Below are 90,489 nucleotides of genomic sequence, written 5' to 3'. Positions count from 1 at the left end.
CGTCAAGGACATAGACCTGGGTGTTGCCGATGGGCCGGCCGATGGGAATATCGCCCGCCAATGCATCCTCGAGGGTGATGCGGTGGGTGGTGGTGAAGGTGGTGTTTTCGGTGGGGCCGTAGCCGTTAAGCAACTGTCCCGGAGGTGAGCGCCGTAGCACCCGCTCGATGCAGCGCGGGTCGAGCACATCACCGCCGACCATGAGCAAGCGCAGGGCGGCGAAGGCCGGGGCCAGTGCGTCGGCGAACTGGTGGAACAACCCGGCGGTGAGCCACAGCACGCTGACTTCGTGGCGCAACAGGTGTTCATTCAAGCGCTCGGCGTCGAGCACTGTTTGGCGAGGGCAGACCACCAGGCAGCCTCCGTTGAGCAGGGCGCCCCAGATTTCCAGGGTGCTGGCATCGAAGGCCGGATTGGCAGCCAAGGCGATGCGGTCCTGAGCGCTGAAGTCAGCAAAGCCGTTGTTGCGCACCAGTCGGATGACGGCCCGCTGCGGCACTTGCACGCCCTTGGGCAGGCCGGTGGAGCCGGAGGTGTACATGATGTAGGCGACAGCGCCGGTGCGCTGCGGCGGCGGGTTCGGCGCGTCTTCGAATGATCCGGCGACATCGATCAGTTGCACGCCTTGCACCGCGGGCCTGTCGTCGCCTTCGACCAGCAGCCAGCCACTGCCACAATCGGCCAGTACCCGCGCTTGATGGGCCAGGGGAGCATCCCGGTCGATGGGCACATAGGCGGCGCCGCGCTTGAGGATGGCCAGAATCGACACGATCAACGCCATGCCGCGGGGCAAAGCCAGCGCCACAGGGTCACCGGCCCTGATACCACACGCCGCCAGGTGCCCGGACAGGCGTTCGGCACGACGGTCGAGCTGGCGGTAGCTCAACGACTGTTCGCCATCGAGCAGTGCCGTAGCTTCGGGACGCCGCCGCACCTGCGCTTCGAACAGGCTGTGCAGGGGCTCGTCGGCCGGGTATTCACGAAGGCTGGCATTGAATCCATGGAGTACTTGCTGCTGTTCGGCGGCGTCCAGCAGCGAGGCCTTGGCCAGCGGCCGGTCGGGGGCGGCCAGCAGCTGTTCGGTCAGATGGTGAAGGCGCCGCAGGTGCGCGGCCATGTCTTCGGCGCTGAACAGCCGAGGGTCGTAGTTGAATTCCAGGAGCGGCTCGGTTTTCTCCTCGTAGTGACGCAGGTAGATGGCCAGCGGATAGCGCTCATGACCGTTGTGCCAGGTGCGCAGCGCGCATCGTGCCGGCCCCAGGTGCACGTCCCCCGGGTATTGTTCGACTGACAGCATCACCTCGAACAAATGGCCGGGATGACCGGCGCGGGCGCGCAACTCGCGATGCAGGGTTTGCAACGGGTAGCGTTGGTGCCGGTAGCTGCGCAGCGTCTGGCTGGCCACCTGTTGTACGGCGTGGGCAAAGCTCAGCGTCGGGTCGACCAGCACCGTCAATGGCAGGACCGAGGAAAACATCCCGGCCGTGCGCTTTTGCAGCGGGTTGCTGCGGTTGTGCACGGGCAGGCCGATGACCAGCTGTTCGCGTTGGTCGGTCATTCGGCTGAAATAATAGGCCAACAGGGCGCTGAGGCTGTGGCTCAGCGTAGCCCCCTGGGTTTTCGCCCATTGGCTCAACCGCTCAAGGCGCTCGCCGCCCAGGGTCCAGATCGCCTGGGCGCTGGGCACCGGCTCGCCGACGTTGGCTCGGGGGCCTTGCTGGAACAACGGCGCCGGCAGCACCGGAAATTGTTCGAGCCAGTAATCACGGGCCTTGGTGTAGCGCGTCGAATCGAGGAACGCCTGGTCCCGCGCCACGAAATCGCGATAACCCTGTGCCAACTCGGGATCAAGGGTGGGCGACTGACCTTGCAGCAACTGGTTATAGGCCGCGCTCACGGCCTGGCCGATCAGCCCCACCGAGGTGCCGTCGCAGATCAGATGGTGATAGCGGCTGTTCCACAGCGCATGGGTGTCCGACAACTGGAACCACTCCATGCTCCACAACGGCTGGTCGTAAAGGGTGAACGGGGTACGGTTGAGCTGCGTGATGCGAGCCAGGGCAGCGTCGCGGGCCTGGGGTTCGCCGCGCCAGTCGTGGAAGGCCAGAGCGCCCTGTACGGTGTCGTCAACCCGTTGCGTCACGTGCCCGGCCTGCTCGCTGAAGATCAACCGCAACGCGTCATGCTGGGCCACCACGGCCCGCAGCGCGGCGGCGAACAGGGCGAAGTCCACCGCACCGTGAATTTCCACGGTGACACCGATGTTGTAGGAGGGGGTATCGGGCGACAGCTGTTGATCGAGCCAGACGGACTGTTGGGTGGAACTCAATGAATAGCATTGCGCTTCGACCATGACACTTCCCTGTGAATGGTTGCGATCCCGGTCGACACGCAGCGGTGGCGCCGACTTTCGCGAACCGATTGTCCTTGAGAACGAACGGCGCACGGGCCTGGTCGACGGGCCTCTGCCCCCTGTCTGCAGAAGGGGAGCGAGGCAAGCTGCTGGCGGCGCCCGGACGTTCAATCCGAGCGCGTAACATAGCAGCGCTTTCGAAGATGGGAAGCTAATTTTTAAAGGTTGTACGATGTCATAACGCGATCAGATGACTCCGGTTCCGCAGTCTAGAGCGGTCGCCGAATAATTTTGTTCGAGACTTGGGTTCTTGCCCGAGAGGATTGGGGGTTCGCCACGCAGTCATTACTCAACAGATCGATCTAGAGGGTCGCGCACGGGCATATCGCCCACCAGCTCGATCAGAGTACTGCGCAACCAGCAGTTCGCGGCGTCGTGGTGAAAACGGGTGTGCCAGTGCAGGTGGATGTCATAGCCAGGGATGTTCCAGGGCAGGGGGACCATGCGCACCCGGGCTATTTCAGCGAAGCGGCGGCCTACTGCCAGGGGCACGGTGGCGATCATGTCTGATTCTGCCACCAGAAACGGCACCCCCATGAAACGCGACAACGTGAAGCGCACGCGTCGTTTGATGTCTCGCATCATCAGTTCGCGTTCCAGCACCCCCATGCCGCGGCCGTCCGCCTGCACCGCTACGTGCTCAGCGGCTTGATATTGCTCGGCGCTCATGCGCTCGCCGATGGTCGGATGATCCTGCCGCACGATGCAGACGAACGAGTGATTGTAGAGCGCCCGATTGCGAATCGATGAGTTGAGCAGTCGCGGAAAATAGCCGATGGCCGCATCAACGTCGCCTGTGCCCAGGCCCTCCTCTAGGCCCTCAGCGGACAGTGCAGGGGTGCGAATGCAGATGCCCGGAGCCCTTTCGTTCAATACCGCCATCAAGCGTGGCAGGAACACCATCTCGCCGATATCGGACATGCACAGCACCATCTTGCGTTCGGATTGCGCTGGCACGAAATCGGAGGAGGGCAAGACCTCGTTGCTGACCAGTTCGAGAATGCGTTGCACCGGCTCGGCAATCTGCAGAGCCCTGGTGGTTGGCTGCATGCCCTTTGATGTGCGCACGAATAACGGGTCGTTGAATAACGCACGGAGCTTGGACAGCGCAAAGCTCATCGCCGGCTGACTGAGGCCCATCAGGTCGCCCGCAAGGGTCACGCTTTGCTTGCGACGCAAGGCGTCAAACACCTTCAGCAAATTCAGATCGACATTCTTGAGATCCATATTTTGGATTCTACATATAAGTGAAATTAGGTTTTCGGATTCTATAGTCGCCCATAGACTTGCCACAAGAACTGGCTCAGCCGCGGTTGCTGGGCCAGGTGGACTGCCTCATCGCCGGCCTATAACAATAAATGGAGCATCCAATGCCCAAGAAGCTGCGTAGTAATTTTCCTTATGGCTCCTATTTGTGGGCAGTGCGTGCAGCCCAATGGCGAGCGCTGGGTATCGACGAAAGTGAACTGGAGAAACCCAAGATCGCGATCGTCAACTCATCTTCCAACCTGGCCATCTGCTTCAGTCACCTGGATGGCATCGCTCAGGAAATCAAGCAGGCCATTCGCGACGCCGGTGCCCTGCCTTTCGAGATCCGCACTGCCGCGCCGAGTGATTTCATTACCGGTGCCGGGGCCGGTGGCGCTTACATGCTCGGTGCCCGAGACCTGATCACCAACGACATCGAAGTAGCCGTGGAGGGTGCCCAGCTCGATGGCATGATTTGCCTGGCTTCCTGCGACAAAACGGTACCCGGGCAACTGATGGCCGCGGCCCGGTTGAACATCCCGACGCTGGTCGTGGTGTGTGGCTACCAGCCGAGCGGTGAATACAACGGCAAGCATGTCGACATCGAAGACGTGTTCATCGGCTCGATGCACGCGGTTACCGGAAAACTGTCGGTTGAAGAGCTGGCAGGTATGGCCCGCAACGCGATCAAGGGCCCTGGGGTCTGTTCGGGCATGGGCACGGCCAACTCCATGCACCTGGTGTGCGAAGCGCTGGGCATGGCTTTGCCTGGCAGTTCCCCGATCGTCGCCAACAGTCCGCAGATGTTCGACTTCGTTCGCCAGGCCGGCCGGCGCATCGTCGCCATGGTGGAAGAGGACCTCAAGCCCCGCGACATTCTCAGCCCCGGCGCGTTCGCCAATGCGGTCAGCGTGGTACTCGCCGCTGGCGGTTCGGTGAACTGTATCAAGCACCTGCAGGCGGTGGCCGCCGAAGCTGGCATGGATATCGACGTCTATGGATTGTTCCGTCAACTGGGTGACCGGATTCCGGTGCTGGTGGGCGTCAGGCCCATGGGCGAACACAGCATCGAGCAGATGGAAGCGGCAGGCGGCGGCAGGGCCTTGCTCAAGCAGCTCGAACCACTGCTCGACGGTGAAGCGATGACGGTCAGCGGCCAGTCGCTCGCTCAAAACCTGAGCGCTGTGGTCGTTGCGGATGAACAGGTTATTCGGCCACTGCATCAACCTTTCGCGACCCAGCCGGCGATCGTGATGCTCAAGGGCAATATTGCGCCCCAGGCGGGCATCGTCAAATACGGTATCGACCCCAGCAAGATGCGCCGCTTTAGCGGCCCGGCCATCTGTTTCGAGCGTTCGGCCGATGCCATCGAGGCGTTGCAGGATGGGCGCATTCAACCTGGGCATGTCGTGGTCATGCGCGGTGCGGGTGTGCGCGGGGGACCGGCCATGGGGGGAGGGGCCTCGCGGGTGGTGTTCGCCATCGATGGCGCGGGCCTGGGCGACAAAGTCGCGATGCTCACCGACGGTCACCTCTCCGGCCTGGTGTGCAAAGGCCTGGTGGTGGCTGAGGTGTCTCCGGAGGCTGCGGTGGGCGGGCCCCTGGCCTTGCTGATGGATGGCGACATCATCGACATCGACCTGGACGCGCACCGCCTCGACGCACGGCTGGACAGCACCGAATGGCATGCACGGCGCGAACGCTGGAAAGAAGGGCCGGCCCAGTTCGCGGGCGGTTGGCTGGATATTTATCGCGACAGCGTTTCAGGCATGGAGCGGGGCGCGGTGCTGATCAAGCCGGTGGACGTCACAGACCCCGCCCGCTGATCCAGGTTTCAAAACACAATCCTCAGCCTGTTGTGCCGCCCGGCTTGGCCAGGCTCTGCAATCGGCTGGTTTCATTCAGCATAAGGTAGTTACCCATGTCACCTGTTATCCGCACGGTTCGCCGGCAAAGTGCACCTGCCGCACAACGTTTGAAAACAGACATCTGCATCGCCGGCGCCGGCATTTCCGGGGTCTCCGCCGCGCTCGAAGCGGCTCGCCTGGGCAAGCGCGTGGTACTGTTCGATGCGCTTCCCATGCTGGGTGGCCAGGCGGTCGGCTCGATTATCGGAACGTTCTGCGGGCTGTTTTCCAATGGCCCCCATCGCCGCCAGTTGACCCACGGCATCGCCGACGGGATTATCCAGGACCTCGGTGCCAGCGGTGATCTGCATCATAAGGTCGGTCCGCTCACTACGGTGCTGTACTACGACGAAGTGGCACTGGGACGATGGATCAATCAACAGATTCTCGACGCCGGGATCACCGTGGTGCTGGGGGCCGTGCTGCGTGATGTCACGTGCGAAGGCGGTCGGGTAGGCCAAGTGCAACTGGCCACACGCTACGGCGATGTATACGTCGATGCCGATGGCTTCATCGACGCCAGTGGCGACGCGGCTCTGAGCTGGAACGCCGGCTTCGCCTGCCGCGAGCCGGATACTCCCATCTACGGCACCCAGATGTTCGTCATGGAGCACATCGACGAAACCGATCTTCCCACCCGCGAGGAGTTCACCCAGCGGGTCAAGGAAAAGGCCGGAGCCTATGGCATCGAGCGCAATGACGGCTTGTTTTTCCAGTTCCCTGGTCGTGGCACTGCCGCGTTCAATATGACCCATATCGAGACACCGCTCGAACCTATCGCCGCTTCCCATGTAGCGCTCGCCGGCAGACAGGCGGTCGATAAGGTCATCGAATTCCTCAAGGCGGAATATCCGAGTGTGTATGGCCGCGCGCGTGTTCGTGCGTATGCGCTGCCCGGTATCCGCCAGACTCGCTGGATCGTCGGCCAGCATCAACTCACCGCCGAGGAGGTCAGGCAAGCAACGCCGTTTGACGATGCCGTCGCACGGACTTCCTGGCCTTTGGAGTTGCACGGCGACAAGGCTGGCTACTTGTGGGAAACCTTTAGTGAGGACCACGTACACAATATCCCTCTGCGCAGCATGCTGCCCGAGGGCAGCGACAACCTGGTCGTGGCGGGCCGCTGTGTGGATGCGGACGCTGCCGCGCTGTCAAGCATTCGCGTGATGGGCCCCTGCATCGCCATGGGCGCTGCCGCCGCGCACGCGCTCGATCTTGCAGGACCGCATAACAGGGTCAGTGATGTGCCGGCCGCCGAACTTCGCGACCGCTTGAGCTTCAACCTGCAGTAACCACGTGGACCTCACCGCATACGGCGAGGTCCACAACAACGAATTAGCGCTGTGGAGAATAATAATGTCACAACCACGCACTGTTGACGTCGCTGCCTTCATTGAAGGGCGCAAGCTGACGCTGTTCAATTACAAGGTGATCATGGTCTCGGTCCTGATCACCTTTCTCGACGGATTCGACCTTCTCGTACTCTCGCACACTGCCTCATATATCGCCGATGAGGTTGGCCTGGACCGGATCCGCCTCGGCGAGCTGTTCTCCATCGGCTTGTTTGGCATGATGCTGGGCAGTTTTTTCTTCGGCTATTTGGGTGATCGAATCGGTCGCCGTCCCACGATCCTCTTTTCAACCGCGTCATTCGGAATGCTGACGCTGCTGTTCGCCTTCGCCAACAGCTATGAATCGCTGATGGTGCTGCGATTCCTGAACGGCTTTGCGCTGGGGGCCGTGCTCCCGTTGTGCTGGGTGCTCAACATCGAGTTTGTCCCCAAACGCTACCGGGCGTCGGTCGTCACCATCACGATGGTCGGCTTCAGCCTCGGCAGCGCAATGGCCGGGCCTATCACCGTTTGGTTGGTTCCCTATATCGACTGGCAGGGCGTATTCGTGTGCGGTGGCGTACTGACCTTGGCCACTTGCGTACTGCTGCTGTTCACACTGCCTGAGTCGGTGCGCTTTCTGATCGTCAAGCGCAAGCATCCGCGACAAGTGGCGCGGATTCTCAAGCGGCTGGATCCTCGGGCGGATGTGCGAGACGACGACACCTTCGTGCTGCTGGATGAGGTCAAGACGGGCGCCAAGAATTTTCGTATCGGCCAGCTGTTCCATGGGCGGCTCAAGTGGCTGACGCCAATGATCTGGCTTGGCTATGCAGCGAGCTCCATGTCCATGTATTTCCTCGCTACCTGGACGCCGCTTGTCTACACATACGCTGGCTTCGATCGTCCTACGGCCTCCTGGATCAGTTCGATAGCCTCTTTCGCCGGTGCCATGGCGGGTCTGGTGATGATGCGCTTCGTGGATACCCGCGGCCCTTATATGGTCATGATCTACCCGCTGTTGGCGCTTCCATTCTTGCTCATATTAGGCATTTACGATTTCCAGGGCTCGGCCTTCCTGACCCTCAGCATGATCGGTGCGGTATTCGTCAAAGGCAGCCACTACGGCATCCTCAGCATCTCCGGGGTTTACTACCCCAGTGCGATCCGGGCAAATGGAGCTGGCTGGGCCACCTCAATCGCAAAGATCGGCTCGATCCTCGGCCCTTTGCTTGGGTCCTACGTACTCAACAGCGGCTTGCCCGTCGTGAAAAGCTTTCTGGTACTCGCTGTTTGCCCCGCGACGCTTGCGATATGCGCGCTGATTATCGGGCGACTGGTTGAGAAGGGCTCACCCACACCGATTGAGCCGCTACCGGACACGTCGCGGATCTAACACCACTACGCATCAAAACGAACGTCACCGCCAGCCGCACAGGTCGCGTGCTGGATGAGCGCTCGTGCCCAACTTACCCACTTTACTCCTGGAAACTAATAATAATGATCAGGAACAACATGCTTGCGCGACGTAACCTTGGGATGGCTCTCGCTGCTTTATTCGTCATCAGCCAACCGGCCAGCGCTGATTTCATAAAAGACAGTTCGGGAAGCCTCACCACGCGTAATTTCTATATCAATCGAGACTTCAGACAAGATAACGCTCCGCAATCCAAGGCCGAGGAATGGGCCCAAGGTTTCATCCTTGATCTACAGTCGGGTTATACCCAGGGCGTCGTTGGATTGGGTGTCGATGTATTCAGCGAATTGGGCGTGAAACTGGATTCCGGCGCTGGCCGCCGCGGCACGGGCTTGCTGCCCTATGGTCCGGACAGCATGGAGCCGGTCGATAACTACAGTGAAGCGGGGCTGACGGCAAAAATGCGCTTTGCCAAGAGCGAATTGAAAGTCGGTACCCTTCGACCGACGCTCCCGCTCGCCTATTACAACGATATGCGCCTGCTGCCCTCAACGTTCAGTGGCGGGCTGCTCACATCGAAAGATATCGAAGACCTGACCTTCACCGCCGGCCGACTCACAAAAGGTAATGGCCGTGATTCATCGAGCAATGATGACGTTGGCTATGCGGGGCAAAAATCCAACCATCTGGATATCGTCGGCGGCGACTACGCGCTGACCAAGAATTTAACCCTGCGTTATTACCACGGGGAACTGAACGATATATACGTCCAGCAATTCGGCGGTCTGATTCATACCTGGTCACTGAGCAAAGACATTAGCCTGCGCAGTGACGTGCGTTACTTTGATAGCCGTGACACCGGCAATGCCGAAGCAGGTCGCATCGATAACCGCAACCTCAACGGTCTGTTCACCCTGGGCATCGCGGCGCATAAATTCTCCATAGGCTACCAGCGGCTGACAGGGGATACGGCATTCCCGATCATCGAAACCGGCACGCCCTATGTGGCGAACCTCGTGACGTTCAATGCTTTCACCAAGTTGAAAGAAACGTCCTGGCAGGCACGCTATGTCTATGACTTCGCCGAGATGGGGGTTCCTGGCCTGACGTTCATGACGCGTTACGTCAAGGGCACTGGAATACACAGCCGCGCGATTACCGACGGGACTGAGTGGGAACGAGATACTGACATCAGCTACGTGATCCAGAGCGGAACGCTCAAGGGGTTGGATGTACGCTGGCGTAACGCCACGTTCCGCTCAGGCAACGGTTTGACTCAAGCCTTGGACGAGAACCGCCTCATTGCGGCTTATACCTGGAAGCTCTGGTGATAGAAGGCTCATGGCGATGATGAAACGACGAGCAGTATTAGGCGGAACATTGGCACTGGCCTCATTGGCGGCCATGACGCACGCACAGGCGCGTACCCCCTCGACCAAGCGCGATGAGGAACAGGCGCCTCTGCAAAGACAGCTGCATGAGGATCTCCAGAAGCATTCCGAGTTGGGCGACAAGGAAACCGGCGGGGAGGGCGACCTCGCCACGGCGGCGTGGATTGCTTCAAGGTTGCGGGCGTCTGGTTATCAGATCGAGGAGCAAAAACTGCCCTTGCCTTATTTTGCGACGACGCGTGCCGATCTCACCTGGGAAGGCCACAAAATAGAGGTAAAGGCCCAACCTGTAGTGGTTACCACGTCGCCAGCCGGCCTCTCAGGCAAGGTCGCACTGATTCGTGACCCGTCGGAAGCCCCCCTGGCAGCGGGAAAAATCGCAGCGCTGGTGTTGCCCTATGACAAACACGCGGCCTTGTTCACCAGCCATGCTGCCACCTACCTGGAGGCTGCCCACAAGGTCAAACCGGCCGCCATCGTGATCGTACCCGTAGGCCCCACCCAGGAAATCATCGGCCTCAACACACGGCTCAAACCGATGGGCGATGTACCCATCGTGATCATGGCGCCGCGGGATTTGCCCGCCCTGATCAAAGCTGCCATGGAAGAAAAAACGCTGACCCTGACAGTCACGGGGCAAGCCAGCCAGCGCGACACCGTCAATGTGATAGGGCGGCGTAACGCAGGCAAAAAATGGTTGGTCATTTCCACACCCAGAACAGGTTGGTTCACCTGCGTCGGTGAGCGCGGCACGGGGACGGCGGCTTTTCTACATCTTGCCGACTGGGCCGTCAGGCGCTTCCCGGATCACTCGATATTCGTTGTGAATTCTGGCGGCCATGAACTGGATTTTGCCGGAATGCATGCGGCCACGCCGCTTGCACCGCCACCGGAATCGACTGTCGTGTGGATGCACATTGGTGCCAGCCTGGCGGTACGGGACTGCCTGGATCTGGCCAGCCGGCAAAAGCCTTTCTTTCTTCCCACGGCAGACCCTCAGCGCGCCTTGATGGCTTCTCCAGCGCTCATGGACAAGGCCGCACAAGCGTTCGCTGGCTTGTCCGGCCTGGAAAAGCCCCTGCCTGCCTTGAAGGGTAAGGGCGAGTTGTCCGGCATTATCGATCGCGGCTACACCCAGGCGTTTGCCGTACTGGGCGTGCACCGCTGGTTCCACACCCAGGAAGACAACTTGGAGAAGGTCGACGCCGAGCTGCTGTTGCCGGTGGTACAAGCGCACAAAGCGTTAATGGAGGCCGCTGTATGACTGCCCCAATTTCCCGGTGCTGGATACCCGACCCAAGCACCGGGATCTACCTGCTCATACCGTTCAGATCAAGGCACCTGATAAAAGGAGTTTGGCAATGAACATGAACGTCAGAGGCTTCATCGATCGCTGGCAGGTACGTGGCGCGATCCTGGGCACCTTGCTGTTGGCCGCATTGCCGTCGGTGGCGTGGTCGCAGGCTTCCACCTCCATGGTAGAGGTCAATGGCGGCAAACTGGATGTGCTGGTCGAAGGTTCCGGCCCGACTGTATTGATGATTCCTTCGTATGGACGAGGGCGTCAGGATTTCGATCAGCTGGCAGGCCGGTTGGTCGCTTCTGGCTACCGCGTCATTCGCCCCGAGCCTAGGGGCGTCAACGGGAGCACCAACTCAAAGCCTGACTTCGGGTTGCCAGACATGGCCGATGATGTGGCGGCAGTTCTGCGCTGGGCGGGCGGTGAGCCTTCGGTTGTGCTTGGCCATGCTTATGGCCAACGCGTAGCACGCAGTGTCGCTACTCGCCATCCGGAACTGGTGCGGTCACTGATCATGGTTGCCGCGGGAGGCAAGTTTGCGGCCAAGGATGAGATACGAAACGCCGTGCGTGAGTGTTTCAATCAGTCCCTTTCCGATGCCGATCACATGGCGATGGTGAAGCTCGCATTTTTTGCGCCGGGCAACGATCCAAGCCCGTGGCGAGGGGGGTGGTATCCCGCGGCGGCGAAACTGCAAGCCAGTGGGATGGCCCCCGGTTCCGCGAAGGATTGGTGGGCCGCCGGCGGCAAAATCCCGATCCTTTTGCTGCAGGGCAAACAGGATGTTGCGGCGCTTCCCGAGAACGCACGGGCATTCAAGGCTGAGTTTCCGGATCGGGTCACGCTGATTGAAATCGATCATATGGGTCATGCCGCGTTTCCGGAGCAGCCGGATGCCATCGCCAAGCATATTGAAGCTTTTCTTGGGTTGTGATCGTGCGGCCCACCTGGCTTTAGGCATGGTTGAATCAGAGAGTGGGAAGGCGAGCCTCCCATCCCTCTGCACGGAGCCTTGCATGCCGGGGCTCCCCGGGCGGATCAATCGGCATGATCCTCCGGCCCATCATGAAGCTGATGAAAGATGTTGCGCTTCATGCGAATGAATTCCGGGTCCATGACCATGTCGAGATTGCGCGGGCGACCGATGGGCACGTCGAGCACTTCCTTGATCCTGCCAGGGCGCGCGCCCATCACGAAGATGCGGTCGCCGAGCAGGATTGCCTCGTCGATGTCGTGGGTGACGAACAGCACGGTTTTCTTGCTGTGCTCCCAGACCTTGAGCAGCAGTTGCTGCATTTGCAGGCGGGTCTGGCTGTCGAGCGCGCCGAAGGGTTCGTCCATCAGCAGGATCTGTGGGTCATTGGCCAGCGCACGAGCGATCGCCACGCGCTGCATCATTCCGCCTGAAAGCTGTTTGGAGTAATTGTCGGCAAAGCGCCGCAAACCGACTTCGTTCAGGTAGAACTCGACAATGTCCTTGCGCTCGGCGGCGGGCATGCCCCGTCGCTTGAGGCCGAACTCGATGTTCTTGCGCACGGTCAGCCACGGGAACAAGGTGTAGCCCTGAAACACCATGCCGCGATCGGCACCGGGGCCGTCGACTTGTTGACCGCCGACATAGATGTCGCCGGCGGTCGGCTCAGCCAGGCCGGCGGTCAGGTAAAGCAGGCTGGATTTGCCACACCCCGATGGGCCGACCAGCACCGCGAATTGTTGATCGGGAACGTCGAACGTGACCTTGTCCAGTGCCGTGAATGTATCGCCCGACGGCGTCTTGTATTGCAGGGTAACGTTGTCGACCCGCAGGCGTGGTGTGGTAGGCGCGCTCACGGGCGTCGGCCGTAGTTGAATCGGTGAGGTTGCGGTTACTGAGCCCATGCGGCCACCTTCAAGCGAAGAAGTCTGAACAGTTGATCGGTGACCAGGCCCAACAGGCCGATGACGGCGATCGCCAGGAAAATCACATCGACCTGAAAACCACGCATGGCCTTGAGGCTCAGGTAACCCAGGCCGCTGGAAGCCGCGACCAGTTCGGCCACCACCAGGTAGGTCCAGGCCCACCCCATGGTGACGCGCAGGGTGTCCAGCACGCCGGGAAGCGAAGCTGGGGCGATCACGTGCAGCACCGCATCCGTGCGACTGGAGCCCAGGGTGTAGGAGGCGTTGATCAAGTCCTTGGAAATGCCCTTGGAGACGTCGGCGATCATCACCAGTTGCTGGAAAAACACGCCGAAGATGATGATCGACACCCGTTGTTCCAGGCCGATGCCGATCCACAGGATGAACAGCGGTACGAATGAGGTGACCGGCAGGTAGCGGATGAAGTTGACCAGCGGCTCGAGGAACGCCTGCACGACCCGGAAGCTGCCCATCATCAGGCCGATCGGCACCGCGACCACCGACGAGACGATGAAACCGACCATCACCACTTCCACGCTGGCCCACACATGCGGACCGAGGGTGCCGTCACGGGCCAGGCGCATGGCTGCGTCGAAGACCGCGCCCGGTGTCGGCAGGAACATCGCCGGTACCACGGCGCCGTAGGAAAGAAAGGCCCACAGACCGATCATCAGGACCCAGGCCAGGCTGCTGGCACTCCAGATCACCTGCACGGGCAGGTTGGTCTTGGGCGTCAGGCAGCGGTTGAGCCACGAATTGCGCTTGGACATGACGTGCTCCTGGTTTATTTCGGGCTGATGAAGCGGTTGTCGACCAGATCGCTGTAGGTCACGTTGTATGGCTTGCCCTGCAACTCGCTGGCGGTTTCGTTGGCCAATTTGATCACCATGGCTGCGTCGCCCTCAGTGCCGTTGCTGCCCAGCAGTTTTTCGCTCATGGCCTGATCGTAGAAGCGCACGCCCTGGGCGGCAGCTTCCAGTTCAGCCGGGTCGGCGAGGTAGCCACCGACACCTTTGGCCATGATCGCGTAGGCTTCTTTCGGGTGGTCCTTGGTGTATTGCACGGCCTTGTAGAGGCCGCTGACCAGTGCCTTGACGTCAGCCTGTTGTTTGTCGATCACATCACAGCTCAGTGCCACGACATCGACGATCACCCCTGGCGTCGTGCTGCTGTCCACTAGGACCTTGCCTTGTTGTTTTTTGCGCACGGTGGTCAGGTGCGGTTCCCAGGTCACCGCAGCCGGCACACGACCGGCGATGAAGGCGGTGGCCGCGTCGTCTGCGGTCATGTTCTGGATCGTCAGGTCGCTCATCTTCATGCCGGCGTTTTTCAGCAAGTAGTTGAGCCAGAATTGCGATACCGAACCTTCGTTGACGGCAACGGCCTTGCCTTTGAGGTCCTGCAGGCTGTTGACGTCCTTGCCCACCAGCACGCCGTCACCACCGTGGCTGTCATCCAGCGCGGCTACGGCCTTGAAGCAGAACTGCGGGCGGTATTTGAGGATTTCATCGAGGGTCGAGGCCGAACCGGACAACTTGCCCGAAGCCTGCGCAGCCATGTACATCGAGGCTTCTTCGATGGTCGGCAACTCGACGGTCAAGCCCTGGTCCTTGAAGTAACCCAGGTCCTTGGCCAGGAAAAGGGTGCCGTAGCCCACCCAGGTGGTATGTCCGATGGACAGGGTTCCGGCTTGAACACCACCGGCAACGCCGGCAGCGATTGCAGTCAGGGCCAGCGGACGCACGCAACGCGATACGAAAGACTTGATCATGTAACACTCCCGGAATCGTGGTTTTAATTCGTTATTTCTCGGGGCAGTGGGCTAGACGCCAAAAACACATCGCTTATGGCCTCTTGCGGACCTTTTTGCCTCTGTGGGCAGGATTGATGGTGGCCGATGTCAGTGGATAGGAAAATTAGTAAATATGTGGTCGGTGATGAGGAAAAAACTGGGGTGGGGAAGGGGGCGTGAATAGCGTTCCAACCTGGGGCGCGCAATAAGAAAACGCCGCTTCCTGGTGCGGAAATCGGCGTTTTTCAGGGCTGCTTTGAGACTTCAAGAGGCGGTGCTACGGCACCGGATCAGATCCGCCGCTTTCTCGCCAATCATGATGCAAGGCGCGTTGGTATTGCCGCTGATCAGCGTCGGCATGATCGAGGCATCGACCACGCGCAGGCCTTGAATGCCGTGCACTTTGAGGTCCGGCCCGACCACACTCATGGCGTCGACTCCCATCTTGCAGGTACCCACCGGGTGGAACACCGTCGCGGCGTATTCACGCACATAAGTCATCAACTGCTCGTCAGTCTGTACGTGGGCGCCGGGCAACATTTCCTTGCCACGAATGCCATCGAACGGTTGATCGGCGAGGATCCTGCGCGCCAGTTTCAGGCCTTCGATCAAGACCCTGGCGTCTTCGGGATCGGAGAGGAAATTGAAGTCGATAACTGGTTTGGCCGCGCTGTCCAGGCGTATCTCGCCGATGCTCCTGGGGCGCAGCACGCAGGTGTGCACGGCATAACCGTGTCCCCACTCGAACAGTCGTCCGCGATGACTGCGATAGCCTGGCACGAAGTGAAATTGCACGTCCGGCAGAGCGTTGGCCAGCGGCGTACGGGCGAAGCCTCCAGCCTCGACATAATTGGTCGTCAGCCAACCTTTTCTGCGCAACACGTAGCGCAGCGGCGACAGGACAATGCTTGGCAGGGAGCCCAGGGAGAAACCCAGTGTCAGCGGGCTTTTCGAACGCACCGTGATGAGTCCGTCGAGGTGATCCTGCAGGTTCTTGCCCACACCGGGCAGGTCATGTTCAACCTTGATCCCGGCCTTTTCCAGCTCGCTCGCAGGTCCGATGCCTGACGCCAGCAACAGGCTCGGACTGCCTAGAGAGCCTGCCGACAGAATGACCTCCCGGCTTGAGCCCAGAAGGATGGTCTTGCCGTCCGAGACCACCTTAACCCCCTTGGCCACTCCCTGCTGGAGCATCAAAGCCTGTACCGAGCAATCGGTGATCACGGTGAGGTTGGAGCGTTCGAGCACCGGCGCGACAAACGCGCGGTAGCTCGACAGGCGCCGGGCGTTTTTCTGCGTCAGGTTGTAGAGGCCGCAACCTTCAAGCGTTTCGCCGTTGAAGTCATCGTTGAGAGGGATGCCGATGCGCTGCGCGGCTTTGATGAACAGTCGCGACACCGGATTGGGATCGCGTGCCGCTTCGACGTTCAGCTCGCCTGCCGTGCCATGCAGGCGCGGGTCCTGGCCGAGTCGGTTGTTTTCCGATTTCCTGAAGTAGGGCAGCACGCTGTCCCAGTCCCACCCGGCACAACCAGCCTGCGCCCAGCGGTCGTAATCACTGGCGTGACCGCGAATATAAATCATGCTGTTCATTGAGCTGGAGCCGCCCAGCGCCTTGCCACGTGGTGTGTGCAGGCTTCGGCCGTTGAGATGCTTTTGCGGCGCCGAGAAGAAATTCCAGCTGTACTTTTTGCTCTTGTACAACGTGATGGTCCCGGCTGGCGTCTGGATACGCAGGCTGTTGTCGTGGCTTCCCGCCTCGATCAGGCAGACGCTGACATCCGGATCGGCACTCAGGCGATTCGCCAGCACGCATCCGGACGAACCGGCGCCGACAATGATGTAGTCGTATTCGGTTTTCATGCGTTTCCTCTTGAAAGCGCCCCAAGTGGCAGGCCATGGCTCAGCGCAGCTGAAACCAGGTGGTCTTCAGTTGTGTGTATTTGTCGAAAGAATGCAGCGACAGGTCGCGACCGAAGCCGGACTGCTTGCCACCGCCGAACGGCACGCTGACATCCAGCGCATCGACGGTGTTGACCGAAACCGTCCCGGCACTCAGTCGGCTGGCGACCCGGTGTGCGCGATTGAGGTCGTCGCTCCACACCGATGCAGCCAGCCCGTAAATGTGCTTGTTGGCCATCTGCACGGCTTGGTCTTCATCGTCAAACGGCGTGATTGCCAACACTGGGCCGAACACCTCTTCGCGGGACAGACGCATGGTCGTTGTGACGTCGGTGAACAGCGTCGGCTGGATAAAATTGTCCGAGCCGTTGATGACGACCCGTTCACCGCCCGCCACCCGTCGTGCACCGCTGGCACTCGCTTCGCCTATGTGATCCATGATGCGTGCGGCCTGGGTGGCGTCGACGATCGCGCCCATTTTGCTGGCCGGGTCCAGTGGATCGCCGGGCTGCCAGTGCTGCGCTTTCTCGATCAGGCGCTCGACGAACTCATCGTGAATCGAGCGCTGTACCAGCAGCCGCGAGTTGGCCGAGCAGACTTCTCCCTGGTTGAAAAAAATCCCGAACGCGGCTTTCTCGGCGGCCAGGTCCAGGTCCTGGCAGTCGGCGAACACCAGGTTCGGACTCTTGCCGCCGCACTCCAGCCACACCTGCTTGAGGTTCGACTGCGCCGCGTACTGCATGAAGTATTTGCCCACCTGGGTGGAGCCGGTGAAGGCCAGTGCGTCGACATCCGGATGCAGGCCCAGTGCGCGTCCCGCCTGTTCACCGAGGCCGGTGATGACGTTGAAGACACCTTCCGGTACGCCGGCTTCCAGCGCCAGTTCGGCAAGGCGCAAGGCCGAGAAGGGTGATTGTTCGGCGGGTTTGAGGATCACGCTGTTGCCGGCGGCGAGCGCCGGGGCGAGTTTCCAGGCCGCCATGTCCAGTGGGAAGTTCCACGGCACCACGGCAGCGATGACCCCCAGCGGTACCCGAGTGATCGTTGCCAGCGTGCCAGGGCCGGTCGGTGCGACCTGGTCGTACAGCTTGTCGAGGCTTTCGGCGTACCAGGCGAATACGTGGGCGGCGCCCGGGACATCAATGCTGTAGGCGTCCATCACCGGCTTGCCCATGCTCAGGGAGTCGAGCAGCGCCAGTTCTTCGCGATGGGCCAGGATCGATTCGGACAGGCGCAGCAGCACAGCCTTGCGCTCCCTGGGGTGCATGCGCGCCCACGGCCCGGTTTCAAAGCAATGGCGAGCGATCCGGACCGCCTCGTCGACCTCGGCGTCCGAGCACGCGGCCACGTTGGCCAGCAAGATGTTAGTGGCCGGGTTGATCACGGCGAAGGTCGCGCCGTTGTGTGCCTGGTGAGGCTTGCCCGCGATTATTGCCGTGTTGATGAAGCGTTGGCTGTCAGCCAGGTGCTGCCAGCTTTTCAAGTCCGTCACTGCACACTCCTCAATGGCTTCCAGGGCCATGGTCACAATCAGTGGGGCCGATAGTGGGGGAATGGCGGACGACGGGAAATTATTAAAAATGTCGTTGCTACCGATAAAAAAGCTCGGCCGAAATGCGAACTCGCGATGCCTCATAGGCTGTTTGAGCATCGCTTTTTTAGCTTCATTGGAGAGTAATTTGCTTGTTTCTTCGCGACTGTGAACCTCGCAGAATAACGCGCAGGATCCAGCACTCCGGTTCACCCATTCGAGGTAGCTATGGCCGCTTACAATCTGCGACAACTCAAGTACTTCGTCACCACGGTGGAGTGCGGCAGCGTCGCCGAGGCCTCGCGCAAGCTCTACATCGCGCAGCCTTCTGTTTCGACCGCGATCAAGCATCTGGAAGAGAGCTTCGCGGTGCAGTTGTTCATCCGGCACCATGCCCAGGGCGTGACGCTGACCCCTGGCGGTGCGAGGTTCTATCGCAAGGCACAGGAGCTGCTGCGGGTGGCCCATGAGTTCGAGCAGAACGCCCTGGCCGACAACGATATCGTTGCCGGTCAGATTGACATTGGCTGTTTCGAAACCGTTGCTCCACTGTACCTGCCGCGGCTGATTGCCGGATTTCGTGATCGTTGGCCAGGGGTGGAAATTCGCATCCGCGATGGTGAACAACAGGAACTGGTGCAGGCGCTGACGTCGGGCAGCATCGACCTGGCGATTCTTTATGAGCATGACCTGGACAGCACGATCGAAACCGCACCGCTGATGGCGCCGCAGCAGCCCTATGCGTTGTTGCCGGAGGGGCATCGCTTTGCCAATCAGGCGAAGGTGTCGCTTAACGATCTGGTGCTCGAACCCATGGTGCTGCTGGACGTACAGCCGAGCCGGACCTACTTCGTCAGCATCTTCGAAGAACGCGGTCTGTCCCCGCACATCCAGTTCAGCTCGCCGTCAATCGAGATGGTCCGGGGCATGGTGGGGCGTGGTTTTGGCTTCTCGATCCTGGTGACCCGACCCAAATCCGAATACACCTACGATGGACAGAAAGTGGTGTGCGTGCCGCTGGCCGAACAGGTCACCGGCTCGGGGCTGTCAGCCGCCTGGCTTCGCCGTTCGGCATTGACCAAGCCGGCGCAGCTGTTCGTGGATCATTGCCGGGAAGAGTTGGCGCCGAGGACCTGAGTCATCCGACGCAACATCTCATCGCACCCTTCGAGTTGGTCGAGGCTCACGAACTCATCCGGTTTGTGCCCCTGATCCATGCTGCCTGGGCCGCACACCACGGTAGGAATGCCGATGGCGTCGAACAGGCCACCCTCGGTGCCGAACGCGACGGTGGTAAACGCCTGTGAACCACAGAACTGTGCAATCAGCTGCGCAGCCTGGCTTTTGGCATCGGTGGCGAGGCCTGGATACGCCGACAACTCGCGAAAACGAATGTCGCTGCCCGGATTGACTTCGCGCATGCGCGGCAGCAGTTGTTCCCTTGCGTACCGTTGCAACTGCTGCGCGACTTCGAGTGGATCCTGGGCCGGCAACGCACGCACTTCGAAATCGAACCGACAATCCGCCGGTACGATGTTCAGCGCCTTGCCACCGCTGATCATGCCGGTTTGCACGGTGCTGAACGGCGGATCGAAGCGAGCATCATGCAACTGCGGGGCGCGCAGGGTCGAGCCGATGCGTCCCAGCTCCGTAATCAATTCGGCGGCGTACTCGATGGCGTTGACGCCTTGGGGCGAATAGGCCGAATGGCAGGCCGCGCCCTCCACGTCGCAGCGCATCGCCAGCTTGCCCTTGTGCCCAAGCACCGGCTTGAGTTCGGTAGGCTCGCCGATGATGCACAGCAGCGGTTTGACCGGGCGCTGCTCAAGCTCGGCCAATAACGAGCGGACACCGAGGCAGCCGATTTCTTCGTCATAGGACAGGGCGATGTGCACCGGCATCCGCAATGGCTCGGCCCGTAATCCGGGCACCGCCGCCAGGACACAGGCGATGTAGGCTTTCATGTCTGCCGTGCCACGCCCGAACAACTTGCCGTCCTTTTCGCTCAGCTCGAACGGCGCCACGGTCCAGGGTTGGCCGTCCACCGGTACCACGTCGGTATGACCGGACAGCACGATGCCCGGCCGATCAGCCGGGCCTATCGTCGCGAACAGATTGGCCTTGTTGCGCTGCTCGTTGTAGATCAGCTCACAGGGCACCTCGAACTGCGCCAGGTAATCACGAACGAACTCGATCAACTGCAGGTTCGATTCGCGGCTGGTGGTATCGAAGCCCACCAGGGCGGCCAATAGATCCCGGCTGCTGCTTATGTGTTCGCCCAATGGTGCTTTATTCATCCCCGGGCACGCCGTAACGGGGGGCCTTGGTCGGGTCGAGGGCGCGGGTGATGTAATCCTGCATCTGTGGGTTGTAATCGGCCCATAGCTGCGCCAGCTTGCCGATGGGGTCTTCGTCAGCCCAGTCCACGCGCAGATCGACGATCGGCCAGGTCAGTTCGCCCACCACCACCAGCGCCGCCGAGTGCACCGGGCCGGCTTCACCCCCGGCCGCAACCGCGGCCTGTATCGCTGCAATCAGTCGATCTGCCAACTGGCCGCCGCTGCTTTCGAAGGTGTGCACCAACGTCTCGATAACCGCGCGATCAGCCAACATGTTGCCCGCACCGACGCATTGCTCACCGGTGAGTGCATGGTGCGTGCCGAGGGTTTCGCTGCCGCTGAAGTGTGCGGTCTGGCCGAGGTGATCGATGGCGGTCAATTGGCGAAACTGGCTGTAGCCATTGCTGGTCAGCGCCTTGTCCAGTGCCTGGGCCGCAGAAAACCCGCGTTCCAATTGGTCGAGCACCTGGGGGCCGAGGGCGGGGAGGGTGATGTTCTGCGTGGCCACAGCCCCCACTCCCGGGCGCAGCCACGGACAACGGGCGCCCACGGCAATACTGGAAGAGCTGATCGCGATACCCAACTGCCCTGTTTCGGCGCAACGGCCGACGATGGAAAACGTCATGGTGTGTTCGTCCTGTTTCGTCCAGACCCTCCATCCGCCGCCCGGACCGCGTGTGTGACGCTATCCGGGCGAGGACGGTGCATGAGCGCATTGTGTCGATGCGCTGCAGTTGGCGAAACGAGGTTTTTTGTAGAGCCTGCCTACGTAAAAACTTCTCAATCGGCAGTTACAACAGCGCCTGCCTACAGGCGTCCGTATTCCCGCGCCGTGCGATCCACCGCGATGCGGGTCTTGTCGACCAGTTCGTCCAATTCCGCACGGGTGGCGATCAGTGCCGGGGCCATGATCATGCGACCTAATGTCGAACGAATGATGACGCCTTCCTCGAACCCGAGGGTGCGGCAGCGCCAGGCGATGTCGTTCTCGTTGGCGAAGCGTTTGCGCGTGGCCTTGTCCTCGGCGAACTGCAATGCCGCCACCAGGCCCACGCCCTGGACTTCGCCCACCAGCGGGTGATCGCCGAACACCTCGCGCAGGCATTTTTGCAGGTATGGTCCGGTGTCGGTTTTCACCTGGGCGACCACGCCCTCGTCACGCAGGGCCTTGAGGTTGGCGATCGCCACCGCAGCGGCTACCGGGTGCCCTGAGTACGTCAGTCCATGGGCGAATACGCCGCCCTTTTCCACCAGCGCTTCGGCCATGCGGCGCGACAGGATCAGCCCGCCCATGGGGATGTAGCCCGAGGTCAGCCCCTTGGCGATGGAGAGTGTGTCCGGCTCGAAGTCCAACGCCTGATGGGCGAACCATTCGCCGGTGCGGCCAAACCCGCCGATCACCTCGTCGGCGCACAGCAGCACATCGTACTGACGACAGATGCGCTGGATCTCCGGCCAGTAGGTCTGTGGTGGAATGATCATCCCGCCCGCGCCCTGGAAAGGTTCGGCGACAAAGGCCGCCACCTTGTCCGCGCCCAGCTCGAGAATCTTGTCTTCCAATTGACGCGCCGCGCGCAGGCCAAACGCTTCCGGGCTCAGGTTGCCTTCATGGGCGAACCAGTACGGTTCGTCGATGTGTGCAACATCGGGAATCGTGCCGCCCATGTCGTGCATGAACTTCATGCCACCCAGCGCCGTCGCCGCCAGCGTCGAGCCGTGGTAACCGTTCCAACGACCGATCATGACTTTCTTCTCAGGCTTGCCCATCACCTGCCAGAACTTGCGCACGGTGCGGATCAACACCTCGTTGGCCTCGGAGCCGGAGTTGGTATAGATCGCATGGCTGTAGTGCGAGGGCAGCAAGCTGAACAGCAGCTCGGACAGTTCGATCACCGCTGGGTGGGTCGTGTGGAAGAACATGTTGTAGTAGGGCAGTTGAGCGAGCTGAGCGCTGGCAGCGGCGACCAGATCCTTGCGCCCATAGCCCAGGTTGGTGCACCACAGCCCTGACATGCCGTCCAGGTAGCGCTTGCCGTCGTTGTCCCACAACGACAGCCGATCCCCCCTGACCATCACTCGCGGCCCTTCTTCATTCAACGCTTTCTGATCGACGAAGGCATGAATGTGATGGGCTGCGTCGGACGCCTGGTAATCACGAGTGGTACGGACGGGATCGAGTTCGATGGACATTGCGCTTCTCCAGGATGATGGCGCCGCAGCTCCATTCAGGGGGTTGGGTGCATGGACGGGGGCAGGGCGCGCATCAAGTTTTGGCACTTAAAAATATTTTTGTAAAGAAAATATTTGTTGATCGAAATTATTATCCGTAATCTGCAAGTCATCGAAAAACCATGCCTGGGGCACCATGACAGGACTCAGAGAGCGACAAAAAGAGCAGCGCCGGCAGAACATCGTCGAGGCCGCGCTGGCGTTATTCAAAGCCAATGGTTTCGGCGCCACCACGTTGGAGCAGATCGCCAATCAGGCAGGGGTGTCGTCGCCTACGGTGGTCAATTATTTCGGCGGCAAGCAAGAGATTCTGCTGGCCCTGTTGAAAGCGCCCGATGAACAGGCCATGGGGGAGGCGAGGGCGAATCTGAACGAAAACGCCGACCCGCTCGATGCCCTCTGCGAACTCGAAGGCTTGATGACGCGCTACCAGTTGCGCGCCATGCCGACGTCGCTTTGGCGTGAGCTGGCGCCGTTTCTGTTCACGGGGGAGCTGGCCCTGGCGTTCGAGCCCTGGAATGCCGCCGTGGTCGAGGAGGCCAAGGCGCTGCTCGTGCATTTCCAGAAGCTGGGCAAGGTGCGTGAGTCGGTCGACGTCGACGTGGCGGCCACCTTGTTCAACCAGTACGCCAACCTGGCATTTATCCGGCTGGCGACTGAGGCGGTGCCCGATCGCGAGGCCCATGCGGCGCACATGCGCAGTGTGTTGGGGCTGATGTGCCATGGGATGCTGACTGAGGCAAAGCCTGCCTGACGACAACTCGGGCAGCCCCTAGTTTTTTCCTGCTCTGCGACGACAAAAATCATAATTTCGCTATCGCCTGTTCCTGCACAGAATGCGTCCACACCCGCCTTCGTGAAGGACACAGGTATGACAGCTGGAAACATCGAAATCGATACGCTCGTGGTTGGCGCAGGTCAGGCTGGCATCGCCATGAGTGAGCATCTGAGCAAACTGGGCATCGCGCACCTGGTCCTCGAGCGTAGCCGGATTGCCGAGGCATGGCGCACTGGACGCTGGGACTCGTTGGTGGCCAACGGGCCGGCCTGGCACGATCGTTTTCCAGGGCTTGAGTTCGACGACCTGAGCCCGGACAGTTTCGCCCCGAAAGAGCGGGTCGCCGATTACTTCGAAGCCTATGCGCGCAAATTCAAGGCGCCGATTCGCACGGGCGTCGAGGTACGCAGGGTCGAGCGCAATGTCGGTCGTCCGGGTTTCACGGTCCAGACCTCCGAAGGGGTGATCCAGGCCCATCGTGTGGTCGTTGCCACAGGGCCTTTCCAGCGTCCCGTGATCCCGGCCATTGCCCCGAAAGACGCTCGGCTGACGCAGATTCACTCTGCCCAATACCGCAATCCTCAGCAGCTTCCTGAAGGCGCCATTCTGGTGGTGGGTGCCGGGTCCTCCGGTACTCAGATCGCGGATGAACTGCAGCGCGAGGGTCGCGAGGTCTACCTCTCGGTGGGCCAGCACGATCGTCCGCCGCGCGCGTACCGCAATCGGGATTTCTGTTGGTGGTTGGGCGTGTTGGGCGAATGGGACCAGGCGACGATGAAGCCGGGCCGTGAGCATGTCACGATCGCAGTCAGCGGCGCCCATGGAGGGCGTACCGTGGACTTCCGTGAGCTGGCCGAGCGGGGCATGAAACTCGTCGGTGTGACCCGTTCGTTCGACAACGGCACCGTGACCTTTCAGCCCGACCTGGCCGACAACCTCGCGCGGGGCGACGAAAACTATTTGGCGGTGCTCGATGCGGCCGATGCGTACATCGAGCGCAACGGCCTTCAACTGCCGCTCGAACCCGAAGCCCGTCGTGTGTTCCCTGACCCTGAATGCGTGCGTAACCCGATTCTTGAGCTGGATCTGTTCAAGGCGGGCATTACCACGATCATCTGGGCCACCGGCTATGCCACCGATTACAGCTGGATGAAAGTCGACGCATTCGATGCCAAGGGCAAGCCTGTGCACCAGCGCGGCGTGTGCAGCGAATCGGGCATCTATTTCCTGGGATTGCCGTGGCAATCGCGGCGCGGATCGTCATTCATCTGGGGTGTCTGGCACGACGCCAAGTACGTGGCCGACCACATCGCGACCCAGCGGACCTACCTGGAGTATCGCGATGCGGCACAGCGCGAGGCCGAGCAGTCCGCTTCGATGATTGCGCCGATTCTGGATCGTCCCGTCGGCGTCTGATACCCCGCGCCCATTATGTTGTTTGGAGAGACCTCACATGGCACAGCCGACTCACACCCGCATCCGCATGTTCAACACCAAAGAGACCTACCCGAACCAGTCGCTGGATAACGATCTATGCCAGGCCGTTCGCGCGGGTAACACGATTTACGTTCGCGGCCAGATCGGCACCGATTTCGAAGGCAATCTGGTTGGCCTGGGCGATCCACGTGCCCAGGCCGAGCAGGCGATGAAGAACGTCAAGCAACTGCTCGAAGAAGCCGGCTCGGACCTGTCACATATCGTCAAGACCACCACCTACATCATCGACCCGCGTTATCGCGAGCCGGTCTATCAGGAGATCGGCAAGTGGCTCAAAGGCGTCTTCCCGATTTCAACAGGGCTGGTGATCTCCGGCCTGGGCCAACCTCAATGGCTGATGGAGATCGATGTGATTGCCGTGGTGCCGGACGACTGGCAGCCGAATCAGAAATGACAAGCCCGGCACGGTTTGCGCAGTGTATGCTCAAGGGAGCCATCGCGCCTACACCCTGGCGCCGGCTCTATTTCTACCCAAAAAGGGCTTCTTGCCCTCAGCCGTCGAAGAGCGAATCGCAACAGTGCCAATACGAGGAAGAATCATGCGGATGTGGATGATGGCAACGGGTATTTGCCTTGTCGCAATCGTAACCAATGCCCAGGCTCAAACCCCACCTCAAGCCACTCAGGAGATAAAAGGCTTGCTGGACTTTGTCGAGCACAGTGAATGCCGATTTGTGCGTAACGGAGAAGAGTTCCCAGGTCCCCAGGCGCGCGCGCATCTGGAGAAAAAGCTGAATTACCTGGAGGACAAGAACAAGGTGAACAGTGCAGAAGACTTCATCGATCTTGCTGCCACGCAAAGCAGTATGAGTGGCCGCGACTATGAGGTGCGATGCCCGGAAGGCGCACAGCCTGCTGGCACCTGGCTCAAGCGGGAACTACAGAGACAACGGCAGCTTCATTGATTTTGTCTCAAGACGAGTCATGTAAGCTCTGCCAAGTTGCTTTCACCAACGGGTGCGGAAAGACAAGATGAGTAGCGAAAGTCCACGCATCAACGTTGAGCGTCTTCGTATTCCGCGCACGATCTGGGCCTTGGGTTTTGTCAGCCTGTTCATGGATCTATCGTCCGAGCTTGTACACAGCCTGGTGCCCGTGTTTTTGGTCACCACGCTGGGCGCGAGCGCATTGACTGTCGGGATCATCGAGGGGATCGCCGAGTCGACCGCCATGCTCGTCAAGATATTCTCTGGTGCCATCAGCGATTTCATTGGCCGGCGTAAAGGACTTCTGTTGCTTGGGTATGGTTTGGCGGCCCTGACCAAGCCACTTTTCCCGTTGGCTCACTCGGTTGAAGTGGTCTTCACTGCACGCATTCTGGATCGAATCGGAAAAGGTATTCGTGGTGCGCCGCGAGACGCCCTCGTCGCCGATGTCTCGCCACCAGCGATCCGTGGGGCCTGCTTTGGGTTGCGCCAATCGATGGATACCGTGGGGGCCGTTCTTGGCCCCGCGCTGGCCATTTTGCTGATGCTGTGGCTCGCAGATATACAGCTTGTACTGTGGGTTGCAGTGATTCCGGCAGTCATAGCAGTGCTGCTCATTGTCACCGGAGTAAAAGAGCCCACTCACGCCTCCCGGGAACACAGATTTCGATCTCCAATACATTGGCGAGTCCTTCACGACTTCTCCGCTGGGTATTGGTGGGTGGTGGTCGTGGGCGGCGTGTTTACGCTTGCCCGGTTCAGTGAAGCGTTTCTGGTATTACGGGCGCAACAGCTAGGCTTGTCAGTGACTTGGATTCCGCTGGTGATGGTCGTCATGGCGCTTTTCTATGCATTGTCCGCTTACCCTGCCGGTTGGCTATCCGATCGTATCAGTCGCACGAAACTGCTCTGTGTGGGTATGGGACTACTGGTCTTGGCGGATCTGGTTCTTGCTCAGTCCAGTTCTGTCATCACGATGCTGCTGGGCGTTGTGTTATGGGGATTTCATATGGGATTCAGCCAAGGCATTCTTGCCTCGCTGGTGGCCGATAAAGCGCCAGGAGAACTCAAGGGTACGGCCTTCGGCATTTTCAATCTGGTTAGCGGTGTATGCATGCTGATCGCCAGTATTCTTGCGGGCTGGCTGTGGCAAAGCATTGGATCAGACAGCACGTTCCTCATGGGCGCATTGCTTGCCGCAATCGCTCTGGTCTTGCTTTTATTCAAGAAGCAATAGCGTCTTAGGCGGGTAACGCCTTGACGCGCTTTTCACGTCTAAAAGAGGGTTTGAAGCCTGCCGGGTTGTCAGTGCTTGGGGAATCACCGGAAATCCTTTTGTTCTCCTGGACGGGCGTTTGTTGAGCGGTGCGCAAAGCCATTCCGCCGAAGGACACGCTGGCATCCACATAGCGCAACGCCGACTTCATATCCTTCCAGCCCACATATCCCATCAATCCCTTGATGTCCCAACCGTTCGCAGACGCCCAGGTCGCAAATCCGCGCCGCATCGAGTGACTGCTGTACAACTCCGCTGGCAATCCTGCCTCTTTGAAAATGCGGCGCAACACGGGAATCAAGCTGTGCGGCTGCATGGCTTTGCCTGACAGGTTGCCCCAGCGATCAATCCGCTGGAACACCGGCCCCCTTGCTATCCCGGCCACTGTTATCCAATTGATATAGGCCTCTACGGGGCAGAGCATGGCGAGCGCCGGCGTCTGGAAGGTCGCTCCTTCGTACTGACGGTCACCCTTGGTGTAGGGCAGGAAAAAAGTAATCCCTTCACCGCTTATGGCTTTCGTGTTCTCCACCGTCAGCCTGGCCAGCTCATCGCCGCGAAAACCACGCCAGAACCCAATCAAGATAATCGCCACCGAGCGCCGGTGGCGCACCAGCGACTTGTAGTCTCCACGTTCAAGCGCCGCAGTGGCTTGCCCTTCAAGCCAGGTGACCGCTTGCTCCAGATGCTTCAGCAGCAGCGGGGCGGCCTGCTTGACCTGTGCAGGGTGCACGACCCTGATGCCTTTGATCATTTGGCGAACGTCAGGCGTCTTGGTTGGATCAGGGAAACCCTGGGTGATGTGCCACTGGGCCAGGGCTGCCAGACGCTGCTTCAGGGTGTTGATCGAGAGCTTGTCGGCGTACTCCGCCAGGTAGCGAACCACACCTGTGCCGGTGGTGGGCAGATACCCGCCCCAAGTCACCTCGAAGTGTTCGATCGCCGCCCGATAGCTTTTTCGCGTGTTTTCCCGGGTGCCGGCGCTGAGGTATCGATCTGCCTTTTCCATCGCTTGCCGCCTTCAAAATCGGAGCATTGCTGCCTGCATACGTCGCTGTGAGGTTTCCCGGCCGCTGTGAAGAGTCAGGAAGCCATAAAGCACTATTATGGACTTGTAGAAAGCCAGCGTGAAAGGGTGTAAGGTTCGCCTAATTCGATATGTATTTACATAACATGTAACACAGTACGAAATCGTAGGGGGGGGTTTATGGCTCGAGGCGGAATCAACAAAGCTGTAGTGCAAAAAGCACGTCAGGCGCTGCTGGCCAGAGGAGCCAACCCCAGCATCGACGCCGTACGCGTAGAGCTAGGAAATACGGGCTCCAAGACCACGATTTCTCGCTATCTGAAAGAGCTTGAGCCGTCCAATTCAGAGCCTGCGACCTCACGTGAACGCATGAGTGAAGCGCTCAACGGCATGGTGCAGACACTGCTGGATCAACTGATGGAGGAAGGCCAGGAGGTCATCTCCCAGGCCACTGCGGCTTTTGAACAGCAGCGGGCCGCACTGGAAAAGCAGATCATCGAGGTCGGATCAGAGCTCGCTACCGCTCAACGTCAATTGGCGACCCAACAGGCCGCGATAGACACGCAGAACGCGGAACTCGCAACCACCCAGTCCTCGCTCCAGGCTGAGTTGACGCGCAACGCACGCCTCAGCCAGCGCTGCACCGACCTGGAATCCCTGGTTGCGGAAAAGGACAAACACCTCCAATCGCTGGAGGAAAAGCACGTCCAGGCTCGCGGGGCGCTTGAGCACTATCGAGAGGCGGTGAAGGAGCAGCGTAATCAGGATCAACGCAAGCACGAGGCTCAACTGCATGAGATGCAGGTTGAACAGCGCAAGCTGCGAGAGACCATCGCCTTGAAGCAGGACGATCTGACCCGACTGAATCGCGACAATGAACGCCTGCTCGCTGAAGCCAGACAGCAGACCAAGGCCCTGCATACCCAGGAAGCCCTGGTTCAGTCGCTCAACACTCAAATTGCGGCGCTGCGCCAGGGTGAGGCCAAGACCGCCGGGGTGACTGAACACCTCATGGAGCAGGTCTCGGCTTTGCGTGATGAAGTAAAGGCGCTTCACAAGGTCACCGCTGTAGCCGAGCTGCGTGAGCAGGAAACCGCAGCGCTGATCGCATCGCTTCAGAAAGAGAATGAGCAACTTCGGCAGGCTGGGACAAGCCCGGAGGAGGGTAGCGATGCCTCCTCGGGGGCAGAGAAGCACACCAAGCCTTCGAAACGACCCAGGAGATAAGCATGAATCAGATCGCAGGAAATCCGCAGGGCCATGATGAAGACTCGTCAGCGTGGAAATTCGCTCATCAGCGGCTAGCCCAGATACTCATGGAAAGGGCCGGGGCATCTGGCCCTTTGAGCCCGATCATGAAGATGAAAGCCCCGGCGGATGACCGCTTCCGCCGGGGTTGCATCAGGCTTCCTTGACCATATACCGCAGAATCAAGGTCAATGCCGTCGCGATACACAGCATCGCGGCCATCGCAATCAGTCCTGCATTGAATGACTGAGTGACATCCTTGAGCCAGCCCACTGCGTACGGTCCCACCAACCCGCCAAGGCTCCCCACGGCATTGATAAAGGCGATACCGCCGGCCGCGGCCTGTTTGCTGAGAAACGTCGCCGGGATGCTATAGAAACAGGTGCGCACCGAACTCAAGCCGATCAAGGCAACGGTGAGGCCAATCAGCGCCGGAATCAGATCGCTGTAGACCACCGAGAAGATAAAGCCTGCCGCGCCGGTGGCGCAGGTGATCGCCAGGTGCAGGACATAACGACGCTTGCGGGCGAGCACCTTCGCCCACAGCAGCATGGCGACACTGGCAATCAGATAGGGGATCGCCGACACCCAGCCGATCTGAGTGGTAGTCAGCGCATGGGTTTTGAGAATCTGCGGCAGCCACACGCCGATGCCGAGAATGCCGATGATATAGCTGAACAGGATGGCCGCCAGTAGCCATACCCGGGAGTCCTTGATCGACTCGCGAAAGCTGTGGGCGCCCTTCGATTCGTGCTCGGCGTCCAGCGCCGATTGCAATGCCTGGCGCTCGTCCATGGTCAGCCATTTCGCGTCGGCGGGCTTGTCGGCGAGCACCTTCAGGCACATTACGCCCAATACGCAGGCCGGCAGGCCTTGAAGCACCAACAGCCACTGCCAGCCGCGATAGCCCCAGAGGCCATCCATCGCGAGCATGGCGGCAGAGAGGGGGCCACCGAGTACCGATGACAGCGGGATCGCGAACAGAAACCAGGCCATGACCCGCGTGCGGTACTGAATGGGAAACCACAACGACAGGAAGAAGATCACTCCAGGGAAAAAACCAGCCTCGGCGATGCCGGCCAGCAGGCGAATGAGCGAGTAGCTGACGGGCCCTTGAGCCAACGCAGTGGAGGCGGAAAAGAGGCCCCAGGTAATCATGATTCTTGCGAGCCATCGACGCGCACCGAAGCGGTAGAGCGCCAGGTTGCTAGGCACTTCGAACAAGCAATAACCGACATAAAAAATGCCGGCCGCAAAGCCGAACTGGGAGGCGGTGAGGCCCAGGTCGTCGTTCATGGTCAACGACGCAAAGCCGACGTTGGTTCTGTCGAGATAATTGAAGAAATACGCGATGGCGAGCAGGGGGATCAACCTGATCGCGGCTTTGCGACAGGCGCTGGATGCCAGCGTTTCCTGGTCGGTTATTTGAGCAGCTGTGAGTGTATTCATGGGGCTCCGTTATTGTTGTAATCGGGAGCCTGGAAGCATATGGCCGGCCTTCTGGTAGGCGCCAAGACCTTTAAACCATAGATGTCTATAACCGCACGGCATGGGACTTCAGCAGGGGCTGATACCGGGCTGTGGCTATGCCCGACCAGCATTGAACTCCATGAGATATCAGTATTGGTTATTTTTTTTCAAGTGCATAAATCTGAGGCTTCAACCCCTCCGTTTGGCATGCCAGACAACAATAAAAGGCGTATGCAATGCACTACACTCAGGTCATGAAATCTCTAATCGTCGCTGGACTCGTTGCCTATAGCCTGCCGGGAAATGCCGATGATTCGGTACGCATGCTGGTGGCTGAAAAAGGCAACGTGCATATCGAGGCGCTGGATCAGGGAAAGGGCCCTGTCATCGTGATCCTGCCGTCAAAAGGCCGCGGTGCGAATGACTATGACGAAGTGGCACGCTACCTGGCTGCCGACGGCTTTCGGGTGATTCGCCCTGAACCCCGTGGAGTCAAGGGCAGCAAGGCACCGATGGACACACCCACGCTGCATGATTTCGCCGCTGACGTGGCGCTGGTGATGGACAAGGCCAACACCGGGCCCTCGGTGGTGGTTGGGCATGCCTGGGGCAGCCAGCCCGCGCGAGTGTTGGCGGTGGACCGTCCGGACCTGGTCAAGGGTATCGTGCTGGCAGCCGCATCGATCGGCAAATTACCTGAGGGCTCATCCGAGAAACCCTACGGCCGCATGGTTGAGGCCATCAAAGGCGCGGGTGATTATTCATTGCCAGAGGCCAAGCGTATCGACTATCTCAAGGAGGCGTTCTTCGCACCTGGCAATGACCCGCGTGCCTGGCTGAGCGGATGGTACGACAAAACCCACCAGGCCCAGGACCATGCGCGCGATACCACGCCCGTGGAGCTGTATTGGTCAGCCGGGAACACGGTGCCCATTCTCGACTTGCAAGGGCAGCATGATGCGGTGGTGATCCCGAACATTCTGAAATCGATGCTCGGCGACCGGGTTGAACACAAGACCATCGCCAACGCCGGGCATGCCATGGCGCCCGAGCAGCCACGTGCAATGGCAGAGGCCATCGCTGACTTCGCTCAGCGTGTGTATGCGGCCAAATGATCTACTGATTTAGCGGTTGCACCTCGATCCAATGTGGAAGGGAGTTGCCTCCCTCCCACACTGGAAGCACTTACCCGTTACCGCTATTTCGCATACTGCGCTTTGGCAAACGCGGCGATCGCATCCGCCATCGCCTTGGGTTGCTCAGGGGCCATGGCGTGGCCGGCATTTTTCAATACCACCACCTGAACTCGATCACCGAGCATGCTTTTAAGCACGCCCGAGAAGCGCCGTGGGGCGACCGTGTCCGCCTCACCTTGCAGGTCGAGAATCGGTGCTGTGCCGGCGGCGAAATAGTCGTCCACCGGGGTGGTGTTGCGTGCATGGCCCTCGGCATCGTGGGTTGCCTGGTGCCAGCCATCCAACCACACCCTCGGGTCGTTGCCCGGAGCAAAGAAGGCTTTGCGCAAATAGATCAGACGTTGTTCTTCGGGCAGTGACAGGTCGCCCGCACCATCGATGGCCTGGCGCATCTCGGCGTTGATGGGCTTTTCAGTCGAGCCTGGTGGTACTTTGCCTGCTGAAGCCGCGGCCATGACCACGCCGCGCACGAGGTCCGGACGGTCCGCGGCGAGCATGCGCGCGGCGAAGTTGCCCCAGGCATGGCCGACCACCACGATGGGGCCTTTGTTCTCATGTTCGACCACTGCCGCCACATCGCGAGCGAAGTCGTGCACGCTCAGGTTTTCCATCGGCCCCTTGCTTTGCCCGATGCCTCGCGGCTCCGGCCGGACAACCCTGAACCCATCCGCCTGAAGATAATCGGCAACCTGGTCATAGTCGCGGCCCGAACGGCCCAACGAGGGCAGCATCACGATAACGGGCCCGGTGCCTTGGCTGTTGACCTCGATTTGCACATTGTCGTAACGGACCAGCTCTTGTTTGAGTGGCGCACCGACGGCCATCGCAATAGCAGAGGCCAGGCTGAACGTGGCACCGATTAGAAGACGCGAAAAAGTTCTCATTATTTTGACTCCTGGGCAGTCAGGTTTTGCACCGGCTCAAGGCCGCTCTCTTCAAGCAAACGGTGTGCGGCCGGGCTGTTGAGGTAGGCAATGAATTCGCGGGCAGGGACCGCATTGGGCGTTTGGTGGGCAACCGTCGCGCAGAACCGACTGACCTTCTGCACTTCTTCGGGCAGCGGTCCCAGGTAGTCGACGCCGGGGGTCACCTTTAGCTCGCTGATCTGTTGCATGCCGATATCCGCGTCGCCCCTGGCCAGCGCCGTGCCAACCAGCTCCTTGCCGGCAATCTCAATGGTCTTGCCTTTGATCTGATCGCTGATGCCCAATCGCTGGAAGAGCTCGGTGCGGATAAAGACGCCGCTGGCGCCCTGGGAATAAGCGATCCTGTCGGCCTTCAGCAAGGCGGATTTCAGCGCGGCGACGCTTGAGACATCTGGCGTGGGTTTGCCGTGAGGTACGCCGACACCGATACGCGAGTCGGCAATCTCGCTGCGGGTGGCCATGTCGAAGGCGCCGGTGGGGGAGAGCAGCGCCAAGGTTTCGTTGACCATGATCGCCAGGTCCATGGGCTCTTTGTGTTTGATGCGTTCTGGAATGGATTCAGGCGAGGTTCCCATGGAAGGCCCCCAACTGAACTTCAGGGTGTTGCCGCTGGCTTTTTCGTAGGCCGGCTGAAGGTGTTCCATGGCGCCCCTGAGTGCGCCGCTGGCAATGACCTTCAATTCGGCCGCTTCGCCCAACTGAGAGAAACCGAGCAAGCTGACCAACCCGGTGGTCACCAATATCGGCGCAGATTTTGTTTTTTTCATGATGCTACCTTCTCTAATGGGCGCCCGTTTCAGGCACCACGGGTGTTGACGAACAACGAATACAACGACGTGGTTGAAGCCATCAGCAGGCGATTGCCGCGCGGGCCGCCGAAACACAGGTTGGCGCAGCGTTCCGGCAGGTCGATATGCCCGATTGCCGTGCCATCGGGCGCGAAGATGCGCACCCCATCCAGGCCCGGCTCAGGCGCTCCCCAGCCGCACCAGAGGTTTCCGTCTACATCGACACGCAGGCCATCGGGCAAGCCGCTGCCGGCATCGATCAGTACACGGCGTTGGCCGATCTGGCCCTGGTCATCAACGCTGTAGGCCACGATTCGTCGGGGGCGAGCCCTGGACTCAACCAGGTAGAGCGTCTTTTCATCGGGGGAGAAGGCAAGGCCGTTTGGCCCTTCGAGGTCTTCGGCGACACAGTGCAGGCTGCCGTCAACATCGAGGCGATAGAGGTTGGCCGGCAGTTCCGGCGTGCCCTGGCGCCCCATGTAGTCACTGATCAGGCCGAAAGGCGGGTCAGTGAACCAGATGCTGTCGTCAGACTTCACCACGATGTCATTCGGCGAGTTCAGCGGCTTGCCTGCAAAGCTTTCAGCCAGCACCGTGGTGCTGCCGTCGTATTCGGTGCGAGTGACGCGTCGCCCGCCGTGCTCACAGATCAGCAGGCGGCCTTGACGGTCGCGGGTCATGCCGTTGGCCTGATTCGAAGGCTGGCGAAACACGCCCAGAGCGCCCGTGGCCTCGTCCCAACGCATGATGCGGTCGTTGGGCAAGTCGGTGAACAACAGGAAGCGACCGTCGGCGAACCATGCCGGGCCTTCTGCCCAGCGCAGACCGCCACCGAGGCGTTCGACCTTGGCATGGGCCAGGCGGTAGTGGGCAAAGCGCGGATCCAGCTCACGCACCCTGGGATCGGGCACGCGCGGGCTGGACGACCATGAAATCTCGTCCATCGTTTGATCTCCGAAAGGGGTGGGCGTCAGGTGTAGAGGCGCGCCGGGTTATCGATCAGTACGGCTTGTTGCAAGGCGGGGCTGTCGCAGACTTGGCGAATGAAATCGAGCAACTGCGCGTCATCCGGGATTGGTCCCTTGATATTCGGATGCGGCCAGTCCGAGCCCCAGATCGCGCGTTGCGGTGCGCATTCGAGCAGCGTACGCACCTGGTCCAGCGCCTGTGGCCAGGGTCCTGGCCTGCCTTGCATGGCGCGATCGATACCGGACAGTTTGATCCAGCGGTTCGAGTGGCTCAGTTCGGTGCACAATTCGCGCATCAGCGTCGGATCAACAGGCTCGGTAAGGTCGGGGCGGGCCATATGATCGATGACCAGCGGCGTTTCCAGATTCCGCCAGGCTTTTAGAAACGGCAGCAACACGGGCAATTCTCCATGCACCAGCACATGCCAACCGAAAGACCTGACGCGCTCGGCCAGGGCGCGCAATGTTTCCGGGTCGCGGGCGCCTGGCAGGTGGCCCATCAAGTTGAAGCGGATACCCCGCAGGCCGCCGTCATGGAGTGCTTGCAATTGGGTGTCGGTGGTGGTGTCGTCAATGATCCCGACGCCTCGGTAGCGGCCGGCGCTGTCGGCAATCGCTTGTAGGATGGCTGCGTGATCCGTGCCATAGGGCGCGGCCTGTACCAGCACGCCGTGGCTGATACCCAGACGGCGATGCAGGCTCAGCAACTCGGAGAAAGGCGCGGGCTCCGGTGCGTAGGCGGCATTGGCCGGCAGCGGAAACTGGGCCCAGGGGCCGTAGATATGCGTGTGGCAATCCCACACACCCATCGGGTTGGATGAAGTCGACATGCTGGCTCCTGCGAGTGGCTCAGTCGCAACGTGCGGTCATGCCGCCGTCGACGATGATTTCGGTGCCGGTGACAAAGCGTGACTCATCGCTGGCCAGGTAAAGCGCGGCATAAGCGGTATCGCGGCCATCGCCCATGAACCCGAGTGGAATGCGTTTCAGGCGCGTGTCGAGCAATTTGCTCACATCGCCGCCCGTGCGTTGCCCGGCCAGGCGCACCTCGACCATTGGCGTATGCAACTGTCCGGGCACTACGGTGTTCACGCGGATGCCCTTGGGCGCGTATTCCACGGCGGTGACGCGCGACAGCTGAATCACGCCGGCTTTGCTGGCGGCATAGGCGACCTGGGCCGAGCCTGTCCAACGAATGCCGGACGTCGATGCGGTATTGATGATCGAGCCACTGCCCTGGGCCTCCATCAGCGGCAGTACGTGCTTGCAGGTGAGGTAGACGCTGCTGAGGTTCAGGGCTATCTGGGCATCGAACTTTTCTTCAGCCAGGGCAACAGCGCCGCCTGCCGCCGAACCACCGACGTTATTCACCAGGATATCGACCGTGCCATACGCCTCCTTGCAGGCGGCAACCATCGCGGCCACGGCCTGGGTATTGGTGACATCGCAGGCATAAGGTGTGACCTCACCGCCGGCCTCACGAATGCGCTCAAGCGTTTCCTCCATGGCCGGCAGGTCACGATCGACCGCGAAGACCTTGGCACCGGCCATGGCGAATAGCACCGCGACCGCGCGGCCGTTGCCCCAGCCGCTGCCGACACAGCCGGCACCGGTGACGATAGCGACCTTGCCTTGGAGGCGATCGCTTTTTGGAAGTGTTCCGGTCATGCAAGTATCCTCAATTCAATGTTGTTGGTAGTTCGGCAATGGCGCCCACGGGCGGTGGCACTTCGAACACCTTGATGGTCATGGAAATCAGGCTGTAGTAGCCCGCGATGCCGACCAGGTCGACAGCCGCATCGGTGCCCAACAGCTCGGTGAATTCGGCATACAGGTCGTCGCTGATCGCACGCTGGGCGTGCAGCTCACGAATGAAGCGGTAAACCAGCGCTTCATCGGCGTTTTCGAACGCAGGCGCCACGTCATCCCGAATGGCGTCGATGATCTGCGGCGCCAAGCCCGCTTCCAGCGCGAAGGGCTTGTGGGCAGCCCACTCGTATTCGGCGAGCCAGTGGCGCCCCATCATCAGGATGGCAAGCTCAGACAGGCGCGGCTCCAGGCAGGTGTCATAGCGGCAGTAGCGGCCCAATGCCTGGGCGCACTCCGCCAGTTCCGGCCGATGCAGCCAGATGGCCAGGGGGCCTCGCACCCCTTTGCGTGGGCCATTGGCGATGCGCTCGTAAACCGGGCGCTGCTCATCGCTAAGGTGGTTCGGGTCGATAGGGGGCAGACGATTCATGAAGCTTTCCTGTCAGGGACGTGGCTGAGTAACGGGAGTCGGCGCAGGCTCGGACCGCTCGGTCGAGAGGCTTTCCACTGGCGGCCGCAGCAGGCTGCGGCTTGGCTTGCGGCCGGTTTCGCGCTCGAAATCTTCAGGGTTGAACGCGCCTTCCCAGCGTGCGATGGCAAACACCGCGACGGTGTTGCCGACGATATTGGTCAGGGCCGTGGCGGTGGCCATGATGCGGTCGATACCAAACAGCAACCCGAGGCCACTCAGGGGCAGGGTTTGTACCGATTGCAAAGTCGCGGCGAGTTTGATGAAGGCGCCGCCCGCCACCGTGGTGCCTCCCTTGGAGGTGATACTCAGGATGGCCAGCAGACCCAGTTGCTGCAGCAGGGAGAACGGCGTGTCGGTGGCCTGGGCGATGAACCCGATGGCAATCGCCATGTAGATCGCCGTGCCGTCGAGGTTGAAGCTGTAGCCGGCGGGAAGGACAAAGCCGACCACCACCTCATCGCAACCGCTGCGCTGCAGTTTTTCGAGCAGGCGTGGAAACGCTACTTCGCCGGATGCGGTACCGAATACCAGCAGGATTTCATCGCGAATCAGGCGCAGCACGCTGCCAAACGGCAAGCCAATGGACCAACTGATCGAACCGAGAATGCCGAACACGAAGATCAGGGACGCCGCGTAGTAAACCGCAATCAACTTCAGGAGGTAGAGGAGGGTATCGCCACCATAACTGCCGATGGCGGCTGCCATGGCACCAAACGCGCCCAGCGGCGCCAGCTTCATGATGAAACTGAGCATCTTGAACAGAATGCTCTGGGCTTCACCGAGGGCTTTCACGGCGACCGAGTCCGGGCCACATACTCGATTGATGGCGATACCGGCCAGCACCGAAATAATCAATACCTGGATGATGTCGCCTTTGGCGAACGCATCGACCAACGTATGCGGAATCAGCCCCAGCAGGTAGTTGATCATGGAGACACTGCCTGCGGCCGAGGTGGCCTTGATCGCTTCGCTGGATTCGTTGAGGCTGGTGGCATGCAGGCCCACGCCTGGCTCGACCACGTTGACCAGAATGAAACCGATCAGCATTGCCACCGTGCTGACCACTTCAAAGTAGATCAGCGATTTGACGCCGAGCCGGCCGAGTTTGCGCATGTCCTGAACATGGGTAAGTCCATGCACGAGGGTGACGAAAACGATCGGCGCCAACATCATTTTCAGCAGGGCGATGAACGCTTGTCCAAGAGGTTTCATGGCTACCGCCCATTGCGGCGCGACAAAGCCGAGAACGATGGCAGCGACCAGTGCGATCAGCACCTGCACGTGGAGTTTTCTCAACTGATTCATGGCATTTCCTGACCCAGTACTGGGCATCATTATTCTTGTGGTTACTCATCCCTTGATGGGCGAGTCGGGCCTTTCAGCTATCTGTATTGAGCATAGAAAAAACTAAACCTAGGCACAAAAACCTTATTTTGATACAAAGCTATGCCATTGCGGCATGGTGAATACGATGGACATACGAGAACTCCGCTCCTTTGTAAAAGTCGCTCAGTGCGGTGGTTTCAGTCGTGCGGCGAAGGAGCTCTTCATCGCTCAGCCGGCGCTGAGTCGGCAGATCGCCAAGCTTGAAGAACAGCTTCAAGTGGCGCTGTTCATTCGACATGGCAGGGGAGTGCAGCTGACCGCTGCGGGGGCGCGCTTGCTGGAGCGGGCGGACGTCATGCTGCGCTACATGGAAGAAACCGCCGACCATGTCCGCAACAGCGCATTCGAGGAGCGCGGGCACTTGGCCGTTGGACTGCCGCCTGCGATCGGTACCATCGTCGGGCCGCAGTTGATCCGCCGTTTTCACGAGCGCTGGCCGAAGGCTTCATTGCATGTGTTGGAAGGCTTGAGCACTTCGCTGCAGGAGTGGTTGCTGGATGGCCGGATCCAGGTAGCCGTGGTCTACAACCAACCGTTGCTCGAGGCCTTTGACGTCCGGCCAATTTTCAGTGAACGGATGGTGTTGGTCGGGCCGCCTCGGGAAACGCCGAAATCAGTGCGCATCATGGGTCTGGCGGATTTCCCATTGATCCTTCCAGGGTTGCCCCACAGCAATCGTCGACTGATCGAACAGGTCGCCGCGCAGAATGGCCTTCAATTGAATGTCGTCTTCGACGTGGACAGCGTCAACCTGACCAAACGCATGGTGGCTGAAGGCATGGGCTATTCGATTCTTGCCCATGCGGCAGTCCAAGAGGACATAGCCAATGGCATCCTGGTGGGCCATGCGATTGAGCGCCCCGGCATTCGCTCCACGGTTTCGCTGACCACCCTCAAGGATCGCAGAAACAGTCGCCTGGCATTGAGTTGGGAAAAAATCCTGCTGGAGACATTGGAAGAACTCGTGACGGTAGGCGCGTGGAAGGAGGCCACACTTTGGCTCGGTCGAGACGGAGCATGAGCAGTTCCAAACGAGCCATGGTCTGACCGGTTAAAAACGCCCCAGCTTAAGAGGGTACTCAATCACGATGTAAACCCGGTCGATGTCATCCCCACCCTGGGCGCTGTTGGCCCGATGGGTCACCTGGGACACCTGCACGGACAAATCCTTGGCCGGCCCCGATTGCACGGTGTAGTGCAGATCGATATCCCGCTCCCAATGGCGTCCGCCATCCCCTTGTTGCGGGACGAACTGGCCGGCGTCCGGGTCAAATGGGTTGTACGCCCCACCTTGGGGTGCATGGGTGCCGTCGATGCCACGGCCGGTGACGTAACGGGTCATGAATTTCAATCCCGGGACGCCGAAAGCACCCAGGTCGAGATCGTAGCGGGCCTGCCACGAGCGTTCGCCGGCGCCGTTGAAGTCGGCGTATTTGATGGAGTTGGCGAGGTAGATCGAGTCGCCGCCAACAAAGTCGAAGGGCGTGTCGCCATGGATCTTCTGATAGGCCAGGGTGAATCCCTGGGCACCGACGGTGTATTTGCCAGACAGGCTATAGGCGGTGTTATCAATCGCGCCGGCCTCGGCGTCGCCGTAATCCTGGGTGTGGTAAACGTTGCCGTCCAGAAAGAACCCGGATTGCTTCAGATGCAGGTTGGCGTAGTACTGACGCCAGGTGTCGCTCAGCTCGGATGCGTACAGAGCACCGCCCAACGGCTGATCCTCGAACAATTGGGCACCGAGGAAACTGATGCTGCCGGTCTCGGTGCTCACTCCATAACCGGTGAAGTCCCCTTTGCGGGTCGAGGCATCCTGATTCTTGAAAGCGGTGAAGCGCCCGCCTTGCAAATGCACGTCGTCGAACTCCCGGCTGTCGAGCAGAAATCCCGTGGCGTATTCCGGCTGCAAGCGCTTGTCGGCGGTGTCGAATACCGGGGTTTCCACGGTCATCTCACCGTAGGCCAAGGTGGTCCGAGACGCGCGCAGTTTCAGCGCGCCACCGGCACTGGAGAAGTCGTTCTCACTGCGGCCATCCGAGTCCAGCGGCAGCAATCCCGTTCCGGAATGTCCCTTGCCGCCATCCAGTTTCATGCCGAGAAAACCATGGGCGTCGACACCGAATCCAACGGTGCCAGGAGTAAAGCCGGAGGCAAATGAGGCGATGAAACCTTGAGCCCACTCCTGCTTATAGTTTTTGTTCGACGGGGAGGGGGATCGGTAGTCGTTCTGCAGAAAGAAGTTTCGGCTCAGTACGTCCAGGGTTGAACCGTCCATAAAGCCTTGCGCCGATGGCTCGGCAGCCAGGGCTGTGCCGCAGGTGCCGATTAGCAACATGGATAACCAGTGCTTGGGACGTGGCCATGGTTGCGTGCGAGCTTTATTGCTGCAAAGGCTGCGGGTGTTCAGTGCTTGGGTTGCGGTGCGCATGCTGAAGCCAGTTTGGTGACGAGGGCCTGATTATTGGTCGTGGGGCTCTGGCTGGTGAGTTAAACGTTGTTAATTCTGAGTGGGTACGACTCGTCGGGCTAAAGCTGGCGCAAGCTCGTAAAGCATTGAACGCCTCGCAGCGCCTGTCCTCCAATCACTATCGGAAAGAAGAAGGAGGACTGACATGCAGCCTAAGACTGAAGGACTTGAAGAGCACGGCCCTAGCGGCGTGCCTTACATAAACGATCCGGAAAAGCCCACTTCACCGCCCTTGAACGATGCCGATGCCACTGATGAAGAGGAGGCGGAGGAAGATATTCAGGACGAAGCAGAATCCATTTAAATGTGAGGAGCAAGGCAATGGACAACTATCACCTGAGCCCTTCTGCGGATGGCTGGGAATTGAAGAAAGCCGGCGCAGAGCGTGCCTCTAAAAAAGCGGCTACTAAGCAGGAGTTGGTGAGCGCTCTGACAGATTTCTTTGATGGCAAAACCGCCTCGGTGAAGATTCACAAAGCCGATGGTTCCATTGAAGAAGAACGCACCTATCCGCGTTCCGCTGACCCCAGGCGAACCAAGGGGTGACTCCCATCTCCGCTGCCGACCTGGGTATCGAGATCGACGACCCGAGCAGCCACGGAGTGTATCGGTGGCTGCTCGCCAGTTTTCTGATCGGTAAAAGGATTCGTTCCTCTGTCGCCGTTGAGGCATATCGGAACCTGGTCGACCGATATGGCCTGGATACACCTGCAAAGCTCGCCCGATGCTCACATCGAGATCTTGTCAGGCTCCTCGGGCAAGCGGGCTACGCACGATACGATGAATCCACGGCGCGGCGACTGCACGAGCTGGGTGTAGGCCTGGATACCGGACTGGAGTCTCGGATGAACGCTTTGCAGAGCGGTTCAATGGAAGCTGCGGAGTTTGAGCGATGGGTACTCAGCTTTAACGGCATCGGGCCGAAGACGTTGGAGATCTTCAAGCGCGGAGTTGCTCTAGGAGACAAATGACGCGTGTTGTCGCATGACTTTCCCTACCCAGTTGATTGGCCTGGAGCTCGTCCTCGACCACCACCAGCCGGTAGCGGTGTGCCTCGTCGAACACATGAAGCCTCCAAGTACGTAAACGGCAGGACTGGCAAAATGCCACGCGCGTTGCTATTTTTTGACGTATCGACGGTTAGACTTACTACCGGACATTCGCAGACGTCGCTGTATCTGCCCAATTCGCTGCGGAAAAGGAAACCCGGAGTATGTACATCCCATCGGTTACGCGAAGCCCGGCGCCGCGCTTTGCATCTCTTCTAAAGTTTTTAATTCTCGTTGCCATTGCGCTGAATCTGTTTGCTCGTCCCGCGCAAGCTGAAGATCGGGAAAAGACATTTCGTTATTTCCCTTCCGGGCCCATCTATGAGTATCGCTGGAAGCTCCTGGAGCTGGCGCTTTCGCATACACAGGCGACCGATGGCCGCACCCATCTCATTCCCTATGAGCAGGAGGCCAGTCAGAATCGTGGCATGGAGTTGCTTCAGACGGGGCAGATCGATGTCATCGCACTGGGAACCAACACCGAACGCGAATCCCTTATGCTGCCGATCAAGATCGATATCTTGCGCGGTCTTATCGGTTACCGCCTCCTCTTGATTCGTGCTGCCGATCAACCTCGCATCGCGCGGATGGACGAACAAGCGTTTCGCGAGCAATTGACATTCGGCCTTAATAGTCAATGGGCCGATGTACCCATCATGCAAGCCAGTGGTTTTACGGTGGTCACTTCGAGCAACTATGAAAATCTTTTTGGCATGCTTGCAGCTAAACGCTTCGACGCTTTCCCGCGTGGATTGAATGAAGCGGCTCGTGAGCTTGAGGAGCACAAGGACCAATACCCTCAGCTCGTCATTGAAAACAGCAAGGCGTTGTTCTTCCCTTATCCGGTGTACTTTTGGGTCAACAAGAGCGACACCGCGCTGGCCCGACGCATCGAACATGGACTCAATCTATCGTTGGCGGACGGGTCCTTCCGCAAACTGTTTGAAACTTACCATGCAAAGGAGATAAGCGCGCTTGCCAAGGAACATCGGCGGGTCATCCGTCTTGCCAATCCCGTCCTGCCTGCCGGGACGCCTGAATCGGATACCCTCTGGTGGTGGAAATAAATGCAAGTAGGACGGATGTTTGCCGCTCAGACGCTTTTCAGGCGACTGCTTTACACCATGTTCCCGTGGTACCTCTTGATTGCTCTGGGTATGACTGGGGCGCAGTTGAGCATTCAATATTTCAGCGTCAGCAGGGATATCACGGATGACCTGGTCTCCCTGAGCAGAACCATCAGCCCCAGCTTCACCAAGGCCGTATGGGAACTGGACAAGGCTGAGCTCATGAGTATTGTCACAGCCGTGCGTCAGAACGCTATCGTCAGCGGCGTCCAGGTGGTCTCTGCCGGGGGTGAGGTCCTGGCGGTCTCCGGGCATGTGCCAAGCGGGAGGAGGGAAGGGCGGACGCTCTTCCCCGCCAGGTTCCGCCAAGCCGAATTACCGCTTACGTCGCCTGGGCAGGCGGGCGAGCATAATGTAATCGGTGTTCTCAAGATGTATTCAGATCGCAGTGTGCTATGGGATCGGACCAAGTACGCCTGCCTGTTCATTCTGCTCAATTCGATCGTCATTACCTCGGCACTCTGGCTGATCATTCTCTGGGCCATTCGTTATCGACTGTCCAATGCTGTCACCCGGGTCTCCCACGCTGTAGAGAACTGGCGTTTCAGGCCGGACAATGCGCCCGTGGAGAAAATCCAGTATCCCTACCGCGACGAGCTCGGAGAGTTGGTAAACGCCTTTAACGAGAGCCGCAGTCGACTCTACGATTCGCTGCAAGCGCTTAACCAGCTCAATCACAATCTTGAGGGCATTGTTGCCGAGCGAACTGAAGAACTGCTTCTTGCCAAGGAGGAAGCGGAGCGGCTGACGCAGGTCAAGAGCGATTTCCTGGCTAACATGAGCCACGAGATCCGCACCCCCATGAACGCCATTCTCGGCATGCTCTATCTGGTCCTGAAAAAGGATCTGCCGCCGGCCTTGCGTAGCCAACTGGGCAAGGTACAAACGGCCGCCCATTCACTGCTGGGTGTGATCAACGACATTCTTGATTTTTCCAAAGTTGAGGCGGGCAAACTTAAACTCGAACAGATCGAGTTCGGGTTGGATTCCGTATTGGAGCAATTGACGGATGCCATCGCCTTCCAGGCCGAAGAAAAAGGTATCGAGTTTCTTATTCGTCATGACCCCACCATTCCCACGCGGTTGTTGGGCGACCCATTGCGCCTGGGCCAGATCCTCCTCAACTTGTGCGGGAACGCTATAAAATTCACGGAAAAAGGCGAGGTGGAGTTAGCATTCCATAGCTTGGGCATTCGGGACGACATCCTGCATATGCAGATTAGCGTGCGCGACACGGGCATTGGCATGAGCCCTGAAACACAGCGTCATCTCTTTGAAAAATTTACCCAAGGCGACTCATCCACGACGCGGCGATTCGGTGGAACCGGCCTTGGGCTGGCCATCAGCAAGAGCCTGGCCGAACTGATGGGAGGGCGTATCTGGATTGAAGACTCGCAATCAGGCAAAGGCAGCACGATCAGTTTCACCGTGCAGTTGCCCGTCGCGCGGCAAGCACAGGTACACCAACGACAACTGGTCGAGCAGACCGGACCGTTGCTCAAGGGCATCCGCGTCTTGCTGGTGGATGACAATGCGGTCTCTCGTGAAATCCTGGCCGAGATGTTGCGTTTCTTCCAATTGGAAGTTGTCACCGTTGCCAGCGGCCCAGCCGCCCTCACCGAACTGCAGGCCTCAGCCGCTGAGCCCTATGATCTGGTCCTGATGGACTGGCGTATGCCCGGCATGAATGGCGACGAAACCACCCAGCGCATTCACCGTGATATTCGTTTGCCCCGTCTTCCCAAGGTCATCATGATCACCGCTTATGGTCGCGAAGATGTCTTGCGCCTGGCCGAGCAGGCCGGGGTGGACGGGTTCTTGATCAAACCAGTCTCACCTTCAGTGCTGCTTGACTCGATTCTTTCAGTCCTTGGACGTGGCCGCGTTCTCGGAATGGATGCTCAGGGCAGACCTACAACGCTCCAGCCCCCGAATAACAATCAGTTGGCGGGGGGCCACATACTGGTCGTTGAGGACAACGATATAAACCGGGAATTCGCCGCCGAGTTGTTGCACTGCGAAGGCATGGTCGTGGATGAGGCCGTGAACGGTCAGGAAGCGCTCGACAAAGTCCAAGGTCATGATTATGACGCGGTGTTGATGGACATCCAGATGCCCGTGATGGATGGCCTGGAGTCAACCAGGCGTATTCGGGCATTGGCTGATATGCCTGGCGGAGAACGCTTTGGTGCACTACCGATTATTGCCATGACCGCGCTGGCGATGGCGCAAGATACCCAGGCCAGTCACGATGCGGGAATGAACGACCACATTACCAAGCCAATTGCACCCGATCGGCTGATGACCGTACTCTGCAAGTGGATACAATCGCCCGGCCGGCGTAGCGATCAGCCTGCGGTGCTCGATGTGGTGAAATCGCCGGCAAGTAGCCTGCCTGCCGATCTGCAGACAATGGTCCATATCAACGCTCAGGACGGTTTACGCCGTATTGGCGGCAAGGCTGATGGCTATCGAAAACAGCTGCGGCGGTTTCGCCTGCATTACGCTGACGCGGTCCTCAAGATCCGCGGCTTTGTTGCAAGTGGCGACAAGCAAGGTGCAGAGACATTCTGTCATTCACTCAGGGGCGTTACCGGAAATATCGGGGCCCAGCGCCTGTATGACATCGTTAAAACCATCGACGATCAACTCAAGCAGAACAGCTTCCCTGATGATCGCGTCCTGGAGGAGGCTGAAGGTCTCCTCCAGCTCGTGCTCTGTGAGATCGATGGGATTGCCGAGATTGATTACCCGTCCCAGTCGAGTGTCGAAACACCCTTATCACCGTCATTGCTCGACGCGTTGCTGAACCAGCTCGTACAGGCCCTGGAATCGGACCTTGGTGCGGCAGAACCTATACTCGCTCAGTTGCTCAAGGGGACGCGCGGAACCCGGATCGAGCAAGAAATATCCGCTATTGCCGCCTTGATCGATGATTTCGAAATAGACGCCGCACTTACTCGATTACAGCACCTGAATAGGGTCGCCCCGGATACGTCTTCATGAACGAACTTGCTCCTAACAACAAACGTGCCCGCATTCTGATCGTCGATGATATCCACGAAAATCTGCATGCCTTGATGGGGATGCTGCGCGACGATTTTTCTCTGTGTGCGGCTACCAACGGTGAAAAGGCGCTTGAGCTGGCCAACCGCCAACCGCAGCCAGACCTGATCCTGCTGGACATCAAGATGCCGGACATGGACGGTTACTCCGTTCTTTCCGCACTCAAGCTTGACCCGTGCACCACGAATATCCCGGTGATTTTTGTGACCGCCCTGGCTGATGCCATGGATGAGGCGCGAGGCCTGGCGATGGGTGTCGCCGATTACATCACCAAACCGTTCAGCCCTGATCTGCTCAAGGCGCGCATCCACAATCAACTTGAGCTCAGGCGCCTTCGCCAGAATCCCATCCGTTTCGATATAGCCGGACCGGCAGACCCAGCCAACCGCCCCTCGCTGTTGGTTGTCGATGACATCCCGGAAAACATCCATGAGCTACTCGAGGCGCTCAAGGATGACTACCGCATCATGGTTGCACGCACTGGCGCCCAGGCGCTGGACGCCGTTCAGGGCACCGTGCCCCCAGACCTTGTCCTCCTTGATATCGTAATGCCTAGCATGGACGGCTATGAAGTCTGCAGGCGCATCAAGGCAACGCCGACAGGCAGCCGAATCCCCATCATTTTTGTCACGGTCATCAATGCTGCATCAGAGAAAGTCAAAGGCTTCGAGATCGGCGCTGCCGACTACATCACCAAACCTTTCGATATCGACGAAGTGCGCGCGCGTATTCGCACCCATTTGGAGTTGGCCAGGCTGCATCGTTTCCTGGAGGATCTGGTGGCGCAGCGCAGTGCGTTACTGCAATTAACTGAAGACAAATATCGCATTCTTGCCCATCGCGACCCTCTGACCGGCTTGCCGAACCGCGTACTGTTCGCGGAATTGCTGGATCACGCGATTCTGCAGGCCGAGCGTGAGCAGTCCCAATTTTCCTTGCTCAACATAGACCTGGATAACTTCGCGACGATCAACGAAAGCCTCGGCCACAAGTCGGGTGATCAACTGCTGACCCAGGTCGCACAGAGGTTGCGAAGCCTACTGCCCGAAAACGATAGCATTGCACGCATTGCCGGGGATGAATTCAACATTATTCTGGAGCATGTCGATGTTCCAGTGGACCTGATGTCCCAGCGCATCATCAATGCGTTGGCAGAGCCATTCGTACTAGGCAAGCAGAATGTCTACATGGGGGCCAGCATCGGAATTACGCTCTATCCCGACGATGGGACTGACTCCGAGACCCTTCTGAGCAATGTCGACGCCGCACTTCATCGAGCCAAAGAGCAGGGGCGGGGAGTGCTGTGCTTTTTCTCGCCAGAGATGACCCACCGCGCCAAGCGGCGTTTAAAACTCGAAGCAGAGTTGCGCAATGCCCTTGAGCAAGGAGAGCTGCGGGTTTACTACCAGCCCCAAGTTGATCTGGATACCGGTAATATTGGCGGTCTTGAGGCCCTGGTCCGCTGGCAACATCCCGAGCGCGGGATGATCTCTCCAGGCGAATTCATTCCCCTTGCAGAGGAAAGTGGCCTGGTTATACAGCTCGGCGATTGGGTGTTGCACGAGGTCTGCCGCCAAATCAAAAACTGGTCAGAGGCAGGCATTGCGCCGTGTCAAACAGCGGTGAACATCTCTGCTGTTCAGTTAAGCGCGGGGAATCTGGTGAAGTCGGTCAAAAACGCCCTGGCGCAAACCGGCATCGAGCCCAGTCAGCTTGAACTGGAAATCACCGAAAGTTATGTAATGGTGGACCGCGATCAGTCATTCAAGTCCCTGAGCGAACTCAAGGCGCTGGGTGTTCGACTGTCGATTGATGATTTCGGAACGGGTTACTCCTCGCTGGGATATCTGCAGCAACTGGAAGTGCACAGGCTCAAGATCGATCTCTCCTTTGTCCGCGATATGACGACTAACGCGGGCAATGCCTCTATCGTCAAGGCCATTATCGCGCTGGGGCACAGTCTCGGCCTTGAAGTGGTGGCCGAAGGCGTCGAACATCCCGGTCAAGCGCGGTACCTGCGATCTATGCACTGCGATCTGATCCAGGGTTACCTGATCAGCCATCCCATGCCCGTCGAAGACACGGAACGCTTTCTCTCTTCCTACCAGCCACTGCATGTCGTACTTGAAAATGAAACATCATCGACGTTGTTGCTGGTGGACGACGACCTGGGCGTTTTGTCCTCGCTCAAGCGCCTGCTGCGCCACGAGAACTACCTTATCCTCACTGCAACGAGTGCCCAGGAAGCCCTCAAGCTTCTGGCTGAACATCAGGTTGGCGTCATCATCGTTGACCAACACATGCCGGGCATGAATGGCACGGAGTTACTCGCTCGTATTCGAACCATGCACCCCCATACCGTTCGAATGGTCCTGTCAGGCTCCGCCGCCGTCGATAACGTGACCGAGGCAATCAACCGCGGTGAGATCTACCGTTTTCTGACTAAACCCTGGCATGAAGCAGAGTTGCTCGAGACTGTGCGCGAGTCTTTTCGCCAGTACCGAACGTTGAGCGGGGTAAAGTCGTAGGAGTGGGGGCTTGGAAAAGGAATATGCAGAAATGCTGGGGATTCCGATAATCAATTTTGACCTCATCCATTACTCCCTTTTTTGTTTTCGTGTTTTGATCTCCGATCTTGTCCAAACGTAGTCCCTGAATACTGGTTGGAATCGCACTGAATCCGTTACCATCAGACCGTTTTCGGCGGTCCCAAGTCTTTGAAACGGCTAGGGCGCCCAATGGATTCAGGGAGAAATGGATGTACGTCAATCAAAAGTCTGGCCGGTCTATCTTACTGGCGGGCGCTAGGTTCGGGTGCCTTAGGTTCGTCAAATAAGGACATTGCACGGCAGGGCAGATTGGTGGGCCGATCGATATCGGATGAGCTTTGCGCAACCAGATTGGCAATGTGCCCCATCTCCTGGATGGACTCTTGCATCACCGCCATGCCGTCATTGGTGATTTGTCCCGCTTTCTGCGCGGTGCTCTGGGCCTGTTTTGCGTTGTCGGCAATATGGGTGATGCTCACGGAAAGCTGCTCTACCGTGGCGGCCATGGACGAGGCTTTCTCGCTTTGCAGGGCGGCGCTGCTCATTGAGCAATAGGAGATGGGTCCTGATCTTCCAGCTTTGCATATTCCATTATTCCTAATCACCTGGATCGGGTTTCTGATCGAAAGGGCAGAGCCAGGTGTTGCACACCCAATGAAGGCATAACGACACCGTGCTCTGTGTGATCCAAGGTAAAGGAACGGCGACCCCGCCTTGCCTGATTACGCCGGCTGTCACTTATGCGATAGAAACTTCGTCTGCCCGATTACGAAGATCTCCTCGAAACGACGCTTAGGGTGTGGTGATTCTTGGGCGTAGCACCACACCCATGAGATCGCCGCCCGACCTATGCGCTCTGACAAGTCAAACCTGAAAGCACAGATCTGAGTCGCTCCATCGTTGTTGAGGAGCAAGTTTGCATGGGCTCACGAAGCTCGTTGCTGATCAGGCCGTTGATACTCAGAGCTGCTTTGATGACAGCCGGGTTGGGCTCAGCGAACGCCATCTTTATCCAAGGCAGGAGGCGGTAAAATGTAATCCGGGCGCATATGACATCGCCTCTGTCCATCTCCTGCATCATCTGGACATACAGATTTGGACGAATGTGTGCCGAGGCTGAAATGGCGCCGGCTCCGCCCAGGGCGAGGTTTGTGAAGATCTGGATGTCCTCGCCGGTCAGAATCTCTGCATTGCCGTCCTCGATCAGGGCCATGGTGGTTTCGACATCACCACCGCAGTCCTTGACCGCTGCGATTTTGGGGTGACGCACAATCCTTCTCAGCGTCTCTCGTTCGATCCTCACGCCTGTTCGGTAGGGGATGTCGTAAAGGACTACCGGGACAGATGAGGCATCAGCGACTGTTTGGAAGAATGACTCGATGCCTTGTTGCGAAGGCCGAATGTAGTAGGGCGCTGGAACCAGAACGCCGGCGATGTCACGGCTCTGGATCTTTTGTTGGAATGCCAGGGCTTCCTGCAGGTTGTTGGCCGACAGCCCCATGATCACCTGGTCAGGTCGAGCGATCTGCAGAACTGCATCCAGTACCTCGAGCTGTTCATCCTTGTTCATCGCTGCGGCTTCGCCAGTGGTGCCGCATACGGCCAGCCCCCTTACGCCTTCAGAAAGGAGCGCTTTCACCAAACCTTCGAGCGCGTCGAAGTCGACGTGTCCCGAATGAAAGGGCGTGGCCAGTGCAACCCAGATACCGCGAAAATTAGACATGCATTACTCCTCAGGCAGACCGATTAGTCGACGTCAGAGGAGGGGATGGGAATCAAGCGGGGAGGAGGCCTGGCGCTATCTGTCCTGTCAGCTCATCTGACGGGACAGCGCCCCGGTCAAATGAGCGGCTGTTTCTTGGATTTCTTGGCAACGGACACGCATGCGCACGCCTGGGCGCGGAGGCCCTTGGCAGAGTGCATGTGGTCAGTGGTGAGAATCATGGTTGATCCGTTGCGAAGAGGTACTGCTCGATAGTGCACAGGGTGCGGTGCCTTGGTCAACTATGCGGCAGAAAAATGATCACGCAGTTCGGTTGGGCGCCATGCTCAACGGCGCGACAATCCACAAGGGGATAAGCGGTGGACATGTTCAACCTCCTTGAGCACAGGCATCCAGCGCTTGGGTAATGTCGGCCAGCAGGTCCGCGATGTCTTCAAGGCCCACCGACAAACGCACCAACCCCTCGGAAATCCCGTGGTGCGCACGCTCTTCAGGCGTGTAGGTGGAATGGGTCATGCTGGCTGGATGCTGGGCCAGGGACTCGGCGTCTCCCAGGCTGACCGCGCGGGCGAACAACTCCAGTGCGTTCATGAAACGCCGGCCGGTGGTCAGGCCGCCCTTGAGTTCGAAGGCGATCATGCCCCCGGGCAACTTCATTTGCCTCGACGCCAGGTCGTACTGAGCAAAGGAGGGCAGGCCGGGGTAAGTGACCCATTCGACGGCCGGGTGCGCGTGTAAATATTCGGCGATCACCTGGGCGTTGCTACAATGGCGCTCCATGCGCAGTGACAGGGTCTTGAGCCCGCGCATCAGCAGAAAAGCGTCCTGAGGCGACATTACCGCACCGGTCAGGTCCTTGAGGCCTTGCAGGCGAATGCGGTCCGCCAGTGGATGACTGGTAACCACGATGCCGGCCGTGATATCGCCATGGCCACTGAGGTACTTGGTGGCCGAATGCACCACTACATCCGCACCCATTTCCAAGGGGCGTTGCAGATATGGAGTGCAGTAGGTGTTATCGACCACCAAGGTGAGATTCCGATGATGGTGGGCAATCTTAGCCACTGCGCAGATATCGACCAACTGCATGTTCGGATTGGCCGGGGATTCGAAATAGATCATGCGCGTCGAAGGACTGATGGCATCACGCAGTTCGGCCAGGTTGGACATGTCAACATGGCGCACCTTGACGCCAAACTCGCCGATACCGTGGTGCAGCAGGGCGAAGGTGCAACCGTACAACGTACGGTTGAGAATGATCTCGTCACCGGGGCGCAGCAGGGTCCAAAAGGTCGCGGCAATGGCTCCCATGCCGGAACTGAAGGCCACCGCCGCCTCGCCGTTTTCCAAAGCCGCCATGCGTGACTCCAACAGAGCCAATGTGGGGTTGGAGATCCGCGTGTAAAAATGCCCGGATTCTTCGCCGGCGAAACAACCGGCGCCGTACTCGGCGGTAGGGAAGGCGAACGTGGAGGTCAGGTAGATCGGCGGGATCAGTGCGCCGTTGTTGTCCAGCGGCTTATAGCCGTGATGGATGGCGCGGGTGGAAAAGCCCAGTTCATTGTTTTTATTGTTCATGTTGGACGCTCCTGTATTTCCTACAATGCTATGCTCAATTTCAACAAGAAAAATTCCAAATTGACCCAGAAATAACCCATAAATTGGAATGAAGGCTCCGGAAAACACAATTTGGAGGCAAGACATGCCCAGCGAGCTGGATCGTACCGACAAGGCCTTACTCGCGGCCCTGCAAGGCAACGCCCGGCTGACTATCGCCGAACTGGCCGAACATGTGGCGCTGACCACTTCGCCGTGTTGGCGACGGGTGAAAATTCTTGAAGAGAACGCAGTGATTACCGGCTACCAGGCGATTCTTTCGCCCAAGGCACTCGGCTACGGCGTCACCGCATTTGTTAGCGTGATGATGGAGTCCCACAGTCAGGAAATGGCTCGATCCTTCGAACAGCGCCTATTGGAAATCCCGGAGATCGTCGCCTGTCACAACGTTTCCGGACGCTACGATTTTCTACTGGAAGTGGTGGCCAAAGACCTGGAGTCTTTCGGCGAGTTTGCGCGAGAGGTGCTGCAAACCTTGCCGGCGGTCAAAGAGATTTATTCAAGTTTTTCGTTCAAATCGGTCAAGCCCTCGCGAGTGATCCCGGTGCTGGGCTGAGCGCGGTATTACCTTTTGATGTTTGTCCGGGCAGGCGCGTTATTTGAAGTGAAAGGCCAGGTCGCAATATGGCTTCGTTAGCGAAGCTGATCACTTCAAGCACAGATGAGCTTGTCCACCTGTGCGCTGCGCAGTTGAGGAGGGCCCTCAGTTGAATACGTCGATGGTTCCAATTGCGATAGCCGCCACGAACATGACCAGGCACGTACCCGCGCCTTAGCTTCGGTCATCAGCGCCCATTATCAGACTGAGGAGCTTTTTAGCAGGTCAACTCCCAGCGCGAGAACGTTCGTTCAGCTACTGCCCTTGTGCTGATGAGGTTGCCAGATTTGCAAGGGCCCACTCCTCAGCGGTCGTGACTTGAATCGACTGCTGCGCGTTGAAAGTGCCTGCTTTAGGCCAAGCCACGCCTCTGCCCTGGGCGAACACAGCGCGGTACTTCTTGATGTGATGCGTTGGATCTTTCTCCAATTCTTGGAGCAAGTACGGAACAGTCCACACGTTACGTTTGAACGGGCGGCCCAGTACACGTTCGAGGAGGCTCGCAACCTCTCCATATGTCACTGTGTCTCCCGAGAGATACACAATCTGATCGCGGAAGCGAGGTTCAAAGAAAACAATTTCCGCTGTCAACGCACCAATGTCGTCTGGAGTCGTGAGCGTCACGCCGGTCTCAAGACTGCCTAGCGCGTTCACGGTATCGTTTTCGAAGTCAACCACCTCGAATACTGGTTCGAACAGAAAGCTGGTGAACATACCCGTCGAGATGATTACCCATTCAGTTTTATCCTGGGCACGAAGCAATTCGCGAACATCAAGCTGAGCATCGAACAGATCCTGAGGACTGCCCCGACCGATTACCTCGAAGTCGACACCAAACTGCCACGGGAAGTAACGCTTCACACCGGACCTCAGAGCAGCGGTAGCCAGCTTCATTGGGGTTTCCCGGCCTGCAACCATCCCTGCACAGCCTATTACGGTATCGAAACGTGCGAATACTTCAGCCAGCTGATCGATTGAGTCATTCACGAGGTCTGCGGCCACCATCTGGATGCCGAGGCCTCGAAGCTCATCGATTTCGACCTTTTTCTCGGGCACTTGAGTGTTGATGGTCGAATCCCTAAGCAGGACGCTGACTGTGGAGCCGGGCGCGCGCTTTGCTACTCGCGCAAGATTGCGCAGAACCGGCAGCCCAAGCTCACCGGCGCCTAGAACGAGAATGGATTGGGGGGAAAACTGGGTCACTTCGGTCATGATTTCTCCTGAGACCTGTTGCCTGTAAGATGAACAAATGCTTGCACGATTAGGCAACGTTCGTAAGAAGGCACACCTGTGATACCAGAGAAAGAAGTGACCGATCAGGAGGCTCTCAGCCAGGCAGAAACAATTTGCCGGACGCTTAGAGAAGACGATGATGGCGTCAGACGAGAAGTGCTTGCTCATGCAGGCAGCCGCTGGTCGTTAGGTATTCTGCATGCCCTGGGGGTGTACGGCACGATGCGCCATGCCGAAATAAAAAGGCAGATGGCAGGGGTGACTCAGCGGATGTTAACCAAGACGCTACGTTCCATGGAGCGGGATGGCCTAGTGGTTCGGCGGGAGTTCGGTGAGATTCCGCCACGTGTCGAGTATGAGCTGACGACGCTGGGTATGGGACTGTTGATCCGCATGTCACCTATCTGGACTTGGGTTGTCGAGAACGTTGAGGATTTCCGCAAGGCGCGGCGTATTTTCGACAGTCAGGATGACAAAAAACCCGCATGGCAAATACCTGCATCGACACCATTAGATTCAGATGCGTCTGACTGAAGGTAGCTCACAGTGTGTTCTGACACTTTATTTAACATAATATACATTATGCGTAACAAGATATTACCAAATGCCTGCTGCCATGAGCGACGATCAAACCACGTACACATCAAGTGCGCTTTCCCCATTTGAAAATGCGCCCCTCACGAATCACTTGCTAAACGCACAGCGCTAACCGACGAGCGTTGTGCGCCTGGGCTCATTACCAATCCGGCCGGTTCTTATCCTGACCGGTTGAAGCTGCGCAAAGGACCAGATGCCGATCGGCATGCCTTCGCAGGCGCGCATCAGATGAAAGTATCAGCGCAGACCAAACCCATCTTCTTCAGCACCTCGACGAGCTGCTCATGATCATGCAGGCTCGAGACGCTCCGCAGTCTGTTAATCACACGCTGGGCAGTTTCGGCTTGACCTTGGCTGGTGGTCGCTCATCCGGCGGATAGCCAATGCATCGCCCAAATACCGGTAGATCTGCGGCGGCATCCCGAGCTCTTTGGCGACACCTTCAATGTCTTTGTGGATAGAGATTAGCTAGCTTCGCCGCTTGATTTTCAGTTGCTGAAGCCAACCTCACCCACCCTTCCCCATTTTTAAACGATCTCGCCGACACTGGTCACTACCAGCCATTGACTCGTGGCCAATGCCCAATCTCGCCGTTCTCCTTGAGTGCCTCATAGGCTTGATATTGAGCACCAGTCGCACAGGCATGGTTCGGCAGGATACGAAGGCGCGTACCGATGGGATAAAGTTGCTCGACATCTACAACCATACTCTCCTCAAAGGACGCCACTCCGTGCTCCTGGTTAGCCGAGCGCAGTAACAGGCCATCAATCAGCGATCCATTCTCATCGCATACCAGCCCGTAACCGTAATCATATTGTTGGGCCTGAGTGCCCCGATCACGGCTCATGGCCATCCAGCCGGAGTCGGTGATGATCCAGCCCTTCTCCGGTTGATGCCCTATTACGGTGGTCAGCACGCTCAAGGCCAGATTGTCCAGCGTGCATACACCCACGTTATGCATGACCAAATCGAAGAAGACATAAACCCCTGCGCGGAGCTCCGTGACGCCTTCCAACTGAACGGCTGACAGCGCCGTAGGCGTAGAGCCAACGCTGACCTCTGGGCAAGGCAGGCCTGCGTAGCGAATGGCCTCAGCAGCTTTCACGCATTCAGAGCGCTCGAGCTCCGCAATTTCCTGCAGGGCGTCCAGGGTATTCAGTTTGTAGCTTTCTCCAGCATGGGTCATGACGCCTTTGAGAACAGCGCCGCCCTGATGCAAGATCGAAGCGATTTCAATCAAGATAGGATCATTGCTGCGGACGCCAGAGCGGTGATGATCGCTGTCGATTTCAATGAATACTTCAAAGCCGTGCTCATTGGCTCGGCCGAACTCAACGATGGCCTTAGCGCCAGCAACGCTGTCAGTGACGATAATCAAAGCACAGCCCGCCCGGCGCAACTCAAGCGCCTGAGGCAGTTTGGTTGGCGCCATAGCGACCGCATACAGTATGTCGGTTACCCCCTGGGCGAAAAAAGCCTGCGCTTCCTTGAGCGTGGATACGGTGATTCCCTTCGCTCCTGCGCGAATTTGCTCCTCCACGACTTGCATGCATTTTGTGGTTTTCACATGGGGCCGCAGTCGAACTCCGAGACTATCGGCCTGACGCTGCATACGACCAATGTTGCTTTTCATTTTAGCGACGTCGACAACGGCTACCGGTGTATCCAAGGCATCTATACGAGTAGTCACGGGGAAAACCTCTATCTGTTTGTCATTGCAACTGTACTGAGAAGATTATATTTTTGGTTGACGGTTACTTAATCCAAAGTTAAGAATTTCTTAATGCTCACCTCCGCCGACCTAGAGCTTGTCACCACGATTTCCGCCTCTGGCTCCCTAAGCGAGGCGGCCAGACGGTTGCGTGTCACCACCGCTGCTCTTTCCATGAGGTTGCGAAAGCTTGAGAGCGAGCTGGGACTAAAGCTCGCGAGCCGCGACTCCAGGCGCCTGGTATTAACCGAAGATGGGGAGCGATTGGCTGAAGAAGGCAAGCGTCTACTGCAGTCCTTGGAGGAACTCTCGGAATCGATGATCGCAGATGATCAACAACTCCAAGGTGTGCTACGTCTTGCGGCGCCGTTCGGATTCGGCCGCTTACGTCTGGCTCCAATGCTGGCTCGATTTGCAAAGCTCCATCCCAAACTGAAGATCGAGCTTGATCTGAAGGAAACGCCGTGGCCTGATCGCGATAATAGTGATGCCGTCATTCATATCGGTCCGATTTCCGATAGTTCCTGGACGGCCTTGGCGTTGGCAACCAACGAACGCTGGTTGTGCGCCACCCCGTCATACCTGCAGAAGCACGGGACGCCTGGGACGCCGGATGAGTTGACTTCCCATCGCTGTATTTGCATTCGCGAAAACAATGAGCATGCAACGTTTTGGAGTCTGCACAAAAACTCGCAGACAGCGTCGGTTCGAATTATCCCAGCGATGACCACAAATGACGGCGGAGTTGCGCGCAGGTGGGCAGAGAGCGACCTGGGGCTGGTATTGCGATCCCAGTGGGACGTTGCGGAGTCGGTTGCAAATGGAACATTAGTGCGCGTACTGCCTGACTGGCGGTTCGATGCCGCCCCTATCCTGCTCCTTATCCCAACGCGAAAAAATCGATCCCGAAAGGTTCATATGCTGAGCACCTTCCTGAGCGCCTCTTTCAAGTCATCAATCCCGGAATCGGTTTAAATCGGCGTCAGACAGAGCTCGATTGACACTGCGTTCATAGGCTGGATACTTTCGAACCATGAAAAAAACTACCCCCGAACAAGAAGCTCTCATTAGTCAAATGGAGCAGATAGCCGAAGGTCTCAGCCAGACCTTCAGTCCTTTTTGCGAGGTCGTTCTGCACGATCTGCGCGATCCGGATCATGCGATTTTGGCCATACACAACAATCTCTCTGGGCGAGATGTGGGTGACCCGGCTACCGAGTTAGGGCTGGCCAGGATTGCTGATCCGGCATACCCGCAGATCATTGCCAACTACCCAAACCAGTTCAAAGATGGCCGACAGGTAAAAAGTACTTCGATTGGCATCAAGGATGCGTCCGGTAAATACGTCGCGGCGCTGTGCATGAATATCGACCTCTCATTGTTCCGTGGCCTCCAGGGGATGCTGGATCAATTTGGCAGCTTCAGCGTCGATCGCCAGCAAGAAACATTGGAGAGCAACGGCGCCGATACTATCCGGGCCAGGATCGACCAGTTCGCCGCGCGCCTTGCCACAACTCCGCGGGCTCTGAAGGCTGCCGACCGGAGGATCTTGTTGCGGGAGCTGAAAGAGGCAGGGCTGCTTGAGATCAGGAAGGCAATGGAAACGGTAGCCTCTCATCTGGGGGTATCCAGAGCCACTGTCTACACCGACACCAGATGATAGGCGCTAGTTAGTCACCTGGCCCGGACAGCCTAGGCTCTGAGCAATTGTCGAGCGGCCTCAACCAGCTGTCGACACGCGAGCAACGGCTTCAATCTCAACCAGGTAGCCATGGTGCAGCTCAGGCACCGGTACAACGGCGCGTGCGGGGCGGTGATTACCCATTGTTTCGGCGTAGATCTTGTCAAACGCTGGCCAATGCTTCACACCCGCTACATAGACTGTGACCTTCACCAGATCAGAGGTGGTGCACCCCGCCGCGTCCAGAATGGCCAGCACATTGTTCAAGGCCAGCTGAGTCTGCTCAGCAAAGGAAGTTTGAATATTGTGGGTTCCATCAGGGCTGACTGGAAGCTGTCCCGAGATGTAAAGCGAGCCTTGATGAATTACACCTTGGGAGTAGTGTCCTGCCGGGGTCGAAGCTGCGGTAGTGCCGATAATCTTCATGGGAAACCTTTTACGGTGAGCCGGGCCTCGGCATTGCCGAGGCGTCGGTTTGGGTGGGGCCTTGTACGGGATCAATGTCCGTTCAAGAATGCTTCCTGAACCTTTTCCGGATTGGTAATGCCATTCGCAATGAGCAACTGCGTGAGGATTCGAGCCTTTTGCGGGTTGAGATCCATCGAGGCAATAAAGCCGCTCTTGGAGTCGTCTACTTCAACATTGCGGTTGACGTACCCCTTGCCGACGCGGGTCGATCGAACCACCACGATCCCTTGAGCGGCAGCCTTCTCCAGTGCAGACAGTGCCGCCTTGGAGGTATTGCCGTCGCCCATGCCTGCCAGAACGATGCCCTTTGCCTTGTCGGCAATAGCATGTTCGATTTGGAGTGCATCCATGTTGCTATGGCTATAGATGATTTCCACGCGAGGCAGCGGTGCTGCTTCAGGTAGGGAAAGGGTTTGAGCCGGCAGTGGTGGCTTAACAAATCGCACCTGCCCGAGATCCACGTAGCCTTGAGAGCCGATGTTGGGGGACTGCATGGTCTGTACGCTGGTGCTGTGAGACTTCGTTACCCCGCGGGCACTGTCGATCTGATCGTTCATGACGACCATCACGCCGCGGGCTTTGGACTGCTTGTCAGTGGCGACCTGGACTGCCTGGTAGATGTTGGCGGGGCCATCAGCACCCAAGGCGGTCGCTGGACGCATGGAACCCACCAGCACTACCGGCTTGTCGGTTTTCAGTACCAGGCTCAGAAAGAAAGCAGTCTCCTCCATCGTGTCAGTACCATGAGTGATGACCACCGAATCAGCCTCGTTCTTATCGAAGGCTTGCTGGACACGGTGGGCCAGCTTGAACCAGATCTCATCGCTCATATCCTGCGACCCGATAGAAGCAATCTGCTCCGCCGAGATCGATGCCAGGTCGCCCAGGCCGGCTACGGATGAAACCAACTGCTGCGCCCCGATGGCGCCAGCATTGTAAGCACCGCTTCCGCGATTGTCGGCCGAACCCGCAATCGTGCCACCAGTGGCCAGAAGCAGAACGTGGGAAAGTGCGGATTGCTGAGTAGTGGCGCTCATAGGTTTCTCTTGGGCACTGACTGGGACTCCAACAACGACGCCCGCCAAAAGCGTCGCGACAACTGCAACGCAGAGCTTTTTAGGGAGCGATTGGCGAAGATTGGAGCACGGGAAATGGATAGCCATGATGTGCATCTCTTGTTTTTATTAAGTGGTGGTGGCGTCAAGCCGTTTGCTGCGACCCTTCCGGGCGACTGATAGAAGACTCTTCAATCTCGTTACCGTGTCGGCCAATTACCGCAGTCGCGACGCCGCAGCCAAAAACGTTGGTGGCTGTGCGGCCCATGTCCAGGATCGGGTCGACGGCCAGAATCAGCAGCAGTCCTGCTTCAGGCAGGCCGATCATTGGCAGACCTGCCGCCAAGACAACGAGGGAGCCACGAGCAACACCTGCAGTGCCCTTGCTGATCACCAGCAGCGTCAGCAACACCATGACTTGGTGGGCAAACGTCATCTCGATGTTGTAGGCCTGAGCAATGAACATCACGATGAACGCTTGATACATCATCGAACCATCGAGGTTGAACGAGTAACCAAGAGGTAGGACGAAACTGTTTATGCGCTTGTTCGACCCGAATTTGTCGAGTGCTGCAATCGCCTTCGGGTAAGCGGCTTCGCTGCTCGCCGTAGAGAAAGCAATCAGGATTGGCTCGCGCAAGTGGGACAACAGCGGCTTGATACGCTGGCCCAAAGCCAGATACCCCGCCAGCGTGATCAGGAACCAGAGCAGCCCCAGGCCCAGGAAATACTGTGCGACCATTTTTCCGAAGGTCACCACCATCTCCAAGCCATGCAAAGTGATCGTAGAGGCGATTGCCGCAAACACTGCGAAAGGCGCCACGTACATGATGTAGTCAGTCACCTTGAACATGACGTTAGCCAGCTCATCCAGTACCTCAAGGATCAGCGACTTGCCGTTACCTTTCACGAATGACAGCGCGCAGCCGAAGAACAGGGAGAACACAACGATCTGCAGAACCTCGTTGCTTCCCATTGCTTCGATGATGCTGCGAGGGAACACGTGGGAAAGGAACGTCGGCAGATTGAAACCGCTCGTGTTCAACTCGGTGTTCACCGCTGCATTGGCATCTACGGTTAGGTTCAGCCCCGCGCCTGGCTGGAAGAAATTCGCAAACATCAGCCCGATCGACAGGGAGATGAGAGAGGCAACCATGAACCAGGAAATGGCTTTGAAACCTACGCGTCCAATCGACCCGCTGCCCGACATACTGGCGACACCGGTGACCAGCGTGGCGAGAACAAGCGGTGCGATGACCATCTTGATCAGACGAAGAAAGACATCCGTTACCAAGTTAAGGTAGTTGGAGATTTCTTTTGCACTGGATGCGTCCAATTGGTTATGGAGCGTGCCACCCAGTGCTACACCGAGCACCATAGCGATCACTATCGCTTTGACAAGAAAGCGGCTTTTCATATGCACCTCTTATTATTGGAAGCCATGTCAACATGGCTATTCTTGTTTAGGTAGAAACACGTGATCTTTGGATTTTCGACAAGGCTTCGCCATCAGGCGCAAACTGCGCCTGATGAACTTATCTATCAGGGCTGAATTTATTTAGGCTTGCAGCAAACGACCAAACTTATCGATGTCAATGTTCCCGCCTGTAATAATCACCCCTACCCGCTTACCTTTCAGTTCGTTCTTGAATTTACGAACAGCAGCCAATCCCAAGCAGCCTGTAGGCTCGACTACTGTTTTCATTCGCTGAGCAAAGAACTTCATGGCGTCGATGAGTTCTTCATCAGTCACTGTCTCGATTCGGTTAACACCATTCAGAATGATCGGGAAGGTGTAGTGACCCAGATGCTGGGTCTGGGCGCCGTCAGCGATGGTATCCGGGGTATCGATATGAACGATCTCACCGGCGTTGAACGATCGCTGGCCGTCATTCCCCGCTACTGGTTCAACACCGATGAGCGTACAGCCAGGTGAAAGCGCATGTGTGGACAATGTTGTCCCGGAAAGCATTCCGCCGCCGCCAAGGCCAACGAAAAGCACATCAAGCCTACCAACGCTCTCGAACAATTCTTTGGCAGCGGTACCCTGGCCTGACAAGACATCCGGATGATCGTATGACGGGATCAGGGTCATGCCATGCCGCTCGGCAAGCGACCGGCCAATGGCTTCGCGGTCTTCCGTGTAGCGGTCGTAGAAGACGACCTCTGTTCCATAACCCTGGGTAGCGGCAACTTTGGCAGACGGTGCATCAGTTGGCATCACGATAGTGGCCGGGATGCTCAGAATCGAAGCTGCCAACGCGATACCTTGAGCGTGGTTCCCGGAAGAGAACGCTACAACGCCAGACTTTCGCTGCTCTTCGCTGAACTTGCTCAGGGCGTTGTAAGCTCCCCTGAACTTGAAGGAGCCGGTTCGTTGGTAGTTTTCGCATTTGAAGAAAACATCAGCCCCGACCTCCGCATTGAGGGTACGGGACGTCAGAACCGGCGTCACATTCGCGACGCCTTGGAGTCGCTGCGAAGCGTCGACCACATCGCTGTAGGTGGGCAGGATGATTTGCATGGTGTGAGTCCTCATGTAGTTACCATGGTCAATGGAACGCTTCGCGCACGGCACCCTGGATCTGCTCGGATCGCATGATGGCGTTGACGCTGTCACTGTTCGGCAATTTCAATGGTTCGAGCCTGGACATGTTAATGGGCCTGGAAACAGCAGCGGTTTTAGACACATTATCCAGTTCTGGATATTTTGTAAAGATCGGCACGTTTGATCGAGACGAAAACTGTGAGCGCCTGCCGCACCCTGAGACTCAACCCACACGCGAACGCCTTGGAACTCGCTGAAAAGCACTTACAATCGTTTCCCCTTTATTCGGATCATCATCATGCAGCGTCTCTTACCCCTGGCTTTATTCCTCCTGACCAGCCAGGCCATGGCGTACCCGGCCCTCAAGGACACCGAGCTCTACACCCAAAATGCCAGCGACTGCCAGGATGTCGATCTCAACACCTGGCAGCATCCAGCGCGGACCGTGCTGGAGAAGAACGGCATCAAGCTGGAGCGGGTTCAGCTGTGTAATGGTGGGCGCTATCCGATCTTTCAGGGTGACGTCCCGTATGACCCTCAGGGTCAGACCAAGGATTTCTTTCTTCCCTTGTATGAGCAACTGCGCAAGGCCAACGGCAAGTGGCCCTACGTACTGGTCGCCAGCAATTATGGCGAGATGGTGTATGTGAGCTATCCAAGGAGCGATTCGATCTCGCTGGCTTACGAAAACTTTGAGGCGCCCTAGGTTTTCGTTCGGATACAGCTGGTTATCCGGTGGCGAGATTGCCAGGCATGGGCGGTTAATGCTCCATAGCATTTAACCGCTCGCTACTGGAGATTCGCCAACATAATGGCGCTAATTTCGCTCCAATCATCAATTTTTGAAAAAGTGACGTTTTCCCGACGGAAGGCATCAATCCGCCATTGCTGGAGCTTCAAAGGAAGGCTCATCATCCGCTTGTCGTGGCTACTCGCTTAAGCCTTCCCAGGCTTAATGCAAGACACATCAATTGCATTGCTTCTATGGGAGCAACATCAGGATGATGACCGTATACGTTATGGTTATGACCCTCTGCAGGGGCGACGAAGGCTGCGTGGATGTGCGAAAAACCGAGCCGACTTATCTCACTAAAGAGCTGTGTATGGCGAAAGCCAGGGACATAACGCCCCGTAAAGGCGTGAAGTTCAAATGTCGCAGCGAGCGGTCGTGGGGACCGAGCAAGATACCCGGTGCGGATACCTTGGACAGCGTTGTCTCGACCGACGCCAAGCGACAGCCTTGAAACCCGGCTCAACCGCTCGGCATATCCAAGTCGAGCAACGCCGCCCCCAACGCCTTCCCATGGGCATCGAGTGCCAATGAACGGGTGACACCACCGCGCAAGACACCGGGCAAGACGAAGTTGAGCGCGCACACCCGAGGAAGTTCATAGCGCCGTATCGCCGGTCCATGGGAAGGCAGCAGTTCAGCAAAATGTTCGGCCACCCGCGCCACCGTCAGCCATTCGCACAAACGTGGGTAGTCTTCGGCGTTGAACGCGATCACGGAGATATTGGACGTATCGCCTTTATCCCCCGTACGGGAATGGGCCAGGTCACGCAGTTTAAGACGAGTCATTGCACGTCCTCCGAATAAATCTGCACGTTGACAGCGTCCCGTGGCAGTAACAGCGAAGCCACCGCCACCACTTGGCGCACCGATTTGCTCGCACCGCCGCCGCCGTAGGGGCCGTTGGTGTAGAGGGTTTCCACTTCGTTGCCGACCCTTACGGCCTCGGCGCGATCAGTGCAACGGGCCGCCACCCGCAGGCGTACTTCCCAAGGTTCGCCGTCCAGTCGCGAGCCCAGCTCAGTGCCGTGCAAGGCATCGACGCCGATCAACTCGGCGCGGACTTCCTCATAGGCCACGCCTGTCAGTTTCAAACGTTCCAGCACGATTTCCCGCGCCAGTCTGCCTCGCGCCAAGGCACCCGGTCCGCCATAGGACATCTGGCCTTCGCCGATCCAGCCGTCGAGATAACCCACCGACACTTTCAGCGATGATGGCCGCTCCCGGCCGTCGGCGCCCTGGGCCTGCACCTGATCAGGTCCCTGGAGCGTAAACGACACCTCGGAAAAGTCCGCACTGACGTCAGGCGTGAGGTAGGCGGCGGGGTCGTGCACTTCATAAATCATCTGTTCGGTGCAGGTCGCGGTATCGATGCGCCCGCCTGAGCCTGGGACTTTGCTGATTACCGCACGGCCTGTCGCCTCCACTTCGGCGAGGGGAAATCCCAGGCGCGCCAGATCCGGCACATCCTTGAACCCCGGATCGGCAAAGTAGCCGCCGCTGATCTGGCCTGCGCATTCGAGCAAGTGGCCGACCAAGGTGCCGCGTCCTAATCGTGTCCAATCGTCCGCGGCCCAACCGAACTCGAACATCTGCGGCGCGAGGAACAGCGATGGATCCGCCACTCGACCGGTGATGACCACGTCAGCATCAACTCGCAAGGCCGCGATGATGCCCTCCACACCCAGGTATGCGTTGGCCGAAATCAGGCGGTCGCCCAATGAGGCCAGGGTCATGCCGTTGTCCAGTGTTTGCGTCGGATCGCCGAGCAGTGTCGCCAGCACGTCATCTCCCGTTACGGCGACCACTTTGAGGCCTGACAAACCAAGCTGCCCGGCAATGCGTCGCACTTCCCGCGCTGCGCCCAATGGGTTGGCCGCGCCCATATTGGTGATGACGCGCAAGCGGCGCCGCCGGCCATCGGCTCCGCTGCCGACAAAGGGCAGAACTCGACGCATGCGCTCGCTCAACAACGGATCGAAACCTGCTTGCGAATCGATCAATCGTGCTTGCTGCGCCAAGGCAATGGTGCGTTCGGCCAGGCATTCGAATACCAGATAATCCAATTCGCCGTGCTCGGCCAGTTCAATCGCCGGTTCAATGCGATCCCCGGAGTAACCGGCACCGGAGCCGATGCGTAAGGTTTTCATTCAGAAGACTCCAATGAGCAGCGCTGTCAGCGTCATCAGCACCGAGGCGGCGAACAGGAAAGGAATGGTGAACCGTTGATGATCGGCCAATTCGATTTTGCACAGCCCCACCAACAAGAAGGTCGCCGGGGTCAGTGGGCTGACCGGGAACCCGGTGGTATGAACACCCAACAGTGACGCCTGGGCCACTTGCAGCGGATCGACACCCAGGGCACGGCCGACTTCGGCCACCACCGGCATCACACCAAAATAGAAGGAGTCGGGATCGAACAGCAGGCTCAATGGCATGGAGATGAACCCCACGACCATCGGAATCAACTTGCCGTGTCCGGCGGGAATCTGTGCGACCGCCACCTCGGCCATGGCCTTGAGCATACCGCTGCCCTGCATGATGCCGGTGAAGACCCCGGCGGCCAGGAGAATGCTGGCCATCGTCAGGGCGGTTTTCGCATGGGCGTCGATGCGTGCCCGTTGGGCGTCGACGTTGGGGTAGTTGATGCACAACGCCAGCACCGTGCCGAGCATGAACATCACCACCGGATCGACCACTCCGGCAATCATCACGCCCATCACCACTACGGTCAGTATCAGGTTGGGCCAGAACAGCCGTGGCTTGCGCAAGGCAACTTCGTCATCGGACAGTACCCGTTGCGGTATCACCTCCACCCCTGCCCCGGCACCCAACCCCAGGCGTTTTTCTTCGCGACGACCAAGGAGCCAGGCGCAAGCAAAGACGAACGCCAGACCGACGATCTGCACTGGAATCAGCGGCTGGAACAAGTCGGCCACCGGTACGTGCAAGGCCGCCGATGAACGCAGGACCGGGCCGGTCCATGGCAGGAAGTTGACCCCGGCCGCCATCGCCGTGACACAAGCAAGGATGCGTTTATCCATGCCCAGGCGCGTATACAAAGGCAGCATGGCCGGAATGGTCACCAGGAAGGTCACGGCGCCGGAACCGTCCAGGTGCACCAGCAGTGCCAGCAGCGCAGTGCCCACGACGATGCGCGTCGGACGGGTGCCGACGCGTTTCAAGATGCGGTCAATGATCGGGTCAAGCATGCCGGCGTCAGTCATGACGCCAAAGAACAGGATCGCGAACACGAACATCCCGACCACCGGGGCGACGTTCTTGATACCCGTGATAATGAATGCGCTGGTTTGCAGGCCAAAACCACCGATCAGGGCAGCGATGATCGGCAACGCGATCAGCGCAACCAGGGGCGACAGGCGTTTACTCATCACGCAGATGAGCAGACAGAGAATGGTGACGACACCGAGTATGGCGAGCATAGGTAGGTCCTGTTCGGCATTTCTATCCGCGGTGGCGATGAAATGCGCTGTTGTTGTTTTCACCGAGTATTGGAATTGCCGGTATTCTTTGTAAATTGAAATGTTCGGCAGCCTGCATTCGGAAAAACAGAATGAAGAACTCGATCCAGCACATCCGCGCCTTCCTGGCCGTGGCGCAAACCGGCAGCTTTGCCAAGGCTGCCGCGATGCTGAACCTCTCGCCTTCGGCCCTGACCGTGCAGATTCAACAATTAGAAGATTGGCTTGGCGTCGCGTTGCTCGAACGCAGCCCGCGTCACGTGGCCCTGACCAGCGCCGGACAGAACAACCTGTTGCCCATGGAGAAACTGTTGCTGGACCTGGACAACATCGTCAGCGCTTCCCGGGACCTGGCGGCGCTGCGCCGGGGTGTCGTCACCATCGCCGCCCTGCCCTCGCTGTGCGCCGGTGCGCTACCGCCGCTGTTGAAACAGTTTCGTGAACAGTTTCCCGGGATAGAGGTGCGCTTGCGTGACGTGGTGGCGCGCCGGATCGACACGCTGGTGCGCGACGGCGAGGTGGACTTCGGCCTTGGTGTGCGGGCACGAACGAGCCATGGGTTGGAGTTTCAACCGGTATTGGAGGATCGGCTCTGCCTGTTCATTCCAGCCGACCACCGTTTGACCCGTCGACGCAAGGTCAAGCTAAGCGAGCTGACGACACAACCGATCATTCTCACTGGGCGCGACAGCAGCGTTCGTGAGTTGGTGGAGCAGCTGTTCGCCGACGCCAACCTCCCATTGTCGCCGGGCCTCGAAGCCAATTACATGTCGACGGTCCTGGCGTTGGTGCGCCAGGGCCTGGGCGCAAGTCTGCTGCCGGAGTCGGCGGATGAAGGTCGCGAGGGACTGGTCAAAGTCCCCGTAGACCATCCCGGCGTTACCCGTCAGATCGGTTTGATCACCCGCCAGGGCCAGACGATGGCGCCGGCAGCCGAGCACTTCATTACGATGTCCAAAGGTTTTTTTGAGGCAATGAGGGGCGCCTGAGTCCTGGCTTCAAGTCCGGAACTGGGCAACGGCCTCCCGCAGCTCGTGCTCCAGCCCGGCCAGATCCCCGCAGGCCAGGACCACTTGCTGATTCACCCCGACACAATGTTCGGCCTCATTGCGTACCTGCATGACGTTGCGGCTGACCTCCTCGGCCACGATGCTCTGTTGCTCGGCGCTGGCCGCGTTCTGCTGGTTCATCTGCTCGATCAGCGACACCGCTCCGGTAATGCCACCCAAGGCGGTGCTCACCTGCTCGGCCAACGACACGGTATCGACCATCAGACGTGCGCAGCCCTGGATCTGGCCGACGCTGTGTTGCGACAGATGCTGCAGTCCCACAAGCAACGTTTCGATCTCGCTGGTCGAGTCCTGGGTTCGTCGTGCCAGGGCGCGTACCTCATCGGCGACCACGGCAAATCCACGGCCCTGCTCCCCCGCCCGAGCGGCTTCGATGGCCGCATTGAGTGCCAACAGGTTGGTCTGTTGGGCTATTGAGGCAATCACATCGGCGACCGTGCCGATGGTTTCGACCTGGCGCTGCAACGACTCGATGGCCTGCTCGGAAAGTGCCATCTCCGCTGCCAGGCGATGGATCTGCTGGCTGGCCAACTGCACGATCTGCTCACCATTGCGTGCCTGGTGGTCGGCCTCGCCGGCGGCCTGGGAGGCCTGTTCGGCATTGCAGGCCACTTGTGCAACCGTGGCCGTCATCTGTTGCATGGCCGTGGCGGCGTGTTCGGTTTCGATCCTCTGGCGTTGAGCCGCCCCGCTGCTCTGTGCACTGGATGTACTCAGGGTCCGGGTCGTTTGCCCAAGTCCTGCGACACTCAGTCCGATACGCGCCACCAACTGGCGCAGGTTGGCGGTCATCTCTCCCACTGCGGTCATCAACTGGCCCAACTCGTCTCGACGCACGGCCATGCCTTCGACCGCATTGCTCAAATCGCCCTGGGCAACGCGCCGGGCCACCCGCAGTGCTTCACGCAGAGGCACGACGATCAGATGACGAATAACCAACGATGCCAACAACGCCAGGACGACAATCACCAGGGCCCCCACTGCTTGCAGGCGCATCATCGAAAGGCCCCGTTGGCCCATCTGCATTTGTCGATCGGTGGCGGCTCGTTCGACCTGGGTCAGCACGGTCTGGGCCTGGGCGTCCATCTGCCCGGCCGTTTGCCTGCTCTGCGCCCGACTGTCGCGGTAACGCTGGAATGCCTTGCGATATTCGACCAGCGCCGCCCGAGCCGCCGCCAGGGACGCTTCGGAGTTCTCATCCACCCGGCCCTGAAGCAGCTCCAGCGCGTCACTCATTTCCTCCACTGACTCGGTCCAGCTTTGAAGCGTCTGCGCTGCACCCTCCTCCACGTAGAGAAATTCTCGGTTGCGAGTGACCAGCAGTTTGCGCTGCAACGCCGACGCCTGTTCCGCGAGGCTCAGCGGATCGCCTTCCAGGGCCTGGCCGCTGTTCAATACACCGCGTACCTGGTCATACATATCCAGTTCGACGGCCTCGAACTGCAGGCGGGCTTGTTCCGCCTGCTCCTGCATATGGCGCAACGCATCCGCCGCCAGACGCTGGTGATCGATGAAGTGTGTGAACTGGTCCTCATAGCCATCCACTGATCGCTGCATGGCGGTCAGTAACGGCACGTCCTCGTTCGATGCGCCGGTCTTCACCTTCTGGAGCTGAGCGCCCAGCGCCTGGATCAGATCCCGAACCTGACGCATGGCGAGGGGGGCGGGATCCAGTGCATAGGTTTTCTCGGCACTGCGCAGTTGCAAGGTCAGGCGATTGATCTCCACCATGGCGTCGACCTGCCGGCCATGCTCCAGCAGACTGGCGGTGGCATACAAGCCCTGGGCGATGGCTGCCACCGCGAGCAAGGACACCAGGCCGAAACCGAGCAACAGCTTCTGTCCCACCGAACAGTCGGCAAGCAGCCGGGCAGTTTTCTTCAGCATTGTTCTTATCCTTATGTCTGAAGCAGATCGATAGCACCGGAGAGTGCAAGCGCTGAATCGCCCCGTCAGCCCTCCTCGACCGCCTGCATCACGCCGCAGGCCTCAGGCTTTTTTGCGAACAACCTCTGCGGCAGCAGGAAGTAAGCCAATGCCGGCAACAGGATCAAGGCGCCGAGCATGTTCACCAGGAACATGAACGCCAACAGGATGCCCATGTCGGCCTGGAACTTGATCGGTGACCAGGCCCAGGTCGCCACGGCGATGGCCAGGGTGATGCCGGTCAGCAGTACCACCTTGCCGGTGAACAGCAACGCGCGGTAATACGCCTCGGACAGCGAGGCACCGGCCCGCATGTGCGCCAGGATGATGCTCAGCACGTAGAGCGCGTAGTCGACACCGATGCCTACACCGAGAGCGATCACTGGCAAGGTGGCCACCTTGACGCCCATGCCGAGGCCGACCATCAACGCCTCGCACAGAATCGAGGTGAGTATCAGCGGCAGCACCGCGGCCAGTACCGCGCGCCAGGAGCGAAAGGTCACCCAGCACAGCAGGATCACCGCGCCGTAGACCCAGAACAGCATCTCGTGCATGGCCTTTTTCACCACGATATTGGTCGCCGCCTCGATTCCGGCGCTGCCGGCGGCCAGCATGAACTTCACTTCCGGCAGTTTCTGTTGGGCAATGAACGCTTCGCTGGTCTGCACCACCCGCTGCAGGGTGTCGGCCTTGTGGTCGGCCAGGTACACGTAGAGCGAAAGCAGCGAGCAGCCCTGGTTGAAGAGCTCGCGAGGGGCCCGGGTCTGCACGGCGCCGAGGGCACCGTCGTTGGGAATCAACTCGTACCACTTGAAGTTGCCCTCGTTGTACCCGGCGGCGGCGACCTTACTCATGGCGGCCATGGAGTTGGTGGACTCCACGCCTGGCAACTGCTCCAGTTGCCAGGCCAGCGAATCGACCGCGGCCAGGGTCGGATAGCGGGTGCACTGGTCCTCCGGGGTTTTCACCATGACCACGAAAATGTCCGAACTGGCTGCGTAGTTCTGCGTCATGAACGCCGCATCGCGGTTGTAGCGTGAGTCTGGACGCAGCTCCGGGGCACCGGGATCCAGATCGCCGATTTTCAGGTGCAGACTGACGGCGAAACCACCAGCCGCCAGGGCCAGGCCGACCAGGCAGGCGGCAATGGCCCAGGAGCGCCGGGTAAACAGGTCAAGAAAGCTCCACAGCGGGTGCTTGACGTTCGCGGTCAACTCGGCGGTTTCCGCGCGCAAGCTACGAGCAGCAGCCTGGGTACCGACGCCGATGTAACTGAGCAGGATCGGCAGCAGGATCAGGTTGGTGAAGATCAGCACCGCCACGCCAACGCTGGCGGTGATCGCCAGGTCCTGGATCACCTGGATCTTGATCACGATCAGCACGGCGAAACCCACTGCATCGCAGAGCAGCGCGGTCATGCCGGCGGCGAACAGGCGGCGGAAGGTGTAGCGTGCGGCGACGACCCGGTGCGTGCCTCGGCCGATGTCCTGCATGATGCCGTTCATTTTCTGCGCGCCGTGGCTCATGCCGATGGCGAATACCAGGAACGGTACCAGCGCCGAGTACGGGTCCAGATCGTAGCCGAGGGTGGCGAGCAGGCCGATCTGCCAGAGCACCGCCACCAGGGAACAGAGCACCACCAATGCCGTGCTGCGCGCACAGCGGGTGTACCAATAGAGCACCGCCACGGTCACCAGTACGGCGACCGCGAAGAACAGCATGACTTGTCCCAGGCCGGCGATCAGGTCACCGATGATCTTGGTGAAGCCGGTGATGTGGATCTGGATGCGCTCGTTCTGATACTTGTCGCGCAAGGCTTCCAGTTGCCGTGAAAACTCACCGGCGTCCAGCGCCTTGCCGGTGGCCGGGTTGATTTCCAGCAGTGGCACGAAGATCACGCTGGACTGGAAGTTGCCGGCCACCAATTGACCGATCTCACCGGAGCGAGCGACATTGGTCCGTACCTCATCCAGACTGGCCGGCGAGCCGTCATAGCTGTCCGGAATCACCGTACCGCCATCCAGGCCGTCTTCGGTCACCGCGGTCCAGCGCGTGGTCGGCGTCCACAAGGACTTCATGTAGGGTTTGTCGACACCTGGCAGCAGGTAGATCTCGTCGTTGAGCTTGGCGAGGGTGTCGAGGTAATCCGTGTCGAAAATGCTGCCGTCCTTGACCGCCACGGCGACGCGGATCGAATTGCCGAGCCCGCTCAGTTCGCTGCGCTGTTCGAGGAAGTTGGCGACGTAGGGATGCGACGTCGGGATGGTCTTCTCGAAACTGGCGTTGAGACCGATCTTGCTGGCCTGGTAACCCAATACCAGGGTGACCAGCAGACAGAGCAGCATGACCCAGGGCCGGTGATTGAAGATCGCCCGCTCGCCCAGGTTACCGGAGCGCGGATCGAAATCCTCCAGGCGGGCCATCACCACTTGTTGTTCGAGGGAGGAATTATGGTCGTTCACATCGGACTCCGAATACGGCCGCATGGGCTGTGCAAATAGCGCTCAGGCAAGGTTTTCAACGTTGCGCCGAGGAAAGGGCTTGATCGAGACGGGTCAGCCCGCTCAGGCCGACGCAAATCAGGCTGCCATCCGGGGCGGCTACCAGACCGGCGATCGAGGTGCCGGCCGGACCGGAAAGGTGCCGCAAGCGGCTTCCTCGGCCAGAGCTGAGCAGCAGGTCACCGGCCTGGCTGGCCAGGACCAGCGCGCCATCGTTCAATTGAGTGCCGGCGGACAAGGCCACTTCCAGGCCGGTGTCGATACGCCGCCAACTGCTGCCCTGATCGCCCGACCAAAAGGCGTTGCCCCGCAGACCAAAGGCCACCAACTCGCCGCCGGCACTGCTTTGCAGGCCAAAAAAACTGCCGTCATAGGGTGATTCGAGCGCCTGGAAACGGCCGCCGTTGTCTTTGGAACGTAGCAATAAACCTCGCTCGCCCACGATGAACAGTTCGCCACCCATCGCACGAATGCCATACAGGTTGAGCCCGTCGGGGTTATCCACCTGCTGCATCCAGGGTTTCCAGGTCCCGCCACCATCCACGGTATGCAGGATCAGGCCGTAGGCGCCGACCACATAGCCGTTGCGACGGTCGCTGAAGTACAGATCGAGAAACGGCTTGTCCGGCCCATCCGCGACCAGTCGCTCGGCGTCCTCCACATGCCTGGCGTCGCCGCCCTGTTGCGCCGCAACCAGCGCCAACTGCGCCGCCGCGACGCCATCGAGCTGCTTGACCCAGGTTTCGCCGCCGTCGGTGCTGTGCAGCACCACGCCCATATGGCCGACGGCCCAGCCTTGCTCGTCATCGACGAACTGCACCGCCGTCAGGCTGACACTGACCGGCACCCGGGCCTGGCGCCAATGCTTGCCGGAATCGTCGGAGAGCAGAACGATACCGCGTTCGCCGACCGCCACCAGCCGTTCGCCTGCGCGAGTCACCGCCAGCAACGCGGCGTGCGTGGCCTTGGCGCTCTGCAGTGCCGCCTGGTCGAGCAACGCAATTCGGGGGCTGGCCGTTGCCCAGCCCGACATCAGCAAGAACGTCAGCGCCAGGATTGCCGACAACGCCCGCCCGAGTGAAAAGTTACCGTTCATATCCCGCTCCAACTACCACTCAAGGGTTATCCAAACGCAACGCGCCGATGCCGGGGCCCCGGCGCGTAGGGCAATGACTCAACGCGAACTGTCGTTGGCCATGGCGTCAGGCGTGAAGAACGAAGATGGCGGACGCGGGTAGCTCTGGTACTGGACATCCAGATCGTTGGCCGCGGAGTTCAGGAAGTAGGCACCGGTCTCCAGGTTGTAGCTGCCCCACGACATCTGCGCGGTGAGCGCTGGCATTTCCGGGGCCAGCAGGGTCAGCGAGTAGTTGGTGCGACCCAATTTGCCCTGGGCGTCGTAACCGTCCACCAGCAGCACTTGCCAGGAGTCCTCGTCGACGTAATAGGTGCGTTTTGGCACCACGTGACGCTTACCGTCCTTGAGCGTGGCGTTCACCACCCAGACCCGGTGTTTCTCCCAGCGCACCAGATCCGGGTTGAGGAAGTTCGGCTTGACCAGATCGTCGCTCTTCGCGGCGGCCGCACGGTTGTTGTTGTAGGGCACCAGCAACTCTTTCTTGCCCACCAGCTTGAGGTCGTGACGGTCGGTCGGACCGAAGACCATGAAGGCCTCGTCGAAGAAACCCACCCCCGAGGTGACGAAGTCCGGCGTGTCATAGGCAATGTTCGGTGCACGCCGCACCCGACGCTGGCCGACCAGGTATTGCCAGGCGGCGCGCTTGCCCGGGTCCATGTCCCAGTGGGTCATCAGGCCCTCGCCGGCCTTGGACGATGGCAGCTCCGTGGCCAGCTTGCCGACCAGGAACTTGCCCGCGAAGGTTTCGAGGCTGCCTTCCTTGAAGTAGTAAGGGTCCTGGTACCAGAAACGTGCCCGGGTGGCCTGGATCTTTTTGCCGCCGGCGGTCATCAGCCAGGTATCGAAAGGTGAATAGAAGGTGTCGGCACCCTGCCAGGACAGGCGGTAGTTCCACAACACTTCGGCGCCGTTCTGTGGCAACGGGAACGGAATCCCGCCATAGGCGCCACTGACTTTTTCCGAGTCCACTTCCAGAGTGGCGCGGGTAGCGTTTTTCAGGGTGTTGTCATATACCCATTGCGGCGCGGCCGCGCTGCGGTGAGTCGGATAGACGTCCAGGCGATACCCCGGGTATTTCTGCAACAAGGCTTTGGTGCCGTCGGACAGCTGGTCGGCGTATTGCGCCATATTGGCCGCGCTGACCGAGTACAGCGGCTTGTCGGCGGCAAATGGATCGGCACGCTTGTCGCCGTTCTTGTAGCCCGCTGGCACTGTCGTATAGCCCCCGGTCCACGCCGGAATGCTGCCGTCCTTGTTGCCCGCCCGCTCGGCGCCCATGGGGGTGAGGTCAGTATTGAGCCGTGCGGCCTGATCGGGGGAAACCGCTGCCTGAACCGCGCCGGCACTCAGCAAGGCAATGGCCAGGGCCGACATACGCAAGGAAAATTGGCTTTGCATAGGGGATGAAACCTCTTATTAGAATGTGGTTTTCACGTACATGGAGACGAAGTCACGGTCGGCCAGCGATTGCGCATAGCTGAAGTTGCCCGCCTCGTTCAGCCCTGCCGCAGCCTTGCCGAAGAAATTCACGTAGTTGATGCCGAAGTCCCAGCGCTGCAGATAAGTGGCCTTGAGCCCTACGCTCCAGTCACCGGCGTGGGAGTTGCCGAAACCGCCCTTGCTGACGGCCGAGGAGCGCCCGTCGAGGCCCACCCCGAAACCCACCGGTACGCTCAGGTCGAGGCCGTCGGCCACCTGGAAGTAAGTCGGTTCGGCCAGTACCCGCAGCGCAGTGGCATCCCGGGTGGTGTTGGGGTCCAATGCTCCCGGGTTGTCAGTCACGCTGAGGGTGCGGTTCCAGGCCAGTTCGGCCAGTACCGAGCCACCGTCCCACAGCGCGCCGGGCGACAGCAGATAGATCGTCGACAGGTTCACGTGCGCGGTCTTGCCTTTGGCGTAGAGCGCATCACCGTTGTTGTCCGCCGCAGTGCCTGGTGTCACCACCTGCAGGTTGCTCACCAGTGGCGCATTCCAGCGCACCGAGGTTTCGCCAGCGAAGTTGAACGGGCCATAAGCCGTGGAGAAGCTGGCGCCGACGGTCTTGATGTCTTCGGCGTAGACCTGGCGATAGGAACTGAGGATCGGCAGTCCAGTGGCGGCGGCCGCCGCACCATCCAGATAGGCGTACAGCGCACTCGGCGTCTTGTCGTGATACTGGGCGGCGTAGAAACCCAGTTCCAATTCGGTGCCTTCGGGCTTGAAGCGCAGTTGCATGCCGCCCTGCCCCGAGTTCCTGGCCTCGATATCGGAAGCATGGACGGTGGTGTTGCCAAACACCTCGGTCCAGTCCCCTGCCCCTTTGCCGATGCCATCGTTCTCGCTCAGGTAGCTGCCCGCTCCGGGCACGTTGGAACGCTCCCATTCGAACTGGTAATAGGCCCCGACAGACAACTGCGGGTTGATCTGCAACTGGCCGGACACCTGGTTGACCGGGCGCAGGATTTCCTTGAATTGGGTCCCCGGTACGCTGAGCAACTTGACGACGTCGGTTGGCCCTTGGGCGGCGGCGATGCCGTTGCTGCCGTAGAACAGGCTCTCGCCATAGATCAGGCTATGGCGGCCCAGGCGCACGGTGCCTTGGCTCGCGTCACCGACATCACCGCGCAGAAACACGAAGGCGTCCAGCACCTCGGCGTCGCGCCCGTGCAGTTCACGGGTATCGCTGAGGAAATGCGGGTTCGCGCTGTCGTCGGTGTCCTTGTTATAGATATCGTCGTACCAGGCCGCGCCGCTGAGACGCAGGCCGTAGTTTTCCCGACTCAGGTCCATCTCACTGAACAGGTCCAGCCGGTTGGAGACCAGGCCACGGCTGAAGTTCTTGTCGCCCTGGCCCTGGATCGAAGGGTACAAGCCGCCCGCCGTGGAGGCGTTGGTCAGGTGGTCGTCGGCACCCTGCAGGCGCCAGGCCTGGCTGTACTTGATGGTGTTGTCCCAGCGCAGGCGCCAGTCACTGTCGCCCAGATCGATCTGTGCGGCCTGAGCCTGTGAGGCCAAGCCGGCGAGGCACACCGAGAGTGCCAAGGTGGAACGCTTGAAGCCCGGGTAGCATCGAGTGTTGTGCATGGTGTTCCTCATTGTTCTTGTTGTTTGGAAACGTGTTGTCTGGAAAACGACCGGCAATGAGCTGCCCGCAACCGAGCAGGCAGTGGTTCCTCGTTCAGATGTAGGTGGACGCCAGGCCGCCATCGACGGGCAGGTTGACGCCATTGATCCAGCGGGATTCGTCTGCACTCAGGAAGGCGATGGCAGCCGCTACCTCATCGGCATAGGCCGGACGCTTCATGCGATGAGCATCGGCCTCGACCCGTTCCTGGCCGAGCATGCTGACGAAATCCCCCAGGATGGGCGTGAACACCGGGCCCGGCGCCACGCTGTTCATGCGCACCGAGGTCTGCAGGAACCAGGGCTGGGCCTGCACGTAGTTCCAGACGATCAGCGCTTCTTTGAAATACTGGTAGCAGCTCTCCTGGGGCACCGGGTGCTGGGCCAACCAGGCTTGTCCCTGGAAGAAGCTCTCCGTGCGGGCCAGGGCTTTGTGCAGCTCCAACCGCTGGGGCCACTGCGCGCCGAGGATCGAGGCCACGTTGACGATGCTGCCGCCGGCCCGGATCCGCGGCAGCGCCGTCGCGCAGAGGTGGCGCAGGCCGAGGTAGTTGACCTGGGCCACCAGCTGCGGATCGGCAGTCCCTGGCACCCCGGCAATGTTGCACAAACCGTCGATCTGTTCCGGCAACCGGCGCACGGCCGCATCAATGGCCTCGGGATGACTGAGATCGGCCTGGACAAAGTCATCCAGGCTCAGGTTGGGCTCGTTGCGATCCATGCCGATCACGACAGCCCCGTTGGCACGCAGGGTTCGGGCGGTCTCGGCGCCGATGCCCGAGGAAACCCCGGTCACGACAATCCTTTTGCTGGTCAGCTTCATACGGATTTCCCGGTTCGTGCTTGTACTGCCTCCCATGAGGGCGACAACCAAGTCATGTTGTTATTGCCGAACTAGTTAAGCTCGGTAACTAGTTGTAGCAAGCGATATGCCATCTCTCGATAACGACCGGGCGACCGCTCAAGCACGCGGCATACAGGCATTCTTGACGGATAACGGCGTGATGCAGGGGAAATCGAGGGTCGAAAAAAGTGATGATTTCAGCAATTTCATGCTGCACTATGCGGATTATGATTACTCATATTAAGGATTTCCGATGGCAGACAAGCTGATCTCTTTGGCCGAACTCTCCGGCGGAGTCCGAAAGAAACCCGTGCGCGGCGCCAGCGAGCAGTTGCCTCCCGGCACGGCCCCTACCCTGCAGGATCTGACCGAATGCCTGATGTTCAGCCCGGGCGACGGGCGCATCTGGCTCAACGGCGCACGCATGCTGTTGATGCACAGCAGCGGCGTCGGCGCGCTTCGGCGGGAGATGATTGAAAGCATGGGCCTGGCCCGTGCCCGTGGCATCCTGCTGCGCACCGGCTACCACTGCGGTGCCCGGGATGCGGCACTGATCAAGGAACGCTTCCCCGAGGCCGACTTCCTGGCGCTGTTTGCCGCCGGCCCGATCATCCATGCCATCGAAGGCGCAGTTAAAGTCGAGCCGGTGCATTTCGAATTCGACATGAACCTGGGCACCTATTACGGCGAATTCCTCTGGCACCACTCCAGCGAGGATGACGAGCACATCGCCCAGTTCGGCATCGGCACCGAGCCGGCGTGCTGGATGCAGACTGGCTATGCCACCGGATACACCTCGGCGATGGTCGGTCGATTGATCCTCTACCGCGAGGTCGAATGTCGCTCCACCGGTTCCAGCATCTGCCGGCTGATCGGTAAACCCGCAGAAGAATGGGACGATGCGGAAGAGGACCTGGCCGCCCTGAAAGCGGAACCTTTCGTCAGCAGCGGCGGGCGTAGCACGATTCCTCCCAGCCCTGGCGGCAAGGGTGTATTGCCGTCCACTCCGCAAGCCGATCCGCAAGCGACCCAGGACGGCGACATGGTCGGTATTTCCTCGGCCTTCAACGCTGCCTGCCACATGCTGCGCCGGGTCGCACCGACCCAGGCGACCGTGCTGTTCACCGGTGAATCCGGCGTCGGCAAGGAAATGTTCGCACGCATGCTGCACCGCATCAGCCCGCGACACGATGCACCTTTTGTCGCGATCAACTGCGCCGCCATTCCGGAAAACCTGATGGAGTCGGAGCTGTTTGGCGTCGAGCGCGGGGCCTTCACCGGGGCCACCCAATCCCGCGCCGGACGTTTCGAGCGCGCCGATGGCGGCACGCTGTTCCTCGACGAAATCGCCACCCTCAGTCTGGTCGCCCAAGGCAAATTGCTGCGAGCCCTGCAGGAAGGTGAGATCGAGCGGGTCGGCGGCAGCCGTACCTTGAAGGTCGATGTGCGGGTGGTCGCCGCGACCAACGTCGACCTGCGTGCCGCTGCCCAACGCGGCGAGTTTCGCGAAGACTTGTTCTTCCGCTTGAATGTCTTCCCGATCCACCTGCCGCCCCTGCGCGAACGCAAGGAAGACATCCCGTTGCTGATGACTCACTTCCTGCACCGCTTCACCCGCCATCATGGCCGGCAGATCAGCGGCTTCACCCCGCGCACGGCGGACACCCTGCTTGCCTATGACTTTCCGGGCAATATCCGCGAGCTGCAGAACCTGGTGGAGCGCGGCGTGATCAGTGCGCCGGATGGCGGGGCCATCGACCTGGCCCACCTGTTCACCAGTGGCGAACGCCTGGCCCAGCCGATGTTTTCCATTGGCAACCGGGGCCAATTGGCGGCAGCCCCCAATGACCCAGCCGCCCCTGCGCCGGTCGCGCCTGCCCCTGCCGGCAATGAAGCGATCCAGGCCTTGTTCGGCGGCAAGGACCTGAGTCGGATGTCGCTGCAGGAGATCGAGGAAACGATGATCGACCATTGCCTGGCCGAGGTGAAAGGCAATGTCTCCGAGGCCGCGCGTCGGCTTGGGCTGACCCGTGCTCAATTGTCTTATCGGCTGTCGCGGCGTTCGGGGGGAGATTAATGATCCATGGCGAGAGTATCTGTAGGAGCAAGGCTTGCCCGCGATGAAGTTAACGCGGTTTGTCCTGAAACCACGGCGCTTTCATCGCGGGCAAGCCTTGCTCCCACAGTTCTCTTGCCAAAGGCTCATCTCAACTCTATTCGTGCTGGATGAAGCAACGCCCAAACATCTCGAGGGCCACGTCGACCCGTTGACCGATCTGCTCGTCGGACCAACTCTGCTGGACTCCGAGGGTGAACAGCTTGAGCGGTTGCGAGATCAACAATGCATCGATCAGCTCGACCGCCGGCTCGACATCCCCACGTGCCAAAAGCCCCTTGCCCGCCGCCTTGTCCAACCAGCTGCGCAACAGCCCCAGGCATCGCTCGGCGCCCTCCTGGTACCAGATCCTGGCGATGTCCGGTGCCGTCTCGCGTCCTTGCGCGGCCATCAAGTAGAGCCCCAGCGCCAACGGCGACAAGGTCAGGCGTGCCCATAGGGTCAGGTACATGCGCAGTTCACTGAGCAGGTCCTCGGCGCAGTCGATACCGCTTTCCAACAACAGCTCAAGGGTCGACAGGTCCCGGGCCACCAACTGCGAAAGCAGCGCTTCCTTGCTCGTCACGAGCTGGTACAGGGTTTTCTTCGAGATGCCGGCGGCGCGGGCGATGGTGTCCATGGTGACGTTGGCGAAGTTGCCACTGCCGAGTATCTGTGCCGCCGCATCGAGCAACAGACTCATCTGCTCCTCGCGACTGCGCAACGGCGGCCGGCCGCGCCTGACGGCCTGTGGGGTGGTTTCAGGCATGACGGGCATCCTGGCTAGCGTTGATCAAACAAGCAACATAGTACCTTGTGGCGAGGGGATTTATCCCCGCTGGGCTGCGAAGCGGCCCCAAAGCAGACAACTCGGTGTGTCATGCTAATTGAGTCGGCTGCATTGGGTCTGCTTCGCAGCCCAGCGGGGATAAATCCCCTCGCCACAGGGGGCTCAGAGACTTCCGACCCTTGCGCCATCGACCTCTTCCACCACCCCCTCAAAAGCCCCGCGCAACGCATCCTCAATGAACTGCCATGCTTCATCCGCAGAAGCATCCGGCCCCAGGTGAGTGAACATATGATCGCAGCCTGGGAACATTCTCTCGTTCACCGCAACGCCGGCCTGGCGCAGTTTCTCCCCATAGGCCTGGCCTTCGGCGCGCAGGATATCGTACTCGGCGGTGATCAATGTGGCGGCTGGCAGGCCGCGTAATGCCTCGACCGGCGCCAGTAATGGCGAGACGAGGGGATCGTGGGCCTGGGCCGGGTCGCTCAGGTAACACTGGTTGAAGAAGCGCATCAGGCCCACGCCGAGCAGCGGTTTGTCGATGGGCGAGCGCTTCAGCTCAGGAGCCTGGGAGACGTCCAGCGCCGCATAGTCGATGACCTGGTGCACCACCCGGAGTCGCTGATGCCCCCGCGCCAGATTGGCCAGGCCCGCCGCCAGGTTGCCACCCGCGCTATGCCCGCCGACAGCGATGCGCTGTGGGTCGATACCCAGCGCCGCGCCCTGCCCGGCCAACCACTCCAGCACCTCGAAGCTCTGACGCAAACCTGCGGGAAAAGGATGCTCGGGCGCCAGGACATAATCCAGATTGACCACCAGGCACCCCAGGTTGTGGGCCAGACGGCGGCAATAGCTGTCGTCGTGCTCCGGCACCCCGGCGACGAATCCACCGCCATGCAGGTTCAGGTACACCGGGAGCGGTTCCCCAGGCGACGTATCGGGCCAGTAGAACAGCGCCCGCGCCGGCCCCCAGGCTGTCGGGATGTGCCGCTCGTCTACCGAGCGCAACGGATAGCGTGCCGCGTCGTAGACGAATTTGGCCTTCATGCGCTTGGCAAGGGCGCGCAGCAGCTTGGCCTTGAGCGTTTGCAGCAGGTTCATGATCAGACTCCCGGGTGGCTCAGTTGGCCGTCAGCAAGTGGTCGAGCAGGCCATGGATCATCGGGCCGTAGGGAGCACGCATCGCCAGGTTGGACTCACCGATGGCGCTTTGCACCACCACCGCCTTGGCATGGCTGAAGGTACGGAAACCATAGACGCCATGATAGGCCCCCATGCCTGAGTGACCGACCCCGCCAAAAGGCAGTGCCTCGAACAGCACATGGCTCATCACGTCGTTGATCACCACCCCGCCCGACGTCGTGCGTTCCAGCACCTGGTCGCGCTCACTCGCATCCTCGCCGAAATAATAGGCCGCCAACGGCCGAGGCTGCCCGTTGACGTAGTCGATGGCCGTGGCGAAGTCGCGATAGGTTTTGATCGGCAGCAGCGGACCGAAGATTTCCTCGCGCAGTACCTGCATTTCCTCACTGGGATCGAGCACCAGGGTTGGGGCGATCTTGCGGATCTCGCGGTCGCTCAGGTCTTCTTGCGCGGGGTTGATCTCCACTAGTCGCGCGCCTTTGGCCTCGGCATCGGCGAGGTAGCCCCGCAGACGGTCGAAATTGCGCGGGTTGATGATCGACGTGTAGTCGGCGTTGTCGCGCAGGGTCGGGTACATGGCACTGACGAAACCGATGGCCTCGCCGACGAAGTCCTCCAGCAACTCTTCCGGCAGCAGCAGATAGTCCGGGGCCAGGCAGATCTGCCCGGCGTTGAAGGTCTTCACCGTCAGGATCCGCTGCACCACGGTAGCCAGGTCGGCACTACGGGAAACCAGTACCGGAGACTTGCCACCCAGCTCCAACGTCACCGGCACCAGGTTGTCCGAGGCGGCACGCATGATGTGCCGGGCCACCGACGTCCCACCGGTAAAGATCAGGTGGTCGAAAGGCTGTGCACTGAACAGCGCCCCGACCTCGGCATCGCCCAGCACCGTGCAGAGCTCGCGTTCGTCGAAATAGCGGGCGATCAACTCGTCGATCAACGCCGAGGTACGCGGGGTCAGCTCCGAAGGTTTGAGCATGGCCCGGTTGCCGGCAGCAAGAATGCTCGCCAACGGTCCAAAGGCCAACACGATGGGAAAGTTCCATGGGCTGATCACCCCTACGACGCCCAACGGCTGGTAGTCGACCCGGGCTTCACAACCCGGAAACGGGGCCGGGTGCGTTTCTGACTGCATCCACTCGGCCAGGTGCTCGCGGCAATGCTTGAGACTTGCTACCGACCCGGCGATGTCGGACAGCAGGGTCTGTTCGCGACTGCGGTTGCCAAAGTCCGCGGACACCGCCGCGACGATGGCTTCACGGTTGTCCAGCAGCAGGGCAATCGCCCGATCCAGACGGTCACGGCGCAACGCCAGGCTTGCGGGCCCTTCGTCCAGGTGAGCCTGCTTCATGCGTGCGAGCGCGGTAGCGAGTTGTTCGGCGGGAGCCGCTGTAGCGTGGTGACCGAGAATACTCATGGCGTAGGTTCCTGCTGGTGGAATTGTTATTAGCCAGTACTAATACCGGGCGAGCAGGCACCTCTGCCGACTCGCAGGGTGGAGTATGACAAAAAACGAAACAAAGGAAACCCATAGGTTTCCTTATTTTCAGCAGTCGGATGGATGGCTTTATAGCCAGTAAATACTGGGATCAGACCAAAAAGAAGAGCATGTCGCGCAACGCCGAGATCGAGCGACACCGTTTTCTGAAACCCTGGGGCAGCGGCAAAAAACCGCAAGCCCATGAAAAAATTGATTATATTTTTTAACTTGTTTTCGGCGCCGTTCTTTTGAACAGCGCCTTGATGCGCGCCCTTTTTTACCAGAGCGCCATCGTATAGCTGACAATCAACCGGTTCTCATCCAGGTCATTGCCAAAGTTCGATCGCACCGAGGCGTTGCGCCATTTCAAGCCGAGGCCTTTCAATGTGCCGTCCTGCACGACATAGGCAATATCGGTGTTGCGTTCCCACTCCTTGCCCTCCCCCGGCGCGGCACGTTGCACGTTGTCCCCGGAAATGTAGCGGGTCATGAAGGTCAACCCGGGGACACCGAGCGCGGCAAAGTTGTAGTCATAGCGTGCTTGCCAGGAGCGTTCGTCGATGTTGGCGAAGTCGCCGATCTGGACGAAGTTGACCAGGTACGGATCGCTGCGGCTGATGTACGGGAAAGGATCGTCGCCACTCATGCGCTGGTAACCCAGGCCCACTGCATGTCCACCCAGACTGTAGGTAAACAGCGCGCCGAAGGCCTGGTTGTCGATGTTGCGGAAGTTGCCGTCCTCGGTGCTGCGAGAATAACGCACGTCGCTCTTGAGCGTTTGGCCGGCTCCCAGGTCCAGGGTGTGAACGAAGCCGAGGTAGTTCTGCTGGTAGATGTCCTGCAGCTTTCCATAACGGTACTGCGCTGTGAGGTTCGGCAGGAACTGATAGTCCGCACCGGCAAACTGGAACTTGTCACTGGTACCGCCGATGCGGTTGGCAGTCATATCCTGATAGTCGGTGGAGTCGACGACGTTGATTTGGGTGAACTGCCCTCCGGTCAGTTTCAAGCGATCGATTTCCTGCACGTTCAACAGCCCGCCCTTGAACGTCGCCGGCAACAGCCGCGTATCGTTGGAGCTCACCACCGGGTCCTTGATCTGCAGCGTCCCCACCTTGAGGGTGCTGTTGGACACGCGCACCTTGGCGGTCAGGCCCAGTTCGCCGTAGCGGTCTTGCGACCCTCCGGACAAATCCGCCGGCAACAGGTTGGTGCCCGCCGTACCACCACCCGAGTCCAGCTTGAAACCGGCCATGCCCAAGGCATCCAGGCCGAAGCCAACGGTGCCGGCGGTGTAGCCCGACTCCATCCGCAGCAGAAAGCCCTGGGCCCATTCCTCGGCTTTGTCCCGTGAACCTTCCTGGCGAAAGTCGCGGTTGAAGTAGAAGTTGCGTGCCTCCAGGCTGCCTTTGCTGTCGGCGATGAAGTCCGCCTGGGCGGCGGGCACGCCGATCAGGCTCAAGCCAAGCACCGTACCGATTGGGGCGTATATCCGTTGGGAGGATCTGAAATGCTGCATGCGTGCTCCTTTTATCGGCGCGAGCGAACCCTCTCGGGGGGCTCTGCGGCGCCTCGTTATTCTTGTGTGAAGACGTTGTCGTTGGGACACGGGCGCAGTGAGCTGCGTCGTCGGGATGGATTCTTCGCGCCACGCTCTGAAAGCGTCAAACGGGAAAAAAGCCCGGTCGGACATAAGAAAATTTGATGCCGGCCATGACCCGATCTGGAGTAACAATTGCAAACATAAGAACCACAAGCGCCAAGAGAGCCGTCATGAACCTCAAGTTCCTCGAAACCTTCGTCTGGGTTGCCCGCCTGCAGAGCTTCAGCCTGACCGCCGAAAAGATGTTCAGCACCCAGGCGGCGATTTCCGCCCGGATCGCCTCGCTGGAGGACGAGTTGGGCCTGCGCCTGTTCGTGCGGGATTCCCGGGGCGTATCGCTGACCCCCGAAGGCTTCAAGGTGCTCAACTATGCCGAGCAGATGCTCGAGGTCCAGCGTGCGCTGAAACAATCGCTGGACACCGGCACCGAGCAGCAAGGCCTGGTGCGCATTGGCGTGATGGATACGGTGATCCACACATGGCTGAGCCCCTTGATGTCGATGCTGATGCAGGCCTTTCCAGCGGTAGAAATCGAAATCACCGCCGACGCTGCACGCAATCTGTGCGACCAGTTGCAGAAGGGTTACCTGGACATCGCCTTCCAGACCGATCTGGTCCGCCACGAAAGTGTGCGCAACCTCGAATTGGGGCACTACCCCATGCACTGGATCGCCGCCAGTCAATCGATCTATGCCCGGCCCTATGCGTCGCTGGCCGAGATGGCGAGTGAGCGCATCATCACGTTCGTCAAGCAATCACGGCCGCATCAGGATGTACTCAACCTGCTGTATGCCCAGGGGATCAGCGCGCCACGGGTCAGTTGCGTCAACTCGGTGTCGGCCATGACGCGGTTGATTCGCGACGGTTTCGGTATTGGCGCCTTGCCCGCGGCGCTGGTGGCCAAGCCCTTGGCGAGTGGTGAACTGACCCAGTTGGAACCGGGTACTTCCCTGCCCCAGTTGAACGTCGTGGCGTCCTGGCGCGCGGGCGTGGGGCTGGAACTGATCGAGAGCATCGTCCAGATGAGCCGCCAGGTGGTGGGTCAATATGCCCTTGATGTCGGTCCGCAACGCATGGTGGCGGCGCCCGGCCTCAACGGCCCACTGGCTCTCGAATAACTTTTATTTGTCGCGGGGTAGCAACATTCCTTGTTGGACGTCATCGCCTGGGTTTTCTAAAAAGGACCGACAACCACAAGGAGAAACCCTGATGTCCCTTCCCGCCCTGTCATTTGAACAACTGCAACAGTACGCCCCCCTCGCCCTGCGCCAGAGCATCGCCGCCGGCCAATATCAGGGGCACACCAGCGGCCTGGGCAAGGGACGGGTACAAGCCAATATCGTGATCCTGCCCGGCGATTGGGCCAACGAGTTCCTGCGCTACTGCACCCTCAATCGCCAGGCCTGCCCGATATTGGACGTGACCGAACCCGGAGATCCGTACTTCCGCAACCTGGGTGGCGCCATCGATATTCGCCACGAAGTGCCCCGCTACCGGGTCTTCCGTGACGGCGAATTGAGCGAAGAGCCGCTGGACATCGAACATCTGTGGCAGGACGACATGGTTGCCTTCGCCCTGGGCTGCTCGTTCTCCTTCGAACAACCGCTGCTGGAGGCCGGCATTCGGCTGCGGCACATTGATCTGGGGCGAAACATCGCCATGTTCCGGACCAACATCGACACCCGCCCCACCGCCCGGCTCTCCGGCAAAATGGTGGTGACCATGCGGCCGATGAAAGCCGCCGCGGCGATCCAGGCGATCCAGATCACCGGGCGTATGCCCAATGTCCATGGCGCCCCGGTCCACATCGGCGACCCGTCGCTGATCGGCATTCAATCCCTGGACAAACCGGATTACGGCGACGCCGTGCCGGTCGAAGCGGATGAAATCCCGGTGTTCTGGGCCTGTGGCGTAACCCCGCAATCGGTGGTCCAGGCCTCCCGTCCCCCGCTGTGCATCACCCACGCGCCGGGTTGCATGCTGGTGACGGATTTGTGGAATAGTGCTTTGTAGACTTCTCGGTTGACCACGCACCCTGTGGGAGCGAGCCTGCTCGCGATAGCGGCGGCAAGCTCGGCATCGAGTTTGCCTGACCCCACCGCCTTCGCGAGCAGGCTCGCTCCCACAGGTATTGGGTTGCTTGAACCTTATTTATTAGAACAGCACCTCTCAACCCGACATGGACACCCGATGAACACGGCCCAACGATCGATCCAACAGTACATCAACGCCAAGGACGGCAACCGCCCTCACCTGCTGGACCAGGCCTTTACGGCCGATGCCACGCTGGACATGGTCGTGCGCACCGGCTCGATTTCTTTTCCGGGGCACGTGGAAGGTCGTGAGGCCATTGGCGAGGTCCTGGTCAGGCGCTTTGGCCAGACCTTCGAAAACGTCTATACGTTTTGCCTGGCCGTCCCGCCTTCCGAGAATGCCAAGGCCTTCCAGTGCAAATGGCTGGTGGCGATGTCGGACAAGCACAGCGGCGAGGTCCGGGTCGGTTGTGGGGTCTATGACTGGCAGTTCGAGCCCGAGTCCAATCTGGCTGAGGGATTGACGATCACCATCGAGCACATGGCAACGTTGCCGGCAGCCGATCTGGCACCGGTCATGACCTGGGTTTCGATGCTGGACTATCCATGGTGCGGTGTTCGTGCAGTCATGCACAGCGTGCCGGATATCGCCGGGCTTGAAGCGGTACTCCAGTATCTGGCGGCCGAAGCGCTGTAAACGACCCATTGCCAACCTCAGTTCCAAGGAGCCGTCGACGTGAACATCAAGTTTCTGGAAACTTTCGTCTGGGTCGCTCGCCTGAAGAGTTTCCGGCTCACGGCGGAGAAGCTGTTCACCACCCAGGCGTCCATTTCCAGCCGGATCGCGGCCCTGGAAGACGAGATGGGCGTGCGATTGTTCGTGCGCGACTCCAAAGGAGTGTCGCTGACCTCCGAAGGGCAACGGGTGCTGGAATATGCCGAGCGCATCATGGACACCATGCAAAGCATGAAGGCCGTGATCCAGGATCCGCGGCAGGTCCGCGGCCGGATTCGCATCGGCGCCATGGATACAGTCATCCACACCTGGCTCAGCCCGTTGGTGACGCGCCTGATGGAGTGCTATCCGGCCCTGGAAATCGAACTGTCGGCCGACACGGCGAGCAATCTGTGTTCCCAACTGGAGAAAGGCTATCAGGACATCATTTTCCAGACCGATATCCTGCGCCTGGACAGCGTGCGCAATGCACTCCTGACCCGTTATCCGATGCATTGGGTGGTGCGTACCGGCTCTGTCTATGACCGGCAATACGCTTCGCTGGAGGATCTGTCCCAGGAACGCATCGTGACGTTCTCACGCAACTCGCGGCCCCATCAGGACATCCTCAACCTGCTGCACTCGGCGAACATCGTGTCACCGCGCATCAACTGCGTGAACTCGGCCTCGGCCATCACCCGCCTGGTTCGCGACGGCTTCGGCATCGGCGCCATGCCGGCGGCGCTGGTACAGGGCGAGCTGGCCCAGGGCACACTGACATTGGTCGCCGGCGTGCCGCTACCCTCGGTGATGGACATCGTTGCCAGTTGGCGCACCGGCGCGGGCATGGAACGGGTGGAAGACATCGTCAGCCTGACCCGGGAGGTGGTGGATGAGTTTGTCGCCGCATTGCCCGCTGGGTGCCGGCTGGAGGCGCAGTAGGCTTCTCCCTGGTTGCTGACTTATAGACCGCTATCGCGAGCAGGCTCGCTCCCACAGTCGGCATACGCTTGCGAAGCGTTCATCCCATCCCATTCCAGTTCATGGGGCGTCGGCATGACTGCGAACTGTCAGTGAACTGCAACATTCCCGACTTATTCTGAAGCCCATACACCACGGTTCATCACGGATCGAGGGTCATGCGTGCCGGGAATTGCCCAGGGAGCCCACCAGATGAAAATAACGGTATTCGGTAGCGGTTATGTAGGGTTGGTGCAGGCCGCCGTGCTGGCCGAGGTGGGCCACGACGTGATCTGCATGGACATCGACGAGCAGAAAGTCGAGAGCCTGCGTCAAGGCATTGTCAGCATCTACGAGCCGGGCCTGGCGCCGCTGGTGCGTGAAGGGCTTGACGCCGGAAGACTGCATTTCACCAGCGATGAACGGCTCGCCGTACAGCACGGCCAGGTGCTGTTCATCGCGGTCGGCACGCCGTCCAGGGAGGATGGGTCGGCCGATCTGTGCCAGGTCATGGCGGTCGGTGAGGCCGTCGCCCGTTATCGCGAGCAACCGGTCCTTTTGGTGGAGAAGTCTACCGTACCGGTGGGCACCGGCGACGCCCTGCGGGCACACATCGACAAATGCCTGATCAAGGCCGGTCGCTTGCTGCAATTCGATATCGCGTCCAATCCGGAGTTTCTCAAGGAAGGCTCGGCGGTTGCCGATTGCCGCCGCCCGGACCGCATCGTGGTCGGCTGCGAGCGCGATGAAGTGCGGGAAACCATGCGCGACCTGTATGCGCCGTTCAATCGCAATCACGACCGGGTCCTGTTCATGGACCTGCGCAGCGCCGAGCTGACCAAATACGCGGCCAACGCCATGCTCGCGACCAAGATCAGCTTCATCAATCAGATCGCGGAACTGGCGGAACATCTGGGGGCCGACATCGAAGCGGTGCGCCTGGGCATCGGTGCCGATTCACGCATTGGCTACCACTTTATCTACCCAGGCTGTGGCTATGGTGGTTCGTGCTTTCCCAAGGACATGCGTGCCTTGATCCACAGCGCCGAGCAGGTCCACTGCGCCAGCGATTTGCTGCAAGCGGTGGAAGCCATCAATGGACGGCAGAAACACAAGCTGTTCGAGCGGATCAACGCGTTCTACAACGGCGATCTGCGCGGCAAAACCTTTGCCTTGTGGGGCCTGGCCTTCAAGCCCAACACCGACGACATGCGCGACGCTCCGAGCCGCGTGCTCCTGGAGTCGCTGTGGGCCGCCGGCGCCACTGTCCGGGCGTTTGATCCAGAGGCGATGCAGCAGACTCAGCAGCTCTACCCCAATGAGTCGAAACTCCTGCTGATGGGCACCCCGGAATCGGTCTTGCCGGGCGCCGACGCCTTGATCATCTGCACCGAATGGCAGCCTTTCAAGGCACCGGACTTTGCGCTGATCCAGCAACGGCTCAAGGCGCCAGTGGTGTTCGATGGCCGCAATCTGTATGACCCGGAGCGCATGGCTGACAGGGGCTTTACCTATTTTCCGATGGGGCGCGGGCAGTCATGCGATTTGCCTATCGCACCGCACACGCCGTATCCGATCCCCCGTAGCGCTTGAGCACACTCTTACTTCAAAATAAATGCTCTCAACCAGCATTAATATGAATTTGTAAGCGCAGATGCTGGGCGTCACACTGTGCACCGTTCCTCCCCCAACTGTTGGAACACTTAAAGGGCTTTCAGGGATTCTCCCGTAAGCCCCTTTTTTTGTTCGTTTTTTGGATTTTTGCTCAATGCTTTCTCGCTGGTTCCCCGCTGCTATCAATACCCGTCCCACCGAATGGAGCCGCGCCGCCATCGGCATGGCCCTGGGGGTCATGTTCAGTGTCTGGCTCTGCGGCCAAGTGTATGGCCTCGACGTGGCGCAACACCTGATCGGTCCTCTCGGCGCTTCGGCAGTGCTGTTGTTCGCGGTGTCTTCGGGCGCCCTGGCCCAGCCCTGGTCGATTTTCGGCGGTTACCTGTGTGCCTCCGTCGTGGGCCTGCTGGTGGCTCACGTGCTGGGGCGCACGCTGGGTAGCGCCTGCCTGGCCGCCGGCATGGCATTGGTGTTGATGTGCTGGCTGCGCTGCATTCATCCGCCGGCCGGCGCACTGGCGGCGACGTTGGTGCTGGCGGACTCGTCCGTTGCCGCCCTGGACTGGCAGGCGCTCGGCGCGGCCATGCTTGCAGGTTCCGCCCTGCTCGTCAGTGCGCTGGCCTACAACAACCTGACACGGGTGCGCTATCCGAAGCGGGCCAGCGAGCCGGTGGCCGTCATTCCCGCCGACCATCCCCCTGTGGACCGCCAGGCCATCACCGCCGAGGACTTGAAGCTGGCTCTTGCGGAAATGGAAGCATTCTTCGACGTAACCCCTGAAGATCTCGAACAATTGATCCATGCCAGCGAGCGAAATGCCAAGCGCCGCAGCATCACGGAGGTGCTGTCGGGTCGCGAGTGAGCCTGTGGCTGCTATAAATATGCAGACAGGACCTGCACGTATACCGGTTGTGCGAGGCAATTTTGCACTGTTACGATCCCGACCGGATACGCGCGACACAATTCACAAAGAACAATAAAAGCAGGGAGTTAGCGATGACTGCTCAGGTTTCATCCCAAGCCACAGGGAGCGTCAAAGTCGTGGCCTGTGAGGTGTTGGTCGAGGTTCGCAACCACATCGGCCATCTGACCCTGAACCGCCCCGCCGGCCTCAATGCCCTGACCCTGGGCATGGTGCGCAGCTTGCAGCAACAACTCGATGCCTGGCTTACCGATCCGCAGATCCACGCGGTGGTGTTGCGCGGCGCCGGAGACAAGGCGTTCTGCGCCGGTGGCGATATCCGTTCG

At 59.6% G+C, this 90,489-nt stretch carries 78 protein-coding genes and 1 pseudogene (1 of these 79 only partly in view); 36 read left to right on the top strand and 43 right to left on the bottom strand.

Annotated elements, in window-relative coordinates; all coding sequences use genetic code 11:
* Window positions 1-2,353: non-ribosomal peptide synthetase (locus tag CGA22_RS18855; RefSeq protein WP_188258675.1), on the bottom strand; the 2,353-nt coding region annotated here is incomplete at its 3' end.
* Between the two features lie 345 nt (window positions 2,354-2,698).
* Complete coding sequence (locus tag CGA22_RS18850; protein WP_052435135.1) at window positions 2,699-3,640, bottom strand: LysR family transcriptional regulator; 942 nt, start codon at window positions 3,638-3,640, stop codon at window positions 2,699-2,701.
* Between the two features lie 143 nt (window positions 3,641-3,783).
* Here CGA22_RS18850 and CGA22_RS18845 point away from each other — a divergent pair, with 143 nt between their 5' ends.
* The 6 genes from CGA22_RS18845 to CGA22_RS18820 all read left to right on the top strand — a co-directional run bounded on the left by CGA22_RS18845 (window position 3,784) and on the right by CGA22_RS18820 (window position 11,941).
* Entirely contained in the window at window positions 3,784-5,487 is a 1,704-nt protein-coding gene (locus tag CGA22_RS18845) for a dihydroxy-acid dehydratase (RefSeq protein ID WP_041022825.1), read from the top strand.
* A 95-nt stretch (window positions 5,488-5,582) separates the two neighbouring features.
* Window positions 5,583-6,860, top strand: coding sequence for an FAD-dependent oxidoreductase (locus CGA22_RS18840; RefSeq protein WP_041022824.1), 1,278 nt, complete (start codon window positions 5,583-5,585; stop codon window positions 6,858-6,860).
* Between the two features lie 64 nt (window positions 6,861-6,924).
* Window positions 6,925-8,295, top strand: coding sequence for an MFS transporter (locus tag CGA22_RS18835; RefSeq protein WP_052435134.1), 1,371 nt, complete (start codon window positions 6,925-6,927; stop codon window positions 8,293-8,295).
* A 104-nt stretch (window positions 8,296-8,399) separates the two neighbouring features.
* Window positions 8,400-9,647: an OprD family porin gene (locus CGA22_RS18830; RefSeq protein WP_041022823.1), complete on the top strand. Its 1,248-nt coding sequence runs from the start codon at window positions 8,400-8,402 to the stop codon at window positions 9,645-9,647.
* Between the two features lie 10 nt (window positions 9,648-9,657).
* Window positions 9,658-10,971 (top strand): hypothetical protein, encoded by a 1,314-nt coding sequence (locus CGA22_RS18825; protein ID WP_156996917.1) that lies wholly within the window; start codon window positions 9,658-9,660, stop codon window positions 10,969-10,971.
* Between the two features lie 97 nt (window positions 10,972-11,068).
* Window positions 11,069-11,941 carry an alpha/beta fold hydrolase gene (locus CGA22_RS18820; protein ID WP_052435132.1) on the top strand — a complete coding sequence of 291 codons (873 nt, stop codon included), beginning with the start codon at window positions 11,069-11,071 and terminating at the stop codon, window positions 11,939-11,941.
* 104 nt (window positions 11,942-12,045) lie between these two features.
* Here the strand turns inward: CGA22_RS18820 and CGA22_RS18815 are convergent, their stop codons facing one another.
* From CGA22_RS18815 to CGA22_RS18795, 5 genes are all read right to left on the bottom strand, one after another.
* Window positions 12,046-12,885, bottom strand: coding sequence for an ABC transporter ATP-binding protein (locus tag CGA22_RS18815; protein ID WP_041022819.1), 840 nt, complete (start codon window positions 12,883-12,885; stop codon window positions 12,046-12,048).
* On the bottom strand, window positions 12,873-13,676 hold the full coding sequence (locus CGA22_RS18810; RefSeq protein WP_041022818.1) for an ABC transporter permease: 804 nt from the start codon (window positions 13,674-13,676) through the stop codon (window positions 12,873-12,875). The genes CGA22_RS18815 and CGA22_RS18810 overlap by 13 nt, the downstream gene beginning before the upstream one ends.
* Window positions 13,677-13,690: 14 nt before the next feature.
* Window positions 13,691-14,677, bottom strand: coding sequence for an ABC transporter substrate-binding protein (locus CGA22_RS18805; protein WP_041022817.1), 987 nt, complete (start codon window positions 14,675-14,677; stop codon window positions 13,691-13,693).
* 285 nt (window positions 14,678-14,962) lie between these two features.
* Window positions 14,963-16,561: a GMC family oxidoreductase gene (locus CGA22_RS18800; protein WP_041022816.1), complete on the bottom strand. Its 1,599-nt coding sequence runs from the start codon at window positions 16,559-16,561 to the stop codon at window positions 14,963-14,965.
* A gap of 40 nt (window positions 16,562-16,601) precedes the next feature.
* The gene (locus CGA22_RS18795) at window positions 16,602-18,122 is read right to left on the bottom strand and encodes an aldehyde dehydrogenase (protein WP_223194826.1); all 1,521 of its coding nucleotides are present in this window, start codon (window positions 18,120-18,122) and stop codon (window positions 16,602-16,604) included.
* A gap of 237 nt (window positions 18,123-18,359) precedes the next feature.
* Here CGA22_RS18795 and CGA22_RS18790 point away from each other — a divergent pair, with 237 nt between their 5' ends.
* A complete protein-coding gene (locus tag CGA22_RS18790; protein ID WP_041022815.1) occupies window positions 18,360-19,268 on the top strand; it encodes a LysR family transcriptional regulator in 909 nt (302 codons plus the stop codon).
* Here the strand turns inward: CGA22_RS18790 and argE are convergent.
* The 3 genes from argE to CGA22_RS18775 form a co-directional block, all read right to left on the bottom strand.
* Window positions 19,235-20,401 (bottom strand): acetylornithine deacetylase, encoded by a 1,167-nt coding sequence (gene argE / locus CGA22_RS18785; RefSeq protein WP_188258676.1) that lies wholly within the window; start codon window positions 20,399-20,401, stop codon window positions 19,235-19,237. The two genes, CGA22_RS18790 and argE, sit on opposite strands and share 34 nt — an antisense overlap.
* A gap of 19 nt (window positions 20,402-20,420) precedes the next feature.
* Window positions 20,421-21,095: a DUF1028 domain-containing protein gene (locus CGA22_RS18780; protein ID WP_041022814.1), complete on the bottom strand. Its 675-nt coding sequence runs from the start codon at window positions 21,093-21,095 to the stop codon at window positions 20,421-20,423.
* 182 nt (window positions 21,096-21,277) lie between these two features.
* Window positions 21,278-22,660 (bottom strand): aspartate aminotransferase family protein, encoded by a 1,383-nt coding sequence (locus CGA22_RS18775; RefSeq protein WP_041022813.1) that lies wholly within the window; start codon window positions 22,658-22,660, stop codon window positions 21,278-21,280.
* 175 nt (window positions 22,661-22,835) lie between these two features.
* Between CGA22_RS18775 and CGA22_RS18770 the strand changes: the two genes are divergently transcribed.
* From CGA22_RS18770 to CGA22_RS18750, 5 genes are all read left to right on the top strand, one after another.
* Complete coding sequence (locus CGA22_RS18770) at window positions 22,836-23,453, top strand: TetR/AcrR family transcriptional regulator (RefSeq protein ID WP_041022812.1); 618 nt, start codon at window positions 22,836-22,838, stop codon at window positions 23,451-23,453.
* A gap of 117 nt (window positions 23,454-23,570) precedes the next feature.
* The gene (locus CGA22_RS18765; RefSeq protein ID WP_041022811.1) at window positions 23,571-24,893 is read left to right on the top strand and encodes a flavin-containing monooxygenase; all 1,323 of its coding nucleotides are present in this window, start codon (window positions 23,571-23,573) and stop codon (window positions 24,891-24,893) included.
* A 37-nt stretch (window positions 24,894-24,930) separates the two neighbouring features.
* Window positions 24,931-25,368, top strand: coding sequence for a RidA family protein (locus tag CGA22_RS18760; RefSeq protein ID WP_041022810.1), 438 nt, complete (start codon window positions 24,931-24,933; stop codon window positions 25,366-25,368).
* 145 nt (window positions 25,369-25,513) lie between these two features.
* Entirely contained in the window at window positions 25,514-25,879 is a 366-nt protein-coding gene (locus tag CGA22_RS18755) for a DUF5329 domain-containing protein (RefSeq protein WP_041022809.1), read from the top strand.
* A gap of 67 nt (window positions 25,880-25,946) precedes the next feature.
* A complete protein-coding gene (locus CGA22_RS18750) occupies window positions 25,947-27,137 on the top strand; it encodes an MFS transporter (RefSeq protein ID WP_041022808.1) in 1,191 nt (396 codons plus the stop codon).
* Between the two features lie 4 nt (window positions 27,138-27,141).
* On the opposite strand, the gene CGA22_RS18745 is transcribed toward CGA22_RS18750, so the two are convergent.
* Window positions 27,142-28,185 carry a tyrosine-type recombinase/integrase gene (locus CGA22_RS18745; protein WP_084213769.1) on the bottom strand — a complete coding sequence of 348 codons (1,044 nt, stop codon included), beginning with the start codon at window positions 28,183-28,185 and terminating at the stop codon, window positions 27,142-27,144.
* A 198-nt stretch (window positions 28,186-28,383) separates the two neighbouring features.
* On the opposite strand from CGA22_RS18745, the gene CGA22_RS18740 reads away from it, so the two are divergent.
* Window positions 28,384-29,430, top strand: a complete 1,047-nt coding sequence (locus CGA22_RS18740; protein ID WP_041022807.1) for a DNA-binding protein — start codon at window positions 28,384-28,386, stop codon at window positions 29,428-29,430.
* 2 nt (window positions 29,431-29,432) lie between these two features.
* A complete protein-coding gene (locus CGA22_RS18735) occupies window positions 29,433-29,618 on the top strand; it encodes a hypothetical protein (RefSeq protein ID WP_041022806.1) in 186 nt (61 codons plus the stop codon).
* Here CGA22_RS18735 and CGA22_RS18730 read toward each other — a convergent pair.
* A complete protein-coding gene (locus CGA22_RS18730) occupies window positions 29,605-30,900 on the bottom strand; it encodes an MFS transporter (RefSeq protein WP_041022805.1) in 1,296 nt (431 codons plus the stop codon). The genes CGA22_RS18735 and CGA22_RS18730 overlap by 14 nt on opposite strands.
* Before the next feature lie 257 nt (window positions 30,901-31,157).
* Between CGA22_RS18730 and CGA22_RS18725 the strand changes: the two genes are divergently transcribed.
* Window positions 31,158-32,036: an alpha/beta fold hydrolase gene (locus CGA22_RS18725; RefSeq protein ID WP_041022804.1), complete on the top strand. Its 879-nt coding sequence runs from the start codon at window positions 31,158-31,160 to the stop codon at window positions 32,034-32,036.
* 83 nt (window positions 32,037-32,119) lie between these two features.
* Here the strand turns inward: CGA22_RS18725 and CGA22_RS18720 are convergent, their stop codons facing one another.
* From CGA22_RS18720 to CGA22_RS18690, 7 genes are read right to left on the bottom strand one after another with little or no spacing between them, the layout of a single operon-like run.
* On the bottom strand, window positions 32,120-33,001 hold the full coding sequence (locus tag CGA22_RS18720; protein WP_041022803.1) for an alpha/beta fold hydrolase: 882 nt from the start codon (window positions 32,999-33,001) through the stop codon (window positions 32,120-32,122).
* Window positions 33,001-33,810: a molybdate ABC transporter substrate-binding protein gene (locus CGA22_RS18715; RefSeq protein WP_041022802.1), complete on the bottom strand. Its 810-nt coding sequence runs from the start codon at window positions 33,808-33,810 to the stop codon at window positions 33,001-33,003. Before CGA22_RS18715 ends, CGA22_RS18720 begins: the two co-directional genes overlap by 1 nt.
* Before the next feature lie 29 nt (window positions 33,811-33,839).
* On the bottom strand, window positions 33,840-34,775 hold the full coding sequence (locus CGA22_RS18710) for an SMP-30/gluconolactonase/LRE family protein (protein WP_052435131.1): 936 nt from the start codon (window positions 34,773-34,775) through the stop codon (window positions 33,840-33,842).
* 26 nt (window positions 34,776-34,801) lie between these two features.
* Window positions 34,802-35,629 carry an amidohydrolase family protein gene (locus CGA22_RS18705; RefSeq protein WP_041022801.1) on the bottom strand — a complete coding sequence of 276 codons (828 nt, stop codon included), beginning with the start codon at window positions 35,627-35,629 and terminating at the stop codon, window positions 34,802-34,804.
* Between the two features lie 19 nt (window positions 35,630-35,648).
* On the bottom strand, window positions 35,649-36,467 hold the full coding sequence (locus tag CGA22_RS18700) for an SDR family NAD(P)-dependent oxidoreductase (protein ID WP_041022800.1): 819 nt from the start codon (window positions 36,465-36,467) through the stop codon (window positions 35,649-35,651).
* Between the two features lie 10 nt (window positions 36,468-36,477).
* On the bottom strand, window positions 36,478-37,038 hold the full coding sequence (locus tag CGA22_RS18695; RefSeq protein WP_041022799.1) for a carboxymuconolactone decarboxylase family protein: 561 nt from the start codon (window positions 37,036-37,038) through the stop codon (window positions 36,478-36,480).
* A gap of 12 nt (window positions 37,039-37,050) precedes the next feature.
* The gene (locus tag CGA22_RS18690; RefSeq protein ID WP_041022798.1) at window positions 37,051-38,385 is read right to left on the bottom strand and encodes a cation:dicarboxylate symporter family transporter; all 1,335 of its coding nucleotides are present in this window, start codon (window positions 38,383-38,385) and stop codon (window positions 37,051-37,053) included.
* 166 nt (window positions 38,386-38,551) lie between these two features.
* Here CGA22_RS18690 and CGA22_RS18685 point away from each other — a divergent pair, with 166 nt between their 5' ends.
* The gene (locus tag CGA22_RS18685) at window positions 38,552-39,487 is read left to right on the top strand and encodes a LysR family transcriptional regulator (RefSeq protein WP_041022797.1); all 936 of its coding nucleotides are present in this window, start codon (window positions 38,552-38,554) and stop codon (window positions 39,485-39,487) included.
* A gap of 30 nt (window positions 39,488-39,517) precedes the next feature.
* On the opposite strand, the gene CGA22_RS18680 is transcribed toward CGA22_RS18685, so the two are convergent.
* Entirely contained in the window at window positions 39,518-40,801 is a 1,284-nt protein-coding gene (locus CGA22_RS18680; RefSeq protein ID WP_052435130.1) for an OprD family porin, read from the bottom strand.
* A gap of 277 nt (window positions 40,802-41,078) precedes the next feature.
* Here CGA22_RS18680 and CGA22_RS18675 point away from each other — a divergent pair, with 277 nt between their 5' ends.
* From CGA22_RS18675 to CGA22_RS18650, 6 genes are all read left to right on the top strand, one after another.
* The gene (locus CGA22_RS18675) at window positions 41,079-41,237 is read left to right on the top strand and encodes a hypothetical protein (protein ID WP_177329258.1); all 159 of its coding nucleotides are present in this window, start codon (window positions 41,079-41,081) and stop codon (window positions 41,235-41,237) included.
* 17 nt (window positions 41,238-41,254) lie between these two features.
* Window positions 41,255-41,479, top strand: a complete 225-nt coding sequence (locus CGA22_RS18670) for a DUF2188 domain-containing protein (RefSeq protein WP_041022796.1) — start codon at window positions 41,255-41,257, stop codon at window positions 41,477-41,479.
* Between the two features lie 299 nt (window positions 41,480-41,778).
* A complete protein-coding gene (locus CGA22_RS27305) occupies window positions 41,779-41,904 on the top strand; it encodes a hypothetical protein (RefSeq protein ID WP_317451657.1) in 126 nt (41 codons plus the stop codon).
* 242 nt (window positions 41,905-42,146) lie between these two features.
* On the top strand, window positions 42,147-43,049 hold the full coding sequence (locus CGA22_RS18660; RefSeq protein WP_218187529.1) for a substrate-binding periplasmic protein: 903 nt from the start codon (window positions 42,147-42,149) through the stop codon (window positions 43,047-43,049).
* A gap of 15 nt (window positions 43,050-43,064) precedes the next feature.
* A complete protein-coding gene (locus CGA22_RS18655) occupies window positions 43,065-46,115 on the top strand; it encodes a response regulator (protein WP_188258674.1) in 3,051 nt (1,016 codons plus the stop codon).
* Window positions 46,112-48,703 (top strand): EAL domain-containing protein, encoded by a 2,592-nt coding sequence (locus tag CGA22_RS18650; RefSeq protein ID WP_041022794.1) that lies wholly within the window; start codon window positions 46,112-46,114, stop codon window positions 48,701-48,703. The genes CGA22_RS18655 and CGA22_RS18650 overlap by 4 nt, the downstream gene beginning before the upstream one ends.
* A gap of 263 nt (window positions 48,704-48,966) precedes the next feature.
* On the opposite strand, the gene CGA22_RS18645 is transcribed toward CGA22_RS18650, so the two are convergent.
* The 3 genes from CGA22_RS18645 to CGA22_RS18635 form a co-directional block, all read right to left on the bottom strand.
* On the bottom strand, window positions 48,967-49,230 hold the full coding sequence (locus tag CGA22_RS18645) for a hypothetical protein (protein ID WP_223194824.1): 264 nt from the start codon (window positions 49,228-49,230) through the stop codon (window positions 48,967-48,969).
* A 341-nt stretch (window positions 49,231-49,571) separates the two neighbouring features.
* Complete coding sequence (gene dapA, locus CGA22_RS18640; RefSeq protein ID WP_041022792.1) at window positions 49,572-50,447, bottom strand: 4-hydroxy-tetrahydrodipicolinate synthase; 876 nt, start codon at window positions 50,445-50,447, stop codon at window positions 49,572-49,574.
* Window positions 50,448-50,816: 369 nt separating this feature from the next.
* Window positions 50,817-52,025, bottom strand: coding sequence for a methionine gamma-lyase (locus CGA22_RS18635; protein ID WP_041022791.1), 1,209 nt, complete (start codon window positions 52,023-52,025; stop codon window positions 50,817-50,819).
* A 124-nt stretch (window positions 52,026-52,149) separates the two neighbouring features.
* Between CGA22_RS18635 and CGA22_RS18630 the strand changes: the two genes are divergently transcribed.
* Window positions 52,150-52,620, top strand: a complete 471-nt coding sequence (locus CGA22_RS18630) for an Lrp/AsnC family transcriptional regulator (RefSeq protein ID WP_041022790.1) — start codon at window positions 52,150-52,152, stop codon at window positions 52,618-52,620.
* 297 nt (window positions 52,621-52,917) lie between these two features.
* On the opposite strand, the gene CGA22_RS18625 is transcribed toward CGA22_RS18630, so the two are convergent.
* Window positions 52,918-53,874 carry an aromatic alcohol reductase gene (locus CGA22_RS18625; RefSeq protein ID WP_041022789.1) on the bottom strand — a complete coding sequence of 319 codons (957 nt, stop codon included), beginning with the start codon at window positions 53,872-53,874 and terminating at the stop codon, window positions 52,918-52,920.
* A 96-nt stretch (window positions 53,875-53,970) separates the two neighbouring features.
* Between CGA22_RS18625 and CGA22_RS18620 the strand changes: the two genes are divergently transcribed.
* Window positions 53,971-54,429: a winged helix-turn-helix transcriptional regulator gene (locus tag CGA22_RS18620; protein ID WP_041022829.1), complete on the top strand. Its 459-nt coding sequence runs from the start codon at window positions 53,971-53,973 to the stop codon at window positions 54,427-54,429.
* Window positions 54,430-55,045: 616 nt separating this feature from the next.
* Here the strand turns inward: CGA22_RS18620 and CGA22_RS18615 are convergent.
* Window positions 55,046-56,161 carry an alanine racemase gene (locus CGA22_RS18615; RefSeq protein ID WP_041022828.1) on the bottom strand — a complete coding sequence of 372 codons (1,116 nt, stop codon included), beginning with the start codon at window positions 56,159-56,161 and terminating at the stop codon, window positions 55,046-55,048.
* A gap of 114 nt (window positions 56,162-56,275) precedes the next feature.
* Here CGA22_RS18615 and CGA22_RS18610 point away from each other — a divergent pair, with 114 nt between their 5' ends.
* Both CGA22_RS18610 and CGA22_RS18605 read left to right on the top strand, forming a co-directional pair.
* The gene (locus CGA22_RS18610; RefSeq protein WP_041022788.1) at window positions 56,276-57,178 is read left to right on the top strand and encodes a LysR substrate-binding domain-containing protein; all 903 of its coding nucleotides are present in this window, start codon (window positions 56,276-56,278) and stop codon (window positions 57,176-57,178) included.
* 58 nt (window positions 57,179-57,236) lie between these two features.
* Window positions 57,237-57,863, top strand: a complete 627-nt coding sequence (locus tag CGA22_RS18605; protein WP_041022787.1) for a transcriptional regulator — start codon at window positions 57,237-57,239, stop codon at window positions 57,861-57,863.
* 60 nt (window positions 57,864-57,923) lie between these two features.
* Here the strand turns inward: CGA22_RS18605 and CGA22_RS18600 are convergent, their stop codons facing one another.
* From CGA22_RS18600 to CGA22_RS18585, 4 genes are all read right to left on the bottom strand, one after another.
* The gene (locus CGA22_RS18600; protein WP_041022786.1) at window positions 57,924-58,310 is read right to left on the bottom strand and encodes a RidA family protein; all 387 of its coding nucleotides are present in this window, start codon (window positions 58,308-58,310) and stop codon (window positions 57,924-57,926) included.
* A gap of 71 nt (window positions 58,311-58,381) precedes the next feature.
* Window positions 58,382-59,389: an asparaginase gene (locus CGA22_RS18595; protein WP_156996915.1), complete on the bottom strand. Its 1,008-nt coding sequence runs from the start codon at window positions 59,387-59,389 to the stop codon at window positions 58,382-58,384.
* A 163-nt stretch (window positions 59,390-59,552) separates the two neighbouring features.
* Window positions 59,553-60,824 carry a dicarboxylate/amino acid:cation symporter gene (locus tag CGA22_RS18590; protein ID WP_041022784.1) on the bottom strand — a complete coding sequence of 424 codons (1,272 nt, stop codon included), beginning with the start codon at window positions 60,822-60,824 and terminating at the stop codon, window positions 59,553-59,555.
* 141 nt (window positions 60,825-60,965) lie between these two features.
* A complete protein-coding gene (locus CGA22_RS18585) occupies window positions 60,966-61,931 on the bottom strand; it encodes a threo-3-hydroxy-L-aspartate ammonia-lyase (protein ID WP_041022783.1) in 966 nt (321 codons plus the stop codon).
* Window positions 61,932-62,253: 322 nt separating this feature from the next.
* Between CGA22_RS18585 and CGA22_RS18580 the strand changes: the two genes are divergently transcribed.
* Window positions 62,254-62,661: a hypothetical protein gene (locus CGA22_RS18580; protein WP_041022782.1), complete on the top strand. Its 408-nt coding sequence runs from the start codon at window positions 62,254-62,256 to the stop codon at window positions 62,659-62,661.
* A 546-nt stretch (window positions 62,662-63,207) separates the two neighbouring features.
* Here CGA22_RS18580 and CGA22_RS18575 read toward each other — a convergent pair.
* From CGA22_RS18575 to CGA22_RS18565, 3 genes are read right to left on the bottom strand one after another with little or no spacing between them, the layout of a single operon-like run.
* Window positions 63,208-63,534, bottom strand: coding sequence for a hypothetical protein (locus CGA22_RS18575; protein WP_041022780.1), 327 nt, complete (start codon window positions 63,532-63,534; stop codon window positions 63,208-63,210).
* Window positions 63,531-64,895, bottom strand: coding sequence for an acyclic terpene utilization AtuA family protein (locus tag CGA22_RS18570; RefSeq protein WP_041022779.1), 1,365 nt, complete (start codon window positions 64,893-64,895; stop codon window positions 63,531-63,533). Before CGA22_RS18570 ends, CGA22_RS18575 begins: the two co-directional genes overlap by 4 nt.
* A complete protein-coding gene (locus CGA22_RS18565) occupies window positions 64,896-66,188 on the bottom strand; it encodes a CitMHS family transporter (protein WP_041022778.1) in 1,293 nt (430 codons plus the stop codon).
* A gap of 131 nt (window positions 66,189-66,319) precedes the next feature.
* Here CGA22_RS18565 and CGA22_RS18560 point away from each other — a divergent pair, with 131 nt between their 5' ends.
* Entirely contained in the window at window positions 66,320-67,216 is an 897-nt protein-coding gene (locus CGA22_RS18560) for a LysR family transcriptional regulator (RefSeq protein ID WP_041022777.1), read from the top strand.
* Between the two features lie 9 nt (window positions 67,217-67,225).
* Here the strand turns inward: CGA22_RS18560 and CGA22_RS27560 are convergent, their stop codons facing one another.
* The 7 genes and pseudogenes from CGA22_RS27560 to CGA22_RS18530 all read right to left on the bottom strand — a co-directional run bounded on the left by CGA22_RS27560 (window position 67,226) and on the right by CGA22_RS18530 (window position 76,787).
* Complete coding sequence (locus CGA22_RS27560; protein ID WP_370444515.1) at window positions 67,226-68,089, bottom strand: methyl-accepting chemotaxis protein; 864 nt, start codon at window positions 68,087-68,089, stop codon at window positions 67,226-67,228.
* A pseudogene (locus CGA22_RS27555) lies at window positions 68,081-69,028 on the bottom strand (methyl-accepting chemotaxis protein); the annotation flags it as partial. The gene CGA22_RS27560 and the pseudogene CGA22_RS27555, both read right to left, overlap by 9 nt.
* Before the next feature lie 221 nt (window positions 69,029-69,249).
* The gene (locus tag CGA22_RS18550) at window positions 69,250-71,646 is read right to left on the bottom strand and encodes an efflux RND transporter permease subunit (RefSeq protein ID WP_041022827.1); all 2,397 of its coding nucleotides are present in this window, start codon (window positions 71,644-71,646) and stop codon (window positions 69,250-69,252) included.
* A 94-nt stretch (window positions 71,647-71,740) separates the two neighbouring features.
* The gene (locus CGA22_RS18545) at window positions 71,741-72,820 is read right to left on the bottom strand and encodes a WD40/YVTN/BNR-like repeat-containing protein (RefSeq protein ID WP_041022775.1); all 1,080 of its coding nucleotides are present in this window, start codon (window positions 72,818-72,820) and stop codon (window positions 71,741-71,743) included.
* Between the two features lie 78 nt (window positions 72,821-72,898).
* Complete coding sequence (locus tag CGA22_RS18540; protein WP_370444514.1) at window positions 72,899-74,236, bottom strand: DUF1329 domain-containing protein; 1,338 nt, start codon at window positions 74,234-74,236, stop codon at window positions 72,899-72,901.
* A gap of 42 nt (window positions 74,237-74,278) precedes the next feature.
* A complete protein-coding gene (locus CGA22_RS18535; RefSeq protein ID WP_188258673.1) occupies window positions 74,279-75,925 on the bottom strand; it encodes a DUF1302 domain-containing protein in 1,647 nt (548 codons plus the stop codon).
* Between the two features lie 94 nt (window positions 75,926-76,019).
* Window positions 76,020-76,787, bottom strand: a complete 768-nt coding sequence (locus tag CGA22_RS18530; protein ID WP_041024430.1) for a coniferyl-alcohol dehydrogenase — start codon at window positions 76,785-76,787, stop codon at window positions 76,020-76,022.
* Window positions 76,788-77,061: 274 nt separating this feature from the next.
* Here CGA22_RS18530 and CGA22_RS18525 point away from each other — a divergent pair, with 274 nt between their 5' ends.
* Window positions 77,062-78,885, top strand: a complete 1,824-nt coding sequence (locus CGA22_RS18525; RefSeq protein ID WP_188258672.1) for a sigma-54-dependent Fis family transcriptional regulator — start codon at window positions 77,062-77,064, stop codon at window positions 78,883-78,885.
* 136 nt (window positions 78,886-79,021) lie between these two features.
* On the opposite strand, the gene CGA22_RS18520 is transcribed toward CGA22_RS18525, so the two are convergent.
* The 4 genes from CGA22_RS18520 to CGA22_RS18505 all read right to left on the bottom strand — a co-directional run bounded on the left by CGA22_RS18520 (window position 79,022) and on the right by CGA22_RS18505 (window position 83,835).
* On the bottom strand, window positions 79,022-79,672 hold the full coding sequence (locus CGA22_RS18520; RefSeq protein ID WP_041024429.1) for a TetR/AcrR family transcriptional regulator: 651 nt from the start codon (window positions 79,670-79,672) through the stop codon (window positions 79,022-79,024).
* Between the two features lie 183 nt (window positions 79,673-79,855).
* Entirely contained in the window at window positions 79,856-80,791 is a 936-nt protein-coding gene (locus CGA22_RS18515; RefSeq protein ID WP_041024428.1) for an alpha/beta hydrolase, read from the bottom strand.
* A gap of 19 nt (window positions 80,792-80,810) precedes the next feature.
* Window positions 80,811-82,253: a coniferyl aldehyde dehydrogenase gene (locus tag CGA22_RS18510; protein WP_041024427.1), complete on the bottom strand. Its 1,443-nt coding sequence runs from the start codon at window positions 82,251-82,253 to the stop codon at window positions 80,811-80,813.
* A 340-nt stretch (window positions 82,254-82,593) separates the two neighbouring features.
* Window positions 82,594-83,835, bottom strand: a complete 1,242-nt coding sequence (locus tag CGA22_RS18505) for an OprD family porin (protein WP_041024426.1) — start codon at window positions 83,833-83,835, stop codon at window positions 82,594-82,596.
* Window positions 83,836-84,089: 254 nt separating this feature from the next.
* Here CGA22_RS18505 and CGA22_RS18500 point away from each other — a divergent pair, with 254 nt between their 5' ends.
* The 7 genes from CGA22_RS18500 to CGA22_RS18470 form a co-directional block, all read left to right on the top strand.
* Window positions 84,090-85,037 carry a LysR family transcriptional regulator gene (locus CGA22_RS18500; protein WP_041024425.1) on the top strand — a complete coding sequence of 316 codons (948 nt, stop codon included), beginning with the start codon at window positions 84,090-84,092 and terminating at the stop codon, window positions 85,035-85,037.
* 91 nt (window positions 85,038-85,128) lie between these two features.
* Window positions 85,129-85,932, top strand: coding sequence for a putative hydro-lyase (locus CGA22_RS18495; RefSeq protein WP_041024424.1), 804 nt, complete (start codon window positions 85,129-85,131; stop codon window positions 85,930-85,932).
* Between the two features lie 177 nt (window positions 85,933-86,109).
* Window positions 86,110-86,649: a nuclear transport factor 2 family protein gene (locus CGA22_RS18490; RefSeq protein WP_041024423.1), complete on the top strand. Its 540-nt coding sequence runs from the start codon at window positions 86,110-86,112 to the stop codon at window positions 86,647-86,649.
* 39 nt (window positions 86,650-86,688) lie between these two features.
* The gene (locus CGA22_RS18485) at window positions 86,689-87,609 is read left to right on the top strand and encodes a LysR family transcriptional regulator (RefSeq protein WP_041024422.1); all 921 of its coding nucleotides are present in this window, start codon (window positions 86,689-86,691) and stop codon (window positions 87,607-87,609) included.
* Between the two features lie 231 nt (window positions 87,610-87,840).
* Window positions 87,841-89,220, top strand: a complete 1,380-nt coding sequence (locus CGA22_RS18480; RefSeq protein ID WP_041024421.1) for a UDP-glucose dehydrogenase family protein — start codon at window positions 87,841-87,843, stop codon at window positions 89,218-89,220.
* Between the two features lie 175 nt (window positions 89,221-89,395).
* Window positions 89,396-90,103, top strand: coding sequence for an HPP family protein (locus tag CGA22_RS18475; protein WP_041024420.1), 708 nt, complete (start codon window positions 89,396-89,398; stop codon window positions 90,101-90,103).
* Window positions 90,104-90,237: 134 nt separating this feature from the next.
* Window positions 90,238-90,489 carry the 5' portion of an enoyl-CoA hydratase/isomerase family protein gene (locus CGA22_RS18470; RefSeq protein ID WP_041024419.1) on the top strand. The gene runs 855 nt beyond the window's last position, so 252 of the gene's 1,107 nt are visible here — the first part of the coding sequence; it begins with the start codon at window positions 90,238-90,240; the stop codon falls past the right edge of the window.

The organism is Pseudomonas sp. PSB18 (assembly GCF_014596565.1).
Classification (GTDB): domain Bacteria; phylum Pseudomonadota; class Gammaproteobacteria; order Pseudomonadales; family Pseudomonadaceae; genus Aquipseudomonas.
Note: the sequence above shows the minus strand (reverse complement) of the source record. Positions and strands in the feature narration are given on the sequence as shown.

What these genes read in the sequence shown, in the direction of transcription:
- CGA22_RS18850 (WP_052435135.1), bottom strand. Translation starts at nt 3,640, where the DNA reads ATGGATCTCAAGAATGTCGATCTGAATTTGCTGAAGGTGTTTGACGCC.
- CGA22_RS18845 (WP_041022825.1), top strand. Translation starts at nt 3,784, where the DNA reads ATGCCCAAGAAGCTGCGTAGTAATTTTCCTTATGGCTCCTATTTGTGG.
- CGA22_RS18840 (WP_041022824.1), top strand. Translation starts at nt 5,583, where the DNA reads ATGTCACCTGTTATCCGCACGGTTCGCCGGCAAAGTGCACCTGCCGCA.
- CGA22_RS18835 (WP_052435134.1), top strand. Translation starts at nt 6,925, where the DNA reads ATGTCACAACCACGCACTGTTGACGTCGCTGCCTTCATTGAAGGGCGC.
- CGA22_RS18830 (WP_041022823.1), top strand. Translation starts at nt 8,400, where the DNA reads ATGATCAGGAACAACATGCTTGCGCGACGTAACCTTGGGATGGCTCTC.
- CGA22_RS18825 (WP_156996917.1), top strand. Translation starts at nt 9,658, where the DNA reads ATGGCGATGATGAAACGACGAGCAGTATTAGGCGGAACATTGGCACTG.
- CGA22_RS18820 (WP_052435132.1), top strand. Translation starts at nt 11,069, where the DNA reads ATGAACATGAACGTCAGAGGCTTCATCGATCGCTGGCAGGTACGTGGC.
- CGA22_RS18815 (WP_041022819.1), bottom strand. Translation starts at nt 12,885, where the DNA reads ATGGGCTCAGTAACCGCAACCTCACCGATTCAACTACGGCCGACGCCC.
- CGA22_RS18810 (WP_041022818.1), bottom strand. Translation starts at nt 13,676, where the DNA reads ATGTCCAAGCGCAATTCGTGGCTCAACCGCTGCCTGACGCCCAAGACC.
- CGA22_RS18805 (WP_041022817.1), bottom strand. Translation starts at nt 14,677, where the DNA reads ATGATCAAGTCTTTCGTATCGCGTTGCGTGCGTCCGCTGGCCCTGACT.
- CGA22_RS18800 (WP_041022816.1), bottom strand. Translation starts at nt 16,561, where the DNA reads ATGAAAACCGAATACGACTACATCATTGTCGGCGCCGGTTCGTCCGGA.
- CGA22_RS18795 (WP_223194826.1), bottom strand. Translation starts at nt 18,122, where the DNA reads ATGGCCCTGGAAGCCATTGAGGAGTGTGCAGTGACGGACTTGAAAAGC.
- CGA22_RS18790 (WP_041022815.1), top strand. Translation starts at nt 18,360, where the DNA reads ATGGCCGCTTACAATCTGCGACAACTCAAGTACTTCGTCACCACGGTG.
- CGA22_RS18780 (WP_041022814.1), bottom strand. Translation starts at nt 21,095, where the DNA reads ATGACGTTTTCCATCGTCGGCCGTTGCGCCGAAACAGGGCAGTTGGGT.
- CGA22_RS18775 (WP_041022813.1), bottom strand. Translation starts at nt 22,660, where the DNA reads ATGTCCATCGAACTCGATCCCGTCCGTACCACTCGTGATTACCAGGCG.
- CGA22_RS18770 (WP_041022812.1), top strand. Translation starts at nt 22,836, where the DNA reads ATGACAGGACTCAGAGAGCGACAAAAAGAGCAGCGCCGGCAGAACATC.
- CGA22_RS18765 (WP_041022811.1), top strand. Translation starts at nt 23,571, where the DNA reads ATGACAGCTGGAAACATCGAAATCGATACGCTCGTGGTTGGCGCAGGT.
- CGA22_RS18760 (WP_041022810.1), top strand. Translation starts at nt 24,931, where the DNA reads ATGGCACAGCCGACTCACACCCGCATCCGCATGTTCAACACCAAAGAG.
- CGA22_RS18755 (WP_041022809.1), top strand. Translation starts at nt 25,514, where the DNA reads ATGCGGATGTGGATGATGGCAACGGGTATTTGCCTTGTCGCAATCGTA.
- CGA22_RS18750 (WP_041022808.1), top strand. Translation starts at nt 25,947, where the DNA reads ATGAGTAGCGAAAGTCCACGCATCAACGTTGAGCGTCTTCGTATTCCG.
- CGA22_RS18745 (WP_084213769.1), bottom strand. Translation starts at nt 28,185, where the DNA reads ATGGAAAAGGCAGATCGATACCTCAGCGCCGGCACCCGGGAAAACACG.
- CGA22_RS18740 (WP_041022807.1), top strand. Translation starts at nt 28,384, where the DNA reads ATGGCTCGAGGCGGAATCAACAAAGCTGTAGTGCAAAAAGCACGTCAG.
- CGA22_RS18735 (WP_041022806.1), top strand. Translation starts at nt 29,433, where the DNA reads ATGAATCAGATCGCAGGAAATCCGCAGGGCCATGATGAAGACTCGTCA.
- CGA22_RS18730 (WP_041022805.1), bottom strand. Translation starts at nt 30,900, where the DNA reads ATGAATACACTCACAGCTGCTCAAATAACCGACCAGGAAACGCTGGCA.
- CGA22_RS18725 (WP_041022804.1), top strand. Translation starts at nt 31,158, where the DNA reads ATGCACTACACTCAGGTCATGAAATCTCTAATCGTCGCTGGACTCGTT.
- CGA22_RS18720 (WP_041022803.1), bottom strand. Translation starts at nt 33,001, where the DNA reads ATGAGAACTTTTTCGCGTCTTCTAATCGGTGCCACGTTCAGCCTGGCC.
- CGA22_RS18715 (WP_041022802.1), bottom strand. Translation starts at nt 33,810, where the DNA reads ATGAAAAAAACAAAATCTGCGCCGATATTGGTGACCACCGGGTTGGTC.
- CGA22_RS18710 (WP_052435131.1), bottom strand. Translation starts at nt 34,775, where the DNA reads ATGGACGAGATTTCATGGTCGTCCAGCCCGCGCGTGCCCGATCCCAGG.
- CGA22_RS18705 (WP_041022801.1), bottom strand. Translation starts at nt 35,629, where the DNA reads ATGTCGACTTCATCCAACCCGATGGGTGTGTGGGATTGCCACACGCAT.
- CGA22_RS18700 (WP_041022800.1), bottom strand. Translation starts at nt 36,467, where the DNA reads ATGACCGGAACACTTCCAAAAAGCGATCGCCTCCAAGGCAAGGTCGCT.
- CGA22_RS18695 (WP_041022799.1), bottom strand. Translation starts at nt 37,038, where the DNA reads ATGAATCGTCTGCCCCCTATCGACCCGAACCACCTTAGCGATGAGCAG.
- CGA22_RS18690 (WP_041022798.1), bottom strand. Translation starts at nt 38,385, where the DNA reads ATGAATCAGTTGAGAAAACTCCACGTGCAGGTGCTGATCGCACTGGTC.
- CGA22_RS18685 (WP_041022797.1), top strand. Translation starts at nt 38,552, where the DNA reads ATGGACATACGAGAACTCCGCTCCTTTGTAAAAGTCGCTCAGTGCGGT.
- CGA22_RS18680 (WP_052435130.1), bottom strand. Translation starts at nt 40,801, where the DNA reads ATGTTGCTAATCGGCACCTGCGGCACAGCCCTGGCTGCCGAGCCATCG.
- CGA22_RS18675 (WP_177329258.1), top strand. Translation starts at nt 41,079, where the DNA reads ATGCAGCCTAAGACTGAAGGACTTGAAGAGCACGGCCCTAGCGGCGTG.
- CGA22_RS18670 (WP_041022796.1), top strand. Translation starts at nt 41,255, where the DNA reads ATGGACAACTATCACCTGAGCCCTTCTGCGGATGGCTGGGAATTGAAG.
- CGA22_RS27305 (WP_317451657.1), top strand. Translation starts at nt 41,779, where the DNA reads ATGAACGCTTTGCAGAGCGGTTCAATGGAAGCTGCGGAGTTTGAGCGA.
- CGA22_RS18660 (WP_218187529.1), top strand. Translation starts at nt 42,147, where the DNA reads ATGTACATCCCATCGGTTACGCGAAGCCCGGCGCCGCGCTTTGCATCT.
- CGA22_RS18655 (WP_188258674.1), top strand. Translation starts at nt 43,065, where the DNA reads ATGTTTGCCGCTCAGACGCTTTTCAGGCGACTGCTTTACACCATGTTC.
- CGA22_RS18650 (WP_041022794.1), top strand. Translation starts at nt 46,112, where the DNA reads ATGAACGAACTTGCTCCTAACAACAAACGTGCCCGCATTCTGATCGTC.
- CGA22_RS18645 (WP_223194824.1), bottom strand. Translation starts at nt 49,230, where the DNA reads ATGGCCGCCACGGTAGAGCAGCTTTCCGTGAGCATCACCCATATTGCC.
- dapA (WP_041022792.1), bottom strand. Translation starts at nt 50,447, where the DNA reads ATGTCTAATTTTCGCGGTATCTGGGTTGCACTGGCCACGCCCTTTCAT.
- CGA22_RS18635 (WP_041022791.1), bottom strand. Translation starts at nt 52,025, where the DNA reads ATGAACAATAAAAACAATGAACTGGGCTTTTCCACCCGCGCCATCCAT.
- CGA22_RS18630 (WP_041022790.1), top strand. Translation starts at nt 52,150, where the DNA reads ATGCCCAGCGAGCTGGATCGTACCGACAAGGCCTTACTCGCGGCCCTG.
- CGA22_RS18625 (WP_041022789.1), bottom strand. Translation starts at nt 53,874, where the DNA reads ATGACCGAAGTGACCCAGTTTTCCCCCCAATCCATTCTCGTTCTAGGC.
- CGA22_RS18610 (WP_041022788.1), top strand. Translation starts at nt 56,276, where the DNA reads ATGCTCACCTCCGCCGACCTAGAGCTTGTCACCACGATTTCCGCCTCT.
- CGA22_RS18605 (WP_041022787.1), top strand. Translation starts at nt 57,237, where the DNA reads ATGAAAAAAACTACCCCCGAACAAGAAGCTCTCATTAGTCAAATGGAG.
- CGA22_RS18600 (WP_041022786.1), bottom strand. Translation starts at nt 58,310, where the DNA reads ATGAAGATTATCGGCACTACCGCAGCTTCGACCCCGGCAGGACACTAC.
- CGA22_RS18595 (WP_156996915.1), bottom strand. Translation starts at nt 59,389, where the DNA reads ATGAGCGCCACTACTCAGCAATCCGCACTTTCCCACGTTCTGCTTCTG.
- CGA22_RS18590 (WP_041022784.1), bottom strand. Translation starts at nt 60,824, where the DNA reads ATGAAAAGCCGCTTTCTTGTCAAAGCGATAGTGATCGCTATGGTGCTC.
- CGA22_RS18585 (WP_041022783.1), bottom strand. Translation starts at nt 61,931, where the DNA reads ATGCAAATCATCCTGCCCACCTACAGCGATGTGGTCGACGCTTCGCAG.
- CGA22_RS18580 (WP_041022782.1), top strand. Translation starts at nt 62,254, where the DNA reads ATGCAGCGTCTCTTACCCCTGGCTTTATTCCTCCTGACCAGCCAGGCC.
- CGA22_RS18575 (WP_041022780.1), bottom strand. Translation starts at nt 63,534, where the DNA reads ATGACTCGTCTTAAACTGCGTGACCTGGCCCATTCCCGTACGGGGGAT.
- CGA22_RS18570 (WP_041022779.1), bottom strand. Translation starts at nt 64,895, where the DNA reads ATGAAAACCTTACGCATCGGCTCCGGTGCCGGTTACTCCGGGGATCGC.
- CGA22_RS18565 (WP_041022778.1), bottom strand. Translation starts at nt 66,188, where the DNA reads ATGCTCGCCATACTCGGTGTCGTCACCATTCTCTGTCTGCTCATCTGC.
- CGA22_RS18560 (WP_041022777.1), top strand. Translation starts at nt 66,320, where the DNA reads ATGAAGAACTCGATCCAGCACATCCGCGCCTTCCTGGCCGTGGCGCAA.
- CGA22_RS27560 (WP_370444515.1), bottom strand. Translation starts at nt 68,089, where the DNA reads ATGACCGCCAACCTGCGCCAGTTGGTGGCGCGTATCGGACTGAGTGTC.
- CGA22_RS18550 (WP_041022827.1), bottom strand. Translation starts at nt 71,646, where the DNA reads ATGGCCCGCCTGGAGGATTTCGATCCGCGCTCCGGTAACCTGGGCGAG.
- CGA22_RS18545 (WP_041022775.1), bottom strand. Translation starts at nt 72,820, where the DNA reads ATGAACGGTAACTTTTCACTCGGGCGGGCGTTGTCGGCAATCCTGGCG.
- CGA22_RS18540 (WP_370444514.1), bottom strand. Translation starts at nt 74,236, where the DNA reads ATGTCGGCCCTGGCCATTGCCTTGCTGAGTGCCGGCGCGGTTCAGGCA.
- CGA22_RS18535 (WP_188258673.1), bottom strand. Translation starts at nt 75,925, where the DNA reads ATGCACAACACTCGATGCTACCCGGGCTTCAAGCGTTCCACCTTGGCA.
- CGA22_RS18530 (WP_041024430.1), bottom strand. Translation starts at nt 76,787, where the DNA reads ATGAAGCTGACCAGCAAAAGGATTGTCGTGACCGGGGTTTCCTCGGGC.
- CGA22_RS18525 (WP_188258672.1), top strand. Translation starts at nt 77,062, where the DNA reads ATGGCAGACAAGCTGATCTCTTTGGCCGAACTCTCCGGCGGAGTCCGA.
- CGA22_RS18520 (WP_041024429.1), bottom strand. Translation starts at nt 79,672, where the DNA reads ATGCCTGAAACCACCCCACAGGCCGTCAGGCGCGGCCGGCCGCCGTTG.
- CGA22_RS18515 (WP_041024428.1), bottom strand. Translation starts at nt 80,791, where the DNA reads ATGAACCTGCTGCAAACGCTCAAGGCCAAGCTGCTGCGCGCCCTTGCC.
- CGA22_RS18510 (WP_041024427.1), bottom strand. Translation starts at nt 82,253, where the DNA reads ATGAGTATTCTCGGTCACCACGCTACAGCGGCTCCCGCCGAACAACTC.
- CGA22_RS18505 (WP_041024426.1), bottom strand. Translation starts at nt 83,835, where the DNA reads ATGCAGCATTTCAGATCCTCCCAACGGATATACGCCCCAATCGGTACG.
- CGA22_RS18500 (WP_041024425.1), top strand. Translation starts at nt 84,090, where the DNA reads ATGAACCTCAAGTTCCTCGAAACCTTCGTCTGGGTTGCCCGCCTGCAG.
- CGA22_RS18495 (WP_041024424.1), top strand. Translation starts at nt 85,129, where the DNA reads ATGTCCCTTCCCGCCCTGTCATTTGAACAACTGCAACAGTACGCCCCC.
- CGA22_RS18490 (WP_041024423.1), top strand. Translation starts at nt 86,110, where the DNA reads ATGAACACGGCCCAACGATCGATCCAACAGTACATCAACGCCAAGGAC.
- CGA22_RS18480 (WP_041024421.1), top strand. Translation starts at nt 87,841, where the DNA reads ATGAAAATAACGGTATTCGGTAGCGGTTATGTAGGGTTGGTGCAGGCC.
- CGA22_RS18475 (WP_041024420.1), top strand. Translation starts at nt 89,396, where the DNA reads ATGCTTTCTCGCTGGTTCCCCGCTGCTATCAATACCCGTCCCACCGAA.